This window comes from Niastella sp. sgz303648 (assembly GCF_059587045.1).
In genome coordinates this window covers 346,030-461,372 of record NZ_JCAPSW010000002.1, presented here as the reverse complement: position 1 = coordinate 461,372, position 115,343 = coordinate 346,030, and the positions used below count along the sequence as shown (strand labels likewise).

The following is a 115,343-nucleotide window of genomic DNA, read 5'->3' as shown; positions in this document are numbered from 1 at the left end:
TCGAATATCTATCACAAACAAGGTACGGGGTAAACGGGCCTCGTATATTTTTTCAAAGTAGTCGTGCTTTTCGGGGTTCTTTTTGAAAATTTCTTTTTCGGCATCGGTGCTCCATACACCGCCGAGCAGGGTTTCATCGGCATTTACGGTTGTAATACCTCCTATAAAATCAGCCGGAAAAACAAATATCAGTTGTGTGTTCTTTGTTTTGATGTTGGTAACAAACACACTGTCTTTTATCTGGTAATAAACATTATGTCCTTTTGCACCAATGATTTCACCGCTCATTGGTGAGCTTTGGTGCGTAACCTGTTGAAACTGCCGGGTAGTTAAATCAACTATATACAATTGTTTGCCGCTGCTATCGGTACTGTAAAAAACCATTTTATTACCGATAAACGGATTGTTGTGAAAATAAAAGCTGGCATTGCTGCCGGGTTTATTGGTTAAGCGAACTACTTTATGATGGGTAGCGGCATCTATCCACACTTCGGGCATGGGGTGTTGTGAACCGGTTTCCAGAACGGGCTGTGCAGCAGCAGTAACCGATACGAAAGAAAACAATGCAAGCAATTGATTTTTCATGGCTATACATTTATTGTCCGGAAGTCGGAAAGTCCGGAAGTCCGAAAGAATCATCGTTCAGTTTTGAATTGTCTTTCGGACTTTCGGTCTTCCGGACTTTACTGACTTTATTAATAACCTAAATTCTGGTCATACAATCCCTGCTTCACGTCAATCTCTGACTGAGGTATTGGATATATGATGTAATTTTTCTGAAAAGGTTGCATTACATGTTGTATATCTTCTGCGGTTATCCAGTTGGTCATTATTGATTCAATCGATCCGCTGCGTACCAGGTCGTGCCAGCGTGAACCTTCGGCAGCAAACTCTTTTCTTCTTTCTTCCATTAATTGAGCCAGCGTTACATTCGTTACAGGTGTGGTTAATCCGGCGCGGGTTCTTACCTGGTTTACAATGGCATCCACATCAGTCTGTGTACCGGTAGCGCCATGCAGAATACATTCTGCTTTCAGCATCAATACATCGGTATATCGCAGCACAATAAAATTTATCGGCCAGTCGAGCCGGTTAGTGGGCACTTTGGTAAGGTCAACATATTTTTTAAAGAACGAACGGGTTTCGGTAACTCCGTTATAGGTAAACCCTGTTTGAATAGAAAACGCTTTACGGGTATCGCCGCTTTCGTAACTGTTCAGCAGGTTATTCGATACGGGCCTGATGGTTAAGCCGCCCTGAGTACCCTTACCCTGGCTTTGAAACCATGTATCGGGTACCAGCACCCATGGAAATGTGCCACCTACAACAGGTGTTGATCCGGTGGTATACTGCACATCGAATACTACTTCGGCATTGTTTTCATTGGTATAGGAAAAAATATTCGAATAGCTTGCCAGGAACGAATATTTACCGCTGGCAATGATTTCATTCAACAGTGCCAGCGCTTTGTTCCATTCATTTGAGTTAAGCCCCGGGCCTTTGATGTCGTAGGTGGGGGCCGACCGTGTCATATATACCAGCGCCAGCATACCTTTTGCTGCATATCTGGTAGCCCGGCCTTTATCGGCCGCAGGATACGCTTCAGGTAAAATGGCGGCAGCAAATTCCAGATCAGAGATAATGAAACTGTATACATCACTTACATTACTTCTTCCTATTTGCAAGGCTTCACCGGCACTAACTGTTTTGTCGATCAGCGGTACACGGCCAAACCAGCGTACCAGATCTAAGTAATAAAAGGCGCGCAGGAACCTTGTTTCTGCCTGCAACCTTGTTCTTAAAGCGGTATCCGAAATAACATTTCCTTTTTCGGCAAGTTTCTCCAACACCGTATTGGCTTTGAAGATGGCATTATAATTACCGGCCCAGGCCTCGGTTACATAATTGTTTCCAGCAATGGTTTTATGAAAACTGTTGATGCCTTCCCAGTCGCGCACACCGCCATCTGATACTGCATATAAATTATCCGACCTTGTTTCTGATAAATTCAGTTGTCTGTCGGGATAAGTCATTAAGCCATTATATACTGCGTTCACCGCCTGAATAAAATCACTCGTTTGCGTATAGAAATTTTCAGTGGGTGATCCCGATATAGGCGATTGATCAAGCTGTTTTTCACAGGCGCTTATGCAACCTGCTATCGCTATTATTATTACAACAAATATTTTTTTCATAATGAAATGAATTAGCCAATGGTTAAAAAGTAATATTTACACCGAGCACCAGCGATTTTGGTAAAGGCAATCCGCCATAATCGCCCGGCTCAGGAAATCCTGTATTGCCGCTTAAGTCGGTGTTGTTGGCTTCGGGGTTCATACCGCCTTTGTATTTGTCGTGCCCAAAAAAGTTTTCGGCAGTGATGTACACACGGGCAGCCTGAATACCCTTCTTTGCTTTGATCACCCGGTTCAAATCGTATCCTAACGATATCATACGTACGCGGATGTAATCAGAAGAATATAACCAGTCGGTATTGGCTATTTGTCCGAATGTTGAATAGGCTTTACCTACTTTTCCATCACCGGGATCATCGGGCGAGCGCCATCTGTTGCGGAAAAAACCTAAGGCATTATCAACATACCCCTGTCCTGTTCGGCCCAAAGCACGCCCGAGCAAAGAATAAATGGAACCACCCCATTGGCCCTGTGTTAGTATACTAAGATCAAAGCCCTTGTACCGGAAATTGTTAGTGATTCCCCATACATAATCAGGATTGGGATGGCCAACAATAACACGGTCGTTCAGATCGATAGAACCATCGCCACTTTTATCATAGTATTTGGGATCGCCAACAGTTTCAGGGCCGTACAATGCTACTTTTTTATCAATATCCTCCTGGGTTAATATGCCTGTTTGCTTTACCACATAAATGCTGTACATGGGATCCCCTACCCGCAGAATCGAGTGCTGGGCGTTCACACCATAGGCCGAAGGAATGAGTATCTGCGTTTGATCGTTTGTCAACGAGGTTACTTTATTCGTATTATGGCTCAGGTTGGCCGTAGTGGTCCATTGAAAAGACCCTTTTACAATATTGCGTGAAGTGATTTCAATATCCCATCCTTTATTTTTAACGGCGCCTGCATTGATGAGTGAAGTGCTGTAACCGGTAACCAGCGGAACAGGCGCGTTTAATAATAAGGCGGTATTTGATTTGGTATAATAATCAAAGGTAGCACTGATGCGGTTCTTCAACACCGTTACATCAAAGCCCACATCAAAAGTTTCAGATTTTTCCCAGGTAAGATCGGGATTGGTAAGCGCTGAAGGGGCCAGTCCTACAACAGCCGTTCCGTTCAATGAATAATTATACAATCCTTCAACATTAATGCTGCCATAATCGGGAATATTATAATTACCCGATTTACCCCAGCTGCCTCTCAGTTTCAGGTCGTTGATTAAGGTTACCGGTTTCATAAATTCTTCTTCCGATATTCTCCATCCTACCGAAGCGCTCGGAAACCATCCCCATTTGGTGTTATTGCCAAACCGGCTCGATCCGTCGCGCCGGATACTGGCCGACAACAAATATTTATTATCAAAGGAGTATTGCAAGCGGCCAAAATACGACAGCAGAATATTTTTCGATTCGTTAGTGCTGCCGGTAACGCCTTTGGCAGCATTTAAGGTAATGATATTGTTCTGGCTGTACCCGCCGTTAGACGACAACTTCACATTATCTAATTTATCTGAGTTGTACGAAAAACCGGCCAGGGCCGATATGCTATGCAAACTGTTGAATTCTTTATTATACGACAACGTATTTTCATTTACAAAAGTTTGCTTTTTATAGCTGCTGTATGAACCGCTCGATTGCACAGTTCCCTGCGCGTTTCGGGTATCGAGCGAACTGGCCACTATATAAGGCGTAAAGCTTTTGCTGTTGTTGTCGGTATTATCAAGATTGAGTGTTGTTTTAAAGGCAAGGCCCGGAATGATCTGGTATTCGCCGAATATTGAAGTGAGGGTGCGGAACCTTTTTGTTTCGCCAATAATATTCTGCAGCTTGCCAATGGGACTGTTGGTAGAAGTGCTCCAGCGGTATTGTCCGTTTTTATCTATGTTCGGATATAACCCCATCGAATCTTCCTGCACCGGCGACATGCTTAATATTTGGTGCAGTATATTGTCTTTCCCTTCCACGCCCGGATCGTTAATAATAGAATACGTGGGTGAAATATTCAATCCAAAGCGAAGTTGTTTGCTGGCGTTTACTTCCACATTGGCGCGGGCCGAATAACTGATGTAGTTGGTATTGATCACCATACCTTCCTGGCGGGTAGTATTGCCCGATACATAATATCGCACATATTCATTACCGCCGCTGGCCGATATCTGATGATTTTGCATTAGGCCTTTCCGAAAAGCTTCATCCTGCCAGTCGATAAACCGCAGACCGGGATGACCAGGTTGCGCCCAGCGGTCATCTAACATATAAGTGGTATTATATTGACCGGCTGCTATTCTTTTTGTAGGATCTGCAATAGTGCTATTGATCTTTTGCCTTCTCGTTTCATAATCATCCGACGCGCCGGCGCCCTGCGCTTTATAGTCGGCAACGTATTTGGCATTGATCATTTCGGTAGCGCGGTCTATCCATTCATCGGCCTTCAGCATGTCGAGCTTTTTGCTGCGCTCAACAAATCCAACATAGCTGTTTACATCGATCTTTACTTTGCCCGAACGACCACGTTTTGTAGTGATGATCACTACGCCATTGGCTGCGCGCGAACCGTAAATAGCTGCAGCAGCTGCGTCTTTCAACACCTGTATCGATTCAATGTCGTTGGGATTGATATTATCAAGCGGGTTTCCATTGGCAAAGTTTCCGGCTGCATTGGGTGCAGCTGTTGCCAGCGGAAAACCATCAATTACATATAATGGTTCGTTACCCGCCGTAATAGAACCGGTTCCACGCACCTGCACGCTGAATCCTTTACCTAATGCACCACTCGTTTGCTTAACGGCCACACCGGCCATTTGCCCCACCAGCGCCTGATCAATCCGTGTTACCGGACGCTCATCCAGCTTTCCGGCATCGAACGAAACAACAGCGCCGGTTACATTGCGTTTTTTTTGCGTTCCATAACCAATCACCACTACATCTTCGAGCGTGTTTTTTGAACCCGAAAGTTTTACGGTTATGAACGTTTCACCATTCAGAGGCACTTCTTTTTGTGTAAATCCAACCGAACTAATGATGAGTGCATCTTTACCAGATGGTACCACAATCGAAAACGTACCATCGTTATTTGCACTGGTACGGGTATTAGTTCCCTTTACCTGTACCGTTGCACCGGGAATGGCATTGCCGCCTTCGTCGGTGATTTTTCCGGTAACGGGTTTGTTACTATTCTCGTTCTGCGCTTTTGCAATAAAAAATGTAAAAAGAAAGAAAAATGGGAATAGCCATAAAGACTTCTGGGGAAGTTGATATTTTTTCATAATGGCCTGTTTTTGAAATTTACAATCGTCGGCAGTGGTGAAATTAGGAGCCCTTACAAGAACGTTCATCCTGTTCTATCCTGAGAAGGCAGAAGAAAGAAGAACCAGGGAACAAGGAACAAGACGTTTAAATTCAGTCAACCTGACTAAACCGCAAGCCCTTGAGCCTTGTACCTTGTGTATTGCGCCTTAAGTGTCATATTTACACTTCCGGGAACGATTGCGTAAATCAAAAGCGTCAATCGGGATGCTTCAGGACGGTTGAGCAAGGCATAATTTTAATTTTATATTAATAACTGCTTTTAACCAAAAACGAAACTGACTTGCCATGCGCCCCATTTTAGGTGTAAATATTACACGCAATCTGTCGTCTCTACACGGCATGCTCCCTGCCAATTCTTTAAACTTTTATTTATCGCAGTTCACTGAATTATGTATCGGGCCTTAGGCTCGTACGCCCCGTTATTTTCGCTTGCATCTGGCTTTACTATATGAAAAAACAATTACTTGTCATGTGTAGATTATTACAACCGTTCTTTTTACTTGTTACTATTTGTGTATTATTGGTTAACTGTCGTAAAAAACAGTGGGATGAGTTTTACAACCGGCCCGAAGGCCTTGAACCACCCATTTACCAGGTGCTTCAAAGCAAAGGCAATTTTTCAACGCTGCTTACCTGTATAGACAAGGCAGGATACAAAGACATTCTGAGCAATGCGGGCTACTGGACGCTATTTGCCCCTACCAACGAAGCTTTTACCAGATATTTTAAAGAACAAAACATCACCGGCATAGAAGCGCTTGATTCTGTTGCTGCGCAGAAAATTGTTCGGTTCTGTCTTGTATACAACTCGTTCAATACCGACAGGCTCGATGACTACCAGGGTACTGCAGGATGGGTAGCAGATGATGCGTTCAAACGCAGAACAACCTGGTACGAATTATACGACACAGCCACCATAAATGGCCAGCCGGCCCATATTATAGCCACCAACCGCAACGGTAGTTATGTATTGTCTGATAACAACAACAAATACATTCCCTATTTCACCAATCCTTTTTTCACCAAAAGAAAACTAACCGCAGCCGATTACAATTATTTTTATCCGGGCAGCTCATTCACCGGTTTAAATGTTATGGATGCGGCCGTTACCGAAACTAATATCGCGGCCGAAAACGGTACCATTCATGTGATTGATAAAGTATTGACGCCTGTTCTGAATATTGATAAATACCTTGCTTCAAAACCTCAGTACAGCCTGTTTAAAAGTTTGTATGACCGTTTTCTGGTAACCTATACCGAAAATGCTGATGTAACCAAAAGATACCAGGTGCTCACCGGCGCTTCTGACAAAGTATATATTAAACAGTATAACGCCGGCCTGGCCTTTTCGCTGAATAACGAAAACTATCTGAAGGCGCAGGACAACGACGCACAAATGAATGGCTGGACACTTTTCGCCCCTACCAACGATGCGCTGGAGCCTTATCTTAAAAGTGTTGTGCTGGAACATTACAACAGTGACCTGAATAACCTGGGTCAGCTGCCTACCGATATTGTTATAGATTTTTTAAACGCTCACATGTGGCAGGCACCGGTATGGCCATCGAAATTTGCTTCTACCGGTAATCAACTGGGAGAACCGGCCCGTTTTGATCCGAACGCCGACATTGTTGAAAAGAAAATACTCAGTAATGGATTTTTTTATGGCGCCGGTAAAGTACAGGAGTCGAATTTATTCTCTACCGTATACGCCCGCCCCTATCTCGATCCGAAGTATACATTGATGACCCGGTTAATCAACAATGAATTGAAACCGGTTATCAGCAATCCCAATTTCAATTATACCATACTCATGATGAGCGACGACATGATCCGTGGGCTTGGATTCGACTGGGATGCCAACAGCAGTACATGGATAAATACAAAACCCGGTGTACTGGGTTCGGGGGATGCCACAGGAACGGTTAAGCGCCTTGTAAATATGCATATTATTGCTACACCCCAAAATGAGCTCGGTAACCTTACAGGTGAAGGCATTATTGAAACAATGGGTGGCGAAATGATCAAATTCAAAAACGGCCAATTCTATGCAGCGGGTAATATCGATAGTAACGTAAATGTATCTATACTCAGTTCCAAAACCATGAAGAACGGTACGGCGTATTATATCGACAGGCTACTGTACTTTTCGGCACTTACACCCGGCAAACGCCTCGAAGCATTATCACCAACATCGGCTTCACCCTACTATAATTTCTTTCAATTCCTGAAAAACTCAAAATTGTATACCGCTTCTACCGGCGTTATCAGTGTAACACCACTCGGCTTCTTTGGCACTTTTCTGATTCCCGACAACGCTGCCATAATAGCTGCCGTAAATGCAGGATTACTGCCGGGCACCGGCACCGCACCTAATAAAGTGCCAACTTTTGCACCCACCGATCCTACCGAGCAGGAACTTGTAAGCAAATTTATACAATACCATATTCTGAAAAAATCGGTTGTACACGATGCAAAAACAAATGGCAACATCGAATCGGTATACAGGAGTTTACTGAACGATCAGATTGGCATTGTAACAGTAACCAACGATGCCGCGAATTTCAGCTTTACAGATGCTTTTGGCCGAACTGCGGCTATTAATGAAGCGGGCAGTAATGTACTGGCCGACCGCATAGTTATTCATTCCATTAATACGTACCTGAAATACAATAATTGATCATGCTGCAAAACTGTTATATGAAAAAACACTCAGCCCTGCTTTTACTCACCGTGGTACTTTTTACCGTTTGTCCGGTTGCCGCATTGCATTCGCAGAATACACCGATTATTGTACAGGGAAAAATTGTAAGCAGTAAAGATAAATCACCCATACATGGTGCTTCGGTAACAGAAGTAGATAAAGAAGACCGTATAATACGGGGTGTGGCCACCGATATTGAAGGTAATTTTGCCATACGCATATCTAATCCGAATAATAAATTATCTATTTCCTACATAGGTTTTAAAACCATAGTGATCCCCGTTAGCCCCAAAAGTAATCTTACCATACAGTTAAACCCATCCAATAACGATATGGATGAAGTAATTGTAGTATCGGGCAAAAAAACCGATAACGGTATGTTGCAGATATCAGAAAGAGACCGCACCATTGCTTCCGCTACCATCAGCGCTAAAGAAATGGAAGAAATGCAGGCCACCTCTATCGATCAGGCATTGCAGGGAAGGTTGCCGGGTGTTGATATCACCGCCAGCTCAGGCGATCCCGGTGCAGGCATGTCGATAAAAATACGTGGCACCTCCTCTATCAACTCATCCGATAATCCGTTAATTGTAGTTGACGGTATGCCGTACGAAACTGATATCCCCTCGGATTTTAATTTCGGAACAGCCGATGAGCAAGGATATGCAGCGCTGTTGAATATTGCACCATCTGACATTAAAGATATCACCGTGTTAAAAGATGCAGCCGCTACGGCCGTATGGGGCGCCCGCGCGGCAGGTGGCGTATTGATCATTAACACCAAACGCGGCAGAATAGGCAAACCAATTCTTACCTATACATTTAAAGGATCATTATCACTGGCGCCCGAAGCCATTCCCATGCTCACCGGCGACCAGTACTCGACCATGATCCCCGAAATGGTGATGAACAAGAACGGCGTTCCCCTGAATACACAAACGCAAAAAGAATTTAACTACGACCCCGCTGACCCCTATTGGTATTACAACTATAGCAACAACACCAACTGGATAAAAGCCATCACCCGCAATGCATATGTTATGAGCCATAACTTATCGCTCAGCGGAGGCGGCAGAAAAGCGCGCTATTTTACTTCGGTAGATTACCTGAAACAAACAGGTACAACCATCGGTACCGACCTGAACCGTATCAATACCCGCCTTAATCTCGATTATTCAGTATCGGACCGCATAAAATTCAGAACCGACCTTTCGTATTCGCATAGCGACAACAACAGGAATTTTGCCGAGAACCTGCGCGAAGTAGCGTATCGAAAAATGCCCAACATGAGCATTTATGAATACGATGAATACGGCAATCAAACGCCTAATTTCTTTTCACCCGCAGCCAACATTCAGGGACAATACAATGGCATTAACAGCAGTAACAATCTGGTAGGTACTGTAAATCCGGTAGCTATGGCCGTTAAAGCCATGCGCAATGTGGTTACCGAAAGAGTATTGCCTCACTTTACTCTGCAATACGATATCAAGCCAACGGTATTACAAACCACATTCGATATTCAGTTCGATATTAATAACATCAAAAACAAATCCTTCCTGCCGCAAATAGCCACCGGGCGCCCATGGACTGAAACCGTGGTGAACCGTGCCTACGACGGCGATGCAGATGCATTCAGTGTACAATCAAAAACCAATCTTATCTATAGTCCGCACCTGAAAGAAAATCACAACCTGATAGCCTTTGCATCGTTTATGACCAGTGATTATAAATACGTATCGCACCAGGCGCAAACGTCTAACACCGCATCGATCGACCTGCAGGATCCCTCGGTTCCTTCACGTACGGCCAATACCGATTTGAATTTATCAGCTACACAAATTCAGTCCCGTTCAATAGGCATGCTGGCGAACGCACAATATTCATTCAAAGACCGGTACATCATTAACTCAAGTATCAGGGTAGATGGCAACTCGCGTTTTGGTCCCAATCACAGGTATGGCACCTTCCCCGCTATTTCAACCCGTTGGCGCATTTCGGATGAATGGTTCATGCAGCCTTTCCGTAAATATATCAATGATCTGAGCGTGCGCGCCAGCTACGGACATTCGGGAAGAGCCCCCAAAAACGATTATGGATTTTACAATACCTATGGCACTTACGCCTATACATATCTCGGTCAGGCAGCGATCTACCCGGCCAGTATGCAATTGAACAACCTCACATGGGAAACTACAAAAGGACTTAACCTTGGTTTTAACCTGATGATGTTCGATCGCAGGTTTACTATGGATGTTGACCTGTACAGGAACCGGATCACCGACATGTTCTATTCGGGTTTGCAAATTTCTTCCTTTACCGGTTACAACAGCGTTGACATGAATGTGGGCACCATGGATAACCAGGGCTGGGAACTGAACCTGAATGCAACACTTATACGCAATAATAACATACAACTCGACTTCAACGTTAACATTGCCCACAACGATAATATCATTCGCGAAATATCGGAATTCTATCCCCGCGAAAAAGGAAACATCGAAGCCAACGGACAATACAAATCACTTTTACAGGTTAACAATCCGTTTGGTTCTTTTTATGGCTTCAGATATAAAGGCGTATATACCGACAAATCAGCTACCATCGCCCATGATGCAAAAGGGCAACCCATTGTGGGACCCAACGGACAGGTGATTTATATGCGCTTCAATTATCCCACAGTTGATTATGTTTTTCAACCTGGTGATGCCATTTATGAAGACATCAACCACGATGGCAATATAAATTATATGGATGTTGTATACCTCGGCAATGGCAACCCCCGGTTTGTAGGCGGCTTTGGCCCGGTATTAACATACAAAAAGAATTTGCGGATAACTGTATTCTGCAATTACCGCCTTGGTTCCGATATCATCAATGGCACCAAAATGAATACGACCAACATGTACGGCTTCGATAACCAAAGCACAGCGGTATTAAGAAGATGGCGAAAAGAAGGTGATGTAACCGATATTCCCAGAGCAGTATGGGCAACAGGTTACAACTGGCTTGGTTCTGACCGGTATGTTGAGGATGGTTCGTTCCTGCGCCTTCGTTCGGTAACAGCCCGATATACGTTTACACCAAAAATACTCGGCAAATTAAAGATCAATGCGCTGAGTGCTTATGTAACTGCCGAAAACCTGGTTACGTTTACCAAATACACCGGCCAGGACCCTGAAGTTTCTTCACGCGGCAGCGATCCGTTCAGGGTAGCAATAGATAACTCTATGACACCACCGGTTAAATCGTTTACATTAGGTTTAACCGCCAGTTTCTAACACAAACATATACCTGTTATGCGTCGATATATATATACTTTACTCTTATCTGCAACAATAATTACGACCATCGGTTCATGCAAAAAATGGCTGACCCTTGAACCGGCAGATGGTATTGTGGGCACCAAATTCTGGAAAACCAAAGAACAGCTTGCATCAGCTGTTAATGGCATTTATGCATCGCTTATTGACAAATCGGTAGCCGAGTACCTGTTTATGTGGGGCGAGCTAAGGGCCGATATGGTAATGCCTGCCTCCGGCGCCAGCAATAGCGACATTGATGTGTACAACGTAAACCTGCTATCGACCAATACCGTTGTTGACTGGCGGATCATATACCGCACCATCAATTACTGCAATACCGTGATCGACCTGGGCCCTTCGGTGATAAATGTTGATAAAACACTTACGCAGCAACAGCTCGATCAGTACCTGAGTGAAGCCTATGCCATCAGGGCGCTGATGTATTTTTACCTCGTACGCAGCTTTGGTGATGTTCCTCTTAAAATATCAGCCACTACCAGCGACGATCAACTGGAGCAACTGGCCAAAAGCAAACAAAGCGAAGTTCTGACACAAATCGTGGCCGACCTGAATACAGCAGAAGCCAGTGCAGTTTTCACTTACAACGACAATGCATCCAATAAAGGCCGGATAACAAAATATACCGTTAATGCCATACAGGCCGATGTGTATTTATGGATGGAAAAATATGCTGAATGTGTTACCGCCTGTGATAAAGTCATTAACTCGGGCCGCTACGGGCTGGTAACCCGGGGACGCTGGCTCCCAATGTTCTTTGAAGGCAATTCAAACGAATCGATTTTCGAATTTCAATACAACCCACAGGCGCTGAATCCCTTTTATCCGATGTTCACTACAAGTAAAAGAAGGTATATGGCAACAGATGCCGTACTGGAAGATATATATACTGTAGATTATGCCAACCCCGATAGCGTTGATTACCGGGGCGACGGTGCTTCAATTGTAAGTAGCAACAATACCATCGCAAAATTTTTATGGAACACCACTTCGGATGCTTCGTACAATCACTGGATCGTTTACCGCTATGCCGACGTATTACTGATGAAGGCCGAAGCCATCAACCAGATAGGCGGCCGCGGCCAGGAAGCATTGGATATAGTAAAATCGATCAGGCGCAGAGGACATGCATTACCGGCTACTGAACGCAACCCCGGCCCCGACGATCAGGATGATATAGCCGATTATATACTGGAAGAAAGATCACGCGAATTTGCATTTGAAGGAAAACGCTGGTACGATCTGTTGCGCAATGCCAAAAGAGATAATTATCGCCGGCTCGACATCTTATTAAGTATGGTCGTAGTTGCAGTACCGCCCGAGCGGCAACAATCGGCCCTGAACAAATACAAAGATTATAACAGTCACTACTTCCCTATTTACTATTACGAACTGCAAACCGACAAAAACCTTGAACAAAACCCATTCTATAAATAACTAACGTATAAAACTTGCTTTATGAAAAATATGTCAAAGCCTGTACTGGTGGTTATTTCGATACTGTTGCTGATAGCAGCAGTGTGGGGTTGCAAAAAGATCAATATTGATACTTCAACTACCGACGCCACCAACCTCGTAGGCTATATGGAAAAGTATCCCGATACGTATTCGGAATTTCTGAAAGTATTAGACAAATCGGGCACCTCTTCCTTTTTAAATGCTTATGGCACGTATACCCTGTTTGCACCCAACAATACAGCCATGCAAAATTACCTGAAGGAAATTGGTAAAAGCTCTATTGATGATCTGAGCGCCGATGATTTGAAAACGCTGGTGCGTTATCATTTACTGGGCGATACCATATCAACGCCATCTTTCACCGATGGAAAGCTACCCGTACCTACCATGCATGGCGAATACCTTATTACCGGCGTGAATAACGAAAACGGAGTTTCGCGGTATATTGTTAATCGCCGCGCCCTGATCATTCAGGCCAACATTCATACCGGTAATGGCGTGCTGCACACCATTGATCATGTACTGATACCAAGCAAAAAAACACTGGCTGCCATGCTCGAAGAAAATGCCAATTACAGCATTTTCACCCAGGCACTAAAAGAAACAGGCTATTTCGATACCATTAATGTTTTGAAATACGTAAATGATACCCTTCCCCAATGGTTAACCGTATTGGCCCAGTCGAATTCGGTATATGCCGCAGCTGGCATCAACAGCTATAATGACCTGAAGAAAAAATATTGTAATACCGGCAATCCACTCACAGCAAACGACAGTTTGCATTTATACATGGGTTACCATATTTTGAGTGACCTGAAGTTTATAGCCGATCTGTTAATAACCCCCGCTCACAATACACTAACGCCACAGGAAATAATTCTTATAACATTAAAACAACAGGAAGTATGGGCCAATAAAGAAACCTATAATGGTGTAGATGAAGGCGTGTTGTTTAACCGTGCCGCCAGTGATGTTGCCGCCACCAACGGCGTACTGCATGATCTGAATGGCGACCTGTATATCAAAGTGCGCAACCCAACGCCTGTTTACTGGGATGTGGCCGAACAACCCGAGATCATGAAGCTTACTTCGGTTTTCAGAAAACCAGGTAAATCACAGATATTTAATGTCGGTGACTTTAAAGATATAACCTGGAATACGGGAGACGCGAAATATAATTACCTCGAATATTACTGCAATAGCGCCGGTTCGAAAGATTATTACTACTGGAACGACCGGCTGAATATTTACAACTTACGAACAAACAGCGGAAGAATCAACTGGATTGAATTTACCACCCCCGTTATTATTAAAGGCAGGTACAAAGTGTGGGTATGCTGGCGATCGAATAACGGCTATTCAGGTATAAACACCCAAACATATATCGACGGAGAGCTGATGCCACGGTTATTTTCTTTCGGTGATTATAACTACGGCAAAACCTTGTCAGATGCAGAAGTACAGGCACAGGGATGGAAACGGTATTATGTAGGGCCCAGCAGCGCCAATAATATGGCATCGAAACTGCTGGGAACTATTGAAATCAAAACCACCGGCCGTCATAAATTAAAATTTGTAGCAACAGAAAGCGGAAAAAACGATGCCGGATGCTGGCTGGATATGATTCAATTCATTCCTGAAAACATGAACCAGTACTCACCTCGTTTTGCCCAGGATGGTACCCAGGTACCTTAATCGCGATTATTTGACACTAATAGATATCGAAGCACATTATCAGTTTGCCCGCCGGCAAACTGATAATGTACCACAGGTTAATCAAATTCTTTACTTGTTATGCTATTGAAAAAGAGAACAATTACGTTACCCATTGTGCTATGCTGCCTGTTACAGGTTTCGTGTACCCGGAAATGGGAGGATCACAATGCCACACAGGATGCTGATTTGTCGGTTAACCTGTTTCAGAAAATTGCAGCCAATGAGTCATTAAGCCGTTTCACAGAGTTTCTGAAAACCACCGGATATGCCGATACCTTACAATTGTCAAAATCATTTACGGTATGGGCTCCTACCAATGATGCATTAAAGTCGCTGGATGCTTCAATCATAAACGACGGTAATAAGCTGAAGAAATTCGTAGCGCATCATATTGCCGGTTTATCATACTATACTTCCCAGTCGCAAACAGCCCGGCTTCGGCTACCCCTTTTAGATGGAAAATATGCCGTGTTTTACCAATCCAGTTTCGACAACACATCGATTGCAGCCAAAGATCAGGCGGTAAGTAATGGGGTATTACATACCATCACCGCAGCTGCTGCCCCGGTTGGTAACGTATGGGATTATGTTGATTCGCTGAAGGCCGGCAATAATATGGCAGCCTACATAAAAACCCAGCTACGGCTTGTTTTCGACACCAGTATAGCAAAAAAAACCGGCATCGATCAGTTGACCGGTCAGCCTATTTATGATACGGCATCAGGAATGGTAACCCGCAATACCTTTCTTGATTCAACCTACAACATGGCCAATGAAGCCAAAGAATATACCCTGTTTATTTTGAACAATACAACCTGGGATTCGGAACGCGCCCGGTTAGATACATTTTACAAAGCCACTACACAGGACAGCACTTATTGGCTCGCCTACTGGAATACAGCCAAAGACCTTGTAATACCAGGCGCCCTGGCGCCCGATCAATTGCCTGCTTCATTTGTATCAAAATTCGGGGTGGAAGTACCACTTGATAAACAGGCTATAACCGCTACCTATCGCACCAGCAACGGGTACGTATATGTGTTGAATACTATGAACGTGCCACTGAAAAATAAGTTCAGGCCTTATGTGGTACAAAGCGATAACTGGATAGGCCTAAGTAATTCAGTATCGTCAAATGTTCTCCAATACCGAACCCTGTTGAACCCCAATACCGGTGCTCAGTTTAACGACCTGTTTGTGTACAACCATCAAACCAATAAGTTTTATATAGCCTACAAAATAAAAAACGTACCTACCGTAACGTACAGAGTATATTGGGCAACCTATAATAACCGCTATAATAATACATTGAATCAGCGGCTGGCTATCGGGTCATCCACTGCAACCAGCTTTGCATACCGGTCGCTGCCGTACAATGTATACAACGAAGAATATCTGGGCGATTATCAGGTAACTACCTATGGAAGTGGTAATCTTTATCTGTATTTGGTGAGCGCAGATGTGGCGCCTACCTCATCAAATCAAAATACCAATTCCATGTTCCTCGATTATATCAGGCTGGAACCGATCATACAATAATATTATTACGCATTCTATTTACATATCATGCAATTGAAAACGATTATAACCAAACCTGCTTTAGTATCTGCCATAGCTACGATTGCTTTTTTGCAGCTGAGTGCACAACAGCAGGCGCCTGATTCTGCCTCACAGAACCAGGCCGCTACACAGGATACTATTATCATCGAAAAGGGAAAAGCACAACAGGACCCACACGCAGTAACCATTAAAGGTACCATCATAGATGCGGCTACCCGTAAACCCGCAGCAGGTATAAATGTTTCGGTAACCGACTATTCAGCCACCATATCAGACGAAAACGGCCGGTTTACAATAAAAGTACCCTCCTACTCCACTACCCTGATGGTAAGTGCCGAAGGATACCAGAGTAAAAATGTTCCCCTGCAGGGCAATAAAGAAGTGTCTATTCAGCTATACGACGACAACTTTGATTCCTATTACGACCCCGCAGTAGTAACATCAGGACAAAAACCCAAAAACCGCATAACCAATAGTGTTGTATCACTCAATTTACAGGGTGGCTGGACACACAGTACCGAAACACCGGATAATATTTTGCAGGGCAATGCCCCCGGCCTCACCGCTATTCGCAAATCGGGCACACCCAATATTGGCAGTTCGCTTTTTATGCGCGGTATGAACTCGCTGTATGCAACCAACAAACCGCTGGTTATTGTAGATGGTATGATATATGAAAACATTGATTTTGGTTCATCGCTCATCAATAACTTCAGCAACAATCCGCTTTCGCTTTCCGATATAAAAGACATCGATAATATCACTGTTATCAAAGACGGTTCTTCATTATACGGCACCAAAGGAGCAAATGGCGTTATAATGATCACCACCGCCAAGGCGCGGCAACTGGCCACCCGCATCGACTTTGGCGTATTTACCGGAGTAAATTTTGCACCGGAAAAAATACCAGTCATGAGTCCGGCCGAATACCGGCCCTATCTCGTTGACATGTTTCAGTCGCAGGGACTTACCAGCGAGCAGATCCAAAAGCAACCCTGGATGACCGATGATATAAACAACCCGCAATACTACCGGTACCACAATAACACCAACTGGCAGAAAGAAATATTTCAGAATGGCCTGTCGAATAACATTTATCTGAAAGTAGCCGGAGGCGACAACATCGCCCGCTATGCTTTGTCGATGGGTTATTTAAAAAACCAGGGCGTTATAAAAAACACCAGCGTTCAACGGTACAACACCCGGTTCAATGCCGATATGAACCTGAACAAAAAATTACTGGTAAACGCCAATCTTTCTTTTGCCTATGCAGAACAACTGGCACAAAACATGGGCATCAATGCAAAACTCAATCCCCTGTATGTTGCTCTTGTAAAAGCCCCGTTCCTTGGCCAACACGAGGTAAATGAAAAAGGCGTTGAATCACCCAACCTGGCCGATGTGGATACATTGGGTGTTAGTAACCCCTCAATACTTATAAACAATGTATTAGCCATCAATAAAAGCTACCGGTTTTTCGGATCACTGAAGTTTAATTATACCGTCAATCCATTTTTCACCATAAGTTCTTTATTCGGATTAACGAATGATAAAGTACGCGAAAACTTTTTCATTCCCCGCAAAGGCATCGTGAACGATACATTGCAGGCAGCCATTGCCGACAGCCGGTCGGGCAGCCAGGTAAAACGTTTGTTCGGTGTATTCAACGATACACGTGTTACATACGCCAATACATTTAATAAAGTGCATGCAGTAGAAACGCAGGCCGGATTCCGCTATCAGCAACAAAACCAGGAGCAGGATTACGGATTTGGCTATAATTCGGCAACCGATGAACTGGTGAACGTAGGGTTTGGCGTTCCTGCATTGCGGCAGGTAGGCGGCGATATTGGCACAAACCGCTGGATGAACACTTACCTCAATGTAAATTATGGCTTCAATGAAAAACTGTTTTTAAATGTTGATGTAGCGGCCGATGCTTCATCGCGTTTTGGTAAAGCCATTTCAACAGCTCCTGCTATTGGCGGTATTAAAGTGGCTATCTTACCATCGGTAAGCGCAGCCTGGCTTATCTCTTCTGAAAAATTCATGAATCCTTTTAAAGCGATCAGCTACCTGAAACTGAGAACCGGCTTTGGTTATTCGGGCAATGACGACATTGGCAATTTCACCGCCCACCAATATTACGTATCGCAAAACCTGTTGGGTATGCAGGGTTTGGTAAGAGGCAATATTGCCAATCCGTATTTACAATGGGAATTAAGCAAAAAGCTGAACCTTGGCCTTGATATGGGTTTTCTGCACGACAGAATACGTATGAGTGTTGATGTATACAATAACCAAACCAGCAAAATGATCGTGCTGGAACAAACCATCAGCGCTTCGGGCTTTAATTATGTTGCTACCAACAGCGGCGGCATGAAAACCCAGGGCATTGAAGTTAGCCTGAACAGCCGCATCATTAATAAATACAACCTGAAATGGGATGCAGGCTTCAGCATCGCCACCTATAAAAACAGGATCACCCATTTACCCAACAACCGCATATTAACAGAGTATGCAGGCGCCACCATATTAACCGAAACAGGCCGCGCCGCCAATGTTTTTTATGGTTATAAAACACATGGCGTGTATAGTTCCGATGAAGCCGCAGCCGCCGAAGGCTATTCAACCAAAGTGAACAACAGCACCTGGGTACCATTCAAAGGCGGTGATGTACGTTTTGAAGATGTAAACAACGACAAACGCATCGATGAGCAGGATATGCAGGTGATAGGCAATCCCAACCCCGATTTTACCGGCTCATTCAGCAGCAGCGTTACCTTCAAACGCTTTACGCTCGATGCCCTGTTCACCTTCAGTGCAGGTAACGACATTTATAATTACATGCGGTATAAACTGGAAGCAGGATCTGATTACAACAACCAGTTACCAGCTATGAATAACCGCTGGCGTACAGCCGGCCAGGTTACCAATATACCCAAAGCAGTTTGGGGCGATCCCATGCAAAACAGCCGCTTTTCTGACAGATGGATTGAAGATGGCTCTTATTTACGGTTGAGATCAATATCTCTGACTTATAATGTACCTGTTAAGCCAGGCTTTTTGAAATATGTAACAGTATATGGCGCCGCCAGCAACCTGTTTACCATTTCAAAATACCTCGGTTACGATCCCGAGTTCAGCTCAACAGAATCGATATTGGGTCAGGGCATCGACATAGGACTTGAACCGCAGTACCGGTCGGTTCAGGCAGGTGTACGCATTGGTTTATAAACAATCTCTGTAACAGGAATAACAAAATGATTATGCCAAACATAAAAAACATATTGATTTGTATTACGGCAACTGCTTTTATAAGCATGGGCAGCGGTTGTAAAAAAATATTCGATGTAGAGCCGAAAGAAACCCTTGATAAGGCGCAAACCTATCGAAATGTGTATGATGCCGATGCCGCTGTATTGGGTTTATATGGTAAACTGCTGGGTGTTGCCAAACAGTATGTAGTGTTAAACGAGCTGCGGGCCGATTTGATGGATGTTACCATCAATGCCGAAGAAGCGTTAAAACAACTGAACGAACATACCGTAACAGAAGATAATCCCTATATCGATCCCCGCCCCTTTTACGAAGTAATACTCAACTGCAACGACATATTGAAAAACTTCGACATTATGCGGGCCGGTAAAAAATTTACAGAAGACGAATACCGCCAGCGCTTTGCCGATGTTGCATCATTGCGTGCATGGGTATACCTGCAATTGGGCATTCACTTTGGAAAAGTGCCGTATGTAACCGATGCACTGGAAACAGTTGACGATGTTAAAGATGAATCAAAATTTCCAAAACTTGAACTGAAAGACCTGATCGAGGCGCTTGTAAAAAGCACCGAACCGCTCGCATTCAAAGAAATTTATCCCACAAGCGCCAGTTTGATCACGAACGTGGATGGTTATAATACTGCCAAGTTCTTCATCAATAAAAAATGTTTACTGGGCGATTTATACTTATGGAGATCCGCTTTCACAGGCGCTTCGGCCGATTACCAGAAAGCAGGAGAATATTATAAAGACGTAATGGAAACCGGTGGCACTAACGTAGACATGTACCGCGTAAGATGGGCCGATGTAACCGGCAACGCGGATATTAACGTAACCTACTGGGCAGATTCACGGTTGAACCAGTATAACGAAAATGCTTTGGTGAATACGAATTACAGCGGGTGGCGCTCCATATTTGCGCGCGGCCAGGACGACCTGTACAATCAGGAATGGATATGGATGCTGTATTTTGATAAAAGCTTCAAACCTGAAAACCCGTTTATCGATCTGTTTTCGAACCGGGGCGGCCGTTATCAGCTCAAACCCAGCCAGGCAGCCATCGATGCCTGGAACAGCCAGGTACAATCTGATAACAACTTTCCATACGACGCACGCGGCAAGCTAACTTACAGAACATTAAACGATCAGCCGGTAATTATGAAATACCTATATAATTACCTCGACAACGATACTTATTTTCCGGTGAATATTCTTGAGAAACCCGGCAAATGGTTCCTATACCGGGCAGCGCAATTACACCTTCGTTATGCCGAAGCAGCCAACCGCAACGGCAGACACCGCCTTGCGTATGCGCTGGTGCACAATGGCATCGGCTATAATTTCGACAATAACCCCGGCGGAGGTCTTACACGCGATGTAACCAATACCCAGCAAACTTTTGATGCATACCCTTATAACTTCGATGCACGGTATGCTGATTATCCAAGATACCGCGCCCCCTGGCACCGCAATGTGGGCGTTCGCGGAAGGGCGCATCTGAAATCGGGCGCATTGCCCGGCGGTTCCGACAGCACATTAGCCATTGAAGACAGGATCATCAGCGAAAGCGGCCTTGAGCTGGCGTATGAAGGTACCCGGTGGGCCGACCTGTTACGAACCGCCATCAGAAGAAACGACCCATCTTTCCTTGCCGATAAAGTAGCAGCCAAGTTCGAAAAAGCAGGTAATGCGGCCATGGCGGCTACCATCAGGGCCCGGTTATTGAATAAAGACAACTGGTATTTGCCGTTTAAGTGGAAGTAAACTACTGCTCAAAAAATGCCCGGCCGATAATAAAATCAGGCCGGGCATTTTTTTTTAAAGTAAAACTACATTACTCAACTGTAAGCTTGCGAATTATAGTATTGCTGCCGTTCATGATCCGTAACATATATATTCCTGTTGTTTTAGGAACAGGTATTTGCAAATTGGTTGATCCAACATGTTTATTTGAATAAACCAGTTTCCCGGCTGCATTGAAGATGTCGGTTGTTATATAGCTCGCCGGTGATTCAACAACAATGTTCACCAATTTTCCATTCAATACAGGATTTGGATATACATTATTATTCAATCGCTCACCGGCAGATGGAGCTTCGGGCGTGGTTGCTTCCCTTGCTGCGGCCGGTACAGCAATCAACCACTTCTGGCAATTGCAATCGCTGTAATCCTGCAAACTTAACCGAGTGCCCGCCGTAGTGGAAGAATTAGCTACGCTCACAATTCTTGCACCGGATAAGGGCGTAAAAATATGTGAGCCGTCTGCCATTCTTTCTACTTTATATTTCTGACAATTATTATTAAGCCACGAATACAGTTGCAGCTGAGTACCTGCAGCAGTACCGCAATTGATTACATCGGCAGCCAGTCCACCCAGTGCATTCGTAATTTTATAATAACCGTCACCAACAGGCGTAAAATTCCATTTCTGACAGGTTAAGTTACCCCATGTTCCCTGTGCAATACCCTGGCCCGACGCACCTGTACAGCCCCATGCATCCCAAACAAGATTGCTGTTTTTATTGGTAATCCTGTACTGGCCCGAGGCTATCCAGTCTCTTGTAATAAAAGGCCAGCCGCTGCTAAAGCCGAGGTTCGCTATATCCAACTTAGCATTACCGTTATCATTTCCATCATAATAATGCATCGATACAAAGTTCGACCCGTTTTCGGTCAGTAACCCGAAATGCCCTGGCCCGATATATTTTCCCGAAGTACCGATAGCAACCGTTCCTCCTCCGTTTTTAAGATCAACGCCATTTTTATCAACATAAGGACCGGTAATGCTGGTTGACCGTCCCATTACAATATAATAGGTGCTGCTGGTGCCTTTACAACAGCTGCCTCTGTTCACAAACAAATAATAATAGCTGCCGTTTTTAATAATATAAGGCGCTTCCCAGTCGGCCCCGCTGCCTCCGCCAATTGCTGTAACCGTTGCACCGCTTTTTACTTTTCCTGTTGATGCATCGAGTTCAACAATGCCTATACCGGCATGAAACGAGCCATAGGTAAGATATACTTTGCCGTTTGCATCTTTGAATACAGCAGGATCTATTGCATTTATATCGGAAGCAGAAGACGAAGAAACTACTTTACCCAGATCGGTCCATACATACGATGATGAATTTTGATCGAGTGTAGGAGAAGTAGCTACGCCAATGGCCGATACAGAAGAACCGAATGTGGAACAGGAATAATACAAATAATATTTCCCGTTCATATAGATGCAATCAGGCGCCCAGAAATTACCGGCGAAACCCGGTACAGCACTGTTGATCCACGAAGGCCAGGTTCCAACAGGAAATACTGTTTTGGGACCCGACGTCCAGTAATAAAGGTTCGTGGAGAATGCTGCATAAATGCCGTTTCCTGTTGTAAACATCCAATATTTACTGCCATCTTTTATAATGGTAGATGGATCGTGCGCCTGATAGGAGCCGCCTAAAGCATGGCCCTGTTCGGGAATTGCAATAACAAGCATCCCAAACAAAAGACAGGATAATACTTTTCTCATGATGACAAGATTTGAATTGTTTAATAAATGTTTCAAACAAATTCTTCCTGCCATTTGCTGCTCCTGGTCGTTTGCTACTGCAATTTCACACGCAACACATTAAACGAATATGGAGCGGTGGCAAGAACAATCTGTTTTCCTTTAACAGTAATAACCGATTCAACCGGTACTACATTGGTGGGATTATCAAACGAGTTCAAGGCAGTTAAATCACTCTTCATGGTGAACAGCTTTCCTTTTGGTGCTGTTTTCTTTACACCATCGAGTTGTATGGTATTGTTTTGTGGTTTGTCGGATGCATTTACCACTTTGATGATGAGTTCATTGTTGGCCGAGTCGATACAGGCAGCAGCATACAAACTATCCTGTCCGGCTATGGCATCGTTATTCAGCGTAATGGGAACTGTTTTATTTCCTTTGTTTAACGAGAATAATTTCTGCACATAATAATCCGGTGTTCCGTACGACTGCAGGTTATTAACCCATATAAGATCCGGCGCCCATTGCCAGCCATCGATGTGAGCAAATAAAGGCGCATAGGAAGCCATATTTACCACATCGGCATTGCGTTCGAGGCCCGTCATAAAAGCAGCTTCGGAAATAGCGGCCAGCCAGGTATTTCTGGTGCCTCCTGCTGTTTTATCAACGTGCGACGCATATTCACCACCGAATATTTTGGAACCATTACGCGGATAATTATCATATCGCCGGGCATTTTGTAAAAACCACTCAGGCTTGCGGTAATAATGTTCATCAATCAGATCGGCATTCATCTTTCGTAATTCGCCATTCAGGTAATCGAAACGATCGCCATTGGGATCTGTGCCTGAGCTGCATACCAGCTTAAAGTTGGGATACTTTGATTTGATCGCTTGTTTGAAAATTGTTAACCGTTCAATATACTGAGGACCCCAGTTTTCATTGCCTACGCCCATCATTTTTAATTTGAAGGGAGCAGGATGTCCCATATCGGCACGCAGCTTGCCCCATTTGGTATTTACATCACCATTGGCAAATTCAATCAAATCGAGCGCATCCTGTACATAGGGATCCAAATCGCTTACGGGTACCAGTTCGGCCGAATTGAACTGGCAGGCCATGCCGCAGTTCAAAATGGGCAAAGGTTCAGCGCCGATGTCCTCAGCCAGTTGAAAATATTCAAAAAAGCCAAGACCAAATGTTTGAAAGTAATCCGGTGCAGCGCGATGCGGAAATTCAATATTCCAGCGGTTCATGATCAGCTGCCTGTCTTCAACAGGCCCCACTGTATTCTTCCAGCGGTACCGGTTGGTTAAATCAAATCCTTCCACAATACAACCGCCTGGAAAACGAATAAAACCGGGCTTCATATCGGCAAGCCACTGAATCATATCGGCGCGCATGCCACCAGGCCTGTTCTTCCATGTATCGGCAGGAAATAAAGAAATCATATCAAGGTCAACAATACCATTGCCTTCGAACCATATGTTCATTTTTGCTTTCAGCACAGTAGCATTCGCATGAAAGCTTACTGCAGCCTTGTGCCATTGGTCGCCTGCTTCGGTTAATGTTAATACGGTATCGCCAATGACCTGTTTTGTAGTATCTACCAGCTCAATATGCAGTTTCGTATGTACATCAGGTTGACGATACATTACCGAAAAATCGTACCGCAGGCCTTTTTTAATACCCATACCACGAAAACCTTCATTGGTTAATCCCAAATCATCTTTAGCGGCATTGTTCATGGTTACCCGCAGGTAGCGTGGGTTGCGGCTGTTTTCTTCACTACGATTAAGCACCAAAACTTCTCCTTCAACAAACTTTTTCCGGTTGATAGTCCATCCCATCAACGGTTTCAAAAACTCAAACGAACGGTTCTTTACCAATTCGGCATAGATGCCGCCATCGGCACCCAGATTGATGTCTTCAAAAAAAACGCCCCACATGGTGGGTTGAATGGTTGCACCGGGTTGCGATGCTTTTACCACCAGTGTATGCGTTTGCTGCGAAAAAGATGGCAGGTATGCTGCTGCCGCCATTAATAAAGAAAGTGCAAATCGTTTTTTCATTATGTATGTTGTTCTATGTTTTGAGATCGTCAATGGTGAATGGTCAATGGTGAATTAGAGTCTCCGTTTCTGTAAACCTGTTAACCTGCTAACTTATCAACTCGTCAATTCTCACCTCTTACTTCATTTTTTCTTGCCCCAAACGGCTGTTCCTACATTATTCAATCCCGTAAACACCAATGTAGCACTTTTCTTATTTTCCCAGTCGCGTTCCCACGAAACATATACTTTATCAGTATAAGCTCCATTGTTCCATTTTAATTCAAGCCAGGGCGCGGCAAAGGTCCAGCTGTTGGCCGAACTGCCGTTTATTTTTCCGTCGGCATTCAATGTAATGGTAGTCGCCACCTGCAAATTGGGTGATGTTTGTTCGGCCGAATAACCCGGTACTACCTGGTATCCTAATACAATCTGTTCCCAGTCGCCAGCCAAATCACTTTGTGCAATGCTGTTTTGAGGTGTATTGGCATAGCGCTCAGGCGACACCACAGGCCATCCATCTGGTGTCCAGAATATTTTACGTATGTGAAGGTCCATATAGTATTTATCAACCGAAGGCCGTCCCTGGTGCGCCATGTAGTATTGCCCTGCATCCTGAAAAACGGCGCAATGCGCCACGCCCTGCCAGCCGCCATGTCCCTGAAACTGGTACGGGGCCAGTATCATGGGAATGTTGTCTTCTTCGGTATTTAAATCTTTTCCGGCAAAATCATAAAAAGGCCCCTGCGGCGAAGTGGAACGGCCTACACGTACATTGTACTTTGTTTCGAGCCAGTCGTAGGCAATGAACAGGTAATATTTGTTTTGCGACGAATTATATATGATCTCTGCTCCTTCAATATTACCATTGATGTTGCTGTTGGTAAAACCGCGCTGGGCAATTCTTTTGCCTTTGTCGCCGCTGGTAGCAGCCAGTCCGGTGCCTGCATCGAGCTTTAATACATATATTCCGTCGAAGGCCGAACCATAATACATCCAGTGTTCACCCTGTGGCGTAACTACAACAGTGGGGTCGATGGCATTTGTTTGTGTAACAGAAAAATCGTTGCGCGAAACAACCACCAATCCCTGTTCGGTCCAGGGCCCTTCGGGCGCTGTGGCTGTGGCCAAACCAATTACACTTAGCCGAAGTGTTGCACATGATAATGAATAGTACAACCTGTACTGGTTGTTTACTTTCATGATATACGGAGCCCACAACGACTGAAAGGGCGTACCGCCGGCCTGTGTAATAAAATTGGCGCCCATAGCAGGCAGCGCATTAAAGGCCCAGCCAACAAACTGCCATTGTATTAAGTCTTTCGATTTTCGTATTTGTATACCGGGCCGTACCGAAGTTCCGTAAGCTGCATCGGTACTGTAACAATAAAAATAGTCCCCGCTTTTAATCATGGAAGGGTCATGTACATTATAAGGCCCCCATTGTGCATAGTTGGCGAAGGGAGCCACCGCAGCATACGTATCGGTTATGGAATTGATATCAAATGAAGAATTGGTAGTTGGTGGTGTTTCATTACCGGGCGCGGCATCGCTGCTTTTATGGCAGGCGTTGCCAGTTACCAGCATAACCACAGCAATAAGCAATCGTATTAAATATATTGAATTATTCATGCAAACAACCGGTTATATAACCTCAAACATTCGGCTCGGCAAATTTAGTCCGGTATTCGTAAATGTCTTTGGTACAATTATAAATATTTATTTGCAATTACACAAAAACCTGCCCTCTGAGAACCTGTCAGGTCAAAACCTCATACACAAATCTGTTAATTGTTCAAGTGACAGCAATTAAGAACGCTGACCCGAAGGATCGGGACAGGCTCTGACAGGTTTATGGGTTTAATAGCCGTCATTCTGCTTCAGGTTTTTATTTACATCAATTTCTGCCTGTGGAATGGAGAAATATTCCCGGCCGGCCACATAACTGTTGAACTCGGCATCGTGTGTTTTGAGCTCAGCCAGTTTGGTTGGATTTTGTAACCAGCCCCAGCGGCGGATATCATCAAAACGGTGGCCTTCCAAAGCAAATTCCAGCGCGCGTTCGTGCGCTATGCGGTCGCGCATCTGCTCTTTTGATAAAACAGCAAACTCAGCTTCGCGATCGGGCAAACCGGCACGGTTGCGAACACGTTGAATGTATTTGGCACATTCTGCAGTATTGCCTTGTTCATTTGCACATTCTGCATACATCATCAACACATCGGCATACCGCATCAGCCGTTCGTTAACACCCGAACGCCAGTCTTTTTCATCGGGGCGGCCGCTATCACCATTTCCATATTTTTTTACACCCAGCTTGTTCAGGTCTGCCGAATATACAGTTTGAAATGACTGGCCATATAATTTACAACCGGGGTAATTGTAGTAGATCGAGGCACGCAAACGAGGATCATCTTCACCCAGGGTGGTTTTTTCTTTTAAAAATTCATCAACGATCCATCGCGTGGGCGCAGCATCATTCCAGCCAAAAGGCGCAGGCGCAAAAGTGATCGCGCGCGCAGTGGTCTTACTCCAGTCTGCAGCCGGCGAGCTTACCCAGCCCAATGTAGTGCCGCCTACTTCACGACTGAACTGTATTTCAAAGATTGACTCTTTATTGTTTTCATTGGTTTCGGTAAAATTATCGGCATAGTTGCTTACCAGATCGTATACACCGAGGTTCATTACTTCTTTAAACTTAGCCGATGCCTGATCATATTGCTGATTGAATAAATAGCTTTTGCCTAAAAAAGCCAGTGCAGCCCCTTTGGTAGCTCTTCCCAGATCACTGCTTCCGTAAGAAACAGGCAATAATTTCGATGCCTCATCAAAATCTTTGTATATCTGGTTCCATACATCCTGTGGCGTTGCCTGTGCAGGAAAATATTCATCAGCTTTTTCGTAGAACTTTGTAACCAGCGGAATATTTTTAAAGAATGTAACGAGGTAATAATAATTCAGGCCACGTAAAAACAAGGCCTCCCCTCTTAACCGGTTGTATAATGTGGCCTCTTTAAACGGAACTTTATCAATATTACTCAATACAAAATTGGCGCGTGTAACCCCTCCGTAAAAAGCGATCCACAACCATTGCTGCATGATGGCATCGTTGAACAGCCTGAATGATCCGGTATTCGACAATACATCCCATGGGCTGGGACTCATCATATCATCGCCCCTGAAATCAAGGGCACATTGTGCAAACCGTAAAAAAGTTCCATCGTAGTATAACGACTGATACACGGCGTTCACCGCCATCACCGCATCGTTCTCGTTTTTCCAGAACGTGCCGGTGGTTTGGGCATTTGGATTAGTTAATTCAAGATATTTTTTACCACACGAAGTGCATGATAATGCAACCGCTGCGGTGAATAATATTTTTTTAAGTTTCATTGCTTTAAAGTTTTTTACCCATTACCTAAATGAGTGTTTACCATCGGGGCTATTGCCCATTGCCTGTTGCCTGTTTCTATAACCCTACCTGCACCCCAAACAAAAACGATCTGGGATTTGGCAAACCGCCGGCTTCGTTGGCCGTAAACGGACGGTTGGGATATGCCCCGTTATCGATAGCTCTGTCGAATAAACCGTTGTTGTTGGCAAAATCAGGATCAAAGCCTGTGTACTTTGTAATAGTGATCAGGTTTTGTGCCGTTGCATAAATTCTAACGTTCGAAAGATGTGCTCTTTGCAACAATGCGGCCGGAACGGTATAGCCAATCTGCAAACTGGTGATGCGGAAGAAGCTACCGTTTTCGAGCCAACGGGCCGAAGGGCGGGTATTATGATTGGGATCGCCAATAACAACACGCGGCACATTGGTATTGGTATGAGTGGGTGTCCAGCGGTCGAGCAAACGGGTGCCATAATTATCCCATCCTGCACCGGATTCAATGCCGGCCCGTATGGAATTAAATATTTTATTGCCCGATACACCCGAACCAACAACCGATAAATCAAACTGTTTGTACGAAACGTTTGCACTTACACCATAATACAGGTTGGGAATAGCCTTGCCGAGATAAACACGGTCAGCATCATCGATCATGCCATCTGGCTTACCTGTAAGTTTACCATCTTTGTCTTTGCTGTCTATATCTTTAAAGCGGTAATCACCGGGAGCGGTTTGTTTTTCCTGATATTGTCCAAGCGGCGCTTTCACATTCAGGGCATCGATCTCGGCCTGCGACTGAAATATGCCATCGATCACGTAACCATATAAGTCCCCTACCGACCTGCCTACTTCTGTTTTTGTCATACTGCCATAACCATATATTGGTTTATCGCCATAACCCAGTGACAACACTTCATTTTTAAGGGTCGATACATTGGCATTTATATTATAGGAAAAGTCGCCTTTTTTATCTGAATAGCCCACCTGAAATTCAAAACCGGTGTTCTTAAGCTTTGCGCCATTTATATAAGGTGATTCCCACGGATACACGCCTGTTGAACCGGGAATGGCTACACGCAGTAAAATATCACTGGCTATATTATGAAAATATTCAGCCGAAAAAGTAAGCTTTCTGAATAATTCCACATCGATACCAATGTTCTTTGAAACCCTCGATTCCCATTTGATATCGGGCACTGCAAACTGGGTTTGGGTAGCGCCAACCGCCAGCTGATTGCCAAATACGGCATGTGCATAGGAATTAATGAAGGCATCATATTGATAATCGGGAAGTTCCTGATTGCCCAGTTGACCATACGAAGCACGCAACTTCACCTGATTTACAAAAGAAGGAAGCACATTTTGCATAAAAGGTTCGTTATGTAATTTCCAGGCAAGCGCAACCGATGGAAAGTCACCCCACCGATATAATCGTGAAAAACGGGAAGATCCATCGCGACGAAAAGTGGCCGTAAGCAAATACCGGTCGCCGTAAACATAATTCAACCGGCCAAAATACGAGCTCAGGCGACTTTTAAATTCCATACCGTTAACAGAAGCGCCTGATGTGCCATTGCTCAATTGAGGGAAGTAGGGTTGTGTAAAGCTTTCAACATGCGAATTACTGTAATTCAAATTGCTTTCCAGTATCGACTGCCCGATCATGGCAGTTATTGCATGCTGGCCAACTACTTTATCGAACGACAAGGTATTTTCAATAGTACCGGTATTGCCCGAACCGCGCCAGTCGTTCAATTTGGCAATATTGTTTATATAAAACCATCCGAGATCATGAATGGGTTCAAAATAATAATCACGATAGTCGGTTCTTTCGTAACCCAAACTTAATTTATACTTCAGCCCTTTGGCAATTTCATATTCGCCATAGGCATTTCCTATAAAGCGGAAACGTTCTGTTTTGCTGTCGAGCACATTATTAAAGCCAATGGCATTCGCCGTATACGAACCATGTATTGTTTGACTGGCGCTGCTATAGCCATCGCGGGTACTGCTATCGTATACCGGTAACGTGGGAATAGCATTTACAATATATCCCAGTATATTACCGGTGTGTAAAAAGGTCATAAACCGCTGATCGATCTTTACAAAGTTGAACGATTCGCCAAATTTGAAACGGCCCTGTTTGAAATCGGTATTAATACGGAAAGAATACCGCTTATACGACGGACCTTTACCTTCTACTGTACCTGTTTGATCGAAATAGTTAAGCGACACATAATATTTCGCAGCGTCATTGCCGCCCGAAACGCCTACTGTATGTTCCTGTATTTTACCGGTTTTAAAGGCTTCTTCCTGCCAGTTGGTATTTATATTTTTTACAAATAAAGCCGAAGTGGGATCGTTGGCCGGTTTTACCAACTGTACCGGATTGGCGTTGGCGCTGGCCTCATTCACCAGCGTTTGGTATTGTTGGGTATTGGCAACATCAAATCTTTTTACGATATTCTGTACGCCATAATAGCCGTTGTAATCGAGTTTGAATTTTCCGGTTTTACCCCGTTTGGTAGTAATGATAATTACGCCGTTGGCAGCACGCGAACCGTAAATAGCGGCAGCGGAACCATCTTTTAAAACCTGTATCGACTCAACGTCAGATATTACGAGGTCGTTAACAGGCGCCTGCACCCCATCGATGATATACAACGGGTTGTTGTTGTTGAATGATCCTATACCACGGATCTTGATAGCAGGAGCGGCGCCCGGTTGACCACCACTGGTTACACTTACACCGGCCACCTGTCCCTGCATGGCTTTCAGCACATCATTGGTAGCTACCTTGTTTAATGTTTTCGGATCGATGGTGCTGATAGAACCGGTCAGGTCTTTCTTCTTTTGTGTACCATATCCTATCACTACAATCTCTTCCTGAACCGATATATTTTTTTTCAACACTACATTGACCTCTGATTTTCCGGCAATAGGCACTTCTGTTGTTTGCATTTCAACCGAAGAAAATATGAGGGCGGTTGCATCCTGCGGAACCTCGAGCCGGTAAAAACCTTTTTCATTGGTGATGGTGCCAACAGAGGCGGCACCTTTTACATATACCGAAACGCCGGGCAACGGTAATCCCGATTCGCTGGTCACTATTCCGGATACCGTAAGGCTCGCCACTCCCGAAATGTCTTTCGAAATAACGATCACCTCATTATCTATCAAATCGAATTTTAATCCTGTTTGATGCAGGGCTTCTTTTAATACAGAAGATACCGGCGTTTCTTTTACAGAAATGGTAACCAGAAAATCGGGCGGAAGAATATCGTTACTGTATGCAAACCGGTAATCGGTTTTTTTCTCGATTGATTTAAAGAATTGCGGAATGGAAGCATCCTTCAGCGTTAAGGTAACTTTCTCTTCCTGAGAAAGTCCTTTGGCCGACACATGCAGGCAACCAATGATCAATAAAGCAGTCGTTAGTTTCATAATCCTTACAGCTTTGGTACCGCATATGCGCGGTATTGTGTAAAGAAAGGTATCCCCCGGGGGATGATTTTTTTTCATACCTTTAGAATGTTTAAAGATGAATAATTGGAACAGGCTGGCTCTCAACAATCAACCTGTTTCGTGCTTTAAGCAGGGGAATGCGGCAACATTCCCCTTTTTATTGCATATCGTTTTTTGCGAATTATTTGTTTGTTGTCTATTGCATATTGTATTGATTTTTTTTGCGCATTGCTTATTGTCCATTGCCTATTTATATATCATAATAGCGCCCCCTTCTTCAAACCGGTAATTAAATTTTTTCGAAGCTTTGAGAATTTCGAGCACCTGTTCAATTTTTTCTTTTTTAAAGGTGGCGGTAAAATGATATTGTTTTATATCGTCTGATGTAAACTGTATATTCACATTATACCACCGGTTTAACTGCAATGCTATTTCCTCGAACGACTCATCTTCAAAGGCGAGGTTGTTCTGCACCCAGGCCAATTCTTTAAAGTTTCCGTTATCGAGTTTATTAACCCGCTGAACAATGGCTTGCTCAGGTTCCTTTTTACCTGCAGACTCCGAAACTTTTGTTTCATGTTTTATTGGGTGGTCTGTCCACAATACTTTTTCTTCGGGGTGCAGTAATACTTTGCGGTTATTATCTTTTTTCAGGGTTACTTCAACCAAACCGCGAATGAGTACCGTTTCGGTTTTCTTTTCATTGCTGTACGACTTTACATTAAATGCAGTGCCCAGCGCCTTAACATCCATACTGACCGTATGCACAATAAAAGGAACCTGTTTATTATGCTGTACTTCAAAAAAGGCTTCGCCTTTCAGAAATATTTCCCTTGTATGTTTTCCGTATTGATCGTTCAGTTGTATTTCGCTGCCTGCATTCAATATCACCTGCGTGCCATCGGGAAACAAAAAGCTTTTTCTTTCACCCTGTTTGCAGGCATATTGAATGACCTGTGGCTTTGGTACAGCTACGCCTCGTGATGTAAAGAACAGGTAACCACCGGTTGCAATCAATACAATGGCAGCAGCAATAGCAGTAATTACCCGTTTGCGCAAACGGCTGCCTGAGCGAATTGCAGGCGACAATACAAACACCGGGGCCTGATCACTGCTTTCCATTCTTTTTTTCAGGTTTTCGAGCTGCTCTTCCATATCGGCATTGGCCAGCGTGGAAAATAAAAGCCGGTATTCATGTATCGCTTCTTCTACCAGTTCTTTTTTACCGGGATTTGCTGCAATAAAAGCTTCCCAGTAGCGAACATCCTGTTCATTACATTTAAGACAATAATTGATAAATGATTCGTCTTTCAGAAAGTCTTCAACAGCCCGGTATTGATGTTGCATTGCCGCTCTTTTATAAGTAGAGTGGCGGGCCAATCGTTTTTACCCTTGTTTTTGAATTTTTTTTGGGGGAGAAGAGTATTTGCGCGCGAAGCCGCAAAGGTTTTTGTTTGTGCCCACACGGATGACCCGGTCGTATGGTATAAACACGTTTTGCGCGAAATAATATTAACTGAATAGCAATGCTAACCCAATAAGTAAAAGAGATTGAATGCCCGATATAAGGGCCGGCTGCACCAGCCGTTGTTTTATTTTGTGTAAGGCTTCGTGTATTTTATTATATACGGTGCGGTGCGTAAGTCCGGTTTTTTGCGTAATGGCATCGTAGCTTAGGCCTTCATAAAATTTAAGGATGATCAGTTCGCGCTGTCGCGCAGGAAGGGCATTAATAACTGTCATCAGATTTTTGCTAACCTCTTCGTTGCCATCTTTAATAATAAGGTGTTCTTCCCACGATGTTTCAACATATTCCTCTTCCTTTTTGCTCCAGGCTACTTCGAGGGTAATGGTTCGACGGGCTTTTACCCAGTCGCTGGTGAGGCGACGTAAAAAAGAAATGATCAGATAACTGCGTACATTTCTTGCTTCCATAAGCGAGCCACGCTTTTCCCACAGGTACAAAAACTGTTGCTGAATAACATCTTTTACCAGATCGCTATCCGGTATATGTTTAAGTCCGATAAATAATAATGTGTGATAATACTTTGTATACAGCTCGTATAAAGCGTTTTTATCGCCGGTAAGCAGGCGTTCCCAACACAGGCTGTCGGTATGAATAACTGGCTGATTCATCAATGGCAGTCAATCGGTTAAAAATGCAAAACGCGAAATGCTTAACGCAGAACGCGAAACGCTTAATGCAAAACGCTTAATGCAAAACGCTTAACGCAGAACGCAAAATACAAATTCACGCTTAAAACAGAACGCGCAATGCGAAAGGCGAAACGCAGAACGCTTAATGCAATACAAAACGCATAATGTATTCGGCGTGCGGCTTTTAGCGTTCAGCTTTAAGCCTTCAGCGTTTAGCGTAATATAAATTTAAATGTATTTCATACATTTTTAAAATATTTTTATAAAAAAAAGCCACACTACCCTTAATCAGCTTCGGGCGTGTGACTTTTTTCGAATGAAAATTTCATTATTCGCCGAACGCGCAATGCTTAACGAAAAACGCGAAACGCAAAATGCAGAACGCTTAATGCAATACAAAACGCATAATGTATTCGGCGTGCGGCTTTAAGCTTTTAGCTTGCGGTGTTCAGCGTTAAGCTTTCAGCATTAAGCCTTCAGCGTTCAGCGTCCGGCATTTACCGTAGTGCAGTTATCGCGCAATGGTCCATATCGCCATAATCTAAATTTTCACCGGCCATACCCCATATAAAGGTATAATTCGATGTTCCTGCGCCGGAGTGAATAGACCAGTTGGGAGAAATCACCGCCTGTTCATTCTGCATCCATATATGCCTGGTTTCCTGCGGTTCACCCATAAAATGACAAACACTTTGTCCTTCGGGTACTTCAAAATAAAAATATACTTCCATGCGACGATCGTGTGAGTGCGCCGGCATGGTATTCCACACGCTGCCTGATTTTAATTCTGTCATGCCCATTTGCAACTGACACACTTCCAGTACACTGTTTACGATCAGTTTATTGATCACGCGGTGATTGGCGGTTGCCGCACTTCCCAGCTCTACAATATCGGCCTGCGTCCGCGATATTTTTTTGGTGGGATACCTGTGATGCGCCGGAGCGGCATTGATATAAAATTTTGCCGGTTTGCTGCCATCGGCCGAAGCAAAGGTTACGTTTTGTGTTTCCTTGCCTATATATAATGCTTCTTTATAATCCAGTTCAAAAGTTTCGCCGTCGGCCGTAATGGTTCCTTTACCGCCTACATTGATGATGCCCATTTCCCTTCTTTCGAGAAAATATTTTGCTTTCAGTTTATCAGGATTGGGCAAACTCACTGTTTTTGAAACCGGCATAATGCCGCCGGCAATATAGCGGTCGTAATGCGTTAATGTAAAGTTGGCCGCATCGGCTTCAAAAATTTTATCTATCAGAAAAGCCTTCCGCAATGCAGCCGTATCCATGTGTTTCGCTTCATTCGGACTTATAGCAAATCGGTTATCCATGTTATTTAATTTATTTTTTATTCAGAGCTTATCATTTGATTGTTCGATTGTTTAATGGCCCGATGGCTGCGGCCTCTGATTTTGGAAGATTCCGGAAATAATCAAACAGTCTGCCAACTCAACAATTAACCATCAAACAATCAAACCATATAACCATCTACCTTCCCATCCATCCGCCATCAACCGTAATAATCGTTCCGGTAACATAATCAGAAGCGGCAGAGGCCAGATAAACAGCAGCGCCTTTCATATCGTCGCCTTCGCCCCAGCGATTGGCAGGTATGCGCGCAAGGATAGATTTGGCGCGTTCGGGATCGTTGCGCAATGCTTCGGTATTATCGGTAGAAATATAACCCGGTGCAATGGCGTTCACCTGCACATTTTTAGCTGCCCATTCGTTCGACAAAGCCATAGTTAAACGGGCGATTGCGCCTTTGCTGGCAGCATAGCCCGGTACGGTAATGCCGCCCTGAAAACTCAATAACGAAGCGGTGAATATAATTTTACCAGCCCCTCTCTGAATCATATCTTTTCCAAATTCGCGGCTTAAAATAAACTGGGCATTGAGATTTACATTGATCACTTCGTCCCAATATTCATCGGGATGCTCGGCAGCCGGTTTTCGCATAATGGTGCCTGCATTACAAAATAAAATATCTATGGGTGCACATTCACCTTTAACCTTGTCGATAAACCTGTACAATGCCTTGCGATCATTGAAATCGGCCTGATATGCTTTAAATGAACGGCCGGTGGCTTCTACTTCCTGCTGTACCTTACTACCGGTTAATTCCAAAGATGCCGAAACACCTACAATATCGGCTCCTGCTTCGGCCAGTGCAACGGCAATAGATTTACCGATGCCTCTTTTACATCCGGTAACCAGCGCAGTTTTGCCGGCAAGCGAAAATTTTGAAAGAATACTCATGATTATTTTGTTGTATTTATCCCACTAATAATTTAATTAGCTCTGCTTATTTAAACCGGCAGTTTAAAATTGCCTGGCGCCAGCCGGTATTCGGGGTCAAAGTAACAAGTGTATGACTATTTACCCGGAGAATTGCGTGGGAATGCTAAAAAAATTATGCAAACGTTTGCAGAAGAGCATAAAGCCACCTGCCTGCTTCACTAAACATTGCTTTTTTAATGTGAATCAACCGATATTGCAATTTCCGGCATAAAAGGCTGAATACCAAATTGGCCGCAATAACCCTGGTTTAGCATTTCACATTGCTTGCACAGTATCCTGCGGTGATTATTTAACTACCCGCATTGGTTACAACGTTAAGTAGCGATACGCAACGGTTGAGTAGCGTGCTTTAACGCGCAACAGCGTTGCCGGTCAGTTAAGCAGTGATACAAAAAGCTAATGTAGCGTTATACGAGCCCACCATCAATCAGCGAAACAAAAAACCAGCCTGCTCAGCATCCTGCATTGATCACATAGCACCTCGCATTGCTTACACAAGGGTTAAGCAGGATGGCGAAATGGTTAAGTAGCGTGCTTTATCCTGTAACAGCGTTGTGTATCAGATCAGTAATCATACAAATAGCCAATGTAGATTTACGCAAGCCCAAAATCAATTTGATAAACAAAAAAACAGGCTGCTCAGCATCCTGCATTGATTGCACAGCATTTCGCATTGATTCCATAGCATCTCGCATTGTTTATCCAGGGGTTAAGCAGCATTGCAAGGCTTGCCTGTAGCGGTGCACAAGTCAAAAATCAGTTGCCGAAGCAATATTTTAGCGTGAAAAATCCAAATATCAGGCTGCGAAAATGAAATCCGGCGATGGCTAAACAAAATTTCACTCCTGCGAGATCGTGAGCAATGCTACTTAAATGATATGCAACCCCGCTTAATGCCAAGCACTCTACATAAACGATATGTAATCCTGCTACAACAAAATGTAACGCTATCTTCACCTATTCAGGCTGAAATTACTTCACCATAATTACCGCTTTACTTTGCCCGAAGGGCAATTTCAATGCATTCAGCGAAGGTAATGGGGCATCTTTTAGTACAATCACCGGGGGCGTTTTACCGGATGGAATACTTATACTTTGCAGATTCAGTTGACGCACATCGTCGAAAACTACAGCCGGCCGAAAATCTTCTTTCTTATATTCCAGCTTTATGTTCTTCAGGTTAATACCTGTGGCATGTCGCACATACAATCCCCAGCAGGGCATTTCGCCAAACATCGAAAACTCAGGATAGTCTCCGGCATTTTCGGGAAGCTTATGCAACGAATCGAGCCCAAACTGCGCTACCTGTTTGCTGGCGCCGCCTTCGTATTCAACTTTAATATTTTCGAGCGTTACGTTTTCAACCGGGTGACCGGGCAAGCCGGTAATTGAAGCGGGAAAAACATTGTGGGGATACATTACTTCGGGCCCTTCCATTTCATATCCTTTATCGGGCTTGCCGGCGGGCACCTGCACCTTCACATTCTTTATGTAAATATTTCTTACGATGCCAATGGGCGCTTTGGTTTTGCGATGCCCCAGCCTGATGAATATGGCATTGCCGGTATTTTTTGCCAGTACATTTTCAATGGTCACATCTTCGAGCGTACCACCATCTACCGATTCCAGCGCAATGGCCGAGCGATAAGTATCATAAATTAAAATATTCCTTACCGTTATATGTTTAAAGCCGCCATGTGAAGCCGTACCGAATTTCAATGCGCTGGCGCTGGAACGAATTTTACAATTGGTTATTTCGATGTTCTCACAAAGAGCATTCGGGTTACCCGATTTCAGGCAAATACCGTCATCGTCGGCATCTACATCGCAATTCGAAACTTTTACATTTCGGCAATCCACAATATCAATTCCATCGTTATTAATATAGGCGGTACTTTTTACCCGAACATTGTCGAAAATAAGATTGGTACATTCCCTATAGGTTTGCACCCAACAGGCGCCATCCTTGAACAACACATCTTTTATAGTTACATAGTCGCAATTTTTAAATGTAATAATATGCGGCCGGTTAAATTCAGCTGAGCATTTCTGGTGCCAGGGGTTATAGGTTTGCCATTGAGGGTCCTTCAAGGTGCCTTCTTTTAACATGCGGTCTACATCAGCCACTACTTCGCGGCCCTGCCCATCGATCGTTCCTTTACCGGTAATGGATATGTGCTGTTGTTTATTGGCCACAATCAAAGCCGAAGCGGTGTCTCTGCCATAATCGGTTCGTTTGGTACTGCCCAGCAATGTTGCTCCTTCGGCAATATGCAATTCAACATTCGTCCGCAATGTAATAACGCCTGTTACAAATTTACCTGCAGGCACCAGTATTCTTCCGCCACCTGATGCAGAAGCGCTGTCGATGGCTTTTTGAATAGAGGCGGTATTGTTGGTTTGGGCATCTGCTATTGCTCCGAAAGTAGTAATATCAAAAACTTTCTGCTGACCAAAGGCAGTAACAGCAGCAAAGGAAAATGCAAGCAGGTAAAATACAAGTTTCATGTATATAATATTTAAATATTTCGCAAACATGCAAAGCCATGACACGGCCTCATGTAGCAGCTATACACGAACTATTATCAATATTGTGACCGTGGTCTGTTCTGAAGCGCCCTGCCAAAACTGGTATTGGGTTTATCGCCCATTACAATTTTCAGCGTGCCGCCGTTCATAATATCTGTATGCAGAATGTATGAATTGGGCCAGGGTTTTCCATTCAGTTCCACGCTTTGAATATAAATATTTTTTTTAATGTTTTGTACGGTTTGAACCGTAAACTTTTTTCCGTTCGGCAAAAGGATGGTGGCTTTATCATACAGCGGACTACCCAGCACATACGCCCCATTGGCCGGATATACCGGATAAAAACCCAGCGATGAAAAAACATACCAGGCCGACATTTGTCCGCAATCTTCATTACCACTGATGCCATCAGTACTATCAAGATATAATTCTTTTAAAATATAGCGGGCTTTTTCTGCTGTTTTCCATTGAGCACCGGCATAGGAATACAAATAAATAGTGTGATGCCCCGGTTCATTACCATGTGCATACTGACCAATCATGCCGGCTATATCGGGTGGCGCCTTTGGATCAAATTCAACTTTCAGCTTAAAAAATTCATCTAATCTCTTTATAAACGCATCATCACCACCCAATAAGTTTACCAATCCTTCCACATCCTGCGGCGCCAGCCAGGTATATTCCCAGGCATTGCCTTCACAATAGTCGTCGATCCACGGATGAGAAGTTTTTCCGGGCCCAAAGGTTTTGTTCCATTCGCCTTTTTCATTTTTACCTCTGAAAAAACGCGTGGTACTGTCGAAATAGTTGCGGTAATAATGCGACCTCTTTAAAAACAAATCCGCATCTTCCTTTTTACCCATTTTCATAGCCATCAGGGCAATGCTTCCATCGCTGATGCAGTATTCCATGGCTTTGGCCACTGATTCCTGGATTTTGTTATACGGAATGTAGCCGGTTGATTTCAGGTAACTCAAACCATATTCATTGCGCAAAGCAGAAGTTTTTACGGCCTCCCAGGCCAGCGCCGTATCAAAACCACGATATCCTTTCAGATACGCTTCGGCTACAATCTGCACGCCGCTGACACCTGGCATCAGGTTGGTTTCATTGCCTGCCAGGTGCCAGATGGGCAGCTTACCCTGTTGCTGAAAGATAGCCAGCATGCTGCTGACAATATCGTTTACCCGTTCAGGTTGCACAATGGTATACAAAGGTTGCAATGCCCTGTAGGTATCCCACAGCGAAAAGATGGTATAATTGTTAAACTTAGCCCTGTACACATTTTTGTCAGCCCCCCGGTACTCGCCATTATGATCATTAAACAATGCCGGATCGATCATGGTGTGGTACAGTGATGTATAGAATATTTTCCGGGCAGTTGTATCGGATGTTTCGATCACGATCTTTCCCAGTTCGTTGTTCCATTTGGCAGTTGCATCCTGCATTACTTTGGTAAAATCCCAATGCGGAATTTCAGCGTTGATATTTGCCAGCGCATTTTCAGAACTTACCGGCGAAATACCCACTTTCAGAAATAATATAGTAGGCGTGTTGGTAAAACCAATCACTGCTTTAATCGCTTTACCATTAGCCGAACTATCTTCCTGTTTTGCCGTGCTGTCGTACAAATCAAATTGTTGCATGGGAGCCGATAGCCTGATGGCAAAATAAAGGCGCTGATCGGGCGCCCATCCTTTTGAATACCGGTATCCGAATAATGTTGAATCATTCACCAGTTCAATATAGGCGTCGGTTGTTTTGTCGCCGATGCCTTCTTTCAAATCGATCACCACATGCGCTTCTTCGTTTTCAGGAAAATGGTATTGATGAAAGCCTACGCGTTCGGTAGCTGTCAGTTCGGCCTGAATATGATAATCATCCAATGTTACGGCATAATAACCGGGTTGTACTTTTTCTGTTGCATGCGAAAATCGGGATGCATAACCTGCAGCCGGATTTTCTGGCGTGCCTTTATCTGTTTTCACCGCTCCGGTAAAAGGCATAATCAGCACATCGCCCAGATCGGGCATGCCGGTACCGCTTAAATGCGTGTGCGAAAAGCCCATGATAATGCTGTCGGAATAATGGTAACCCGAACACCAATCCCATCCCCTGAAATAATTATTCGGCCCTAATTGCACGGCGCCAAAGGGAACGCTGGCTCCCAAAAATACATGGGCATGGCCTGCGGTACCAATATAGGGGTTTACAAACTGAACAAAATCCTGTGCAATTGAAACAGCGTTAAGCGAACCCAGGAACGAACAAACAACAATACTTTTTGTGATAGCCCTGCGCAAACTGCTTTTCATGAAGATTGTTTTATATCGAACAATTAATACATCATGCTATATATTTAAGTGCATACAGCGCGATATATGTAATTACGCGGGGTAAAATTAAAGGATTTGAAGGTTTGATTGCGTGATGGTTTGATTGTTTGATGGTTTAATGGCCTGATGGTTGGGCGCACCCCAAAAAATGCGTGCCACGACCTTAGCCGTGGCACGCATTTAAAAAACTTACAACTTATAACTTAAAACCTACAACTTAAAGCGGTTTTATCTTATACTGATACGAATAATTCTGATACGGTAAACGGTATGGTTCCAATGGTAAAGCGCCCCAACTGTTTACACTGCCTACACCCATTTGTTTCAGGTCGATGTTCAACTGCGTTTGTGCATGTGGTTTCAATTCACCCGAATGACGCTGGTCTTTTTTATCGCCATCATCCAGGTCATCGGTATAAAAATGTAGCGCACTCATGCTTAACAAGCTGTCTGATTCAATACGCAATCCCCTGCCCTTTTTATTGGTGATGGTAAACCAGCGGATATCTGTTTTATTGCCATTTTCCTGCGGACGTACATAAGGATAAAACTGCTCTTTCACTGTTTGTGCATAAATACCTACCGGTGCGCTGTAATTTCTGTCCTGGTAGTTTTCTACGGGTCCGCGTCCATAAAACTGAATGCTTTCAAAGCCTTCGGGTAAAATCCACTTCATTCCAAACCTCAGTAACATTGCCACGTTCTTCGATGCATCGGCAACCAGTTCCTGCTTAACCAGTATTTCACCGGCCGCATTGATCGTGTAATTAATATTCAACGTGGCCGATACAGCTTCCAACACATACGATGTTTGAATGTGTACGAGATTATTTTCTTCAGATGCTGTGAATTTTTCCAGCTGACGGCTTTGTGTTGCTTCTTTCCAGGGTTTCAGCTTCATTTGCAACTGCGCACCCATATCGTTATCGGTAGGACCACGCCAGAAATTTGGTTGAAGTGGCAATCCGTTTTCAAGCAGATTTTGTTTTTTCACTTCATATTGTTCCAGCAATCCGGTTGTTTTATTAAATCGGATCGCTGCCGATGATGACGTGATCGTATACGAAGCAGCTTCGTCTTTCACGGTTACCTTACCTGCCGCCTGAACAGCTATGTTATTGCTGTATTTTCCCGCTACCGCTAATTGTTCTTCAGCCACAACATAACCAGCTGCTAATAAAGACTGCGCCTGCTTTAACCGGTATGAAATATTTAAGAACGTTTCGCCTGCTGCAGGAATTTGTAAAGGCAAACTAATTACCGACGACTGCTGCGGCTGCACTTTTATATCGTTAACATCACCGGTTTGTTTACGAACTCCATCCACTATCAATTCCCAATGCAATTGAAAGGCCGACAGATCAATAAAGAAATTTTCATTGGCAATTTCAATACTGTTGTTGCCCTTCCATTGGGTATGAATATTTTGATACACTTTTTTCATTTCCCATGCATGCGGGTTCGGGTTACGATTGGGATAAAATAGTCCGTTGCATAAAAAGTTATTATCGCTGGGCACTGTAGCCGGACCATAATCGCCGCCATAGGCATAAATAGTATCGCCGGCCGGAGTAACTTTCAGTAAACCCTGATCAACAAAATCCCAGATAAAGCCACCCTGAAAAGCATGCTTATTGCCACGGATAATATCCCAGTAATCTTTAAAATTTCCCAATGAATTACCCATGGCATGTGAATATTCGCACATGATAAATGGCCGGTCGGGATGGGCGTTGTTAGCTGCATACCGTATCATATTTTCCGGCGTAGGATACATGGGATTAATTACATCGGTGTTCCATTCCGAAGCAAATGTGGTATAGTTGGCAACGCCCTTCTCATATTGAACAGGCCTTGTGGTATCCTGTGCTTTCAGCCATAAATAGCATTCATAAAAATTGTAACCATTGCCTGCCTCATTGCCAAGGCTCCAGGTAATAATGCACGAATGATTTTTATCACGTTCGAACATGCGTTGTACCCGCAGCAGGTGCGCATCCTTCCATGAAGGGCGGTTGGCGAGTGTTTTGGTAATATCATAACCTATACCATGTGATTCAACATTGGCTTCGTCAACCACATACAACCCGTATTCATCACATAACTCATACCAGTATTCATCGTTGGGATAGTGACAGGTACGAACCGCGTTAATATTAAATTCCTTCATCAGCTTTACATCGCGCAGCATCGATTCGTGCGAAATAACCTGACCGGTTACAGGATCCACTTCGTGCCGGTTGGCGCCTTTGATCAATATAGGTTTACCATTCACCAGCATAAGGCCGTTCTTCATTTCAACTTTTCTGAAGCCAACCCGTTGCGGAATTACTTCCAGTAATTTTCCGCTTTTATCGGTAAGCTTTATTAATACGTTGTATAAGTAAGGCGCTTCAGCCGACCATAAATTCGGATTGGTTATATTCAATGTGGCCGATTGCAGATTACCGGCATCAAAAGCAAGTTGTTTTTGTGCAATCACTTTTTCTTTATCCAGCAATTCAACAGTAGCAGTTACACCATTGGCCTGGTTTAATTTTACAGCTACCTGCAACAGGCCGTTCTGAAAGGCATTATCAAGGTCTGGTGTTAAACGGAAGTCCTGAATATGAACCGGGTTGCGCGCCAGCAAATAACAATCGCGGGTAATGCCGCTCATTCGCCAGAAATCCTGGCCTTCGAGATAGGTGCCATCGCACCAGCGCATTACTTTTAATACAATGAGATTTTTACCGGGCTTTACGAAAGAAGTGATATCAAATTCAGAAGACAGTTTGCTGTCTTCGCCATAACCGGTGTAGCGACCATTCACCCATACCTGTATATTCGATTTGGCAGAGCCTATATGTAAAACAACCTGTTTGTTTTTAAAATTGTCGCCTATTTCAATTTCGCGACGATAAACGGTAGTAGGATCAGGATCGAGGGGAACTATTGGCGGATTGGCCTTCATTTTATCCTGAAATTCATAGCCGATGTTTACATAGATCGGATATCCGTACCCACTCATTTCAGGATTACCGGGCACTTTAAAACTTTTCCACTGGCTGTCGTCGAATCCGGTGGTTTCAAAATTGGCCGGCAAATCGGCGGGCTTTTCTGCCCACTTAAATTTCCAGTCGCCGTTCAAACTGATGTAATTGGAAGATTGCTGCCATTTATTTGCTTTGGCAACACTTTCTGATTCATACACAAAAAAAGCCGCGTGCATCGGCATGCGGTTTTCTTCATTTTTTTGCTCGTCGAGCCAATATGGTTTTTGTGCATGTGCAATCGAAAAAAATAGCAAGCTAAGCGCAAGGGAAACAACGTGGCGGAAATTCATAAAGCGATTTTGTCTGATGATCGGTTATTTTCCGCCAAGATATAGCATATTCCCTTTATTTACGCCTGATTACTGTCATAAAAAAGTCCGAAAGACCGAAAGTCGGGAAGTCGGAAAAGAAATACCGCATACTTATTTGTCTTTTTGACATTTATGACCGCTGTTTTGTCTTTCAGACTTCAGACTTCAGACTTCAGACTTCAGACCTCCGACCTCCGACCTCAGACCTCAGACTTTCGTCTTCAACACCATATATATCAAAGCTGCAATAGCAGCGCCGATGAATGGCCCAATAATGGGTATCCAGGCATACTTCCAGTTGCTGCTGCCTTTTTGTTTTATGGGTAATAAAGCATGTGCAATGCGCGGTCCCAGATCTCGTGCAGGGTTTATGGCATACCCTGTTGTGCCGCCCAATGAAAGACCGATGGCCCAAACCAAAAAAGCAACCGGTAAAGCGCCTAATGAACCAAGGCCGATGGGTGTTTTTGGGCTCTTAATTTCTGCATCAGTAAAAAAAAATACTACGAATATCAGTACAAAGGTGCCTATGATTTCGCTTAATAAGTTAAATAATGTATTTCGTATAGCCGGCCCTGTGCTGAATACAGCCAGTTGTGTATCGGGATCGCTGGTGCTATTGAAATGATCCCTGTATACTAACCAGGTTAAAAAAGCACCAAGGAAAGCGCCGCTCAGTTGACCCGCAATATATATTGGTACACTATTCCATTCAAATTTTCCGGCTATTGCCAATCCTATCGAAACAGCAGGGTTCAGATGAGCGCCACTGTATGGACCGGCAATTACAACGCCTACAAAAACAGCGAGGGCCCAGCCGGTAGTTATTACCATCCAGCCACCGCTGTAACCTTTGGTGCCTTTTAATATTACATTCGCCACTACACCGGTACCCAATAAAATTAAAAACATGGTGCCGATGAGTTCGGCGGTAAATGGTGACATACAATCGCTTTTAAAATGATGAATATTGAACCGATGAATTACAAAGTTGTATTTGCTTCAACATTCGAAATTTAACATTCTTTATTCGATATTATTAATCTTCAGCCCATGCTTTGGCAGCTTTGATGGCTTTCTGCCATCCCTTTGTTAACTGGGTAGCATCGGCTGTATCGGGCGAAAAACTTTTATTCAGCTTCCATTGCTTTTTGATTTCATCAATATTTGGCCAGAAGCCAACGGCCAGTCCGGCTAAATAAGCAGCGCCGATTGCAGTTGTTTCTGTGATCTGCGGCCTGATAACCGTTGCCTGCAACACATTGGCCTGAATTTGTAACAGCAGGTCATTGGCAGTGGCGCCACCATCGACCCGAAGTTCTTTGATGGGAGCTCCGGCATCGGCCTGCATAGCGGTCAATACATCCATTGTTTGCAGGGCGATGCTTTCCAGTGCGGCCCGCGCAATATGCGCTGAAGTAGTACCGCGGGTAATGCCTACCATGGTGCCGCGGGCATGCTGGTCCCAATAAGGCGCGCCCAAACCGGCAAAGGCAGGAACAAGATATACGCCACCGTTATCTGTTACTTTTTTTGCCAAAGCCTCTACATCAGATGAACTTTTGATGATACCCAAACCGTCGCGCAACCATTGCACTACAGCCCCACCAATAAATATGCTGCCTTCGAGTGCGTACTGTACCTGGCCGTTTATTTGCCATGCAATAGTAGTAACGAGATTATTTTTTGAAAGAATAGGTTTGTCGCCAATGTTCATCAGCATAAAGCAGCCGGTGCCATAGGTATTTTTTACCATGCCTTTTTCGGTGCACATTTGCCCGAACAGGGCAGCCTGCTGGTCGCCGGCAATACCGGCGATGGGAATCTGAGCGGCGAGTATCTGTTGATCGGTTTCACCAAATACTTCACTCGACGAACGTACCTGCGGCAACATCGCAGCAGGGATGTCAATCAGCGATAACAATTCATCATCCCAGGCACAGGTATGAATATTGAACAACATGGTTCGCGATGCATTGGTAATATCGGTGGCATGCACTTTACCGCCGGTGAGCTTCCATATGAGCCAGGTATCGATGGTACCAAAGGCCAGCCTTCCTTCCTGAGCTTTTTGCCGGGCACCTTCCACATTATCGAGTATCCAACGGATCTTGGTAGCCGAAAAATAAGCATCTACGATCAGTCCGGTTTTTTCCTGTATCAGTTTGCCCGACTGAACTTTTAATTGATCGCAAAAAGCAGCCGTGCGCCTGTCTTGCCATACAATGGCTTTATAAACCGGCAAACCGGTTTCTTTATCCCACACTACGGTCGTTTCGCGCTGGTTGGTAATGCCAATGGCTGCAATATCGGTGGCTTTTAAACCGGCTTTGCTAACTGCTTCCACAGCAACTGCCAGTTGGGTGCCCCATATTTCGGCGGGGTCGTGCTCCACCCATCCGGGTTGCGGATATAGTTGTGTAAATTCTTTTTGTGCTATCGAAACAATCGTTCCGGCCTTATCGAAGATGATAGCGCGTGAACTGGTTGTACCCTGATCGAATGATAAAATGTATTTTGGCATTTTATTAATTTGAAAATTTGAAAATGTGCTAATTTGAAAATGCTTTTATACAATCTGAATGGTCAATACGCTAAACGCCGAACGCTTAAAGCTTAACGCTAAATACGCGTGGTTTAAGCGTTTTGCGTTCTGCGTTTTGCGTTCTGCCTTATTGCCTTTTAAAGATACTGCTTCAAAATGGCTGCCCACACTTTATAGCCTCCTGCGTTCAAATGCAGGCCATCCATGGTATACTGTTTATCCAATTTATTAGCGGCATCCAGAAAATGCGGGTGCAGATCAATGAGCGTAATATGTTCTTCTGCCGCAATTTTCTTTAATTCAGTGTTCACAAATAAAATGTGTTCATCTTTGTTATAATGCTTTTTAAATTGGGTGAACTCATTATTTACCGGTAACAAAGTTTGAAAATAGATCTTAGTACGGGGCGATTCTGTTTTAATGCGGTGTATGATACGGCGGTAGTTGTTTACAATAAGGGTATCGGGAATGTTATGCTCTATATCGTTTATACCGATCAGCACAAATATTTTGGCAGGCTGACCTTCGGTTATTTCATCCAGGCGTTCAAGCACACCGTAGGTTATATCGCCCGATATGCCACGGTTGCGTGCATGTGCATTGCTCAACAACTCGGCCCAGTCGGTACCTGCGGTAATGCTGTTGCCAACAAAAATAATATCCTTTTTAGAATTGGGATAACTTCTGAACTGCGCGACTTTTAAGGTGTAATTTCCGGGCCGCACGGCACTGTCGACTGTTGCCTGTTGGGCCATCATAGCAAATGGGAGCATCAATAAAAAAGGTACAAGCCAAATGCAGTTTTTTTTCATATGTGCAATTTTTTAGACCTCACCCCAACCCCTCTCCTTGAGGAGAGGGGTCAGGGGTGAGGGTTACGCATTATATTCCGAAACATATTTCTTTCCAAAACGATCGATGGCTATCACTTTTACCTGCTTTGCCGAAGCCGGAATAACGGCGCCGAACAAATGATCTGTTTTTTTAGGTTCTGCAAAACCGCGTGGTTTTGGTAATTCGGGTCCCTGATACAAAGCAACCGCCAGCGGATCCAGGCCATCCGCCTGTTTCAGTCCATCGTATTGCTGCCCGTCTATCCAGCATGCTACCGTCCAGGCAGGATCATAATTCCATACATTCACATCCATCTTTTTATTTTGTGCATCCTGGTCCTGCACATAAATGCTTAACTGGTGATCGGCTTCCTTTCCTGTGCTTTGATAATACCAGCTCAGATCGGTTCCTTTTACCGTATACACTCCGTAACCCGAGGGAGTGCCATCGCCGCAAATGGGGCCCGTCCACCAGGCGCCGCAAACCGTTCCATGATTATGCTCAAAAATATTATCCTTAATTACATTGCGATGATAATGCGTATGGCCCGACATAATATGAACATTTCGATCTTTGAGCAGCGCATACAGGTCGTTATTGTTCTTTACTTCATTATGCACAGGAATATGCAGGCACACAATAACCAGGTTGTCTTTCGGCACAAACGACAGGTCTTTCTGCAACCAGCTCAACTGCTCTTCTGAAATATAACCATCATACTCTTTTTCCTTACCAAGATAACGAACATCATCGAGTACTACATAATGTACTTTACCGCGATTAAACGAATACCAGGTGGGACCATAATGTAGCTGAAAGGTATCATCCGAAGCATCATCACCGCCTTTATTATAATCCATATCGTGATTACCGATACACTGAAAAAACGGTATGCCCATTTTTTCAACGGCGCTGTTGTAATGTGGAAACAATTCATGATTGTCCCATACAATATCACCTACAGTAATACCATGCAGTAAGGCGCCGCCGGCGGCCTGAACAAATTTTTGTACATCGGGCACCGATTCGGCCATCATCCGGTTCACATCTTTCTCGTTCTTTACCTGTGGATCGGCCCATATAATAAAGCGGTGCTCTGTATCGTCGGTTGTTAATGGTTCCAGTTCAAAGTTAACTTTACGGGGATTGATATCATTGACCATCCGGTAATGCTTTGCCAAACCCTTTTCATGCGGAAACGCATAACCGGCAGGGGTAGAAATAAATACAGCTATTGCATTTGGATGCAATTCCATTTCATATTTTCCCGATTCATCGGTTGCAGTTACGGTATATCCATCGCTTACCACCACACCTTTCAATCCTTTTCCTTTTGCTTTTACGGCGCCTTTTATTTTTTTATCGCTGCCGGTAAAGGCTTTAGCAGGTGCCAAAGGAGCTACAACCCATCCTGCCGTTAACCAGCCCAGGGAGGCTATAAATTTTCTTCTTTTCATATTTACAGATTGCGATTGCTTTAAAAATGTTTTGAAGATACTTATATCTTCTTTAAAAGTCTTTCACACAATGCACAATCCGGCAACGCAAACGTTTGTGTAATTTTTAAACCATTTATACCTGTACGTAAGACGTGCCCCTAAGACAGCATTCCATGCACAAATTGATGCACCTTACCTGCTTTTATTAAATAATTATTAATAGTTGAAAGCTCACCCGGTTAAACCAGAATATATCGCTTAGCAACCTGCGTGTACTCACTTACCTGTTTATCGATCCAGGTTTTATCTTTTCCCATCACACGCGCCATGATCTCTGCCACCGGATAAGCGATGCGAATGCTTTCGCGCGCGTCGAGCAACAGGGCCCTGGTGCGGCGCGATAACACATCTTCTACTGTACGGGCCATTTCTTCTTTTACTGCCCATACTACCTGCGCTTCGTGTATCTGCAGGCTTTTGCTGATCCATTCGCCCGAATGACCGTTCATGAGCGCCTTTACATTACCGGTATCGCTTCCGTAAAAATAAAATGGATCATTCAGGTTAACGTTGGCAGCCGAGCCGTGTATAGGCAAATGTTTTGTAGCAGTTTTTATATGCTGCCATTGCAATTCCTTTTCAACACGGTCAACCATATCTTCACCCATTTTTCTAAAGGTGGTCCATTTACCTCCTAAAATGGTAAACAGTTGAGAAGGCGCCACGATAATTTTATGACTGCGGGAAATTTCTTTGGTTTTTTGTGCGCCTTTTTGCGGGGCCGCCAGCGGACGCAGTCCGGCATAAACACTCAGTACATCTGACCGTTTCGGTTGTTGTACCAGGTAACGTGCTGCATTTTCAAGTATAAAAGTAATTTCATTTTCAAGTGCGGCAGGCTCAAGAGATGCTTCGGCAACCGGCGTATCGGTTGTTCCTACAACAACTTTACCATGCCAGGGAACGGCGAACAACACACGTCCGTCGCTGGTGGCCGGTATCATTAACGCATCATCACCCGGATAAAATTTTTTATCCAGCACCAGGTGCACACCCTGGCTGGCGGTAATGCTTTTAGCACGTGCCGGGTTATCCATGTGCAGCACATCATCTACAAATACGCCGGTTGCATTTACCACGGCCTTTGCTTTGCACATAAACACCTGGCCGGTTTCGGTATCCTGCACCCGCACACCCGAAATTTGGCTGTCGTTGTTTTTCAGCAAGCCGGTTACTTTCATATAATTCAAGGCAACCCCGCCACGTTCGATAATCGTTTGCACCAGGTTAATAGCCAGCCGCGAATCATCGAACTGGCCATCATGGTACAAAACCCCTCCCACCAGTCCTTCGGTTTTTACATTCCCCAGCTTTCGAATTGCTTCGTTTCGGGATATAAAGACCGATGAACCCAGGCTGAGCGAGCCGGCTATCCAGTCGTATAATTTTAATCCGATAGTATATTTAAGTCTGTCCCACCAGGAGTAAATTGGAATGATAAAAGTCAGGTTCTTTACCAGATGCGGCGCATTGCGCCACAACAATCCCCTTTCAATACTTGCTTCTCTAACTAATTGAATATCACCTTGTGCCAGATATCGAACCCCGCCATGCACCAGTTTGGTGCTTCGGCTCGACGTGCCTTTGGCAAAATCGGCCTGCTCAACAAGCAAGGCAGAATAACCCCTGCTCACGGCTTCAAGGGCTACGCCTAAACCGGTAGATCCGCCTCCTATAACAATTAAATCCCATTCTTTTTGTTCTGCCAGCCTGTTTATCAGCGTTTTACGATCGGATACGCTTTCAGTTTCCATTTTTTTCTATTACTTTCGTATTATTTCATTTATTTTTCAAAAGCAATAATAACGAAACAATTTGAAAGCGTGAATTAAAAATATTTCGAAACCTTAAGCGATGGTTCGACTGTTTTATGGCTTGATGGTTTGTTGATTCATTTCAAACCTGTTACTAATAATGAACCAGTCTGAATTTCAGAGACTGCAGCCATCTAACAATCATACCATCGAACAATCCAAAAATTATTTATCATTGTTATACAATTATGATCTCACAAACCGAACGCCATCAATTCATTTTAAATAAGCTTACCAAAGAAAGCTTCGTTAACGTACTGGAACTGTGTAAGGAACTGGATGTATCCTCAGTTACCATTCGCAAAGACCTGAAGTTGCTGGAAGATAAAAAGTTGTTGTTCCGCACACACGGTGGCGCCACTATCAATAACCCTTATACAATCGACCGGCCTGTTAATGAAAAGGAGAAACTGCAGGCAGGCGAAAAAATGAAAATAGGCGCCATGGCGGCACAAATGATCGCCGACAACGATTCAATAATAATAGCATCGGGCACCACTGTACTGGCGCTGGCCCGCAACATTCCGCCGAAAACAAACCTCACAGTGATCACCGCCTCGCTACAGGTGGCGCAGGAACTCATTAAACATCCTGATATTGAAATTTTGCAGCTGGGAGGCATATTGCGCAAAAGCTCTTCATCAGTAACCGGTCCGTATGCGCAAAAGATATTAACCGATTTTTTCTGCAGTAAATTATTCCTCGGTGTCGATGGCATCGATCTTGAGTTCGGACTTACTACTACCAGCGTAATGGAAGCGCACCTGAACCGGCAAATGATCGATGTTTCACAAAAAGTGATCGTACTATCCGACAGTACCAAATTTGGCAAACGCGGCTTTGGCCGTATATGCGGACTGGAAGAAATAGACCAGATCATTACCGACAGCGGTATATCGGATCATTTTGTAACCCAGTTAGAGAGCAGGGGCATTGAGGTAACGATAGTTTAGAAATGGCGTTGAAACGGCTATACCGGAGTTATAGGGAACTTATAGAGGACTTATAGGGAACTTATAGGGATGTTACTCCCATGCTACTCTCATGTTACTCCCAGGCTACTCCCTGCCTACTGCTTAGCTACTCCCTACCAACTCCATATCCTTCCCATAAGCCACTCACCCCTATTGAACCTTCATATGATCTTTCAGCAATCGCAATGCAGCCACCATATGATTTTCTACCGTATTTTTCGACAATTGTAATCTGTCGGCAATTTCCTGATACGAATTGCCTTCTTCGCGACTCATGGTAAAGATGCGTTTCTTTTGAGGCGGCAAACGATTAAGAGATGTTTTATAAAGACTTTCCAGTTCTTTATGCAGCAGGCGGCTATCGGTGATGAACGACGATGGAGGTTCCATGTTGGTATGATCCAGTGAAACGGTTGGCACGGTTTGTTTTCGCAGGTAATCGATCAAACGGTTTTTGACCGATTTATACAGGTAGGCCGACAGGGAAAGATTGGTATTGAGCATATGCTTCTTTTGCCAAATGGCCAGCATCACATCCATAACAATTTCTTCCGAAACACGTTTATCGGGTATAAATTTCAGCGTATAGTGATATAGCTTATAAAAATAACGATCGAATAAGGCACGGTAAGCCCTTTCATTTCCGGTGAGCCAAAGTTGCACCAGTTGACTGTCTACTGTTGAATTCAGTTTCATAACTATGGGTTTGCAAATCGTTTTATTACCGGTAGCTGTTACTAATGTTGATTGGGTATATTGAGCAGAATAAAATTATCCTTATTATTGTCATAGCTAAATACCTGATTTGATATTTCAGTTGTAGTTTTTGATATAAATAAGTCACCGCAACAAATGACGAACTACTACAAATACCTGCCGGTAAGTGAAGAAGATGAAAAGTGGGGATTGAGCGTATTGAATACAGGCTGCACCCGCATTGCGCCTGATAGCGCCTATCCGTATTCAACACATCCTTCGCATCACTATTTCAATTTCGAAAAAGGACGCGTGCTGCACGAATACCAGGTGATTTATATTACCAATGGTACCGGTACATTTGAATCAAAAACCGGCGGTAAGCAAACAGTAACAGAAGGGTCGGTTATATTGTTATTTCCCGGCGAAAGGCACCGGTATAAGCCCAATAAAAAAACCGGCTGGGATGAATTTTGGGTAGGCTTTAACGGGCCTGTTGCCCACAACCTGTTTGCCAGAAAATTTTTTACTGCTGCCAATCCGGTATTGTCTGTTGGTTACCACGAACCATTGCTCAATCTGTTTCTTGAAATCATTGATAAAACAAAAGAAGAAAAAGCAGGCTATCATCCATTGATAGCCGGAGCGGTTTTGCATTTGCTTGGTTATATTCATGCTGAAGCACAGCAGGATAAATTTGAAGGCAAGGATATTGATGCTATTGTAAATAAAGCGAGGTTATTATTCCGTTCGCATATCGATCAGAATATTTCGCCGGTTGATGTAGCGAATGAACTACAGATCAGTTACTCGCGTTTCAGAAAAATATTTAAAGAATATACGGGGCTGGCGCCTGGGCAATTTCAGATTCAATTAAAGATACATAAAGCAAAAGAGCTGTTGCTCGATCCATCCAAATCGATAAAGGAAATTGCATACGATCTCAACTTCGAATCCAATTTCTATTTCTCAAAACTGTTCAAAGAAAAAACCGGCATCACACCAAAACAGTACAGGAACAAAAACAATAGGCAATAGACAATAAAAATCAATAAGCAATTGACAATCGGTAAAAAGCAATATGTACCCGATTGCAGATGCCCTTGCCTATTGCCAATTGCCCATTGCCAATTATTCTTCCTGCCTGCCTGGCACCTGAATTGCGTAAAACAAAATAGCATAATGATGTAGCGCCTTCATTGTGAAACTGGTACACCACAAAAAACGAAGGGGTAATATATGTTTGTAATACTAACAATAAAACCACCTGATGCATTTTTTCCCCATGCATCTCAACACCAGAACATCCTTTTAACAACTGGTGAATTGAAATTAAAGATCAAACAGTAAACGGAAAATATTGACTATGTTGAAAATTGCACAAATAGCCCCATTATATGAATCAGTACCTCCTAAATTATATGGAGGTACAGAACGGGTAGTAGCCTACCTGACCGATGAATTGGTTAATCTTGGACATGAGGTTACGTTGTTTGCATCGGGCGATTCTGTTACCAAAGCACAACTTGTATCAGTGACTTCTGAAGCATTTCGATTAAACAGCTGTACCGACCAAATGGCAGGACATATTTTACAAATGCAGGAAGTAATGGACAGGGCCCATGAATTTGATATACTGCATTTTCATACCGATTACCTGCATTTTCCGGTTACCCGCCTCAGTCATAAAAAAACAGTAACCACACTACATGGGCGGCTCGATATTCCTGAACTGAAACCTTTATACAAAAAGTTCAGCGACATGCCGGTAATTTCTATTTCAAATGCACAGCGAAGGCCATTGCCAATGGCCAATTGGGTTGATACCGTTTATCACGGATTACCAATTGATTTGTATGAGCCCGGAAATGGTGAAGGCGATTATGTGGTATTTGTTGGAAGGTTTTCGCCCGAAAAACGCGCCGACCGCGCCATTGAAATTGCACGCCGCGCCAATATGAAAATAAAGATCGCTGCAAAAATTGATAAGGCCGACCAGCGTTATTTCGAAAAACAAATACGTCATCTGTTAAGCCAGCCGCATGTTGAATACCTGCACGAAATCGGCGAAGATCAGAAAGGTAGCCTGATCGGAAATGCAAAAGCTTTGTTGTTCCCCATCGACTGGCCCGAACCGTTTGGTATGGTACTGATAGAAGCCATGGCCTGTGGCACACCCATCATTGCATTTAATCGTGGTTCAGTGCCCGAAGTAATTGAGCATGGTAAAACCGGTTTTATTGTAGATAGTATTGATAAAGCCGTTGAGGCTCTCAACAATATTCATTACATCAGCCGCTCAGCATGCCGCGCCACTTTCGAAAAAAGATTCAGCGCTACGGTTATGGCCGAAAATTATATCCGTCAATACGAAAAAACATTACGTAAACCGGTAGAAGGATCTTTCTATTTAAAACCAGCATATCGGAAGTAAAACCGAAGTCGGAAGTCGGAAGTCAGAAACTACCCTTGTTTTCAAAAACCTCCCGCTTTTAGGATCTTCGGAATTTATCATCATTCCCTTATATTAAAACCAGAGCAGTATGAAAAAGCATGACACCCTGGTTAAGCTGCAGGATGACAAATATTACATTCTCGCTTCCTCTTCGTATGCCGATGATCGTGTGCTTACATTAAACTACGGCGATACCTTTGGCATATTCGACCGGTGGGGCGATATCAAACAGTTTGGCACCTGCGTACAGGGCATTTATCACCAGGGAACCCGGTTTATCAGCGATATGGAGCTGGAATTAAATCATTACCGCCCCATGCTGCTGAGCTCCAATATTAAAAATGAAAACGAAATGATGTCGGTCGATTTAACCAATCCCGATATCAATGAAGGGCAGCACCTGGTTATTCCCAAAGGCACATTGCATATATCACGAAGTAAATTTTTACAGGATGGCGCCTGCCACGAACTGATCATGCTGTTTAATTACGGTTCAGATACCTATGAAACCGAATTGCAGCTTACTTTCGGTGGCGACTTCAGGGATATTTTTGAAGTGCGTGGCATGGAGCGAAAACAAAGAGGCGAAGTACAGTTTCCGCTGGTAAACGGCAACAACCATGTTATGCTGGCCTATAAGGGATTAGATGGTATTGAACGGCAAACCAATATGTATTTTGATCCCGCTCCGTATGTAATTGAAGATAACAGGGTCATTTATAAAATAAAAATTGCACCGAAAGAAGCGTATGGCATTAACTGCACTGGCGTTTTTCAGGTGTATACCCAGCCGGTTTCGTTTGAACCCTATTCCATTGCCTTCAATAAGATCAAAACAGGCATGGAAAAAAGCAGGGAATTGGTTGCGGAAATTTTTACCGATAATGAACAGTTCAATAACTGGATCAACCGCTCAAAAAACGATCTGTTGTCGCTGCTGGTTCAAACGCCGTTTGGCAGTTATCCCTATGCAGGCGTTCCCTGGTATAATACCGTGTTTGGCAGAGATGGCACTTTTACAGCGCTGGAAACCCTGTGGGTGGCTCCTGACATTGCCAAAGGCGTTTTAATGTACCAGGCCAGGAGGCAAGCCACTGAATTAAAACCTTTACAGGATGCCGAACCTGGAAAAATATTGCATGAGATCAGGTCGGGCGAAATGGCCGAAACAGGCGAAATTCCATTTAAGTTATACTACGGAAGCATCGATACCACGCCATTGTTCATCGTACTGGCCGGTCATTATTTAAAACGCACCGATGACATGGTCACCATCCATAACATCTGGAATAATATCTTAATGGCCCTGGAATGGATCAAAACCTATGGCGATATGGATGGCGACGGTTTTGTTGAATACCAGCGCAAAGCCGAAAGCGGTTTGGCCAACCAGGGATGGAAAGATTCGCACGACTCCATTTCGCACCAGAATGGCGAACTGGCCGGTTTTCCTATTGCCCTGTGCGAAGTGCAGGGTTATGTATATGATGCAAAAAAACAGGCAGCTTATATTGCCTCACGTCTCGGTTATCCTGAACTGGCAGAACAATTAAAAAAAGAAGCCCGCGAACTGAAAGACCGCTTTAATGAATTTTTCTGGGATGATAACCTGGGAACCTATATACTGGCGCTCGATGGAGACAAACAGCCCTGTCGCGTTGTTTCGTCGAATGTGGGGCACCTGCTGTTTTCGGGCATTGCCACACCCGAAAGAGCCGAACAAACAGCTAAAATGCTTATGGCCGACGACATGTTTACGGGATGGGGCATACGAACATTATCTTCAAAAGCGGCCAGATACAATCCTATGTCGTACCATAATGGTTCGGTATGGCCGCACGATACGGCAATAATAGCTTACGGGTTTGCCCGCTATGGATTGATGGAGCAGTCGCTACGCCTGATGCAGGGATTGTTCGATGCCTCTTTATTCATCGATTTACAGCGCATGCCCGAATTGTTCTGTGGCTTTCCTTTCCGCCGGGGCGAATCGCCCACGGCCTACCCTGTTGCATGTTCGCCCCAGGCATGGTCTGTTGCCGCTGTATTTATATTACTGCAGGCCTGTTTGCGCATCACATTCGATGGGTACAATAAAAAGCTCACCCTGTATAAACCCATGCTGCCCGATTATATTAAGGAGATAAAGATATCAAAACTGCGTTTTGGCGACGAACAGTTTGAACTTGAAATTGTAAAGTACGAACACGATCTGGGTATTCATCTTATAAAAAAACCTGCAGGCTGGGAAGTGGTGACAATCAAATAATTTCGGGATTTCGCGATTTTGTGATTTATTGATTTCAATTGCAGTAACTGTTTTAAAAATCTCAAAATCGCGAAATCCAAAAATCAGAAATCTCAACACACCTGCACAACCTCCATACCCAGCAAAGCCCCTAACTTTTTTATTTTCGAAGCAATATGCCCAACCCCTACAGCACAGTGGTGGGCAGGGCCGTAACTGTTCCAGTCGTTTACAAAACGGCGGGCGCCGATGGAGAATTTATAACGGCTGTTGGTATTGCCAATTTCAAGAATAGGGCCTGGCACCGAAGCTGCTTCGGCAGTAAGCAATAACAGTTTGCCATCGGCCTGCTGCACAACCGAAAGTAAGGTAACCGGTCCGTTTTTTACCGACATTTCAACCGATAAGCCACGGCCAACTTTTCCATGATATACATACAACGGGCGCACTTTGGTTTTGCCTTCTGCAATAGCAATATGGCCGGGACCATCATGCCCCATCAGTACCACATCTTCATTATAATCCATGGCATAGTATTCGGTAAACGATCCGCCGGCGCCAAAGCTGTCCATGATCTTCATCGCCTGCGCATTTTTTATTTCATATTCACCGGCTACCGGAATGCCACGGGCAGTTAATAAAGAATTACCAGGAATAATAGAGCTTATGGCATCTTCATTATCTACATTGCCGGTTCCCTTGTAATAATAAGCCATGGACCCCAACTGGTATTTAGCGGTTAAACGGTCAAGCGCAACTGAAGTACAGGCAGCGCGCTGCAGTTCTTCAACCGAACAATCGAACTGTACATCAAAAGTTGAGTAGAATAATTTCACCCGTTCCATTATATCCTTTTCAGTAACATCGCGGCGCAGCGCAGCCAGCTCATCTACTTCAATCAGTTCTATATGTCCGCCAAAATACCGGTATTGCTGAGTGAGATCTGAATAAATATCCAGCATGCCGCTGTAATAGTGTCCCATACAACCGAGCCGGTTAAACGCCATGGTATGCGCTACCCGGGCGGCTTCAATCCATTCCAGAATTTCTTTCCAGCATGCAGAATCATTATACAGCATACCGGTTACCTGGTAAAACCGAACACCGGTGCGCAAAAACACATTGGCAATTTCAGGAACAGGGCAGGCCGAACAATAAGCCAGCCATTCGCCCGTCATGGCTGTACGGTTGTTCATTTTATTGAACGATGCATAGTCAATAGCTGCTTCGGGCGATAAATTCAACACAATCACCGGCACTTTGGCCTGCTGCACAACCGGTAGTACCGTTGATGATAATGCGTAAGTGGTTACATATAAAAAGATGATATCTACGCCTTCTGTTCTGAACCGGTGTCCTGCTTCAAATGCTTTATCGGGGGTATCTACCAAACCTGCATTGATGATATTGGGGTGTAATGCAGCCATTCTGTTGTGCACTTCGTGCAGGTAGCCTTCCAGTCGTTCTTTTAACCCTTCAAATTGCGGCCAGTATGTATCTAATCCAATACCAAACAGTCCTATTTTCAACGATCGCTTATTGGTCATTCACCTGTATTAATTTGAAAAATATCATTCATTTACTCATTACCAATACGCAAAAAACAACAGGTACCACCAGTCAAAAAAACGATGGTTTGATTGTTTTGATAGTTTGATTGTTGGGGTTGCCGATAATTTAGGCATTCTCACAAAACTTAGCAACCAGGAATTTGAACGGCCATAACCATTAAACAATCAAACCATCAAACAATCTCCAAAAGCAAAAACCCCGCTGCGAAGCGGGGTCTTATTATTCTAACGAAATATTCTTTATTTCTCTACCGAAACTTTATACTTTGTTACGGTATGATATTTTTGACCCGGTTGTAAAATAGTGCTCGGGAATTTTGGTTTGTTGGGCGAATCGGGAAAATGCTGTGTTTCGAGGCACAACGCTGTACGTAAATTCACCGGTTTGCCGCCGCTTACAAAAGCTCCGTTTAAAAAGTTGCCGCTGTAAAACTGAAGACCGGGCTCTGTGGTAAATACTTCCAGCTTACGACCGCTGAGCGTGTCGGTCAATACAGCTACCAGTTGCATCGAGCTGTCTTTCCGGTTCAATACAAAATTATGGTCATAGCCGCCTTGCACCGAATCGATGCGGGCGCCAATGGCTTCGGGTTTTGTAAAGTCGAACGGAGTGCCTTTTACCGCTTTAATTTCACCGGTTGGTATCAAAGTGGTATCTACCGGTGTATAATGATCGGCATCGATCATTAAGCGATGGTTCAAAATGGTATTTTCTGTGCTGCCTGTAAGGTTAAAGTAACTGTGGTTGGTTAAATTAACAGGGGTGGCTTTATCTGTTTCGGCAGTGTATTCAATGTTCAGTTCGTTGGCATCTGTTAAGGTATACACTACAGTCACTTTCAGGTTGCCGGGAAAACCTTCTTCACCATCTTTACTCAGGTAATTTAAGGTTAGCGAAGGCGTAGTGCCGTCGGTAGTGGCTGCATCCCATACTACTTTATCAAAACCTTTGTTACCGCCATGCAAATTATTTTTTCCGTTGTTGGCTGCTAAGGTATAGGTCTTTCCATCCAGCGTAAATTTTGCATCGCCGATACGGTTGCCATAACGGCCGATGATGGCACCGAAATAAGGTGGCTTTTTCAGGTATTCCTGCAAACTATCCATGCCTACCACCACACTCGATTTATTACCGTGTTTATCGGGAGTAACCCATGAAGTAACAATACCTCCATAGTTAGTGATAGTAACCGTTACACCGTTATTATTGGTAAGCGAATACAGATTTACTTTTTTACCGTCCGCTTCGCCCCAGTCTTTTGTTGTTACACCTGGTTTAGTCATAGCTTCTTTATTTTCAGTTGAAGGTTGTTTGTTTTCACCGCCGCATGATGCAATGCCGGTTAGCAGCATCAGTGTTGCAGCATGGCAAATCAATCTATTCATATGGTATTTCTTTTTTTGTTTAAGAATTAGCTGTTCCAAAAATTTGTCAAATATCTGATATTTTGTTCATCACCTTACTTTAACTCTAAAACTACTACCGAAAAAGGCGGCAATTTTACGTTAAGCGTTTTGCCTTTAAGGGCAGCTCCTTTAAATGGCGCAGGTTTTATTTTATCAGGCGTTTCGAATGAGTTATGGTCCTGCAGTTTGGCAGATGTTAAAATACGCCCGCCAACGGTTTTATAATTGCCTCCTTCTAAATCGATGTTAATATCCTGCGCATTTTTTGCATCAATATTTACCAGCGAAATATGTAGCAAACCGGTTGAATCTTTTGAAGCCGATGCCGAAACAGCCGGCAGCTTTTGATTATCCAGTACATAGTCGTTGCTTTTTAAAGATACAGGTACCATTTTGGCATCCTGGTGCACATTATACATTTCCATTACGTGATAGGTAGGCGTGAGGATCATTTTTTCTTCATTGGTTAAAATAACAGCCTGCAGCACATTAATGGCCTGCGCCAGGTTAGCCATACGAACACGGTCGCAATGATTATGAAAGATGTTTAAGGTAACACCGGCAATCATGGCATCGCGCATGGTATTTTGCTGAAACAAAAATCCGGGGTTGGTGCCGGGTTCAACATCGTACCAGCCGCCCCATTCATCAACTACAAGGGCTACCCGCTTTGCCGGATCGTATTTATCCATAATGGCCGAATGCTTTATCACCAGTGAATCCATGAACAGCGCCTGCTTCATAATAGCAAAATATTGCTGCTCGGTAAAGTCAACGGCAGGGCCTTTCTTATTCCAGTCGATCACCGAATAATGGTGCAGGGCCAAACCACCTACCATGTTTTGCGGAATATTTTTCATCAGCACCTCCGTCCAGTTATAATCCGATGAGCTGGCGCCCGAGGCAATACGAAAAACTTTGGTTTCGTTCGACCCGCCGGTCATAAAGGTGGCATACTGACGGTAAACATTTGCATAATGTTCGGGTGTCATATTGCCGCCACATCCCCATGCTTCGTTGCCTACTCCCCAAAACTGTACATGCCAGGGCTTTTGACGGCCGTTTTGCTGGCGAAGGTCGCTCATTGGACTTTTGCCGTTAAAGTTTACATATTGAACCCAGTCGGTTAAATCCTGCACGGTGCCGCTGCCCACATTGCCTGCCAGATAGGGCTCGGTACCCAGCAATTCGCACATATTTAAAAATTCGTGTGTGCCAAAGCTATTGTCTTCGGTAACCCCGCCCCACCAGGCATTCACCATCGTGGGCCGTTTGTTTTTGGGACCGATGCCATCTTTCCAGTGATACGTATCGGCAAAACATCCTCCCGGCCAGCGCAAATTGGGGATCTTTAGTTTTTTCAGGGCATCTATAACATCATTGCGTACCCCGTTTGTATTGGCAATTTTGGTATTGCCTTCGCCTACATAAAAACCACCGTAAATGCAATGGCCCAAATGCTCGGCAAAATGACCATAAATGTGCCGGCTTATTGTAGTTCTGGCCGAATCTACATTAAGCACCAGGTTGTTTTGAGCAACAGCGCCATAAACAATCAGGCTTTTGCAAACCGCAAGCAAAGCAAAACGTTTCATGAAAAAGCTTTAAAATGAATAATTAATAAATGTAATGAATCAGGTGTGTATTGAAAGGAAGAAATATGCGGCATGGTAATCGTTATTTTTTAGCAAAAGTATCAGGTTCGCACAGCAAAGCCCTGTTCCGGGCAATAAAATAAGCTTAATTGAAACTGTGAAACTAAGACAAAACCATATATCTGTCAATTTTACACTTAATTATTTTTTAGCTGAGCGATTAAAGGAGTAACCCTTCGACTTCGCTCAGGAGAAAAAAGAGAATACCCGGTGCCGGCCTACCGATAAATAGCTAAAAGCATTTTTATCACTCACCTTTATTCCAAACCAATTGAACGCTGAACCTAAAAGGCTTAACGCTAAACGCCGGATACTTTGGGTATTATTAGGTAAGGGTTTTGCATTAAGCGTTGCGCATTCTGGGTTAAGCATTGCGCGTTCTGCGTTAAGCGTTTTACGTACATTTGGTATATGCAACACGAATCGATCGCCCATATAAAAATAAAAAAGATAAAAGCCGGTGCGCTCACCGAGGCCGACGATGACCTTGCGGTAGAGGAACCGCTTGAAATACAACTGGCGTGGGACGAAGGAACGGGTTATGTGCAAAAAAACATTTCTGTTACCATGCGAACACCCGGCCACGACAATGAACTGGCCGCCGGGTTTTTGTTTACCGAAGGAATTATAGAACATATTGGTCAAATAAAACATATTCAGGCGCAGGGCAACAGTGTATTGGTAACCCTTACCGAAGGCGCTGTTCCGCACCTGCAACAGGCCGAACGGAATTTTTACACCACCTCCAGCTGCGGGGTTTGCGGCAAAACAGACATAAATGCCATCAGAACCATTTCGGCCTATACCAAACAATCGGATGATATCAGTTTACCCGCCACTGTATTTTACAGTCTGCACAATGCCATTGAAAAAAAGCAGGTCCTTTTCGAAACAACCGGCGGACTGCATGCCTCGGCCCTGTTTGACGGAAAAGGAAATTTTTTGATGTTGCGTGAAGATGTTGGCCGCCATAATGCCCTGGATAAAGTTATAGGATCGGCGTTTATGAACGCACAGCTGCCTTTACACCAGCACATTTTATTATTGAGCGGAAGGGCAGGTTTTGAGCTGGTGCAAAAAGCAACCATGGCCGGCATTCGTATAATAGCAGCTGTGGGCGCGCCATCGAGCCTGGCGGTACAACTGGCAACTGAATTTGATATGACCTTAATAGGCTTTTTACGCAACGAACGGTTTAATGTATATAGCGGAGCGCGAAGAATACAAGTTGGCAGTTAGCAGTTTGGCAACCCTGCGACCAGCCTGCCAGCAGGCAGGCTTTGCCCGGGATCAATCACAGCAGGCAATAAGCAATACGCAGCCTATGCAAACAAGGGCTTGTTATGGGCCGCCTATGGTAGTACTACGTGAGTACTACGGGAATACTATGGAGCGTGTATGGAGTAACTATGGAGTTAATGTGGAGTAAGTATGGAGTATGTATGGAGTAATTACTGAAGAGTCAGTATGTGTATTATATTTTAAATGTTATTAATAGCCAGAGAGATCGCCATCGGACCAATAAACAAACCAGTGTATGAATGAGAAAAGCAAAAATATTCCGGGGGCTGAAAATCCCGAGCGGTTTACGGGATTGCATCTGGGACCTGTTAAACAGGCTGCAGCCGGATTGCCGGGTGTAATTACTGCATTTAAACAGGTGGTTGGCGAAGCAGGGTTAACGCGTGGCCTGAAAGCCCTGCAACACATGAACAAAAAAGGTGGGTTCGATTGCCCCAGTTGCGCCTGGCCCGATCCCGATGATGAGCGTTCGAGCCTGGGTGAATATTGCGAAAACGGCGCCAAAGCAATTGCCGAAGAAGCTACCCTGAAAAAATTAACTCCTGAATTTTTTGCTCAACATTCGGTACAGGAACTGGCCTCCTTAACCGATTATGAAATTGGCCGTAAAGGCCGCATTGCGCAGCCTATGTACCTGCCGGCAGGCGGCACCCACTACCTGCCTGTTTCCTGGGACGAAGCATTTGGCAAAATCGCCGGCGCGCTCAACAAACTGGCATCACCCGATGAAGCCATCTTTTATACATCAGGACGCACCAGTAACGAAGCCGCCTTTTTGTACCAGCTCTTTGTTCGCGAATATGGCACCAATAACCTGCCCGATTGCAGCAATATGTGCCATGAAAGCAGTGGCGTGGCATTGGGCGAATCGCTGGGCATTGGCAAAGGCTCGGTAAAGCTCGAAGATTTTTATGAAGCAGAAGTGATCATTATACTGGGGCAAAATCCAGGCACCAACCATCCGCGCATGTTAACCGCGTTGCAAAAGGCCAAAGCAAACGGTGCAAAAATCATTTCGGTAAATCCATTACCCGAATCAGGTTTGATGGGTTTTATGAACCCGCAGCAAATAAAAGGTATGCTGGGCATCGATACCCATCTTACCGATATTTTTCTACCGGTAAAGATCAATGGCGATCTGGCTTTGCTGAAAGCTATTGAATATATTTTATGGCACGAAGAACAACGCAATCCCGGTAAGGTTTTCGACCGCACCTTTATTGAAAACAATACAGCCGGCTTTATAGCTTTTATTGAACACCTGCAACAACAACAACCCGAACAACTGGTGCAGGCCTGCGGAGTCGACTGGCCGCAACTGACAGCAGCGGCCAACCTGTTAAAAGATAAAACAAAGATCATTGCCTGCTGGGCCATGGGGCTTACCCAGCACAAAAATGCGGTAGATACCATAAAAGAAATCGTAAACCTGTTATTGCTTAAAGGCAGTATCGGTAAACGGGGCGCCGGCACCTGCCCGGTCAGAGGGCATAGCAATGTGCAGGGCGACCGTACCATGGGCATTTTTGAAAAACCGGCACAAAAATTCCTCGATGCCCTCGCCACAAATTTTCATTTCCGTCCGCCGCAACACCATGGGTACGATGTGGTGGAATCTATAAAAGCCATGCACGACGAAAAGGCTTCGGTATTTATTGCCATGGGCGGAAACTTTTTATCGGCCACGCCCGATACACTGTATACAGCAGAAGCCCTGCGCAAATGTTCGTTAACCGTGCATGTATCTACAAAGCTTAACCGAAGTCATCTGGTACATGGCAACGAAGCATTGATACTGCCCTGCCTGGGTCGCAGTGATAAAGATGTGCTGAATGGCGAAGTACAATTTGTTTCGTGCGAAAATTCAATGGGCGTAATTCAACAATCAAAAGGCGTTTTGCAACCGGTATCTTCCCATTTGCTCAGCGAACCGGTTATTGTATGCCAGATGGCGAAAGCCGTACTGGGCGCCCGCAGCACCATACACTGGGACAAATACCTGCAGCACTACGATAATATCAGAGATGATATAGAACGCACCATTCCCGGATTTTCAGCATACAATAAGCGGGTGCGTATTCCCGGCGGTTTTTATTTACCCAACTGTAACCGCGAAGGATCATTCAATACCGAAACTAAGAAAGCGCATTTCAATATTGCACCGGTTACCACCATAATACTGGCCGATGATGAATTGCTGATGATGACCATTCGTAGTCACGATCAGTTCAATACAACTATCTACGGATTAAACGATCGTTACCGCGGCATTTATAAAGAACGGCGTGTTATATTAATGAACCAGGCAGATATGAATCAGTACAACCTGCAACAGGGCGATGTGGTAGATATTTACAATTATCACGGAGGCAAAGAGCGCATAGCCCATAAGTTTATAGTAGTTCCCTACCCCATCCCCCGCCAATGCACCGCTACTTATTTTCCCGAAACCAATGTGCTGGTACCTGTAACCAGCGTAGCCGACAAAAGCAATACGCCTACTTCGAAAGCAGTAGTTGTTAAGCTGAAGCAAGTAAGTAATAAGTAGTAAGTAATAAGTGATAAGTAAAAGGCAGTGGCTTCGGGTCAGTCAACTTATCAACTTGTTAAACTGATTAACTGATCAACCCGTCAACTTTTTAACTACTTACAACTTATTACTTACAACTTACTACTTTTTTTCATGGCTATACTTATATCAAACAATAGTGTATGCAAATAATCACAATTATGCAATCGATGTTTGAACCGGTTTATCTAAATAGTAAGCTAAATTAACGTAATCCGCATCCGGCGGGGGCTGGCATAAATTTTACATCGATAAGGTATCCTAAAACCTTAAATATAAAGTTTATGGAACCTACATATAGAACACAGGGAACACAGGAAAAAAGAGAAGGCAAAACTGCAAAAGCTATCGAAGAAAAAACTGCCCAAATACCCTCTGATATATTTCTGTGGGCATCAGTGGGCGCCATGACGGCAGCCCTGGTATTGCAACTCTCGCGTCAAAAACACATGAGCCTGTTTATTGGCCAGTGGGCTGCTCCGTTTTTACTTTTCGGAATTTACAACAAACTGGTAAAACAGCGCGGGCACGACAAAACTGATAAAATGTAGTTACGACCGGCGTTACGGATAAGAGTATGACAAATGTCATATTGCTCCATGATAATTATTATGCGTGCAAAAGGTATGTAATCATCCTGCCGGTTGAGCGTGGTCATCAGAGCCTGTTATAGCACAGGTTAATTTTGCGTTGTGCAAACGGCACAATCAATTTTAAACTCGTTCTATGCCAACTCAATATTATACCCGCTACTATGCAAAACAATTCAGGATGGAGCATATTGTTTATCCGCCCGCCGAAGAATTAACCTATAAAAAACTGTTGTTACGGGAATTTGGCCCAACTAAAAACGAATCGGCATTGCTGGCTGAATATCTTTCCGAAACCTTACATCATAACGGCATTATTGAACGCATCATCAATAAGCTCGAAACAAAAGACATTCCTCATGCACGCAGGCTATTCAACTACGCCGGTGAATTGAACAGGCTGTTTACCCGGTTTGCGCAGGAAGAGCCTTTCACGGCACATTACTACGAAGGCCTGATCACTACCATTAAAACATTTTGCGAACTCACCAATAAGTTTCAGGAAGATATCAACGAGCACTTATCGGGCAACCTGAAAAAGCTGCAATCGGGCAATCCCGAAACCGATATCAGTTGGGACATTGATAGTGCATATACAGCCGAAATAATAGACGTAGTTGAATTTTACCTGCACAATATAGAAGCTTATTACAATTATTTCACTGTTACATTACAATATGAATCAAATAACAAAAAAGGAATTCAGGTAACTACGCCCGTAGCTACTCATCTCACAAACCTGGTAGCCTTCATCGAAAAAGTTATTATTGATCTTCAGTTTACGCACGATTTGTTAGTTACCTGGGAAGCACAAATGACCTGTATCGAAGAACAGGAATTGTATAATTAAAATCGAACCACTGACCATTCTCATCCCCAATACTGATGACCATACATGAAATTTATCACAGCATAAATTTAATTTACATAAAAATATATTCTATGTCTGTAACAACAATCGAAAGCCACCCCGATGAATTACAGGAGTGGGAGAAATCATTGCAGTTCTTTACCAAAGAAACCCGCCTGTTCGAAAAACAGCTCGAAGAAGTGGTGAATAACTGCACGAGTAAAGAAATATTGGCAGAAGCAGAACATTTTCAAAACCAGTTTATTCTTCAGAAAGAACAATTTGATCTGTTAAAACACGATTTACACGAAATACCGGTAACACACACGCAAACAGAGCTAAACAACCAGTTACAGGCTGCCGAAAGTATTTTTAAAGAAACACGCAGAAGTTTCTATTTTTTCCTGTCGCAGGTATTGTAAACAAAAAATAGCCTTGTTTGTTGAACGTATAAAGTTATCGCCTCTGAAATCGCAGTACCCTGCGCAAAAGTGAAAGAAGTGACCCTGCTCATGATTGTTTATGACCATGGATCATAATACACCAGGCTTACTGCAGTTATTTTTGTTTATCATTATTTCATAACCAAAAATAAAGGAGGGTAGTTATGTCAACGAAATCCTTAACGAAATCAGGAACCAGATCAGGAGAAATGTTTCCGTCTGTCTTTGACGATTTTTTCAGATCATGGAACGAACGGCTTGGAGGGTCCGGCACTGGTTTAATGAGCAGAACCATGACCGTTCCAGCTGTAAATGTAGCTGAAAACCAAAATGATTATATTGTTTCGGTAGCAGCTCCTGGTTTAAATAAGAACGACTTCAACATCGACATTGAAGGCAACATGCTTACCATCAGCTGCGAAAAAGAAGAAACAAAGGAAGATGAAGACGCGCGTCATACCCGCAGAGAATACAACTATTCATCTTTCACCCGTAGCTTTTCCTTACCCGAAGAAGTAATGAGAGATAAGATTGAAGCTACTTATCATGATGGCGTACTGAAATTAGTATTGCCCAAAAAAGAAGAAGCTAAAAAAGCAGCAATGTCGAAACATATTGCCGTTAAGTAAATTGCTCTATTTCACCGCACAGCATAAAAATGAGGAATCAGGCACCGCAAAAGCCCCTGATTCCTTTTTTATTTACTATCCGTTTACTTACTTCTTACTTCAGCCCCCATGCCTTGTATCTTGTATCTTGTGCCTTGTGCCTTTTACCTTTTCATCTCCTTCTATACCTGCCCATTAGTTCCCCAAACCCGATCACACGCCCTTCCATCGCTTTTTCAAGCTCATTCCTCGATGATTTTACCGGTAAATCGAGGCGCTTGTCTAATGCATACACTTTAAAATAGTACCGGTGTGTGCCGTAAGGCGGACAAGGGCCTCCATATTTATGCTCCCTGAAGTCGTTTAATCCCTGCTCTTTCAATAAACAATCTTCTTTAATATGCTGCGAGGCAGGAATGTTCCAGGCCAGCCAGTGAACCCACGGACGAATGGGCGCATCGGGATCATCAACAATAATGGCCAAACATTTTGTGCCGGTTGGTAAATGATCAATATCAAGCGGCGGACTTACATTCATACCATCACAGGTAAAACGTGAAGGTATATAATCATTGTAAGTGAATTCAGAGCTGCTGATGTGCATGGGCACAATATCAAGCCCTGTTTTTCGTCTCGTATCGAAGGTTGAAATTTTCATGTTATTCGTGTTGGTTTAAATTGCCGATCATATCAAATTTATCACTACATGTTGTTTGTTAACAATGACCGCCATCACCATTAGGAGTGATTACCGAAATATTTATCCCCAAAACATCTGAATAACTGCCTTCACCGGCAACATCCTATTGTCATGCGTTGAACTGATGTGAATCAGCAAAAAAAGCATGTAAATGAAATAACTTACAAATAGATGAAAGCATGTAATTGAGGAAACTAAAGACAGGAAAGCGTGAACCAATCTGTACACAATTTAATAATAACAAAACAATGGTAACCAATGAAAAATCAATTTCCGAACAAACTTCCATTTATCCGGGCCAGTACGAGCCGTTGCAATGGAAAGAAAAGCAACTGCACGATGTAATAAATAAAACACATCGCAAAATGTTGTCGCCGCCCGTAAAAATTACAGAGGTGGCTAATTACTATAAAATACAAATTGCTGTGCCGGGCTACAGGCGCGATGATTTTTTTGTTTACACCAAAGGGCAGGTATTAACCATTACCGCCATGAGCCATCATGACGGTGAACCAGAGCAGCATAAACATATAAGAAAGTCACCCTGTCATTGTATTAAGCGCGAAATACTGCTGCCCAAAAATGCCGATCCTGATTTTGTAACATCTCACTATCAGAACGGTATGCTCAGTATCTGGATCTATAAGAACGGGCACCCGGTCGAAAGCCGCCCCGGCAGGATCATTGTTTATTAATCTTTTTGCACATGTCATTTTCATTCAAACACCCCTATCCCATTGCTCAGGCATATGCAACACCTGTTGCTTATTTCTGCATGGAATACGCCATTCATCAGCCATTAAAGCTATATGCAGGCGGATCAATGGTATTCGCCATTGACCATTATTCATATATACCTTCAAACAGGATGATGTTAAAGAATATTCACTTTGGTTTTCCAGCGTTTCAGCATTGGCAGGCTATTTACGGCCATATCAATAACGGCTGGTGCAATTTTTAATCGGGTCATTTGTGTTTTAACCAGCGATTCCATTTCTTCGAGCGTCATGTAAGGATTTACGAATTCGCCATGGTCGTAACAATATTTACAATACACCTTACTTTTTGACCCATCTTTTTCGATACCCTGTAATTCGGGGTCATCGATGGGCATACTGCAGCTTTGGCAAATATTAACAGGTCCCATAATACATGTTTTTAGTTTTGATTAATGTAATAAAAACGGCTGTATTGAAATTACATGCTAAACAGGAAAATTAAAATGATTGTAATCAGCAACACCAATGACTTTTGAATGCCCATTACTTACCAGCCTGCCGGCAGGCTGGTTCACCAGCTTAAAACTCCCCGTTATGAATGAAGTAGCCCACATTAACCGGCAAACCCTAAATAAATATATTTAGCCGGCGATTGATAAACCTGTAAACAAATGGAATACAGTTCCATATACTTGTAAACGCCACATCAGGTGATGTAACATTGTGGGGTGATTTATTCCCTTCACCTTCAAAAAATCACCTTATGTGCTCCTATCCTTTCAAAACCAGTTTTACAAAGAAATTCAGACAACAACATGTTGCTTATTCCGGTGCAGATGTAAAGCAATACCAGAACCTGCTTTTCAAAACATTTGGAAAAAACGAAACAGAAATCGGCTCCCTGGGCAACATGCTCACGCCCCGGTTGCACGACGACACTATTATGCATCGCCTGCTGGCTAAATTAATCAACCACGATACCCCCGATGCTGAACGCCTGAATGCCTTTATACAGGAAACCTGTGCAGAATTATTTTCCCATACCGCGGCCGAACCGTACACATCGCCCTATTTTACCCACCTCACAGAGGTGCTTAATTCTTTTCTTGAACTGGTTGAAGATTTTGTATTGAATGGCAGCCAGAGGCTATCCAATAAACTCACCGATATGTTTACCGATGAACTCAGCCAATCGTTCGATAGCGAAGAAATAAGAAATGAGTACGATGGTATCGAAAACAAAATGTACCAGATTGGAGAATACTTTCAATACTTTCATGCGCTTTTACAAAAAGAAGCAGAGAACAATGAAAATAAAAACGGTGTAATAACCATGACGCAGGTGGCTTACTACCTCGATACAATCATTGCCTACACCGAAAAACTGATCAGCAATACCGAATCAACGCTGCATATGCTGTGTACATGGGAAACAGCCCTGCTCAACAGAGAAGCACAGGAAATATACAATTAACCGCGCCCCTCTCATTCACCTAAAACTGTGAGGTGAATCATACATCATTATGATGCCAGTCATTGAAACAGCCTTCATCATACAGGTAGCTTCGTAAAACGCTAAACGCGTAACGCGCAACGCTTAACGCATTAACGCGTTCGGCATTAGCGTTAAGCATTCAGCGTTAAGCCTTAAGCGTTCAGCGTATGAAAGATAAAATAACCATTGGTTTAGCCGGTGATGTAATGATCGGCAGGTATGTTGATTCGGTTATTACCAAACGGGGATATGCTTATCCGTGGGGCAATATATTACCATTGCTTAAAAGCACCGATCTGAACATTGTTAATCTCGAAACTACCCTCACCCGCAGCAACCAGCTGGTAAGCAAAGTATTTAATTTCAGGGCAACGCCCGATAAAGTAAACTCATTAGCCGAAGCGCAAATAACCGCTGTTAACCTGGCCAACAATCATATTCTTGATTATTCAGAAGAAGGCCTGAAAGAAACCATCAATACCTTACAGGCCGCCCATATACAATTCACGGGTGCAGGCATAAACAGCAGGCAGGCCGCAGAACCTGTTATAATAAACTGCAACAACCTGCGCATTGGCCTAACAGGTTTTACCGATAATGAACCCAGCTGGAAGGCCCTTCACAACCGGTATGGCACCAATTATATCAACATTGCTTATAAAGCGCACAGGTCGCGGGCACTCAATATAATCAGCCGGCTACGCAAACAAACCGACCTCGTTATTGTAAGCATTCACTGGGGACCGAATAAGAAAGAAAGACCTGCACCGGCTTTCATACAGTTTGCCCATGCTATGGCCGACAGCGGCGCCAACATTATACACGGACACAGCGCCCACAATTTTCAGGGAATTGAACTGTACAAACGCTCACTGATCCTGTACGACACCGGCGACTTTATAGATGATTATGTGGTTGACCCTTTTCTGCGCAACGATCACTCGTTTTTATTTATGGTACAGGCCGGCCACACCGGCGTTACCGGTTTACAACTGGTACCGGTTTTCATTAATAAATGCCAGGTTAATATGGCCGATGGAAGCGATTTCAGATGGGCCATTCGCCGTATGCAGCAACTATCGTACGAATTTGGTACCCGCATAAGCAATGAGGGAGTGGTGAAAACCACGGGTGAACACATTGCGCTTAGGTAACTGATACCGGGTACCTGTTCCCTATCTCCTGGTACCTGGTAACTGGTAACAGGTAACTGGCAACCGGCAACCGGTAACTTCTAAACTTCCTGCCATGTTTGCCGACCGCAAAGACGCAGCATTGCAACTGGCTAAGGCGCTGGAAAAGTACAGCAACCGGCAAGTGATTGTATTAGGCATTCCCCGTGGCGGCGTCGAAACCGCATATTATGTTGCCCGGCAACTTCGTGCCCGGCTATCGCTTATAATAGTACGTAAGCTGGGGCACCCTCAAAACCCCGAGTTCGCATTCGGCGCTATTGCCGAAGACGGAACGGTATACTATACGCCTGCAGCAGGCGCCCGCGTTTCGCCTCAAATGATGGAAGCGATAAAAGAACAGCAACAGAAAGAAATAGAACGGCGGATGGCCGATTTGCGTACCAGACACCCACTACCCGATCTGCTTTTCCAAATGGTGATCATAGTTGATGACGGTATCGCTACCGGCGCTACCATCTTTGCCGCCATTTATATGTGCCGTAAAATGGGCGCCGCTAAAATTATCGTTGCGGCACCGGTAGCATCGGCCGACAAAATAGCCGAATTACAACAGGTAGCAGATGAAGTTATAGTGTTACAAACTCCGCCACACTATCATGCCGTATCGCAGGTATACGACTCATTTCATAACCTCACCGACAGCGAAGCGCTTTCCTTTATTGAAAAATGGGAAAAAGAAAGAATTACCAACCCCTGAATTTCGAATAATGAATATTGAATAACAATCGCCGGGATGCATTTCCCCGAAAGAAAGCATCAACCTAAATCTTTTAAAAACATTACCAATTTTTGGCGAGGTTTTTTCAGTACATTTCAGGAAACCCGCTGGTTGCCACGTCCTTACCGTCCCCCCTCTGCCCTTCTGGCATAAAAATTATGCTGTTTCAGGCACACCTGCCGGCTTCGCCTGATGAGTAGCTACATCAAAAAAGCATACAGGTATTATAACAGGCAAGTATGGAAACAAAAACACAGGAACTCAGCGACAAGCTGCACTGGTATAAAGATGCCATTATTTACGAGCTGCACATAAAAGCCTTTTGCGACAGCAATGGCGACGGCATAGGCGATTTTGGCGGCCTGCTGCAAAAACTCGATTATTTGCAGGAACTGGGCGTAAATGTTATCTGGTTGTTGCCGTTTTATCCCTCGCCCCTGCGTGATGACGGGTACGATATTGCCGATTATTTCAGCATCAACCCATCATATGGTAATATAAAACAACTGAAAAGCCTGCTCGATGAAGCCCATCAGCGCAACCTGAAAATAATTACCGAGCTGGTAATTAACCACACCAGCGACCAGCATCCCTGGTTTCAGAAGGCCCGCTCGACGCCAAAAGGATCGCCGGAAAGAAATTATTATGTATGGACCGACGACCCCAACCAGTTCAAAGATGTGCGCATAATTTTTCAGGATTTTGAAACCAGTAACTGGACGTGGGACCCCGTGGCGCAGCAATATTACTGGCACCGCTTTTTTCATCACCAGCCCGACCTGAATTACGATAACCCACAAGTGCAGCACGAAGTGTTTAACATCATCGATTACTGGTGCAGTATGGGCGTTGATGGTTTCAGGCTCGATGCCGTTCCCTATTTGTTCGAACGCGAAGGCACCAATGGGGAAAACCTGCCCGAAACGCATAGCTTTTTAAAAAAATTACGCGCGCATGTAGATGAAAAATTCCCCGGTACCCTGTTACTGGCCGAAGCCAATATGTGGCCCGAAGATTCAGCCAGTTACTTCGGTGATGGCGATGAATGCCAGATGAATTATCATTTTCCGGTAATGCCGCGCATGTTCATGGCCCTGCAAATGGAAGACCGCTACCCCATTACAGATATATTCGATCAAACGCCGGCCATCCCCAACACCTGCCAGTGGGCCATTTTTCTTCGCAACCACGATGAGCTTACATTAGAAATGGTTACCGATGAAGAAAGAGATTACATGTACAAAGTGTATGCGAAAGATCCCAAAGCACGCATCAACCTCGGTATCCGCCATCGCCTGGCGCCGCTGATGGATAATAACCGCGAAAAAATTGAGCTGCTCAATTCGCTGCTTTTTTCATTACCGGGAACACCTGTTATTTATTATGGCGATGAAATTGGCATGGGCGATAATTTTTATTTAGGCGATCGTGATGGCGTTCGCACCCCCATGCAATGGTCGCCCGACCGCAACGCCGGTTTTTCATCCTCCAATCCGCACCGGTTGTACCTGCCTTTAATACTCGACCCCGAATATCATTACGAATCGGTGAATGTTGAAATGCAACGGCGCAATACCTCGTCGTTGTTCTGGTTTATGAAGCGCATGATCACCATGCGCAAAAAATACAAGGCCTTTGGCCGCGGTGATTTTTCTTTTTTAAATGTCGACAATCCGAAGGTGCTGGCCTTTATACGCAGGTATGATGATGAAACCCTGCTGATCATTGTAAACCTGTCGAAGTTTGCCCAGGTGGCCGAAGTGCCGCTCGATGGTTATAAAGGGTATTCGCTCATCGAAATGATGAGCAGGAATAGATTTCCGGCTGTAGGAAACACAGGCACCTATTTCTTTACGTTAGGTCCGCATAATTACCATTGGTTTGCGCTCGAAAAAGCGCATCCCGAAATGGATGAGCAGAAAGAGATCCCGAAGCTGCAAATGAAATCATGGGATGATATTATGGGCAAGGCAAACCGTTCTGTACTGGAAAATACCATTTTGCCACGTTACCTGAAACAATCGAGGTGGTTTACCGGCAGGGCGCGTTCGGTTTACAGTGTTGAGATCATTAATAATGTTACTATTCCCCTAATACCACACAATGCCGTTCTTTTGTTGCTTGAAGTAACCTACGAAAGCGGCCTGCCCGAGCTATACCAGGTGATCATAACATTTGTAAAGTCGAAGGCCGAAAAAAGAATATCAGACCAGCACCCCCAGTCAATACTCGCCCATGTACAGCTGAGCGATGAGAAGGGCGCTATTTGCGATGCCGTGTATGCTACGGGATTTCAGCAGCTGCTGTTTAACCATATGATGAAATACGAAACCATTACCATTAATGAAAACACCCACGTCAGGTTTTACAACAACGGGGTATTGGAAAAATATGCAGCGCAACACAACGACATATCATCTAAAATGTACGATGGCGACCGGTATCACAGCTCCGTTAGCTACGATAACAATTTTTTTCTTACCCTGTACCGCAGGGTAGATTATATTATCAACCCCGATGCAGAGATAACACATTTCCTGAGCGAAAAAGTAAAGTTTGAACATGTTCCACCCTTCCTCGGCGCCATTGAATGGATGACGGAAAAAGGCCTTATGACGCTGGGCATGATGCAGGTAATGGTCGAGAACCATGGTAACGGATATAGCTATATGCTTGAACGTTTGTACAATTATATAGAAAGATTACTGGCTATAAACCAGGAAAACCTTCCGACCTATGAGATGACCGGCAGTTTAACCGACCCTTTGCCATTTGAACAATTACCCAACGGATTAAAGGACCTGCTGGGCAGCCGTGCCGCCGACCAGGCGCGTTTGATGGGTATACGCACCGGTGAAATGCATCTGGCGCTTGCCTCGCCGGTTGACTCAAAAGATTTCAGACCCGAAGAATTTTCACTGCATTACCAGCGCTCATTATTCTCGGCCATGGTATCGCTCGTTCGTGAAGCATTTCAGAATCTGAAAAGAAATATGCACCGCATTCCCCCCGAAACGCTGCCCGAAGCAGAGGAAATATTACAGCATCGCGACGATATTTTGAATGTGCTGAAAAGAATATACAACAAGAAGCTCGATGTGCTAAAAATACGCATTCATGGCAACTATTCGCTCGACCAGGTTTTGCTCACCGGTAAAGATGTTGCCATACAGGGTTTCGGCGGCGATCCGCTTCGGCCATATAGCGAAAGAAGATTAAAACGGTCGCCCGTACACGATGTGGCCACCATGCTGCGCTCATTTCACAATGCAGCTTATGAAGGTTTCTTTTTGAACAACCATATACTAAAAGATAATATTGAAAAATACATTCCCTTTGCCCGTTTATGGGCGCATTATATGGGCGGCTTTTTTATAAAGGGCTGGCTCGATACAGTGGCTCCCAGCCGCTTTGTACCGAAAGAAAAAGCCGATTTCAGAGTGATGCTGCAAACCTTTTTACTCGAAAAAGCCCTGCTCGACCTGAATCATTCGCTGAACAATGGTTCGCAAAATATTGTGGTTCCGCTGCGAACAATTCAGATCATAATAAAGTAATAATTTTCGTGCGAAGGCGCTAAAGAGCTAAATATTAATTGTTACAAGTTACAGGTTCCATGTTACAGGAGCCTGAATGTGTTGGTTATCCTGAACCTTGCAACCTGTAACCTGTAACTGTATTTTGCGCCTTTGCACCTTTGCGCGATCTATTACTTTCGTTTCGTAACTTTATACTCCTGCTCCCGTAACATTCAAAAGCACTGTGCATGTTTTCAATAACAATAACCGGTAACTATACCGACCTGTATCAGCTCACTATGGGCGAAGTATACTTTTTGGAAAACAGGCACAACATACCGGTTTGCTTTGATTACTTCTTCAGAAAAATTCCTAACAGGGGCGGCTATGTGGTTTCGGCCGGTTTACACGACCTGCTACAAATATTGGAAACCCTTCATTTCACCAAAGAAGATATTGCTTTTTTACAAACTTTGTCTTTCAACCGGTCGTACCTCGATTTTCTGGAACGGTTTCAATTCAAAGGCACACTATATGCCGTAACGGAAGGCGACCTCGTGTTTCCCAATTGTCCTGTTATTCGGGTTGAAGGAACACAATTTGAAGCCCAGCTGATCGAAACGCTGCTGCTGAACATCATGAACTTTGAATCGCTGATTGCCACCAAAGCCTCGCGTATGCGATTTGTTGCCGGCGACAAAATACTCAGCGATTTCGGTTTACGCCGTTCACATGGCCCCGGCGGCATACTGGCAACCCGGGCCGCTATCATCGGCGGCTTTGAAAGCACCAGCAACGTATATGCTGCAGAGTTATACCATCTGGCCACATCCGGCACTATGGCGCATGCTTTTATCGAAAGCTACGATTCGGAACTGGAAGCCTTTCGCGCTTACGCCCATGTACGGCCCGATAACTGCATTTTTCTGGTAGATACCTACGACACCCTGCAAAGCGGTATACCCAATGCTATTACCGTTGCCAGGGAAATGGAAAAAAGAGGACATCGCGCAGCTGGTATACGGCTCGACAGCGGCGATCTGGCCTGGCTGGCCAAACGCGCCCGCGCTATGTTAAATGAAGCAGGTTTGTATTATATAAAAATTGTGGCCTCGAACCAGCTGGATGAATACGTTATAAAAAGTTTGATGGAACAGGGTGCTCCCATTGATGTTTTTGGCATTGGTACAAGATTGGTTACCGGTCAGCCCGATGCTTCGCTCGATGGCGTGTATAAACTTTCCATGGCCGGTGGCAAGCCCCGTTTAAAATTATCAGAAACGCTGCAAAAAACATCGCTGCCCGGAATAAAGCAGGTGCTACGTGTTACCGACAACAATGGATTGTTCTTTGGCGCTGATGCCATTGTACTGAACGATGAACAACAACAGCCCGTGATTTATCATCCGGTTGAACCCGGTCAGTCGTTACCTGTTGGACACCTGCAGCAGGAGCCCCTGCTGCATAAGGTAATGGAGAATGGGAAACAATTGTTACCACCATCATCCCTGACCGATATTGCTGCTTATACCTTAAAAAGACTGGCCCTGTTACCGGCAGAATTCAAGCGCTTTGAAAATCCCCATACCTATAAAGTGGGGATTAGCAAAAAGTTGCTTGAATTGAGAGATCGGTTGAGAGATGAGCGGGTAGCAGATGGTAAGTAGTTTGTGGTTTGTGGTTTTGCGTTAAGCATTAAGCGTTGAGCGTTTCGCATTTCGCATTGAGCATTTCGCATTGAGCATTTCGCGTTTCGCATTAAGCGTTCAGCGTTTCGCATTAAGCGTTCAGCGTTTCGCGTTAAGCATTTAAAACATGAAAGCATTATTGCTCATAGACATTCAAAACGATTTTTTGCCAACCGGCGCATTGCCCGTACCGGAAGGTGATGCCATTATTCCGGTTGTAAACCGGTTGCTGAATTATTTTGAAGTAGTGGCCGCTACGCAGGACTGGCATCCGGCCGATCACAAAAGCTTTGCATCGAATCATCCCGGCAAACACCCGTTCGAAAATATTTACATTAACGGCACACAACAAACGCTTTGGCCCGACCATTGTGTGCAGGGGACCCCAGGCGCAGAGTTTCCATCTTCCTTAAATACAAAACCTGTACAAACTATTTTCCGAAAAGGTACGCACATTGATATCGACAGCTACAGCGGCTTTTATGATAACGACCGCCGGTCTTCGACCGGACTGGCCGGCTACCTTCGCGAAAAAAAAGTAGAAGAAGTTTACCTCGTTGGCCTTGCCGGCGACATCTGCGTGTTTGCAACGGCCATGGATAGTCTTGAAGAAGGCTTTAAAACATATATCATTGAAGATGCCACCCGCCCGCTGAATCCCGACAATTATAATTTATTCATGCAGGAATTTACCGCAAAGGGGGGAATGGTAATACAGAGTAATGAAGAAGAAAGATAAAAAAAGAGCGGGTCATTGACCCGCCCCCGTCCGACGTTGGTAGCTTGTGGTCTGTTACAACCTTATTCTATCAGCGTCTGCTTAACCCGCTAAGTTTTCTGGTTAAGATAACAGATTTATTCTGCCGTTTAGGACAGATAGTTTACCGCCTTCGTTTTCCGTCTTTTTCAGACAGCCACTTAACAGTTTTTCTATCTTCCACGCTTAACCTTTTACCGTGGGTTAATCTGTAATAAATTTACTAAATAATACAGATGCAAAACAATGACGGTGGTCATTATTCAATTATTTTTTTCAATAACCTGACTCTCCCCAACAATCAGACAATTTAACAATCAAACCATCCCATTGCTTTCAATCAGTCTTTCGCTTGATCGTTATCATGACCACCCTCACCAATGCTGAATAATTTTGGGTTGTAATCGAACTACTAATTCTACACCTTATAAAATTAATTTGTATGTGGCCAATGCATGAATACTTCTGGGGAATGCACTGGATATGGTGGATCACCTGGACTTTCTTTTTTTTAATGTATGCAGTTATACTTGTTTTTACATTAACCGAAAAAGACGGCAACAAAAACCCGATCGATACGCTTAAAAAGAAATTCTTAAAAGGCGAAATCAGCCGCGAGGAATTTGAGCAAACTAAAGATAGGCTGGAACATGCCAACTGATGCTGTAGCCCATAAGGCTTTCCTTTAATCCCTTGTAAAAACCAACGTTCCCACAAAGTCCCGCTAAAAGCGGGACTTTGTTTTTTTGATATCTGCCTGTGGCTCATTATCTTTGGCTTCCTATCTTTTTAACTACTCCTTATTTTCAGGGATATTCCATTTATAACCGATCGTTACGCAATTATGAAGCATGTATCAGGCAGCCTGCCGCATTATGGCCGGCCATTATTGGTAATATTGATTTCGTTGTTCTTTGGTATAGGTTCTATAGGCAGAGCTTTTAGTCAGCCTGCTGTGAACGATCACATTTTTCAACCCGCTCCCGTTGCCAAACCATTTATCGATTTCGATGCCAAAGGCTTTATCATAAATGGAAAACGAACCTTCCTGGTATCGGCAGGCCTTGAATATGCACGTATACCGCGCGCCTTGTGGTACGATCGCCTGCTGCGCCTGAAACGATGCGGCTTTAACTGTATTGAAATTTATACCATATGGAATTTTCATGAAGCCCGCGAAGGGATATTCAATTTTACAGGTGATCATGACCTTGATTATTTTTTGAAACTGGTTCATCAGCTGAACCTGTATGCGATTGTTCGGCCCGGCCCTTATTATTGCGCAGAATGGAATAATGGAGGCTATCCGGTGTGGCTGAAATTCAAAAAGGGGGTGAAGGTTCGCGAGCACAATGCGGAATTTGAAAAGTATGTTGACCTTTTTTTTGATACACTGCTTCCTATTGTGCATCGTCATCAGATCAACCATGGCGGACCTGTGATCATTGAACAGCTCGAAAACGAACATCCTGCAGGTTGGGGCACTGTAATGCCAAACGAATATTTTCACCATCTTCAAACCAAAGCGTTATCACTCGGTCTTCAGGTGCCGTATTTTTTCAGCGGTCTGCACCATGCCAGCGATCCCGCCGGAGATGGCTTTACCGACGACAGTACACGGGCCAATCCCTGGTTCACTACCGAATTCTGGTGTGTGTGGTACAACAAATATGGATCTGATGAAGAAGATGCGCGGATTTTTGGCCGGCGAACCTGGAAGATCATTGCCCATGGTGGCGGGGGTTACAATTATTACATGGCCCATGGCGGCAGCAATTTTGGATACACCAATAATGACGAAAACGCTGCAAGCTATGATTATGGCGCTGCCGTTGGTCAGGCAGGCGATCTGCGCCCCATTTATTATACCTTTAAGCGGATCGCCCTGTTTGCACAAAGCTTTCAAAATATACTTGCCAATAGCAGGGATGCAACGGAATTGTACAAACAGGTAGTTGCCGATACAGCTGTTCATATTACCGCACGCCACAGCGAAGCAGGCAATATTATTTTTCTCGACAATCCCGGTAAGTCGCCGGTTCAAACAACGCTTACTGCTCCCAACGGAAATAAGAACATTTGTACACTGGCCCCCGGAGAAATTATGCCGGTGGTTCATCAGTTTGCCCTTACTGATAAAGTTATAGTAGCATGGGCGCCGGTGAGGATACTGGGCATTTGCCGGCAAAAAAATACTTCGACCATCGTAGTGTTGGGTGCTGCAGGCAGTACCGGCGAATTGCAGTTTACCACTTTGGCAAAACCAGTGATCAGCAAAGGCAATGCTGCATTTAATATATCCGGTACATCCATCACCTGGCAAACCACCTTTACCAACAGCGACCGGCCGGTTGAATGTATGTTTACTGCAGGCACGCAACAAATACGCATACTGGCCGTAACGCCCGAACTGGCCAGCCATACCTGGTTTATTTCAACTGCCCGGCAAAATATGGTTGTTTGCGGACCAGCCTATGTTGGTGACTGCACCATTGATGCAAAACAAATGAACATCATAACAGAACAGCCCTGGCAAAGCAACCGTCCCTATCCGTTATGGATCTATGATGAAAGCGCCGGTAAACAACTGGCTTTAAAATATAAGCAACCTGTTCAACATGCAACGCATTTGTCTTTGACGCCATGGCAGTACATGCCTGCTGCCTCCGAAGCGGCCATTAACTACGCCGATAACAACTTTACACAAAGCCGGTTTCCGCTACCCATGGGAGCCGATGGCGATACAACGGCCAATGCCTGGTACCGCACCACGCTGCAGGTTCCATCGGCCGGTACCTATACACTGCAGGTTGAAGGGGGCGACCGTGCTATAACTTTTATCGATGGCAAACAGGCAGGCAGCGGAAATATAAAAAACGGTGAACTGCTGCTACCCCTGCAGGCCGGTAAACATACACTGGCAGTTTTTACATCACATGATGGCCGCGATAAACTGGCTGCCTACACCGGGGCCATCGATTCAATTGATAATAAAGGTTTGTACGGACAGACATTTATAAAAAAGGGAGGTCCGTTTATCAGCACGCTCAGCAACTGGTATTTTGTAAAAGCCACAGCAGCAACAGCGGTACAACAGGGCCCGCCGCCATTTGATTCATTACATAGCAAACCGTATAAAATTGGTGATGATGCATTTGACCTGCACGAAGGTTATGGCTGGTTTCAAACTATACTGCCTGTACTGGCAGGCGCCGGTAAACTTACATTGCAGTTTAAAAGTGTTGATGAAAATGCCACTGTATTCATCAATGCACAACGCGTGGCCGGTCACAACGGATGGAACCAGCCCTTTACGGTTACCTTTGATGCCGATACCATCAAAGGGCCTGTGATCCTTTCGGTGTTCATTGAAAATTATTCGAACGAAGGCGGTATCGACAAACCGGTACGGTTCAATACCATTGGCACTGCTGATGCAGTAACAGGCTGGCGTATGCGTGGCGGCGCGGCTAAGGGAGGGTCACCCTCGAAAGGGTGGCTCACCCTTGATAACCCTCTGAACAAAGCCATCCTTTCGCATAAACCATATTACTTCCGCGCTTACTTCAACACCATGCCACCCGCGGCAACAGGCACGCATGCTGTTTGGCGGGTAACAACAACAGGGTTAAGTCATGGTTCTGTTTGGGTAAACAACCATAACCTTGGCCGGTATCCTGAAAAATTATCCATCAACAGTTTATACATACCTGAGTGCTGGTTAAAAAAAGGCCGCAATGAACTTGTTATTTTTGATGAAGAAGGCAGTTCTCCCACGAAGGTATTGGTACAGGCAGAAACTGCGGCAGGCAGAGATGCAAGTTCAATTGACAACAGGCAATAGGCGCCAGGCACCAGGCAAAGGCTCCTGCTTCACGGTCCGTTTTGTAAAGTGAACAATATCTGGTGAATACCATCAGCCGGTAAGTGGTGCCCGGTACCTGGCAGCTATTGCATTTATATAAAGAGATCAACACCGTATTCAGGTAATGTTTCGCATTACCGGTGTGCAATAAATACAGGCAGTTTATGCTCCCTGATCACATTGGTTACAAAACTTTTTCTGAACAATTCCGATACCGCCGATCTTCCGTAGGCGCCGCTTACGAGTATGGCGCTCTCATTCTGACTCATCCAGCTGCCAAAATATTTATCGGGATTGATGGCGAGTTTGTTAAATGTAATGTTGCTGTAATGACGGCTCACCAGTTCCTCAATATATTGCTCATCGGGAAATTCTGCTTCGTTTTGTTTGGCATATACCAGCAGGCTTTGATTATTCAGCAGCTCGGGAAATAAATAAGCGAATTGTTTAATGGCATATACCGATGATTCGCTGCCATCATAAGCCAGTATATTCCTTGCAGGAAAAACAAAATGTTCAGGAACAACCAGGGCTGCACATTCGGTTTGATGTAAAATTTCTTTTAAATAATCATTGGGATCACCTTCCCCCGGTTGATTATAAAAAGATTCGCTGCCCAGGATCATCAGATCGGCAAAGCGGCTTTCTTTTTTTAAACCGGGAAGGGCAAATTCATTAAAATCTTTATGTACACGATACTCAATTTTATGAAACCGGCATAAAAACTCAAAGCGCTCCATGTTCTTTTCCACCGCCGCCACATCTTCATCTTCGAGTCCCGGTACAAATAACGGACCGCTGGCGCCATTTGAATAGCTCCACAGGTTGGCATAATTAACCTGTGGAAGAAAAATGCCGGTCAGCAACACGGGCATCCTTTCATTTAACAACCGCGCAAACTCAAAAGCGCCTTCTGAAAAATGGCTTCCATCGAAGGCAAGCAATATCTTTTTCATTGACGATAGTTTTGTTGTTTAACGAAGTTATTTTCATTACAACGGCAAAAACATGATCAGGAGCAGTACCTCAAATGATACCAGACAGGCTCAGCGTACCGGCAGGTTGCCATTCACAGTTCTGTTGATATTCATCAAGGTATGCAATGAACCGGTCACACCGAAAACTGCGATCCCCCGGCATAGATTTCATTATATTCCAAATGATTAAAATCAATATCATAATAGAGAAATAATTTGTATCTGCTTAATCGCCACCTTATTGTAATCTGAACCCAAAACAACATTTTTACGTATATATTTTTACCGTGCATACAAGTGAGAATATTTGCTAAATTACCGGCAAATTGATTCCTGAACGGGTACTTATATGACGACTTTCTGGACTGAAGACAGCATACTGACCAACCAAAGTGATACTACTCCGCCGGCTGAAATTTTTGAAGCATTCTGCCAGGCCATTGGATTCTATTATCAGCAAAAAGGGTTTAAATACACCAAAACCCGGCCTAAAGTAAGGCTCGAAACAAAAGACTTATTTATAGAAATTAACTTCTGGAGCTCAAGAAACAATATGGCAGGCAGCAGTGTTGGACTTGAAATAATTCCTTATGTTGGTTCCAAAAAATTAAAGAGGTGGATAAAAACACATGCAACCGGCCGAAACGAATACATTTACGCGCCTACCAATTATGATTTTCGTTTTCAGAATATTTATGGCGCTACAGTCGACTTCTTTTTAGACCTGATACTAAGCATCGATAAATATATTGCCGCCTGGTTGAAAATTGACAACAACCTACAATTCGTTGATAATTTACTGGAAGAAAACAACCCCGACATAGTTGCAGATAACTTTGCGTGTTACCTTGCTATGACCAGCGATCCGCGTTTGCCTGCTTTTATGAATCAGCACATCGAAGAAATAGGAGCTGAACTATACGAAAAGCTGAAGAAATTTTAATTGTATTTTTCTTATTTTATTTCTCGCAAAGACGCAAAGGAGATCGCTTCGCGATCAATAAGAACGCGAAGAAAAAGCTTTGCGCCCTGGCGCCTTTGCGCGAGCCATTCTTTTTTAACTGCTAAAATCAGGTGAAAATACGGTATTTGCCATTACATATAATAGTTACCTTCCGCGGTACTAAACCTCATTATATGTCTGATACTAATACCTCTGACGGCAAAACCTTTCATGTTGGTTTATGCATGGCCGGTGCAGTTTCGGCCGGCGCTTATACAGCCGGCGTTATGGATTACCTGATAGAAGCCCTTCAGGAATGGCAAAAAAGAAAAGATGCCAATACGCCCGATACGCCCATGCACAATGTAGTAATACCGGTTATCGGCGGTGCTTCGGCCGGTGGTATGACGGCCATCATTACGGCAGCTTCGCTCAACACCCAAATCATTCCGGTTTCAAAACCTTCTGCCGATCTGATGGCAGAACATCCCGAAAACAAATTGTATCATTCATGGGTCGATTTGATCGATAATGATATGTTTCCTTTAATGCTGAACACCGATGATATTAACGGCAACGGTATTATTTCACTGCTCAATTCATCTTTTATAGATCAGATTGCGAACCGCGAACTGAAAGCCAATCCCGGCGCCACCAAACCTACCCCGCCTTATTTTGATCCCGAAATGAAAGTATTTACCACCTTAACCAACCTGCAGGGATTTGCCTATAATATTTGCTTTACATCAAATACGCCGTTAGAAAAATATTTCATGACCATCCATAACGATTATGCCTGTTTTAAGATGAACAATGCCGGCGCAAAGGACAACGACGGATGGATGCCGCTCGATTTTAAAAATGATATCAACTGCGATGTGGCCCGTAATGCAGCCATGGCAACCGGCGCTTTTCCGGTTGGACTGCAATCGCGAAAACTTTCACGCAAATCGTGCGATGTGAACAGTATGCCGTTTTGCTCGCAGATCACCCAAAATTTTCCTGTTCCGCCTCCTGTTTGCGAAACATTGAATGTAGACGGTGGTGTAATCAATAACGAACCTTTTGAAAAAGTAAGAGAAGTGTTGATTGAAAAAACAGGTCAATCGGATGAAAAGGAATACCACGACTTCAATAAGTTCAAAAGCACGGTAGTGATGATAGATCCCTTTCCCAGCAACAAACCCGGTCCTTTTACACCCGATCAGAAATTGCTTAAGGTAATGGGCGCTACTTTCAGCGCCATGATGCAACAGATGCGCGCCAAACCCGCTCAACTGTGCGATGCCATGAATGATGACAAAGCCGGACAATATTTAATTGCCCCCACCCGCATCAGGCCCCGCCTCGATGGTACGCTTATGGAAGTGGCAGGCGACAAAGCCATTGCCTGCGGAGCCCTGGATGGTTTCAGCGGATTTATGAATAAAGAATTTCGCATTCATGATTATTTCCTGGGACGTTTTAATTGCGAACTGTTCCTGCGCAATTATTTTACCATTCCGGTTTCGGCACTGGAACAAAATGAAATATTTAAAGAAGGCTATAAAAACGTTAATAAAGAACAATTCAAAGCGCCCGACGGATCGTACCAGATCATTCCCATATTTTCACCTACGCCTCCGCGCAATTATTTCCCGATACCTACCTTTTCATCGGGCAGCAACTGGCCGGTAGTTGAAGAAAAGAAGATAGATGATTTTGAGCCCTATGTGAAAAAAAGAGCGCAGGCATTGATCATGAACTCCATTAAAACCAGCAAGCTGGGCAAATTCATGATCTGGATCGGCGCCAAAGTGATCCTGAACAAAATGCTCACCCGCAGCGCCATGGATGCTATAAAAGAAGCATTAGTAAAACATCAACTTATGAAATAACGAATATCGAATGCTGAATTATGAATCTTGAAGTAAAAAATCGTTGTATTCACTTCTACATTCAAAATTCGAAATTCAATATTTAATATTTGAGATTTTGCTTTCATTGCCGGTTCTATCAACAGCTGTAACCGCAATATCACTTAACTTAAACTTTCCGGAAGCTGTGGCAATCACAAGCGACCGGTCGTTGTGGTTACAAATGGTGTAACTCCATTTGTCGGCATATTTATGATACACCACCCAGCGAAATACATCGCTTTCATTGGCATGCGTCCAGCTTATTTTTAACGAATCGCCCTGTTGTTCTGTTTTAACCTGTGGGGGTTCAGGCGCATTATGATCTAACCAGCTGCTGGCAGGCACCAGCGCATTTTTCCGGTAAGGGCCCAGCACGATCGCTTTTGCCAGGTTGCTGTCTTTGGTCAACGAACCGATGCTCCAGTGTACCTCACCGTTACTGGCAGGTAACATGCCGCGCGAAATCATGATCTGATTCACTGCTTCGGTGGCATTGGCCGTAGTAGTATCGCGGCCAACATTCATCCCCGGCCACAAATGCCGGTGCTTTTTATTTTCCGACGACCACCACCCGAGCAACACCGGATAACTGGCCGTTAAACTATTGGTACGCCAGTATAACTGAGGCGTGAAATAATCGATCCATCCTTTGTTCAGCCATAAGCGGGCATCGGCGTATAACTGGTTGTACTGATCAAAGCCTTCAACCGATGAAGGATAACCGGGGCGCCAGATCCCAAACGGACTAAGACCAAATTTCACCCAGGGCTTTTCGGCTTTGATGTCTTTATATAAATGGTGTATAAAATCATTTACACTCTTACGCCGCCAGTTGCCCCTGCTTAATTTACCGCCGTGCTGAACATATTCTTTATAGCTCACACTGTCGGGAAAATCTTCATTGCCATTGTACACCGGGTAGGGATAAAAATAATCATCGAAATGCACGCCGTCGATGTCATATCTTTTTACAATATCCATTACTACCGACGTAGCATGTTCCTGCGTTCCTTTTTTTGAAGGGTCGAACCACCAATGCCCGTCTTTAAGCTTTAAAACCAGTTCAGGTTTCTTTTTAACGATTGAACTATCGGTTACGGGGCCGCCTACCGGCGAATGAGCGCGGTACGGATTCAACCAAACATGTAATTCAATACCACGTTCATGAGCGGCATCGATCCAAAATTGCAAGGGATCATAATACGGATCGGGCGCCTTGCCCTGCACACCACTCAGGTAATACGACCAGGGCTCAATGCTGCTTTGGTACAAAGCATCGGCCTGCGGCCTTACCTGAAAAATAACCGCATTAAAATGATGTGTTTGTAAAAAATCGAGTAATTCAATGGCTTCGCGCTGCTGTTCTTCGCTTGATAATCCTTTTTTATAAGGCCAGTTAATATTATCAACGCTGGCCACCCAGGCTGCCCTGAATTCGGTAACCGCTTTGGGCGTTTGATCTGTTTTATCTTTCGTTGATTTCGACGAAGCGCAGGCAAATAATAAAATCACGCAAAAACAACCTGTTGCCAGTAACAATAACCTGTTTACCATAGTTAAATTGTTTGACCCTTCGACTCCGCTCAGGGTATCAATCAATAAGCTAAAAATAGTATAAAGTATGAATGATGCCGGCAATACACCATAATATTATGAAATTTGCTATACAAAATAGCAATATCCGGGTTATTGTAATTAGAATGTATTGGTTATTTGCGGTGTGAATATTAAAATGAAATTATGGATCTGTTTAATAATAATACAACCACCAATTTATTGCCATATGATGGAATAGCTGAATATTATGGTACAATACTTACCTTAAAAGAAGCATCGCGCTATTTCGATAATTTGTTGCAAACGATCGAATGGCAGCACGATGAGCTGATCATTTACGGAAAACGTATTGTTACCAAAAGAGAAGTTGCCTGGTATGGCGACCAGCCGTACGATTACACCTATTCCAACACCACCAAACAGGCGCAGCTGTTTACAAAAGAATTATTGGAATTAAAAGCGGTAACAGAAAAGATCAGCGGCGCTGTATTCAATTCGTGCCTGTTGAATTTATACCATAATGGCGAAGAAGGCATGTCGTGGCATAGCGACGACGAAGCCTGCTTTGGCACCAATGCAACTATTGCTTCGCTTAGTTTGGGGGCCGAAAGAAAATTTATGTTTAAGCACAAAAAAACAAAACAAAGCGTGTCGATACTATTGCAGCACGGCAGTTTACTGGTGATGAAGGGCGCCACGCAAACCAACTGGCTGCACAGCCTGCCCAAATCAACCAAAATAAATAAAGCAAGAATAAATTTAACGTTCAGAAGAATGATCAGCAACAGGCAATAGGCAATAGGTCGTGGCACGGCTTCCGCTACTTCTCAGGGTCACATACCTGCATAAAGCCAACAATACTACTGGCTTCGTAGGATTGAATATTGCCTGCAGGGCACAACACTGTATAATTTCTATAGGTAAGGCCCCGGCCTGCATCGCGGTTACCCCAGCCCGTGTTAATATTCTTTCTTATCCATGGCAAATATTGTGTTTGACCGCCATCTTTTACCAGCATCATCATATAGCGGGCAAATATGGCTTTTAATACACCCTGTTCGTTCCAGTCGCCTTCTGCCGGTAATATGCCATTTATATCACACATCGATTTTTGCGTATAATCGGCCGCAAGCTTAGCGTTCTTTAAATATACTTCATCCTTAAGCGCTTTGTACAATAGCACCGAGGCACCAATAAATGTTCCCTGGCTATAGGTATAATCGCCAAAGTTTATTTTACCATTGATATTATTATCGGCCACACGGCCATTATCGCTGTTGACGAGGTTGGTTACCGACCAGTTGTATATAGTTTTTGCCTTGTCGAGGTACGCCGCCTCGCCGGTTATTTTATACAATTGCATGGCTGCAATCACCGTAGGAAAATTGATGCAGGAATTTTTACCCAACTTATTAAAATCCCACCACATGCCGCCATTTACCGCATCATACGAATCGCGCCAAACACGCTGAAAACCGCTGATGGCGGTATCGAGGTAATTTTTACTGCCTGTTATTTCATATGCCCTCGTAAGGGAAATCACCCACCACATCATATCGTCATAAATAAACCATACCGCTTTATTTTCCCAGTTGTATTTATCATACCTGTAGTACCCACCCTGAAAGATATCTTTCGTGAGTTGTAAATACGAAGCATCATTGGTACGTTTATAAGCATCCATCACTATATCGGCAAAAATCGCCTGCGTCCAGATGGCGCCGATCGATGTTCTTTCGGTGGTAGCGTAATACAATTGATCATTGCTGCTGTAAAATGAGGCGTTAAACGAATTGAATGCATCCGTTGCATCTTTTGCTGTAAAGGATACCTGTTTAACCTCGGGTTTATCTACCGTTGGCGTTGTTTTTCCACTGCATGAAACCAACACTACCAGCAAAACAACAAAGCAATTATTTATCCATTTCATTTGAACTGTTATTTTATACAACAGCAATGGAGCGTCCGTATCAAACGCCCGCCCCATTGCGTAAATTGAATTATTACTTCTGCCAGCCGGTATTTTGAACCAGCTCCAGGTCGTTGATGATTTCTGATTGCGGAATCGGGAACAGATAATGCTTTTTTGAAAACACCCGGCTTTCAAATGCTTTCAGGCTATAAAAACCTGATTCGGGCGAATCGGTATTCAATCCGTATACATTGCCGTTCTCGGTTTGTTCGGCTATTTTCCAGCGGCGTACATCAAAGAACCGGCTGTTCTCAAATGCCAGTTCCACCCTTCTTTCTTTTCTGATGGCTTCACGCATTTCTGCCTGACCGGCAGGTACAGGTAAGGCAGAAGCACCGGTACCATATTGGGGAATACCGGCTCTTTCGCGAATCAGGTTCAGGTATTTTAGTATCTCACCAAGATTGGCTCCATAATCGGCTTCGTTTAAGCACTCGGCATAACTTAAATATATTTCTGCCAGCCGCATCAATATTAATTTATGATCGTTCACATCCCATTTGCCGGTACCCATTGCTTTGCGCACCACATAACCGGTAACAGAATAATCGCCTTTGCCGGGGCCTTTGCCTGAATTACCATTGTAAAACAGCGTGGTTTCTATTTGTCCGTAATTGGTATTTAACCAGATGCTTCGGTTGTAGGTAATATTTACATAAAAACGGGGTTCCCTGTTCACCCACTGGTTATAAGTATTTCTGGTAGTAGCAGCGGGGTCCGAAGAGGGCGCTTTAAAATCTGAAAAACCAGTGGTTTGATAACCGGATGTGCTGTTTACGATGGGTGTTCCATCAGCATTATACCCCAGTACCGGGCTTAAACCATTGTCCATAAAAAAGGCGTCTACCATGGCCTGGGTAACAGCCAGCCCGGTACCGCCTCTCACCTCTCCGTTCATACCATCGTGGCGCGGACATTCTTCATATTGCCGTGAGTTCAGCGAACCTACCCGTGAAAATATCACTTCGCGGTTCCAGTCTTTTAACATTACATTGCGGCACGATAAATAGGCACTGTAATTTCCGCTGGCGTCATTTTCTCTGTACAAATCATAAGTACCCGGCACAAAGGTGGTAATGAATTCCCTATAGGCATTGGCGGCGGTTTTCCATTTATCGGTACTAACCGACTGACTGATCAGTTGCTTTCCATCTGTGTTTTTCAAAGCCGCATAATCGGTATTACCGTTAAACAAAGGACTTGCGGCATACATCAGGGCCTGTGCTTTATAAGCCAGGGCAATGCCTTTGGTAATTCGTCCGTAATCATTATCACTATTGGGTACCACCGGCAAAACGTTGGCAGCAGTAGTTAGTTCTGTTGTAATGTATTCAACACATTCATCTATTGAACTGCGGCCTATTTGTAAGCTGGCGTCGGGTGCAACTACTTTTTCGCCCAACAATACAACAGGTCCGTAAAGCCGCATCAATTGAAAATAATACATCGCTCTAAGCGCCCTTGCTTCGGCTTTGTACTGGGCAATTTTTGAGGCGCTGAGGTCGCTGATATTATCGGCATTGGTAATAAAGATGGTGGCTCCGCGGATCCCTGCGTAGTAATTCGTCCAGTATGCTTTTACAAAATCCGACGAAGCATCCCACGAACCCACATTTAAAAAATTCGACCGCACAAAATCCCATAAATACTCTGCTTCGTCGCAGCCGCCCGTCCATATACCTCCATTGCCATAATCATCGCTGCTGTTATATGATCCACCGAATCGCTGGCTGAATTCATCGGGCACATGTGAATACACGTTATTCAAAAACTTTTGCGCGGTTGCCCATGATTCGAATGTTTCTTTGTCGGTAAGCCGGTCGTCGGGCACCTGGTCGAGGAACTTTTTGCAGGAACTTAATGTAAGCAGCAGGAAAGATATACATATGATGTGTTTCATTGTTTGATTGTTTTAACGATTAGAATTTCAGGTTCACGCCCATAGCAATTACCCGCACATTGGGATACGAGGTGCCGTTATCGGTATTCAGTTCGGGATCCCACAGCTTAAATTTGCTGAAAGTAAGCAGGTTGATGCCCTGCAGGTACACAGAAGAATTTTTAACGCTTACCCTGTTCAATAAAGAAGAAGGCAGATTATAAGCTATCTGTGCCGTTTTCAATCGCATAAAGCTTACATCTTTTACCCACCACGAACTGGCCAGGGTATTGTTGGCATTCATATCGCTGCCATAACCCAGCCGTGGATAAAATGAATGGGGATTCGGGTTTTGCTCTGTCCATCTGTCGGCTGCAATAGCAAATGCATTGGAACCATCGGTACTATTAAAAGGCAAAATGGCGGAGCCTCTTAACATTCTGTCGGCATTATCGATACCCTGAAATAAGGCGCCAACAGAAAAGTTTTTATAACTAACGTTAAATCCAAATCCATATACCAGTGACGGAACATCTCCCCTGCCGATCTTTGTTTGATCAAAGGCGTCAATTACACCATCGCCATTAAGGTCTTTATATTTGATATCGCCGGGCAGTACTTTCGATCTGTCGCCGGGCACGGGGTTATCATCTATCTCTTTCTGGTCTTTAAATAATTTTTCGGCAACATAACCATAACGCGCCAGAACGTTATTTCCTTTATGATCCATCCAGGGGTAGGCCTGCGGCAGCATATCATCTTCTATCAGTTTATCCTTGTTGAAGGTAAAGTTGCCACGCACATTCAGTGTAACGGCCCCTATACGTGTATTGTAGTCGAGTGTGGCGTCGATACCTTTGTTATCGACAATACCCAGATTGCCCCATAACGGTTTTTGCAATCCCATAAAGATCACCGAAGATTGCCGTTGCAGAAATATTCCGGTGCGGTGTTCTTTAAAAACATCTACCATTAACGACAGATGGTCGTTCAGGAATTTAATTTCAACACCTAGGTCCTGTTTGTTCGATTCACTCCATTTTACATTGGTGGCATAATCAGTAACAGTGATGCCGCCTGAATTGGTAGTACCATTTCTTCCGAAATCGTATCCCTGCGCCCCATCCGATACAATGGTGAGGTACGCAAACCGCCGGCCATTGATAAGCCCCAGACCTGTATTACCATTTGAATACCTGAATTTCAGAAATGAGACTACGTTTTTGAACGGTTCAAAAAAACGTTCATTCGATGCTACCCAACCGACACCAATAGCAGGAAAAAAGCCGAACCGGTTTTCAGGTGCAAACAATTCAGATCCGTTATAACCGAAATTAAATTCTGCAAAGTAACGGTCATCATAGGAGTAGGTAGTTCTTCCTGCCAGCCCCACCGTTCTCTCGGGAATGGAACCGGTAAAATCGAGGGCAAAGGCATTTGTCTTATCGCTTGAATAAAACAATCCCAAACCGCTTACCCGGTGCCGGCCAAATGTTCTGTCGTAGTATAAAGATGCTTCGGTATAAAAGTGACGGTTACCGCCATTTTTCCTATCATACCCAAGGTATGGCTGGTTGGTGGTCCAGGTACGTTGTAAATTCAATGTGCCATCTGCCTTATACGGATTGCTAAGATCGACCATCCACGTATCTTTTCTTTTGGATCTGTTGATAGTATCTTCATGGTAACTATCAAAAGCAAACATGGCCGAAGCGCTTAAGCCTTTTACAAAATAGTTTAGGTCCTGTGTTATACGCAGGTTCGAATACAACTGGTTTTTAAATTCATTTTTATATCCGCGGGTAGTAAGATCAGCATAGGGATTTCGTGAACCGCCATTGGGGGCAACGCCGGGCACATACCCTCCCGGATACATGATGGGATAAGCAACCGGCGGAATGGCCATAGCGCTGGTAAATATATCCGAAGGGTCTAACGCAGGCGCGTTCCTACCTGAGAAAAAGCCCTGCAGCCCTACATCTAATTTTGTTGTGCGGGTAAGTTTAAGGTTTAGCCGGGTTGTAACATTATACCGGTTGTATTTTAATGATGAGTTATATTGTTCAATATTATCTGTTTTCAAAAAGCTGCTTTCATTGAAGTAAGCCAGTGATACGTAGTATTGGGCGTTATCCACGCCGCCGCTTGCATTGAGATTGGCTTTACGCGTATGACCGAACTTATTGAACACCGCGTCCATCCAGTCAACATTCGGGTACAGCAAAGGTTCGGTTCCCGCTTTCGTTTTATTGATGTAATCATCCGAATACAGCGGGCTTTGATTACGGGTGGTTCTGGCTTCGTTCACAAGGTTCATATACGAAATGCCGTCGAGCATTTCGGGGGTTTTGGTAAACATGTTCACCCCTTCGTTATAATCGAAAAATATCTGTGGTTTACCTATTTTACCCGATTTTGTTTTAACAATAATAACGCCATTGGCGCCACGAACGCCATATACGGCAGTGCCCGACGCATCTTTCAATATGGTAAACGATTCAATATCTTCGGGGTCGATATTATTAATGCTGCGCTCTACGCCATCTATCAGAATAAGCGGGGAAGAAGAGTTACCGCCAAAAGTGGCGATGCCACGGATCCAGATGTCGGCACCGCTTTTGCCCGGTTCGCCCGAACGCTGTACGCCCACAACGCCCGATACACGGCCGGCCAGCATGGTAGTTACATTACCAACAGGTTGTTGCAGCTCAGCCACATTTACAGTCGACTGTGCGCCTACCAGGCTTACCTTTCGTTGTGCACCAAAACCTACCACCGCCACTTCGGCCATTTCTTTGTTCATACCGGGTTTCAACTGTACATTAATGATAGTTTTACCGGCAACAGGTATTTGTTCACTGCCATAGCCGATGTAGCTAAAAATAAGCACGGCATCTTCGTTTTCTACCAATATCTTAAACCGCCCCGTGGCATCTGTTGAGGTCATCGTTGAAGTGGCGCCAACACCAACCGTTACCCCGGCAAGCGGTTTGTTATTTTCATCAGTTACTGTACCCGATATTGATTTTTCTTTTTTAACAACCCGCTCTGCGGGTTGATCGTCGGTTGTTTGTTTTTTGCTGATAACAACGATCCGGTTCACTTCACGAAAGCTTAACGATTTGTTTTGCAACAATTGCTGCAACACATTTTCAAGTGTTTGCTTTTGAACCGAAAAACGGGCTACCTGATACGAATCAAGCAATTGTTTGTCATAGGCAAACGACAGTCGCGTGATCTTTTGTATTTCGGTGATGGCGGCATTGAGTGTGCCTCCTTTAAATTTCAGTGTTACAATGGTTGATTTAAGCAACTGGCTTTCGCCTGCAAAAACAGACATACCGGCCGGTACAATGGTTAGTAATAAAATAACGGGAATGACAAGCAATTTTCTCATAGATATAAATTATTAGTTGGTTAAAACACGGGTCAAAAAATTATTGCTGATACAGATAGATCCGGTTGTTTATTTTTTTTATTGTAAGGTTATGAATGGCTGCGAGTACTTCTATGGCCTCATCAGATGTCATTGAAGTAAACAGTTCAGTTGTATATTTTGTATTTAAAATCCGGTTGTCATTCGTGAACACATCTATCCCAAAATTCTTTTTTATGATAACAACCATTTCGCTGAACGATACATCATTCAGTATTACTTTGCCATCGCGCCATGCCAGCAGTGATTCATCGGTTACCGTAGTGGTATAGGTATGCTGCTCCTTATCATAAATAAGCTGTTGCGATTTGTGCAAAACGTTCAGCGTAGCCGTATCTTTTTGTACGCGTACGGTGCCGCTTACAACACCTGCGCTAAACTTTTTTAGCCCTGTATACGATGAAATGTTGAAGGAAGTGCCGAGTACGGTAACGGTTAACCCGCTGCTATGTACCTGAAAGGGTCGCTTTTCATCTCTGTGCACATCAAAAAATACTTCGCCATCAACAAGGTCAATTGTTCGCGTGTGCGAAAAATCGTTGTATACGTGCAGAATGGTGCCGGCGTTTAGTGTTAGCCGGCTGCCATCTGCTATAGTAACGGTTTTTCTTTCGCCATTTTTTGTAGTAATGACAATAAAGGCAGGAGCCTGTGAACGCTGCCACAGATTGTTTTTCAGCACGAACAACAGCAATACGGTCCCTATTGCAATGGCAGCCCAGGAAGCTACTTTTGCGTACATGGGTATTCGCCGCAGCTTTTTTTCAACAACCAGATCAGGGACTATTTTTTCCCAGATCTGCTGCCTGGTAGTTTCTCTTTCCAAATCGGTTAAAGGAACAGGTGTTTCCTGTTCAAAAGCATCATACCAGTTATCAACGACTGTTGCTTCTTCCTGCCTCACGTGGCCGGTAAGGTATTTTTGCAGAATTTGTTTTATGTTCCTATGCTCCAGACGACAGTATTTTATTATGTATCTTAAAAATTGAGGGTTGGTACTATTCGAAATGAAAAAAAATTTTACGGCCAGGAAACAGCCGGTCGCCGGTCAGCAGTATTAAAAGCTAAAATGCAGTATGTGAAGGTTTTATTCCACTGCCGTATCAGTTGGAAGAATAGTATAAAAGGATGACGAGAAACATCCAGTCGCCATAGTCGTTTGATTTCACCCACTCCCTGATCCTTTTGAGCGCCCCGGTTAGCTGGTTTTTAATGGTTTGTTCACTCAGGTTTAGTTGCCGGGCAATATCGGCAATGGAACAATCATCTTCTCTACTCATTCTGAAAATCTGCTGCATCCGTGCCGGCAGACTATTTATTGCTTTCTCAAGCAATTCGCTCAGCTCCCTGGTTTCAATAGTATTTACATATACGTCACTTTCCAATACATCAAATAAGTTGTTGTTACGTATTTCAGCGGCCGTGAAGGCATAGTGGCTTATCACACGGTATTTTATGGCCGTATGCAAATAACGGCCTATACTGCCATCGTCTTGTGTAACTATTTCTTTACGCCTGCGCCACAGGGTAGTCATCACTTCCTGCACCATATCTTTTGCTTCGTCTTTATTAACCCGTTTGCAGGATTTTACATACAGGCTTTCCCAATACCGGTCGTACAGTATTTTAAATGCAGCAGTATCATCTTGCTTTATAAACTGTAAAAGTTCTGCATCACTTAACTGTTGCTGTTGCATATTGGTACAGGCAAATAGAAGCTGAAATAGTTTAGCTTTTTTTTGCAAAAATAATATTATCCCGAAAATGCCGGAGTGCAAATCAGGTTTAGCAACAGCCGTGGTTGGCTGAATTAATTAAAAGTAAAGGGGCTGGAACTTTCGGAGAGAAATATCAGGGTTAATCAGGCAACACTTTTACCATCAGGTTTTTAAAATATACTTTACTGTTGGGATCATGGCCCTGTAAAGCAAAAGTTCCTTTATCTAATAGCCGGCCTTTCATATCGGCAGGCCGTGGCACGTTATCGGGCTCGGTATAGTTTACCACTGTTTTGCCGTTCACCTTTATAGTTATGTGTTTACCCTGAACAATAATTTCTTCGGTAAACCATACATTATCTTTCACCAGTACATCTTTTACGTCTTCAACTGCATATAAACTACCGGTACGGCGCCAGTCGGTATGCGAGTTATTTACCTGCGCTTCATAGCCTTTCGCGGGCCATCCTTCTTCCTGATAAACAGTATGAAAATAAATGCCTGAATTGGAGCCGGGGGTTGTCATCACCTGGGCCTTAAAATGAAAATTTTTAAACTCATGGTTATTCACCGGTCCGTCGTAAAATAAGTGGGCTGTTTCGCCATGTGCTACAATTGTTCCATTTTCAATTGTAAAAGTACCGGCGTTTTTACCCACCTTCCAGTTGTTGAGCGATTTACCGTCGAACAACGATATCCATCCTTTTGATTGTGCCTGTGCAAAACCTGTATAGCACAGTAAACAAATTGTAATTATTGTAAGATGAAATACTTTTTTCATTATCATGGTTTGTATGAAGATAATGATATTGCTACAAACAGGTGTATTAATTTGTAGCCCATGGGCGTTTATCGTATTGTTTAATGAAGCTGCTGTACAACTCACATTCTTTTACGAGCGATTTATAATACGACATATCTATTCCTTTCCGGGCGGCGCCTAAATAATTCGGCCATTGCGGGTCTTTAATAACTCCATCATACCACCGGCTACTTTTAAATGCGTTCCTGTATTCCCTGTTGTTTCTTTCACACTGCTGAGTCATATAAAAACAAAGGGCTGCCAGCTTTTTATCTTTTGTTGCCTCCATGGCTTTCAGGTAAAATTGTTTTGCCTGCTTACAACCATAATAATCATCATAAAACTGTTTATCTTTTAGCATCAGGTTATCATAGTCTGGTTCAGCACACGACCACCATTGCCGTACCATCAGCCAGTTTTTACCATGCCAGGTCATATTATACCATGCATTGGCTAACTGATAATAACAGGCTGCCGCCTTGCGCTTATCTTTTGTTGCCAATTGCTGCAGTTTTATCATTTCTTCAATTACCTGCTTTTTATTAAGCGATCGTTTATCTTCTTTGGCTGCTGTATGCTGGTCATTTATATTCAGAAAAAAAGCATCGCCGCCCAGATAAGGATCATAAGGATATGCCGTAAAAAAGCTATCTGGAATTTGTTGCAGGGTTGCCAATGCATCTTCTAACCGGTGATGGCGAATGTACCAGCCGGCTTTGCAATCGCGTAACTTGTTGTCACTCCACATATCCTGGTTTATATCATTATAATTCTCTAAGGGCGAACGAAAATGGCTGATGGTAATAAACTGTTCAAATGCACTCTTTTTAGTTTTATGCAACACCTGCAACATCTGGTCATAGTCTTTTTCCTCAGCTACATCCTCAATTTCCTGGTACAATCCTTTATAACCAACACCAGGCAACATATCAATGGCGCGATTGGTTCTGCTTAATAACATCAGTCCTCTTGCGCGATCACCCTTTCGTATCATTTTACGGGCAGAATATAACACCAGTTGATTTTTCATAATATCAGGATCATAAATTCCCAGCCGGCGATCGTTTGATTTAATAATATGCATGAACTCATTTTCGGTTGATTTGTCAAACCTATTTTCGAGGTGAAGCAGGTAGGTATTGATAGCTATTTGTGTTTGTACATTGCGCGGAAGTCCTTTAATGGCTTTCGCCTGCTGCAGGTGCCTGGCAGAACCGGTATAATCTTCATTTATTAAACACAGGTGTGCAGCATACAAATGCAATAAAGCAGGCTGGCTGCTTTTTTGATCGCTTATCATTTGCAGCAAAAAATTATACAGCTCTTTCGCATAGGCCTGGTCTTTTTTATAATTACCGGCAATATTGTTGAGGTATGAGTAATTGCCATAATAATCTGTACCGTAAACCGCCGGCATGCCAAAGCCGGTTACCCGGCTGGTCAACAGCCAGTCTTCTACCTTATTAATTTCTCTCAGCAACAAAAATGGCAATTCATTATAACCGGGTTCAGAACGATAAATACCTTTAATTATATACAAACTTCTGCCCGAATAATTAAACGCCGTCATAGCCTTCAATACATTTCGTTCATGATTATTCCGGGCCAATAGCAGGGTGCTGTCGAGCCATTTTGTATTGAACCTTGCCAGGCAATGGGTTTTACGATATCCGCCATTATCAAACACTTTCGACAGTAAATAATTTCCTTCATAACCGTTTGTATTGACTGCCTTTTCATATAAAGCGGCAGTTTTTACCCAGCTTGTTGTTTTTACCGGTTCAATCCATCTATCATATATGCTGTTAGCATACTCCCGCTCGCCATTACGGGCATATAAACGCATCAGTTGAAAAGCCGTGCGTAGTTTTATAAATTGAGCATGTGTTTCAGCATACAACGTTTCGGCTTCTTTGATCACCCGGCTGATATTATTATTAGGAAAATTATCTTCTTCCCAGGGATCGGGGTTGGCAGCCACCTGTTCAACCTTCTTGCTTAGCGTTACATACCGGAGCAATTCCCTGTTATGCGGTTTCATTAAAAACCGCATAAAGCTGTTTGCTTTTGCCAACTGTGGCTGCCTGTCGAAATAATATTGCGGATCTGTTCCGTTTAATAAGGTATCAATATCTTTTTTAGCTGCATTCCCTTTTATTACATCGAACCATTCCTGATTATTTTGTTGGGGATATAATTCCCTGGCCGCATTTATATCCTGCTTATATAACCAGGTGGTTGCGAAATAAAATGGTGTAAGATCGGGCTGATTGGTAAGGTCGGGTTGTAATAACCAGAACCGGTATTCACCCGGCGATGCACCAAAGCCACAGGCGCGGGCAGCTCTTTTTGGTAGCATGATGGCTATCACACTAACGGAAAGAAGTATACACTTTGTTAAGGGTTTCATGGCTATAATTTTTGAACTCGTTTTCTGATAATTCAAAAAGCGATACAGTGAAGTGGTCGGTATTCACGGCTTTGGCAGCCAGATCAGCGGCCTGCTGCAATTTTTTTTCATCAATGCCTTCTGCCTTGATCTCGTCACCCGGCCGCAAAAAAAGATCGCGATATACGGTGTCTTGTATTACCCTGTAAAAGTGATCACCAGCCGGTTTTAAAAAAGAAAGTGCTTTCAGATCAGCTTCGCCAAGGCCATTCTCAATCTGGTAAAATTGTTTATTTCGGTATATCAGGCACCACGACCACGCAGGCAAAGCAATATCCAATGGCAATGGATACTTTTTACCAGTAAAATAAGCTTTTGCCTTGTCGACTTCGAATATCGATTGGCCGGGTGTATACTGTTTGGGATCAGAAATATTATATACCATCAGCATGCCGCGATCAACCGGGGGTATTCCTGTTTTATCGAAGTTCTTATACTGGTGCAGCCTGATGGTGGAGGAGATTTGTATACTATCAGGAATCAGATGCCTCACTTCTTTCAAAAACTGAAAATACTTTGGCGCTGTTGTTACCGTCCAATCGCAATCAAACTGTATTTCTTTTGGCCGTGCAGGGCCACCCCAATTGCCCACCCAATGGCTCTGTTCATACCTGATATCAGTTGAATCCCATGAAGGCAGGCAACGCCGTACAAGGCGCGTTGCCAGTACCGGAATATCGCCTTCGTTACTTCGCTCAAAAGTTTTATTGGTAATAAATACTACCGGCACCATTTGTACGTGGAATGTATCGTACCGCTCCAGCTCATACTGCATGCCCTCTATGCCGGCCCCGTTCAAAGGAATGGGTCCCTGCACTTCACTCCAGTCTACATCGAGCAACCGCACATACAATTTTTGTATAGCCTGTTGCTTTAAAAATTTACGTTCGTTCGAAGTAGCATCGCCGCTTCGCCAGTAATAATAAGCGCGTTCAACACGGCGGTGTTGCTTATTCGAACAGGAAGTGATAAAAAGAAAAAATAATATGAGGAAATAATAAGGACGCGGCCTTCGGAAACTGTCCATACAGGACCTTCACAATTTTGAATGTGAAATGGTAATCCTAAATTAAAAAGATTTTTTTGGCTTTGCCAACCGGTAAATGTTAAAAGGAATTTAATTAGGGCAATGCAAAAGCAATTACATAATCGCCCTGCTTTGTAAAAAACTTTCCATGGCCTCCGGCTGCTATAACAATATATTGCTTTCCGTTAATGGCATAGGTCATAGGCGTAGCCTGCCCACCCGCAGGTAATAAGTATTTCCAAAGCTCAGCACCGGTTTGGGCATTGAAAGCGCGTAAATGACCATCGCGCGAAGCAGCTACAAATATTAGGTTACCTGCCGTTACAAAAGCGCCACCAAAATTCAGCGAGCCCCACTTTTCAGCGCCGGGGTATTTTTGGGGATCAAGCATATATCCCAATGGTACTTCCCATTTTTTTTCTCCTGTATTCATATCTATAGCAATCAAAGTGCCCCATGGTGGTTTTGTTTGCATCATTAAACCATTGCTTCCTATTGTAAAAAGATAATCCCGCTTCATTATATAAGGCGTTCCTGTTTGCATGCCGGTTTCAGCTCTTATCAATTCTTTGTTCTCACTTTCAGCGGCTGCCATTTGCTCGCGCGGAAACATTCGTATAACGGCAGGCAATAGGTTAATATTAGTGATTAATAAATTGTTTTTCGGATCGAAACACATACCTCCCCAATGAATGCCACCTGCATTTCCCGGTGTCATCATGGAACCTTTGAAAGATGGCGGAGTAAAAATACCCTTATTAACAAACAGCGCTATTCTTTTCCGGGCATCTTCCTTCTCTGCATCTGTTGTGCCCCAGGCATCCTGTTCAGAAATACGTTGAATACCTAACGGTTTTGGCAATACGGGAAATGGCTGGGTCGCAAAAGTTTCTTCACCAGCTATGTCAGAAGCGGGAACAGACCTCTCTTCAACAGGGAATACAGGTATTCCGGTTTCGCGATTCAAAACAAAAACATGGCCCATTTTGGTTCCAACCATTACTACCGGAATTTTTTTACCATCTTTATTAATTTCAGAGAGTATTGGTTGCGCTGCAATATCATAGTCCCACAGATCATGATGAACCACCTGGTAATACCATACCATTTTACCGGTTGAAGCACGCAATGCCACAATAGAATTACCATATAAATTTTGCCCGCGTCGCTCTCCTCCGTAATAATCAGGGCTTGGACAACTGGTGGGAACAAAAACAAGGTCACGTGCTTCATCGGCAGATAGTACAGCCCACGCATTGGCCGCTCCCGTTTGGTGGGCCTTCGGCCCCTTCCAGGTTTGCCACGCTTTATCAACAGAGTCGCGCGGAATGGGGTCCCAGCTCCATTTTAACGCACCTATAATTACATCATAAGCCCTCACTGTGCCGGGTGAATAATCAAAACGTTGATTATCGCCAAGGGAAGAACCAACCACTACACTATTTCCAATAATAGCAGGTGGAGATGTTACGCTGATATCGTTACCTACTCCTGTTTTAAGATCTATAGTACCGCCCTTCGCAAATGACAATACAGGCTTGCCTGTTTTTGCATCCAGCGCAATCAGGCGGCCATCAATAGTGGCTATGAAAATTCTTTTTGCTGATACGCCGCCGGCAGGCCAGGCCGAAACCCCTCGTGATGTTATTTCTGAATAATCCTTCTGCAGGTTTATTTTCGGATCAAACACCCATTGCTGTTTACCAGTAGTTGCATCCAATGAAAATACCCTGGCAGAAGGCGTACTGAAATACAGGGAGCCACCGATCATTAACGGTGTAGCTTCAAAAGCCGCCTTTTTTATGGCATTGGTACCTTCATAGGTTTTTAATTCGCCGGTTTGATATATCCATGCAACCTTCAGTGCCGATACATTATGGTCGTTTACCTGTTGTAAAGGCGAATACCGTGTACCGCCTGCATCATTACCATACGCAGGCCATTCGACATTCGGTTGGTATTTGGCCTTCCCCCGGTTAGTTTGCCCAAATAAAAAGGATTTATGGATAAGCAAAAAACATACAATGATTAAAGGTGTGCTTCTCATACGTTGTTGATTTTTTACAAACTTACCCGCCCCATTTGCTTACCCCCAATATGTTTGACCAATGGTCGGTTTAAGAAGGTGAATAGATATAAGTTAAAGCAAAATTTGCAGTAACTTTCAAATAAAATAAATATTGATTTGAAGAAGAAGGGTTAGAAAACATTTTTAGTTCAGATCCACTTTGTTATGAAAATAGCTACCTATAATGTGAATGGCGTGAACGGACGCCTGCAGGTGTTGCTTCGCTGGCTCAATGAAGCAAAGCCCGATGTTGTTTGCCTGCAGGAGCTAAAAGCGCCACCCGAAAAGTTTCCTGAAAAAGCAATTCTGGATGCAGGTTATAATGCCCTATGGCACGGACAAAAAAGCTGGAATGGCGTAGCTATTCTGGCGCGCGGAGCTCAACCACAGGAAATCAGGCGGGTGCTTCCGGGCGATCCTGAAGATATACACAGCCGTTATATTGAAGCCACGGTGCATGATTTTGTGATCGGTTGTTTGTATTTGCCCAATGGCAATCCCGCACCCGGTCCTAAGTTCGATTATAAATTGAAGTGGTTCCAGCGCCTTACATTGCATGCTGCTGAATTGCTTGCATCGAAAATGCCTGTGATACTTACCGGCGACTTTAATGTAATGCCTACCGATCTGGATGTTTATAAACCCGAGCGCTGGGTTGATGATGCGTTGTTCAGACCAGAAGTACGCGAAGCTTTTGCAACGCTTGTGAAACAGGGCTGGACAGATGCTATCAGGAAACTATACCCGAAAGAAAAGATATATACGTTTTGGGACTACTTCCGCAATGCCTATGGCCGCGATGCCGGTTTACGCATCGACCATTTTTTACTGAGCCCAAAAATTGCCAAACGCCTCAATGCCGCCGGTGTTGACCGTCATGTTCGCGGCTGGGAAAAAACAAGCGACCATGCACCCGTGTGGATTGAGCTGGCTGATAAATAAATGACGTTTTGTTCCCTAAAGAACGTTCGCTTTGCAATACGTAATTTAAAAAAGCAACGCCAGCCCAACTTCATGCAACTCCCTGCAACATTCATGTTTATATGCAAACCGGTATTGTTTAAACATAAAAGTGCATTGTAGGGCACAAATTATAATTGTAGCAAATAAAATCATAAATGTAAATCACAAAAATGCGAATGCAGGTATGCAAGGCGGCATTGTTTGAACGCAAGGCGGCATTGTAGCGCACATTTGCTTCAATGTATGCACACAAACCGGCAATGTTGTAAACAAAAAACAAAAAGTTGACACGCAGCGCTTAAAAATAGTGCACATTTTAAAAAATGTGCGCTATTTCGCGGGCAATGTTATCAATTTCGCCGTTCATGTTATCTATATCGAAGGAAATATGCGCTACATCGAAGGAAATGTGTGCTACTTTGAGGGCAACGTTATCAATTTCGCCGCTCATGTTATCTACATCGGGGGCAATGTGCTCTACATCGAAGTCAATGTGTGCTATTTCGCCGAACATGTTATCTATTTCGCTTCACTGCGCGCTATTTATCAAAAAGCGCCAGTTGCCCCGACGCATTTTCATTACCTGATTGCTGCGAAAAATTCGAAAGCGTTATACCCAGCAACCGTATTTTTTTATCGGTGAGATCGGTTGCTGCGAGCAATTCTGTTGCTGTAGTTGTAATTGTTTCCACATCATTGAGTGGTTGCTGAAACGATCTGCTGCGGGTGATCTGTTTAAAATCGCTGAATTTTATTTTTATAGTAATGGTTCTGCCTTTTAACTGATATTTTGCCAGGCGATTGTGAACCACCTGTGCAATTTTAACCAGCTCCGAATTCATTTCATGTATATCCGTAAGGTCGTGCGCAAAAGTATCTTCGGCACCCACCGATTTGGTTTCCTGGTTGGGTTCAACAGGTCTGTCGTCATTGCCCCGAACAATTTTAAAATAAAAGCTGCCCACTTTGCCAAAATGCCTGATCATGTCGGCCTCTGACAACTTTTTTAAATCGGCCCCTGTATGCAGGTTCAAGCCCTTCATCTTTTGTGCCGTTACCTTGCCCACGCCAAAAAATTTTTCCACCGGAAGATTTTCGACAAACGATTCAATTTTCGAAGGACCTATAAAAGTTAGTCCGTTGGGCTTGTTCATGTCGGAAGCGATCTTTGCAACAAACTTATTGATCGAAATGCCTGCAGAAGCAGTTAACCCTACCTCTTCTTTAATAGCTTCTTTAATTTTTTTGGCAATATCAATGGCCGAACCAATGCCTTGCTTATCGGTTGTTACATCGAGGTAGGCTTCATCCAAAGAAAGCGGTTCAATAATATCTGTATACCTATGAAAAATTTCCCTGATCTGTGCCGACACCTGTTTATACACATCAAACCGGGGTCTGATAAAGATTATACCCGGACAAAGCTGCAAAGCTTTTTTTGAAGGCATGGCCGATCGCACACCATATTTTCTCGCTTCGTAACTGGCTGTAGCCACTACCCCGCCCCGGCCTTCGGGCGAACCGCCCACGGCTATGGCTTTTCCCCGGTAATCTGGATTATCTCTTTGCTCAACAGAAGCATAAAATGCATCCATATCAATATGAATGATTTTACGATAAGTTTTGCTACCGGCATTTTCTGCGTCCATGGTACAAAGTGAAAAGAAAACAAAGGTACGCCATGATTATCCATGCTGCAGACCGCTAATAAAAATCCCGCCTTATTCGGCGGGACTTTTAATAATCTTTATCAGATGGCAAAATGTACCAGGCGTTAACTTTTCTTTTTGTTTGCTTTATAGCGCATATCGGGCGTACCGTTTTTTTTCATCTTTTTGGTCGTATCTGCCGCTGCTTTATTTGCTTTGTAACGCATGTCGGGCGTACCATTTTTTTTGGTGGGAGCAGCTTCCTGTTTTTTAGCAGGTGCAGTTTGTTTTACTTCTTTTTTGGCGGGTTCTTTTTTGGCGGGGGCTGTTTGTGCTACGCTGAATCCAACCATACCCAATAAAAGACCTGCAGCTAAAATAAATTTTTTCATAACCGTGATGTTTTTCTTTTTAAAAGGTTTTGCCGAAGTAATTTATACTTCTTCTTTGTTATCAATAAGTTAATGCCCAATGGCCTTGCAAACCTAATAAAAAAGGACTTAAAAATGCTGTATCTTACTCCAAAACTATTCCTGGTGTTTGTAGCAGACCGTATACTTCAATTCAACAACAACAGAATTCCAACCTATACAGCCATCAAATACGGGGTAATGGCCAACAATCCATTTTGTTTTTTCAGAGGAACGGCTCACCTGTTTTATGAAGACCTTTCAAAAGCCGCTGTTTTGCCCGCTTCGCCACTTACCTGGATTTGCGGCGATTTGCACCTTGAAAATTTTGGCAGTTATAAGGGTGATAACCGGCTTGTGTATTTCGATCTCAACGATTTTGATGAAGGCGCCCTCGCTCCCGCTGCCTGGGAGCTGGTTCGCATGGTAAACAGCATTTTTGTTGCGCTGGCAACAATGGATGCAGACGGGAAGGAGATGATCGCTTTGGGCAACCTGTTTTTAAAAACCTATGCTACTACCCTCAGCAAAGGCCGCGCCCGCTACATTGAACCACAAACAGCCAGCGGCATTGTAAAAACCTTTCTCGACAAAGTATGCAAGCGCAAACAAAAAGAACTGATCCGTGAACGCGCCATAAAAAAAGATGGCAGGCTGATGCTGCGCATAGATCAAAAACGTTTGTTTAAAATTGATAAACAATTAAAGCCGGCATTGTGCGATCACCTAAACAGTTGGTTAACGGAACGGGCCAATCATAATAAGCGCTATCAAGTTATCGATGCGGGGTTTCGTATTGCCGGAACAGGAAGCATTGGCGTAAAGCGATATATTTTTTTAGTAGAAAAAAAAGACTCGAACGGAAAATTTCTGCTGATGGATATGAAACAGTCGCTACCGGCTGTTATTCAATCATGGTTGCCCATTGATCAACCTGCATGGGCAAACGAAGCAGCACGTGTGGTGGCCATACAGGAACGGATGCAAAATATTTCACCGGCATTGCTGGGCACTGCCAATTTCAACAACGAATCGTATGTTATAAAAGAAATGCAGCCAACAGCCGATAAGATCAATTTCACCACGCTTGCCAACAGGTATACCGATATAGAGCAGGTAATAGAAAATATGGCTATGCTTACAGCCTCTGCCCAGCTTAGAAGCTCAGGCCGCCAGGGCGCTGCCAATGCCGATGAACTGATTGCATTCGGTAACGAATCTCACTGGATCAAACCAATTATTGATTATGCCCATCAATATGCACAGCAGGTAAAAAAAGATTACCGGGAATATGTGGAAGCTTATAAGGCGGGGCATTTTTCGTAGACCGTTAAACATCAGTGGATGTCATTTAAAGAAGCCCTGGGATTTATATATTATACTTATAATAAGCCAATTTAATTATTATATGATAATCAAACAATTGAAGCTTTCACAACCCCTCAAATTTTCAATTTTGGTAAACGCGCAATCAGGGTTTTTATTTATTTGTTGAAAATACATTTTAAACTATTTACACTTCTTCAGGTCTTATGTCCTTATATTTGATAAAGTAGCGTAATATTTAACCAGGTTACCCATCTGAAACTTTAACCAGAACGAACTGCATTGGCCATAATCAGACAAATAGACTTTGCCCCCAAAGACGATAATCATCTTTGGCAGTTAATGATGCAAGGCGATAATACCGCTCTTGCCAGCCTTATGGATCTTTACATGGATGCCCTGTATAATTATGGTATACGGTTTACCGAAGACCGGGCCCTTGTAGAAGACTGCATTCAGAACCTTTTCATTGGCATATGGCAAAGAAGGGACTTCCTGAGTACCCCGCTCAATCTTAAGTCGTACTTATTTTCTTCCCTGCGAAGAATGATACACAGAAAAGCCAGGCTCACAAAAAAAATCCCCATTGTTTCTTTCACCGACAACGAATCGCCCGGATTTGATTTTGAATTTTCTATCGAACACACTTTAATACAACAGGAAGAGTCGAAGATTATTGCCCATAAAATCAATCACTTAATTACAGCTTTGCCCAAAAGGCAAAAAGAAATTATATACCTCAAATTTTTTGAGAATCTGAGCCGGGATGAAATTGCTGATATTATGCAAATCAGTCCCCAGGCAGTTTCTAACCTGCTTCAAAAAGCCTTGAAAAATCTGCGTTCTACCAACGGTACTATTGCGTTGACAATCATTACACTTACCTGCCTTGGTATCGCAGCGGCCCAACACGTTTCCACCCTTCGCAAATAACCCAACCTTTCCTTTTTTGCATTCCACCTGAATTATGTCTGCATGACACTTAATTAAGGAGTAAAAATATTTTTCTTAAAAAAAGGGTATCTGCCTTCGGCTTCGGTCTCTATCTATATAACTCTACATGCCTATATGAATACCATCAATTATGAAAATTATTCAACAGAAGATTTTATCTGGGATCAACAATTTCGCGATTGGGTTTTATCGCCCGATCACAATTCAATTGCTTTTTGGGAAAACTGGTTGCAACAACACCCTGAAAAAAGAATTGTTGTTAGCCAGGCAAAAGAAGTGGTGCAGTCACTTACTATAAAAATGGAAAAATTAAACCAGTATAAAAAAGATGAGATCATCGCCAAAACACTGGAGAGGCTTAATGACCAAACACCTCTTGTTGTTGTGCCTCAGCCAAATACACCAGCCCATAAAGGCCGTTTCATGCGGTATGCGGTAGGTATTGCAGCCTCTGTGTTATTGGTTACAGCCTGCATCTGGATGCTGGTGAATAAAATGCCTGTAAACAAAAAAACCGACTACACCTATAATACGCTGGTAAAGCAATCCCCAACCGCCCTGGTTGAAACGATCAATACTTCCGGAATTCCGCTTTCGGTAATATTAAGCGATAGCAGCCGGATAACGCTCGATAAAGGCGCCAGAATAAGTTATGCTCCTTCGTTTGGCAGTATCAAAACAAGAGAAGTGTATTTAAGCGGCGATGCCTTTTTTGAAATCACCAAAAACCCTTTGAAACCATTTATGGTGCATGCCAACGGAATAGTTACTAAAGTACTGGGTACCAGTTTTAAGGTAAAAACCGACATTCCGGGCAAAGGCGTAACAGTTGAAGTAGTTACAGGCCGGGTTGAAGTATATGAACAACCCACTACAACAAATAATATTGATCATAGAAAAGGTAATGGGGTCATTCTCACTCCCAATCAGAAAGTGGTTTATTCGGGAGAGAGAAATGTATTTGAAACTTCCATTGTAGACGAACCCGTTCTTATTCAAAAAGAGAATAAAAAAATATCCAAAGAAGACCTTGTATTTGAAGATGCGCCGCTGCAGAAAGTAGTAACCGCAATAGAAAATGTTTACGGTATTAAGGTAGTAGTTGAAAATGAAGCCATTTTGAATTGTCCGTTTACCGGCGACATTTCAGAACAGAACCTGTACCGGAAATTCGACGCCATTTGTCAAAGCACCAAAACAACCTATGAAATAAAAGAAACCACCGTATTATTAAAAGGCCAGGGATGTAATTGAACCAGCACCCGACGGCTGTTCCATAAATAACAGTTAACCAAAACTTTTTAACCCCTAAATTATTGCGTATGAGTTGATAACGACTACTAAAAAAGAGCCAGCAATATTCGCGGTATTGCTGGCTGCATAACCATTGACTGATTATGAATTTGTCCGAACACATTAAGCTAACGAACAAAATTGTTTGAATTTATGAAAAAAAAGCGATTTGCTGCTTATATAATAACTGCAATGAGAATAACGATTGCCCAAATTGGCCTGATTGTAACATTTGTCGCCTCGGCATATGCCAATAAAACCGACGCGCAGATTTTAGACAAACGGGTATCTATCAATGCCCGGAATATGGAAATAAAAACGATTCTTGCTGAGGTCAAAAAGCAGGCAGGGATCAAATTTATCTTCAGCAGAGCGTTGATCAAAGCCGAAAGAAAGATTACCTGTGACGCTACTGATAAAAAATTATCCGACTTCTTCGAAGACGTGTTAAGGCCCAACAATATCGGGTATAAGATTTTCGACAACCAGATCCTGCTATTTCCGATAGCCGACGAAGAGAAAGATAATCCCGGCGCCAAAAAGCCCATACATATTCCCCTTTTTATTAGAATCATTAGTGGTAATGTAACCTCATCAGATGGAAAGCCATTAGCAGGAGCCAGCGTCAATATCAAGGGAACCAGCCGTGGTACAACAACAGACAGTTACGGAAATTTTAAGCTGCAGGTAAACGATTCCGACAAAGTGCTGATCGTTTCCTTTACAGGTTATATTCCCCAGGAAACTACTATTGGTACAGACGATTTTATAACAATAAAGCTGTTTACATCTGCCAAAAACCTCGACGATGTGGTAGTAGTAGCTTATGGCACACAGAAAAAAACAACTGTGGTCAGTTCCATTACTACCATTGAACCCAAAGAGCTGAAAGGCCCAACGAGCAACCTCACCACCATGCTCGCAGGACGAATAGCAGGCCTTATTTCTTATCAGCGCAGTGGCGAACCGGGCCAGGATAATGCCTCGTTTTTTATAAGGGGAGTAGGCACCTTTGGAGCAGGTAAAATAGACCCGCTGATTTTAATCGACGGTATAGAATCAAGCACTACCGACCTGGCCAGACTGCAGCCCGATGACATTGCCGGTTTTTCAATACTAAAAGACGCAACGGCCACCTCATTATATGGCGCAAGAGGCGCCAATGGAGTCATATTGATCACCACCAAAACAGGGCAGCTCGGCAAAATGAAATTCAATATCCGTGTTGAAAACTCTAATTCATCCAACACGCAGAATATTAAACTGGCCGACAATATTTCCTTCATGACACTCGCCAATGAGGGCGTGCTTACAAGAAACCCGCTGGGTGCATTGCTGTATTCGCAAAATAAAATCGATCATACGGCCAATGGCGACGATCCCTTAATATATCCCAATAATAACTGGATCGACCAGTTAATTAAAAAAAGCACGAATAACCAAAGGGCCAATGTAAATATTGGCGGCGGTTCAGAAAGGATGAAGTATTACCTCGCAATGAGCTACAACCGCACTAACGGCAATTTGAAAGAAAATGAATTGAATGGCTTTAGCAACAATATTAAACTGCAATCCTATTTTATTTTATCGAACGTTACCCTGTCGCTAACCAAAACCACAGAAGCCCAGGTAAGCCTCAAGGGTGAATTTGACGATTATAATGGTCCTATTGGCGGAGGCGCTGGCGTATACCATAATGCCATATGGAGCAACCCGGTTGCTTTTCCGGCAGTGTACCCCTCTTCCTTATTGCCTTATGTAAATCACCCGCTGTTTGGAAATGCCATTATGCCGGGTTCAACCAATGCATTATACACGAACCCCTATGCTTCGTCGCTCTCGGGCTTTCAGGCTACCAATACAAGTACCTTAACCGCCCAATTGCGAATAAACCAAAACCTCGATGCTGTTACGCCGGGTTTATCGGCCAGAATTATGGCTTACACCATGCGGTATGCCAATTTTTCGGTTACCCGTCAGGTTAGCCCTTACTATTATACCTCAAATTCGCTGGATGGCAAATTTTTGGGTATCAGTCTTATCAACGACGGAAGCAGCGGCAACCCGTTTGCGGTACCAACCGAATATTTAACCTATAGCGCAGGCGCCAATTATGTAAACAGCACCACCTACGGTGAAGGAGCTATTAATTATTCAAGAACATTCAACAATAAACACAGTGTTGGGGGTATGCTCATCGGTACATTCAGGAATTATATTACCGGCAACGCCGCCAACCTACAGTTATCTCTTCCCGCACGAAATGAAGGAGTATCGGGCCGGTTTACCTATGGTTATGACAATCGTTACCTGATAGAATATGATTTTGGGTATAATGGTTCCGAGCGTTTTGCAGCCAATCACCGGTTTGGCTTTTTCCCTTCTATTGGCGCCGGCTGGGTGGTATCTAACGAAAAATTCTTTGAGCCCCTGCTCAAAGTCGCAGACAACCTGAAATTCAGATTTACCTACGGACTGGTGGGTAACGATCAGATAGGTAACTCAGCCGATCGCTTCTTCTATTTATCGCAGGTTGGCTTAGATGGTACCAGCGTAGGAAACTTTGGTACCAACTTCACGTATAGCAGGCCAACAGTATATACCAGCCGTTATGAAAACCAGAACATCACCTGGGAAAAATCGCGGCAAACCAACCTCGGTATGGACCTTACGCTGTTTCGCGATCTGAAAGTTACCGTAGATGCCTATAAGCAACTTCGCAGCAACATCCTGATGGTGCGCAATACCATTCCTACATCGATGGGATTACAGGCAGCCATTTCTTCGAACGTGGGAAAAGCTTCAAGCAAGGGAATCGATGTGGCGCTCGATTACCATAAATCGTTGTCACACTCATTATGGATTCAAACACGCGGTACGTTTACCTATTCCACCAGCAAGGTGCTTGTTAATGAAGAACCCGTTTATGCCGATAATAACAAAAACCTTACAAGGGTAGGTAATTCAATGAGCCAGATATACGGACTTGTTGCAGAAAGATTGTTTACCGATCAGGCAGAAGTTAATAACTCGCCTGTACAATTTGGAAATATACTGGCAGGTGATATAAAATACAGGGATGTAAATGGCGATGGCAAAATAAGTGTATTGGATTATGTGCCGCTGGGCTTACCTGCTACACCTGAAATTGTATTTGGATTTGGTTTCTCGGCAGGATATAAGAGATTCGATGTCAGCGCATTTTTCCAGGGTTCGGCCAGAACTTCTTTTTTGATCAGCCCTGCAGATATTACCCCCTTTGCCAATCAGAATGGATTACTGCAGGTGATTGCCGATAGCCACTGGTCTGAAAATCATAGAAACGCTTATGCTTTCTGGCCACGGTTCAACAATAATTTTTCAGAGAATAATGATCAGGCTTCAAGCTGGTGGTTAAGAGATGGTTCGTTTATGCGCCTTAAAGCAGCCGAAATAGGATATGAATTTTCCAATATGTTATTGAAGAAAATGCGCCTGACCAAACTGCGTATGTACGTAAACGGCACCAACTTATTCACTTTTAGCGCTTTCAAATACTGGGACCCTGAAATGGGAGCATCAGGCCTGGGATATCCCGTTCAAAAAGTAGTTAACGCAGGAGTACTGGTGGGATTCTAAATCGCTAAACTAAAAACTATTATTAAAATGCACCATAATAAATATATCCGGACCGCGGCCTTGTTCAGCAACCCGGCAATTTTTGTACTGGCAGTATTATTTTCATTTATTTCCTGTAAAAAAGCGTTCCTCGATGTAGTGCCCGACAATGTGGCCACTATAAATAATGCCTTTACTTCCAAAACTGAAGCGGAGAAGTATTTATTTACCTGCTACTCGTACATGCCCATCGATGTAGACCCTACGTATAACGTGGGACTTACCAACGGCGATGAAGTTTGGATCGAGGATAACGCTATTAATATGTACATCAACGATGTTGTACAATTACCCAGGGGCGGACAAAATACATCGAACCCGATTGCCAATTATATGAACGGCACCAGAGGCGGTAATGCGAATTATAAAGCGATAAGAGACTGCAACGCATTTCTGGAAAATATCAGCGACCCGAGTAAAGTGCCCGACCTTGATATCGATACACGCGTGCGGTGGATAGGCGAAGCTCAGTTCCTGAAAGCATTTTACCATTTTATGATGTTCAGAGCTTACGGCCCTATTCCGGTAATCGATAAAAACCTGCCCATCGACGCGTCATTAAACGAAGTGCATGTTAAACGGCAACCGGTAGACAGTGTAGTAAACTATATTGCCAACCTGCTCGATACAGCCGCCGCCAAACTACCTTTAATCATTACCAATACAGCATCAGAACTCGGCCGTATTACCAGGCCTATTGCATTAAGTTTAAAAGCACGCCTGTTAACAACAGCTGCCAGCCCCTTATACAATGGCAATTCTGATTTCGCTTCTTTTAAAGACAAAGACGGTGTGGCATTATTCAACCCCACTTACAGCGTAGCCAAATGGCAAAAGGCTGCAGCCGCCTGTAAAGCAGCGATAGATGTTTGCGAATCGCAGGGTATTAAGTTATATACTTTCCCTGAACAGGCTTTCAGGCTTTCTGATACTACGATGAAGCAAATGAGCATCCGAAACTCATTTAGCGAACCCTGGAACAGCGAACTGATATGGGGCCTTACGGTAAACAACCTCGGTGGTTAC

At 43.8% G+C, this 115,343-nt stretch carries 76 protein-coding genes (2 of these 76 only partly in view); 36 read left to right on the top strand and 40 right to left on the bottom strand.

Features of this window, described 5'->3' with window-relative positions:
• The 3 genes from AC59IL_RS06480 to AC59IL_RS06470 form a co-directional block, all read right to left on the bottom strand.
• Positions 1-585, bottom strand: partial view of an oligogalacturonate lyase family protein gene (locus AC59IL_RS06480; protein ID WP_496551285.1) — the beginning only. The gene continues 609 nt to the left of window position 1, outside the view; the window shows 585 of its 1,194 coding nt (coding positions 1-585); the start codon lies at positions 583-585; the stop codon falls past the left edge of the window.
• Between the two features lie 110 nt (positions 586-695).
• Positions 696-2,195, bottom strand: coding sequence for a RagB/SusD family nutrient uptake outer membrane protein (locus AC59IL_RS06475; RefSeq protein ID WP_496551284.1), 1,500 nt, complete (start codon positions 2,193-2,195; stop codon positions 696-698).
• A gap of 22 nt (positions 2,196-2,217) precedes the next feature.
• Positions 2,218-5,466: a SusC/RagA family TonB-linked outer membrane protein gene (locus AC59IL_RS06470; protein ID WP_496551283.1), complete on the bottom strand. Its 3,249-nt coding sequence runs from the start codon at positions 5,464-5,466 to the stop codon at positions 2,218-2,220.
• 512 nt (positions 5,467-5,978) lie between these two features.
• Here AC59IL_RS06470 and AC59IL_RS06465 point away from each other — a divergent pair.
• From AC59IL_RS06465 to AC59IL_RS06435, 7 genes are all read left to right on the top strand, one after another.
• The gene (locus AC59IL_RS06465) at positions 5,979-8,189 is read left to right on the top strand and encodes a fasciclin domain-containing protein (RefSeq protein WP_496551282.1); all 2,211 of its coding nucleotides are present in this window, start codon (positions 5,979-5,981) and stop codon (positions 8,187-8,189) included.
• Positions 8,190-8,209: 20 nt separating this feature from the next.
• Positions 8,210-11,494, top strand: a complete 3,285-nt coding sequence (locus AC59IL_RS06460) for a SusC/RagA family TonB-linked outer membrane protein (RefSeq protein ID WP_496551281.1) — start codon at positions 8,210-8,212, stop codon at positions 11,492-11,494.
• An 18-nt stretch (positions 11,495-11,512) separates the two neighbouring features.
• Positions 11,513-12,973: a RagB/SusD family nutrient uptake outer membrane protein gene (locus AC59IL_RS06455; protein ID WP_496551280.1), complete on the top strand. Its 1,461-nt coding sequence runs from the start codon at positions 11,513-11,515 to the stop codon at positions 12,971-12,973.
• A 21-nt stretch (positions 12,974-12,994) separates the two neighbouring features.
• Entirely contained in the window at positions 12,995-14,689 is a 1,695-nt protein-coding gene (locus AC59IL_RS06450) for a fasciclin domain-containing protein (RefSeq protein WP_496551279.1), read from the top strand.
• A 99-nt stretch (positions 14,690-14,788) separates the two neighbouring features.
• On the top strand, positions 14,789-16,249 hold the full coding sequence (locus tag AC59IL_RS06445; RefSeq protein ID WP_496551278.1) for a fasciclin domain-containing protein: 1,461 nt from the start codon (positions 14,789-14,791) through the stop codon (positions 16,247-16,249).
• Between the two features lie 27 nt (positions 16,250-16,276).
• Complete coding sequence (locus tag AC59IL_RS06440) at positions 16,277-19,507, top strand: SusC/RagA family TonB-linked outer membrane protein (protein WP_496551277.1); 3,231 nt, start codon at positions 16,277-16,279, stop codon at positions 19,505-19,507.
• A gap of 32 nt (positions 19,508-19,539) precedes the next feature.
• Positions 19,540-21,315 (top strand): RagB/SusD family nutrient uptake outer membrane protein, encoded by a 1,776-nt coding sequence (locus AC59IL_RS06435; protein WP_496551276.1) that lies wholly within the window; start codon positions 19,540-19,542, stop codon positions 21,313-21,315.
• A 70-nt stretch (positions 21,316-21,385) separates the two neighbouring features.
• Here AC59IL_RS06435 and AC59IL_RS06430 read toward each other — a convergent pair whose 3' ends face one another.
• The 17 genes from AC59IL_RS06430 to AC59IL_RS06350 form a co-directional block, all read right to left on the bottom strand.
• A complete protein-coding gene (locus AC59IL_RS06430; RefSeq protein WP_496551275.1) occupies positions 21,386-23,068 on the bottom strand; it encodes a family 43 glycosylhydrolase in 1,683 nt (560 codons plus the stop codon).
• 74 nt (positions 23,069-23,142) lie between these two features.
• Entirely contained in the window at positions 23,143-25,119 is a 1,977-nt protein-coding gene (locus AC59IL_RS06425; RefSeq protein ID WP_496551274.1) for an alpha-L-arabinofuranosidase family protein, read from the bottom strand.
• Positions 25,120-25,242: 123 nt separating this feature from the next.
• Positions 25,243-26,730, bottom strand: coding sequence for an arabinan endo-1,5-alpha-L-arabinosidase (locus tag AC59IL_RS06420; protein WP_496551273.1), 1,488 nt, complete (start codon positions 26,728-26,730; stop codon positions 25,243-25,245).
• Between the two features lie 228 nt (positions 26,731-26,958).
• Positions 26,959-28,491 carry a RagB/SusD family nutrient uptake outer membrane protein gene (locus AC59IL_RS06415; protein WP_496551272.1) on the bottom strand — a complete coding sequence of 511 codons (1,533 nt, stop codon included), beginning with the start codon at positions 28,489-28,491 and terminating at the stop codon, positions 26,959-26,961.
• Between the two features lie 76 nt (positions 28,492-28,567).
• Complete coding sequence (locus tag AC59IL_RS06410) at positions 28,568-31,936, bottom strand: SusC/RagA family TonB-linked outer membrane protein (RefSeq protein ID WP_496551271.1); 3,369 nt, start codon at positions 31,934-31,936, stop codon at positions 28,568-28,570.
• Positions 31,937-32,203: 267 nt separating this feature from the next.
• Entirely contained in the window at positions 32,204-33,304 is a 1,101-nt protein-coding gene (locus AC59IL_RS06405; RefSeq protein ID WP_496551270.1) for a FecR family protein, read from the bottom strand.
• Positions 33,305-33,469: 165 nt separating this feature from the next.
• On the bottom strand, positions 33,470-34,093 hold the full coding sequence (locus AC59IL_RS06400) for an RNA polymerase sigma factor (protein WP_496551269.1): 624 nt from the start codon (positions 34,091-34,093) through the stop codon (positions 33,470-33,472).
• A gap of 518 nt (positions 34,094-34,611) precedes the next feature.
• Positions 34,612-35,442, bottom strand: coding sequence for a 5-dehydro-4-deoxy-D-glucuronate isomerase (gene kduI, locus AC59IL_RS06395; RefSeq protein ID WP_496551268.1), 831 nt, complete (start codon positions 35,440-35,442; stop codon positions 34,612-34,614).
• 157 nt (positions 35,443-35,599) lie between these two features.
• Positions 35,600-36,370, bottom strand: coding sequence for an SDR family NAD(P)-dependent oxidoreductase (locus AC59IL_RS06390; RefSeq protein ID WP_496551267.1), 771 nt, complete (start codon positions 36,368-36,370; stop codon positions 35,600-35,602).
• A gap of 1,014 nt (positions 36,371-37,384) precedes the next feature.
• Positions 37,385-38,920, bottom strand: a complete 1,536-nt coding sequence (locus AC59IL_RS06385) for a glycoside hydrolase family 28 protein (RefSeq protein ID WP_496551266.1) — start codon at positions 38,918-38,920, stop codon at positions 37,385-37,387.
• A gap of 77 nt (positions 38,921-38,997) precedes the next feature.
• Positions 38,998-41,256 carry a GH92 family glycosyl hydrolase gene (locus AC59IL_RS06380; RefSeq protein ID WP_496551265.1) on the bottom strand — a complete coding sequence of 753 codons (2,259 nt, stop codon included), beginning with the start codon at positions 41,254-41,256 and terminating at the stop codon, positions 38,998-39,000.
• 238 nt (positions 41,257-41,494) lie between these two features.
• Positions 41,495-44,602: a beta-galactosidase, LacZ type gene (lacZ, locus tag AC59IL_RS06375; RefSeq protein ID WP_496551264.1), complete on the bottom strand. Its 3,108-nt coding sequence runs from the start codon at positions 44,600-44,602 to the stop codon at positions 41,495-41,497.
• A 228-nt stretch (positions 44,603-44,830) separates the two neighbouring features.
• Positions 44,831-45,568, bottom strand: coding sequence for an MIP/aquaporin family protein (locus AC59IL_RS06370; RefSeq protein ID WP_496551263.1), 738 nt, complete (start codon positions 45,566-45,568; stop codon positions 44,831-44,833).
• 94 nt (positions 45,569-45,662) lie between these two features.
• On the bottom strand, positions 45,663-47,147 hold the full coding sequence (glpK, locus tag AC59IL_RS06365) for a glycerol kinase GlpK (protein ID WP_496551262.1): 1,485 nt from the start codon (positions 47,145-47,147) through the stop codon (positions 45,663-45,665).
• A 158-nt stretch (positions 47,148-47,305) separates the two neighbouring features.
• Positions 47,306-47,980 (bottom strand): GDSL-type esterase/lipase family protein, encoded by a 675-nt coding sequence (locus AC59IL_RS06360; RefSeq protein ID WP_496551261.1) that lies wholly within the window; start codon positions 47,978-47,980, stop codon positions 47,306-47,308.
• Positions 47,981-48,043: 63 nt separating this feature from the next.
• Positions 48,044-49,459: a calcineurin-like phosphoesterase C-terminal domain-containing protein gene (locus AC59IL_RS06355; protein WP_496551260.1), complete on the bottom strand. Its 1,416-nt coding sequence runs from the start codon at positions 49,457-49,459 to the stop codon at positions 48,044-48,046.
• A gap of 221 nt (positions 49,460-49,680) precedes the next feature.
• On the bottom strand, positions 49,681-51,255 hold the full coding sequence (locus tag AC59IL_RS06350) for a glycerol-3-phosphate dehydrogenase/oxidase (protein WP_496551259.1): 1,575 nt from the start codon (positions 51,253-51,255) through the stop codon (positions 49,681-49,683).
• 248 nt (positions 51,256-51,503) lie between these two features.
• On the opposite strand from AC59IL_RS06350, the gene AC59IL_RS06345 reads away from it, so the two are divergent.
• Positions 51,504-52,268, top strand: a complete 765-nt coding sequence (locus tag AC59IL_RS06345; RefSeq protein ID WP_496551258.1) for a DeoR/GlpR family DNA-binding transcription regulator — start codon at positions 51,504-51,506, stop codon at positions 52,266-52,268.
• 171 nt (positions 52,269-52,439) lie between these two features.
• Here the strand turns inward: AC59IL_RS06345 and AC59IL_RS06340 are convergent, their stop codons facing one another.
• Complete coding sequence (locus AC59IL_RS06340) at positions 52,440-52,985, bottom strand: RNA polymerase sigma-70 factor (RefSeq protein ID WP_496551257.1); 546 nt, start codon at positions 52,983-52,985, stop codon at positions 52,440-52,442.
• Between the two features lie 156 nt (positions 52,986-53,141).
• Here AC59IL_RS06340 and AC59IL_RS06335 point away from each other — a divergent pair, with 156 nt between their 5' ends.
• The 3 genes from AC59IL_RS06335 to AC59IL_RS06325 all read left to right on the top strand — a co-directional run bounded on the left by AC59IL_RS06335 (position 53,142) and on the right by AC59IL_RS06325 (position 57,709).
• Positions 53,142-54,023: an AraC family transcriptional regulator gene (locus tag AC59IL_RS06335; protein WP_496551256.1), complete on the top strand. Its 882-nt coding sequence runs from the start codon at positions 53,142-53,144 to the stop codon at positions 54,021-54,023.
• A 328-nt stretch (positions 54,024-54,351) separates the two neighbouring features.
• Positions 54,352-55,419: a glycosyltransferase family 4 protein gene (locus AC59IL_RS06330; protein WP_496551255.1), complete on the top strand. Its 1,068-nt coding sequence runs from the start codon at positions 54,352-54,354 to the stop codon at positions 55,417-55,419.
• Positions 55,420-55,528: 109 nt separating this feature from the next.
• Positions 55,529-57,709: an amylo-alpha-1,6-glucosidase gene (locus tag AC59IL_RS06325; RefSeq protein ID WP_496551254.1), complete on the top strand. Its 2,181-nt coding sequence runs from the start codon at positions 55,529-55,531 to the stop codon at positions 57,707-57,709.
• Between the two features lie 92 nt (positions 57,710-57,801).
• Here the strand turns inward: AC59IL_RS06325 and AC59IL_RS06320 are convergent, their stop codons facing one another.
• The 3 genes from AC59IL_RS06320 to AC59IL_RS06310 all read right to left on the bottom strand — a co-directional run bounded on the left by AC59IL_RS06320 (position 57,802) and on the right by AC59IL_RS06310 (position 62,261).
• Positions 57,802-59,235 carry an arabinose isomerase gene (locus AC59IL_RS06320; protein ID WP_496551253.1) on the bottom strand — a complete coding sequence of 478 codons (1,434 nt, stop codon included), beginning with the start codon at positions 59,233-59,235 and terminating at the stop codon, positions 57,802-57,804.
• A 264-nt stretch (positions 59,236-59,499) separates the two neighbouring features.
• Positions 59,500-60,645, bottom strand: a complete 1,146-nt coding sequence (locus tag AC59IL_RS06315; protein ID WP_496551252.1) for an aldose epimerase family protein — start codon at positions 60,643-60,645, stop codon at positions 59,500-59,502.
• Between the two features lie 74 nt (positions 60,646-60,719).
• Positions 60,720-62,261: an alpha-N-arabinofuranosidase gene (locus tag AC59IL_RS06310; RefSeq protein ID WP_496551251.1), complete on the bottom strand. Its 1,542-nt coding sequence runs from the start codon at positions 62,259-62,261 to the stop codon at positions 60,720-60,722.
• Positions 62,262-62,732: 471 nt separating this feature from the next.
• Between AC59IL_RS06310 and fdhD the strand changes: the two genes are divergently transcribed.
• From fdhD to AC59IL_RS06275, 7 genes are all read left to right on the top strand, one after another.
• Positions 62,733-63,560, top strand: coding sequence for a formate dehydrogenase accessory sulfurtransferase FdhD (fdhD, locus tag AC59IL_RS06305; protein ID WP_496551250.1), 828 nt, complete (start codon positions 62,733-62,735; stop codon positions 63,558-63,560).
• Positions 63,520-63,750, top strand: coding sequence for a hypothetical protein (locus tag AC59IL_RS06300; protein ID WP_496551736.1), 231 nt, complete (start codon positions 63,520-63,522; stop codon positions 63,748-63,750). Before fdhD ends, AC59IL_RS06300 begins: the two co-directional genes overlap by 41 nt.
• Before the next feature lie 108 nt (positions 63,751-63,858).
• Entirely contained in the window at positions 63,859-66,171 is a 2,313-nt protein-coding gene (locus AC59IL_RS06295) for an FdhF/YdeP family oxidoreductase (protein ID WP_496551249.1), read from the top strand.
• Between the two features lie 305 nt (positions 66,172-66,476).
• Positions 66,477-66,743, top strand: coding sequence for a hypothetical protein (locus AC59IL_RS06290; RefSeq protein WP_496551248.1), 267 nt, complete (start codon positions 66,477-66,479; stop codon positions 66,741-66,743).
• Between the two features lie 175 nt (positions 66,744-66,918).
• Positions 66,919-67,632: a hypothetical protein gene (locus AC59IL_RS06285; RefSeq protein ID WP_496551247.1), complete on the top strand. Its 714-nt coding sequence runs from the start codon at positions 66,919-66,921 to the stop codon at positions 67,630-67,632.
• A gap of 92 nt (positions 67,633-67,724) precedes the next feature.
• Complete coding sequence (locus AC59IL_RS06280) at positions 67,725-68,054, top strand: hypothetical protein (RefSeq protein WP_496551246.1); 330 nt, start codon at positions 67,725-67,727, stop codon at positions 68,052-68,054.
• A 185-nt stretch (positions 68,055-68,239) separates the two neighbouring features.
• Positions 68,240-68,704 (top strand): Hsp20/alpha crystallin family protein, encoded by a 465-nt coding sequence (locus AC59IL_RS06275; protein WP_496551245.1) that lies wholly within the window; start codon positions 68,240-68,242, stop codon positions 68,702-68,704.
• A 151-nt stretch (positions 68,705-68,855) separates the two neighbouring features.
• Here AC59IL_RS06275 and AC59IL_RS06270 read toward each other — a convergent pair whose 3' ends face one another.
• A complete protein-coding gene (locus tag AC59IL_RS06270) occupies positions 68,856-69,341 on the bottom strand; it encodes a YbhB/YbcL family Raf kinase inhibitor-like protein (RefSeq protein WP_496551244.1) in 486 nt (161 codons plus the stop codon).
• Between the two features lie 290 nt (positions 69,342-69,631).
• Here AC59IL_RS06270 and AC59IL_RS06265 point away from each other — a divergent pair, with 290 nt between their 5' ends.
• Positions 69,632-70,078, top strand: a complete 447-nt coding sequence (locus AC59IL_RS06265; protein ID WP_496551243.1) for an Hsp20/alpha crystallin family protein — start codon at positions 69,632-69,634, stop codon at positions 70,076-70,078.
• 179 nt (positions 70,079-70,257) lie between these two features.
• Here AC59IL_RS06265 and AC59IL_RS06260 read toward each other — a convergent pair whose 3' ends face one another.
• Positions 70,258-70,530, bottom strand: coding sequence for a zinc ribbon domain-containing protein (locus tag AC59IL_RS06260; RefSeq protein WP_496551242.1), 273 nt, complete (start codon positions 70,528-70,530; stop codon positions 70,258-70,260).
• 335 nt (positions 70,531-70,865) lie between these two features.
• Here AC59IL_RS06260 and AC59IL_RS06255 point away from each other — a divergent pair, with 335 nt between their 5' ends.
• The 8 genes from AC59IL_RS06255 to AC59IL_RS06220 all read left to right on the top strand — a co-directional run bounded on the left by AC59IL_RS06255 (position 70,866) and on the right by AC59IL_RS06220 (position 83,318).
• Positions 70,866-71,576: a hypothetical protein gene (locus AC59IL_RS06255; RefSeq protein ID WP_496551241.1), complete on the top strand. Its 711-nt coding sequence runs from the start codon at positions 70,866-70,868 to the stop codon at positions 71,574-71,576.
• Between the two features lie 188 nt (positions 71,577-71,764).
• Positions 71,765-72,751: a CapA family protein gene (locus tag AC59IL_RS06250; protein WP_496551240.1), complete on the top strand. Its 987-nt coding sequence runs from the start codon at positions 71,765-71,767 to the stop codon at positions 72,749-72,751.
• A 94-nt stretch (positions 72,752-72,845) separates the two neighbouring features.
• Positions 72,846-73,490, top strand: a complete 645-nt coding sequence (locus tag AC59IL_RS06245) for a phosphoribosyltransferase (RefSeq protein WP_496551239.1) — start codon at positions 72,846-72,848, stop codon at positions 73,488-73,490.
• 260 nt (positions 73,491-73,750) lie between these two features.
• Entirely contained in the window at positions 73,751-77,068 is a 3,318-nt protein-coding gene (treS, locus tag AC59IL_RS06240; RefSeq protein ID WP_496551238.1) for a maltose alpha-D-glucosyltransferase, read from the top strand.
• A gap of 209 nt (positions 77,069-77,277) precedes the next feature.
• Positions 77,278-78,696, top strand: coding sequence for a nicotinate phosphoribosyltransferase (locus tag AC59IL_RS06235; protein ID WP_496551237.1), 1,419 nt, complete (start codon positions 77,278-77,280; stop codon positions 78,694-78,696).
• Between the two features lie 148 nt (positions 78,697-78,844).
• Positions 78,845-79,456, top strand: a complete 612-nt coding sequence (gene pncA, locus AC59IL_RS06230) for a bifunctional nicotinamidase/pyrazinamidase (protein WP_496551236.1) — start codon at positions 78,845-78,847, stop codon at positions 79,454-79,456.
• Between the two features lie 460 nt (positions 79,457-79,916).
• Positions 79,917-80,135: an SHOCT domain-containing protein gene (locus tag AC59IL_RS06225; RefSeq protein WP_496551235.1), complete on the top strand. Its 219-nt coding sequence runs from the start codon at positions 79,917-79,919 to the stop codon at positions 80,133-80,135.
• A gap of 183 nt (positions 80,136-80,318) precedes the next feature.
• Positions 80,319-83,318 (top strand): beta-galactosidase, encoded by a 3,000-nt coding sequence (locus tag AC59IL_RS06220; protein WP_496551234.1) that lies wholly within the window; start codon positions 80,319-80,321, stop codon positions 83,316-83,318.
• Positions 83,319-83,473: 155 nt separating this feature from the next.
• Here AC59IL_RS06220 and AC59IL_RS06215 read toward each other — a convergent pair whose 3' ends face one another.
• Positions 83,474-84,295 (bottom strand): hypothetical protein, encoded by an 822-nt coding sequence (locus AC59IL_RS06215; protein ID WP_496551233.1) that lies wholly within the window; start codon positions 84,293-84,295, stop codon positions 83,474-83,476.
• 370 nt (positions 84,296-84,665) lie between these two features.
• Here AC59IL_RS06215 and AC59IL_RS06210 point away from each other — a divergent pair, with 370 nt between their 5' ends.
• Entirely contained in the window at positions 84,666-85,259 is a 594-nt protein-coding gene (locus AC59IL_RS06210) for a hypothetical protein (RefSeq protein ID WP_496551232.1), read from the top strand.
• 194 nt (positions 85,260-85,453) lie between these two features.
• Positions 85,454-87,136 carry a patatin-like phospholipase family protein gene (locus AC59IL_RS06205; protein ID WP_496551231.1) on the top strand — a complete coding sequence of 561 codons (1,683 nt, stop codon included), beginning with the start codon at positions 85,454-85,456 and terminating at the stop codon, positions 87,134-87,136.
• Between the two features lie 75 nt (positions 87,137-87,211).
• Here AC59IL_RS06205 and AC59IL_RS06200 read toward each other — a convergent pair whose 3' ends face one another.
• Positions 87,212-88,711, bottom strand: a complete 1,500-nt coding sequence (locus AC59IL_RS06200) for a glycoside hydrolase family 10-like protein (protein ID WP_496551230.1) — start codon at positions 88,709-88,711, stop codon at positions 87,212-87,214.
• Positions 88,712-88,897: 186 nt separating this feature from the next.
• Here AC59IL_RS06200 and AC59IL_RS06195 point away from each other — a divergent pair, with 186 nt between their 5' ends.
• On the top strand, positions 88,898-89,509 hold the full coding sequence (locus AC59IL_RS06195; protein ID WP_496551229.1) for an alpha-ketoglutarate-dependent dioxygenase AlkB family protein: 612 nt from the start codon (positions 88,898-88,900) through the stop codon (positions 89,507-89,509).
• A gap of 25 nt (positions 89,510-89,534) precedes the next feature.
• On the opposite strand, the gene AC59IL_RS06190 is transcribed toward AC59IL_RS06195, so the two are convergent.
• The 9 genes from AC59IL_RS06190 to AC59IL_RS06150 form a co-directional block, all read right to left on the bottom strand.
• Positions 89,535-90,644 carry a glycoside hydrolase family 76 protein gene (locus AC59IL_RS06190; protein ID WP_496551228.1) on the bottom strand — a complete coding sequence of 370 codons (1,110 nt, stop codon included), beginning with the start codon at positions 90,642-90,644 and terminating at the stop codon, positions 89,535-89,537.
• Between the two features lie 73 nt (positions 90,645-90,717).
• Positions 90,718-92,586 (bottom strand): RagB/SusD family nutrient uptake outer membrane protein, encoded by a 1,869-nt coding sequence (locus AC59IL_RS06185; protein WP_496551227.1) that lies wholly within the window; start codon positions 92,584-92,586, stop codon positions 90,718-90,720.
• Between the two features lie 19 nt (positions 92,587-92,605).
• The gene (locus tag AC59IL_RS06180; RefSeq protein WP_496551226.1) at positions 92,606-95,962 is read right to left on the bottom strand and encodes a TonB-dependent receptor; all 3,357 of its coding nucleotides are present in this window, start codon (positions 95,960-95,962) and stop codon (positions 92,606-92,608) included.
• Between the two features lie 40 nt (positions 95,963-96,002).
• Entirely contained in the window at positions 96,003-96,905 is a 903-nt protein-coding gene (locus AC59IL_RS06175) for a FecR family protein (protein WP_496551225.1), read from the bottom strand.
• Positions 96,906-97,104: 199 nt separating this feature from the next.
• Positions 97,105-97,746 (bottom strand): RNA polymerase sigma factor, encoded by a 642-nt coding sequence (locus AC59IL_RS06170; protein WP_496551224.1) that lies wholly within the window; start codon positions 97,744-97,746, stop codon positions 97,105-97,107.
• 112 nt (positions 97,747-97,858) lie between these two features.
• Entirely contained in the window at positions 97,859-98,500 is a 642-nt protein-coding gene (locus AC59IL_RS06165; protein ID WP_496551223.1) for a 3-keto-disaccharide hydrolase, read from the bottom strand.
• Positions 98,501-98,546: 46 nt separating this feature from the next.
• Complete coding sequence (locus tag AC59IL_RS06160; RefSeq protein WP_496551222.1) at positions 98,547-100,931, bottom strand: hypothetical protein; 2,385 nt, start codon at positions 100,929-100,931, stop codon at positions 98,547-98,549.
• Positions 100,894-101,997, bottom strand: a complete 1,104-nt coding sequence (locus AC59IL_RS06155; protein WP_496551221.1) for a hypothetical protein — start codon at positions 101,995-101,997, stop codon at positions 100,894-100,896. The genes AC59IL_RS06160 and AC59IL_RS06155 overlap by 38 nt, the downstream gene beginning before the upstream one ends.
• 94 nt (positions 101,998-102,091) lie before the next feature.
• A complete protein-coding gene (locus AC59IL_RS06150; RefSeq protein WP_496551220.1) occupies positions 102,092-104,044 on the bottom strand; it encodes a pyrroloquinoline quinone-dependent dehydrogenase in 1,953 nt (650 codons plus the stop codon).
• A 186-nt stretch (positions 104,045-104,230) separates the two neighbouring features.
• Between AC59IL_RS06150 and xth the strand changes: the two genes are divergently transcribed.
• Positions 104,231-105,007, top strand: coding sequence for an exodeoxyribonuclease III (xth, locus tag AC59IL_RS06145; protein WP_496551219.1), 777 nt, complete (start codon positions 104,231-104,233; stop codon positions 105,005-105,007).
• Between the two features lie 337 nt (positions 105,008-105,344).
• On the opposite strand, the gene AC59IL_RS06140 is transcribed toward xth, so the two are convergent.
• The 3 genes from AC59IL_RS06140 to AC59IL_RS06130 all read right to left on the bottom strand — a co-directional run bounded on the left by AC59IL_RS06140 (position 105,345) and on the right by AC59IL_RS06130 (position 107,069).
• Complete coding sequence (locus AC59IL_RS06140; protein WP_496551218.1) at positions 105,345-105,542, bottom strand: hypothetical protein; 198 nt, start codon at positions 105,540-105,542, stop codon at positions 105,345-105,347.
• A 25-nt stretch (positions 105,543-105,567) separates the two neighbouring features.
• On the bottom strand, positions 105,568-106,677 hold the full coding sequence (dinB, locus tag AC59IL_RS06135) for a DNA polymerase IV (protein ID WP_496551217.1): 1,110 nt from the start codon (positions 106,675-106,677) through the stop codon (positions 105,568-105,570).
• 125 nt (positions 106,678-106,802) lie between these two features.
• Complete coding sequence (locus AC59IL_RS06130; RefSeq protein WP_496551216.1) at positions 106,803-107,069, bottom strand: hypothetical protein; 267 nt, start codon at positions 107,067-107,069, stop codon at positions 106,803-106,805.
• Positions 107,070-107,183: 114 nt separating this feature from the next.
• Here AC59IL_RS06130 and AC59IL_RS06125 point away from each other — a divergent pair, with 114 nt between their 5' ends.
• The 5 genes from AC59IL_RS06125 to AC59IL_RS06105 all read left to right on the top strand — a co-directional run.
• On the top strand, positions 107,184-108,413 hold the full coding sequence (locus AC59IL_RS06125) for a DUF2252 domain-containing protein (RefSeq protein ID WP_496551215.1): 1,230 nt from the start codon (positions 107,184-107,186) through the stop codon (positions 108,411-108,413).
• Positions 108,414-108,695: 282 nt separating this feature from the next.
• A complete protein-coding gene (locus AC59IL_RS06120; protein ID WP_496551214.1) occupies positions 108,696-109,346 on the top strand; it encodes an RNA polymerase sigma factor in 651 nt (216 codons plus the stop codon).
• Positions 109,347-109,481: 135 nt separating this feature from the next.
• Positions 109,482-110,621, top strand: a complete 1,140-nt coding sequence (locus AC59IL_RS06115) for a FecR family protein (RefSeq protein WP_496551213.1) — start codon at positions 109,482-109,484, stop codon at positions 110,619-110,621.
• A gap of 192 nt (positions 110,622-110,813) precedes the next feature.
• Complete coding sequence (locus tag AC59IL_RS06110; RefSeq protein WP_496551212.1) at positions 110,814-114,278, top strand: TonB-dependent receptor; 3,465 nt, start codon at positions 110,814-110,816, stop codon at positions 114,276-114,278.
• A 27-nt stretch (positions 114,279-114,305) separates the two neighbouring features.
• Positions 114,306-115,343 carry the 5' portion of a RagB/SusD family nutrient uptake outer membrane protein gene (locus AC59IL_RS06105; protein ID WP_496551211.1) on the top strand. It continues 921 nt past the right edge of the window, so 1,038 of the gene's 1,959 nt are visible here — the first part of the coding sequence; it begins with the start codon at positions 114,306-114,308; the stop codon falls past the right edge of the window.

Coding starts and splice junctions, on each gene's coding strand:
- AC59IL_RS06225 (WP_496551235.1), top strand. CDS start 79,917: ATGTGGCCAATGCATGAATACTTCTGGGGAATGCACTGGATATGGTGG.
- AC59IL_RS06360 (WP_496551261.1), bottom strand. CDS start 47,980: ATGAAAAAAAACTGCATTTGGCTTGTACCTTTTTTATTGATGCTCCCA.
- AC59IL_RS06220 (WP_496551234.1), top strand. CDS start 80,319: ATGAAGCATGTATCAGGCAGCCTGCCGCATTATGGCCGGCCATTATTG.
- AC59IL_RS06130 (WP_496551216.1), bottom strand. CDS start 107,069: ATGAAAAAATTTATTTTAGCTGCAGGTCTTTTATTGGGTATGGTTGGA.
- AC59IL_RS06150 (WP_496551220.1), bottom strand. CDS start 104,044: ATGAGAAGCACACCTTTAATCATTGTATGTTTTTTGCTTATCCATAAA.
- AC59IL_RS06455 (WP_496551280.1), top strand. CDS start 11,513: ATGCGTCGATATATATATACTTTACTCTTATCTGCAACAATAATTACG.
- AC59IL_RS06250 (WP_496551240.1), top strand. CDS start 71,765: ATGAAAGATAAAATAACCATTGGTTTAGCCGGTGATGTAATGATCGGC.
- AC59IL_RS06180 (WP_496551226.1), bottom strand. CDS start 95,962: ATGAGAAAATTGCTTGTCATTCCCGTTATTTTATTACTAACCATTGTA.
- AC59IL_RS06405 (WP_496551270.1), bottom strand. CDS start 33,304: ATGCAACATCAATACCGGGCTGTTGAAGACTTTCTGAAAGACGAATCA.
- AC59IL_RS06320 (WP_496551253.1), bottom strand. CDS start 59,235: ATGACCAATAAGCGATCGTTGAAAATAGGACTGTTTGGTATTGGATTA.
- AC59IL_RS06285 (WP_496551247.1), top strand. CDS start 66,919: ATGCCAACTCAATATTATACCCGCTACTATGCAAAACAATTCAGGATG.
- AC59IL_RS06200 (WP_496551230.1), bottom strand. CDS start 88,711: ATGGTAAACAGGTTATTGTTACTGGCAACAGGTTGTTTTTGCGTGATT.
- AC59IL_RS06420 (WP_496551273.1), bottom strand. CDS start 26,730: ATGAATAATTCAATATATTTAATACGATTGCTTATTGCTGTGGTTATG.
- fdhD (WP_496551250.1), top strand. CDS start 62,733: ATGCAACACGAATCGATCGCCCATATAAAAATAAAAAAGATAAAAGCC.
- pncA (WP_496551236.1), top strand. CDS start 78,845: ATGAAAGCATTATTGCTCATAGACATTCAAAACGATTTTTTGCCAACC.
- AC59IL_RS06385 (WP_496551266.1), bottom strand. CDS start 38,920: ATGAAACTTGTATTTTACCTGCTTGCATTTTCCTTTGCTGCTGTTACT.
- AC59IL_RS06350 (WP_496551259.1), bottom strand. CDS start 51,255: ATGGAAACTGAAAGCGTATCCGATCGTAAAACGCTGATAAACAGGCTG.
- AC59IL_RS06345 (WP_496551258.1), top strand. CDS start 51,504: ATGATCTCACAAACCGAACGCCATCAATTCATTTTAAATAAGCTTACC.
- AC59IL_RS06325 (WP_496551254.1), top strand. CDS start 55,529: ATGAAAAAGCATGACACCCTGGTTAAGCTGCAGGATGACAAATATTAC.
- AC59IL_RS06425 (WP_496551274.1), bottom strand. CDS start 25,119: ATGAAAAAACGATTTGCACTTTCTTTATTAATGGCGGCAGCAGCATAC.
- AC59IL_RS06335 (WP_496551256.1), top strand. CDS start 53,142: ATGACGAACTACTACAAATACCTGCCGGTAAGTGAAGAAGATGAAAAG.
- AC59IL_RS06270 (WP_496551244.1), bottom strand. CDS start 69,341: ATGAAAATTTCAACCTTCGATACGAGACGAAAAACAGGGCTTGATATT.
- AC59IL_RS06190 (WP_496551228.1), bottom strand. CDS start 90,644: ATGAAATGGATAAATAATTGCTTTGTTGTTTTGCTGGTAGTGTTGGTT.
- AC59IL_RS06470 (WP_496551283.1), bottom strand. CDS start 5,466: ATGAAAAAATATCAACTTCCCCAGAAGTCTTTATGGCTATTCCCATTT.
- AC59IL_RS06355 (WP_496551260.1), bottom strand. CDS start 49,459: ATGAAAAGAAGAAAATTTATAGCCTCCCTGGGCTGGTTAACGGCAGGA.
- AC59IL_RS06255 (WP_496551241.1), top strand. CDS start 70,866: ATGTGCTCCTATCCTTTCAAAACCAGTTTTACAAAGAAATTCAGACAA.
- AC59IL_RS06310 (WP_496551251.1), bottom strand. CDS start 62,261: ATGAAACGTTTTGCTTTGCTTGCGGTTTGCAAAAGCCTGATTGTTTAT.
- AC59IL_RS06280 (WP_496551246.1), top strand. CDS start 67,725: ATGTCTGTAACAACAATCGAAAGCCACCCCGATGAATTACAGGAGTGG.
- AC59IL_RS06340 (WP_496551257.1), bottom strand. CDS start 52,985: ATGAAACTGAATTCAACAGTAGACAGTCAACTGGTGCAACTTTGGCTC.
- dinB (WP_496551217.1), bottom strand. CDS start 106,677: ATGGACGCAGAAAATGCCGGTAGCAAAACTTATCGTAAAATCATTCAT.
- AC59IL_RS06275 (WP_496551245.1), top strand. CDS start 68,240: ATGTCAACGAAATCCTTAACGAAATCAGGAACCAGATCAGGAGAAATG.
- kduI (WP_496551268.1), bottom strand. CDS start 35,442: ATGGATAACCGATTTGCTATAAGTCCGAATGAAGCGAAACACATGGAT.
- AC59IL_RS06315 (WP_496551252.1), bottom strand. CDS start 60,645: ATGAATAGATTGATTTGCCATGCTGCAACACTGATGCTGCTAACCGGC.
- AC59IL_RS06290 (WP_496551248.1), top strand. CDS start 66,477: ATGGAACCTACATATAGAACACAGGGAACACAGGAAAAAAGAGAAGGC.
- AC59IL_RS06400 (WP_496551269.1), bottom strand. CDS start 34,093: ATGAATCAGCCAGTTATTCATACCGACAGCCTGTGTTGGGAACGCCTG.
- AC59IL_RS06430 (WP_496551275.1), bottom strand. CDS start 23,068: ATGAGAAAAGTATTATCCTGTCTTTTGTTTGGGATGCTTGTTATTGCA.
- AC59IL_RS06445 (WP_496551278.1), top strand. CDS start 14,789: ATGCTATTGAAAAAGAGAACAATTACGTTACCCATTGTGCTATGCTGC.
- AC59IL_RS06265 (WP_496551243.1), top strand. CDS start 69,632: ATGGTAACCAATGAAAAATCAATTTCCGAACAAACTTCCATTTATCCG.
- AC59IL_RS06125 (WP_496551215.1), top strand. CDS start 107,184: ATGCTGTATCTTACTCCAAAACTATTCCTGGTGTTTGTAGCAGACCGT.
- AC59IL_RS06160 (WP_496551222.1), bottom strand. CDS start 100,931: ATGAAACCCTTAACAAAGTGTATACTTCTTTCCGTTAGTGTGATAGCC.
- AC59IL_RS06435 (WP_496551276.1), top strand. CDS start 19,540: ATGCCAAACATAAAAAACATATTGATTTGTATTACGGCAACTGCTTTT.
- AC59IL_RS06415 (WP_496551272.1), bottom strand. CDS start 28,491: ATGAAACTTAAAAAAATATTATTCACCGCAGCGGTTGCATTATCATGC.
- AC59IL_RS06380 (WP_496551265.1), bottom strand. CDS start 41,256: ATGAAAAGCAGTTTGCGCAGGGCTATCACAAAAAGTATTGTTGTTTGT.
- AC59IL_RS06110 (WP_496551212.1), top strand. CDS start 110,814: ATGAAAAAAAAGCGATTTGCTGCTTATATAATAACTGCAATGAGAATA.
- AC59IL_RS06410 (WP_496551271.1), bottom strand. CDS start 31,936: ATGAAACTAACGACTGCTTTATTGATCATTGGTTGCCTGCATGTGTCG.
- treS (WP_496551238.1), top strand. CDS start 73,751: ATGGAAACAAAAACACAGGAACTCAGCGACAAGCTGCACTGGTATAAA.
- AC59IL_RS06165 (WP_496551223.1), bottom strand. CDS start 98,500: ATGAAAAAAGTATTTCATCTTACAATAATTACAATTTGTTTACTGTGC.
- AC59IL_RS06195 (WP_496551229.1), top strand. CDS start 88,898: ATGGATCTGTTTAATAATAATACAACCACCAATTTATTGCCATATGAT.
- AC59IL_RS06450 (WP_496551279.1), top strand. CDS start 12,995: ATGAAAAATATGTCAAAGCCTGTACTGGTGGTTATTTCGATACTGTTG.
- AC59IL_RS06235 (WP_496551237.1), top strand. CDS start 77,278: ATGTTTTCAATAACAATAACCGGTAACTATACCGACCTGTATCAGCTC.
- AC59IL_RS06210 (WP_496551232.1), top strand. CDS start 84,666: ATGACGACTTTCTGGACTGAAGACAGCATACTGACCAACCAAAGTGAT.
- AC59IL_RS06215 (WP_496551233.1), bottom strand. CDS start 84,295: ATGAAAAAGATATTGCTTGCCTTCGATGGAAGCCATTTTTCAGAAGGC.
- AC59IL_RS06115 (WP_496551213.1), top strand. CDS start 109,482: ATGAATACCATCAATTATGAAAATTATTCAACAGAAGATTTTATCTGG.
- AC59IL_RS06155 (WP_496551221.1), bottom strand. CDS start 101,997: ATGGACAGTTTCCGAAGGCCGCGTCCTTATTATTTCCTCATATTATTT.
- AC59IL_RS06295 (WP_496551249.1), top strand. CDS start 63,859: ATGAATGAGAAAAGCAAAAATATTCCGGGGGCTGAAAATCCCGAGCGG.
- AC59IL_RS06390 (WP_496551267.1), bottom strand. CDS start 36,370: ATGAGTATTCTTTCAAAATTTTCGCTTGCCGGCAAAACTGCGCTGGTT.
- AC59IL_RS06370 (WP_496551263.1), bottom strand. CDS start 45,568: ATGTCACCATTTACCGCCGAACTCATCGGCACCATGTTTTTAATTTTA.
- AC59IL_RS06185 (WP_496551227.1), bottom strand. CDS start 92,586: ATGAAACACATCATATGTATATCTTTCCTGCTGCTTACATTAAGTTCC.
- AC59IL_RS06475 (WP_496551284.1), bottom strand. CDS start 2,195: ATGAAAAAAATATTTGTTGTAATAATAATAGCGATAGCAGGTTGCATA.
- xth (WP_496551219.1), top strand. CDS start 104,231: ATGAAAATAGCTACCTATAATGTGAATGGCGTGAACGGACGCCTGCAG.
- AC59IL_RS06300 (WP_496551736.1), top strand. CDS start 63,520: ATGTATATAGCGGAGCGCGAAGAATACAAGTTGGCAGTTAGCAGTTTG.
- AC59IL_RS06330 (WP_496551255.1), top strand. CDS start 54,352: ATGTTGAAAATTGCACAAATAGCCCCATTATATGAATCAGTACCTCCT.
- glpK (WP_496551262.1), bottom strand. CDS start 47,147: ATGCCAAAATACATTTTATCATTCGATCAGGGTACAACCAGTTCACGC.
- AC59IL_RS06260 (WP_496551242.1), bottom strand. CDS start 70,530: ATGGGACCTGTTAATATTTGCCAAAGCTGCAGTATGCCCATCGATGAC.
- AC59IL_RS06465 (WP_496551282.1), top strand. CDS start 5,979: ATGTGTAGATTATTACAACCGTTCTTTTTACTTGTTACTATTTGTGTA.
- AC59IL_RS06205 (WP_496551231.1), top strand. CDS start 85,454: ATGTCTGATACTAATACCTCTGACGGCAAAACCTTTCATGTTGGTTTA.
- AC59IL_RS06440 (WP_496551277.1), top strand. CDS start 16,277: ATGCAATTGAAAACGATTATAACCAAACCTGCTTTAGTATCTGCCATA.
- lacZ (WP_496551264.1), bottom strand. CDS start 44,602: ATGAATTTCCGCCACGTTGTTTCCCTTGCGCTTAGCTTGCTATTTTTT.
- AC59IL_RS06140 (WP_496551218.1), bottom strand. CDS start 105,542: ATGTTCGGCGAAATAGCACACATTGACTTCGATGTAGAGCACATTGCC.
- AC59IL_RS06460 (WP_496551281.1), top strand. CDS start 8,210: ATGAAAAAACACTCAGCCCTGCTTTTACTCACCGTGGTACTTTTTACC.
- AC59IL_RS06245 (WP_496551239.1), top strand. CDS start 72,846: ATGTTTGCCGACCGCAAAGACGCAGCATTGCAACTGGCTAAGGCGCTG.